This is a genomic window from Marinobacter sp. DUT-1 (assembly GCF_050379415.1).
Taxonomy (GTDB): Bacteria; Pseudomonadota; Gammaproteobacteria; order Pseudomonadales; family Oleiphilaceae; genus Marinobacter.
The window spans coordinates 284944-396796 of the sequence record NZ_JBNRLS010000002.1; the positions used below are offsets into that span (position 1 = coordinate 284944).

Consider the following 111853-nt stretch of genomic DNA (forward strand, 5'->3'; position numbering starts at 1 on the left):
AAACGCCGCGGTAACGATAATCCAGGGCACCGCTACCCTCCAGGATGCCAATACCGTTCAGGTTGGCGATACCTCCTATACTGCCAAACACATCACAGTAGCCACGGGCAGCTGGCCGGTTGTTCCCGATGTGCCCGGCAAGGAGCACATTCTGACTTCAAACGAGATGTTCTACCTGCCGCAACTGCCGAAACATGCAGTGGTCTGGGGCGGTGGCTACATAGCGGTGGAGTTTGCCGGCATCCTGGCCGGTTTGGGTGTGGAAACCACCTTGCTCTACCGGGGCGAGCTGTTCCTGCGTGGGTTTGACGACGACATTCGTCATTTCACCGAGCAGGAGATGCGCAAGAAAGGCGTCAACCTGCAGTTTGGCACCACGATCGAGGCTGTCGAGCCCAACGATACCCACTATCAGGTCAAGCTCAGCACCGGCGAAACCCTGGACACCGGTCTGGTTATGGCGGCAACCGGGCGCCGGGCGCTCGTTGACGGTCTTGGCCTGACAGACCTGGGCGTAGAGCTGAGTGCCTCGGGGCATATCGTGGTGGATGACGCGTTCCAGACCGCCGTTCCTTCAATCACTGCGCTTGGCGATGTAATCGGCACTCCGCAGCTGACTCCGGTGGCCCTGGCGCAGGCCATGGTGCTTTCCCGTCGCCTGTTCGGGGACGGGCAGGGCGAGATGGACTACACCGCCATTCCAACGGCGGTTTTCTGTCAGCCGAATATCGGAACAGTCGGCCTGACCGAGTTCGAGGCCCGGGATAAGGGGCGCAAGCTGAGGATCTACCGTTCCGAGTTCCGTCCCATGAAATACACCCTGAGTGGCCGTGACGAGCGGTGCCTCATGAAACTGGTTGTTGATGACGACTCCGACAAGGTACTCGGTGCTCATATGGTGGGTCCGGATGCCGGAGAGATCATCCAGGGCCTGGCGGTCGCCATCAAAGCAGGGGCAACCAAGGCCGAGTTTGATTCCACCATGGGGATTCACCCGACCTCCGCTGAGGAATTCGTCACCATGAGAGAGCCCGTCGCCTGACCCTCTCCGGGCCAGCCAGACACGATGGCTGGCCCTTCCTTTATTCCCCCCGAATGACCGTCCAGCGGCCCAGGACTTCCTGGAGGTTTTCCTTCCGGACCGGTTTGGCCAGGAAATCATTCATTCCGCTACCAAGACAGATGGATTCCGTCGCCGGCAGAACGTCGGCCGTCAGTGCAATGATGGGAATACCCTGCTGGCCGTTACTACGTTCCCATTCCCGGATCCGCCGGGTTGCTTCGTAGCCATCCATGACCGGCATCTGGCAGTCCATCAGGATCAGGTCATAGCCGGTATGGTTGCGCTGGACGATATTCACCGCTTCTTCACCGTTTGCCGCCGTGTCCGTGCGGAATCCCAGACGGGTCAGCATCGCCGAAGCCACGCGCTGGTTTACCGGGTTGTCTTCCACCACCAGAGCGTGGGATACCCCCTCGTCGGGGCTTCGGGCAGGGGGTGTTTTCCTGGTCGGGCCGGAGATGACCGTCGGCCCCAGTTCGAAGGGCAGCTCAAAGCGGAAGCTGGAGCCCTGGCCGAGGTCGCTCTCTACCTGGATATGCCCCCCCATCAGTTCTACCAGACGCTGGACCAGTGAAAGGCCGAGGCCAGTGCCGCCATAACGACGGGTGTTGCCGGAATCCAGCTGCTCGAAGGAATTGAAGATATCGTGCACACGCTCGGCGGGCATGCCAGCGCCGGAGTCGTTTACAGCACAGTTGAGCACAATGGTGTTTTCCTCAAGGGGAAAACAGCCCGCACGGACACTGATGGCACCCTCTGCGGTAAACTTGATGGCATTGTCCAGCAGACCCGCGATGATTTGCCGCATTCTGCCGGCATCACCAATGACCAGGGCTTTCTCGGGCCAGTCGCCATAGAACTCGACGCTGAGGGAGAGGCCGTGCTGCTCCGCCTGGTGACGATAGGATGCCGCGCAGTTGTCGATAACGTTGCGAAGGTCAAACTCGCGGTTCTCGAGCCGTATTTCCCCGCCATCCATCTGGGCATAGTCGAGGATGTCGCTGATAACGGTCAGCAGGTCTTCCGTGGATTGTCGCGCGGTTCTCAGGTAATCCCGCTGGCGGCACGTAAGTGGTTCCTCTTCAATCAGGTCGACCATCCCAAGAACCCCGTTAAGTGGCGTGCGCAGTTCGTGGCTCATGGTCGCCAGAAACTCGGATTTCGCCTGGTTGGCCGCTACCGCTTTTTCCCGGGCCGATTCTGATGCCGACAACACTTGATCATGGTTTGCCTTGAGGGTTGCAAGGTGTTCAGCAAGCTTATTAAGTTTCTGTTCTATCAGGTTGATATCTCTGGAGCTTCCAGAGGTTTTCGAAACGGCCGTCGCGTAATCGCGGTTGATCAGGCGGTCGATCCGTTCGGACAGGCCGTGAATGGGCGAAAGAATATTGCCGAGAAAATGCCTGACCACCAGGACCGTAAACAGCAGCAGTGAGGAGCCAACGGCGATGGACGTCCACAGGATTTCCTGTTCTCTGGCCTGTAGGGCAAGTGTGCTGACGCCGACCTCAATAGTGCCGACCCTGAGTGCCCCTGAATCAAACCCGAACTCCGGAGCAAACCACTCGTTTGCTTCGTTGGCCCCGATTTTCAGTGGCAACTGCAGGATCTCCGCCTCGAACGTCAGGTAGTCCCCGGCCTGTTCCGTCTCTGGCTCACTCGCGGCCCGGACCATGCCGATTTCCTTTCCCATGACATCCGTTACCCTGACCCAGGCTGCGTTACTGTATTTCAGGGACTGGGAAAGCATTTGTTCCAGCGCCATGCTGTTGCCCGAGACGACCGGATACTCGAGCGCGGGAGCCAGGCTGTCAGCCAGCATCTGTCCGCCCTTCATCAGGTCCCTGCGCGCATCCTCGAGCCGGGCCGAGGTGAAAAACGCCATCAGCACGACAAACATCACCACAGCGGGCAGGGCGCCGAGGAGCAAGAGCTTTCGGGAGAGAGAAATCTTCGCAGTCCTGGCCCTGTTCATTCCCTAGAACTCCCATACTGCGCACGCGCCTGATCAAGATCCCGTTGCAGGGTTTCCTTGTCAGGCAAGGGAATGTTCAGGGACCGCGCCACCTGACTGTTGATCTCCACGCTGTATTGATCCGGGTAGTCCGGAGCCGGTAATTCACCGTTGGCAAAATAGTGATGCAGCTGATCTGCAGCGGCCTTCGCCATGGCGGGAAACGGTGCGTAACCCGATGCCAGAGAGCCCGCCTTGACATAAGCCTGGCTCGGGCCAATGACGATCCGGTTTCGGCGGTAGGTGGTCAGCAGGATGTGTTTGATGGTGCTGGGGTTATAGATACGGTCATCCGGCCCGGCGAGCAGGAAATCGCCGTAGCTTAATGCCCTGACCAGAGTCGGAATAAGATCCTGCTGTGTATCAATGATGAAAACCCTTGGTTGCAGGCCCATGGCAGGCAATTCATCGACTACCGGCTCATAAAGGCCGGCCGTCTCGGTACTCGCTAAGATGGCTACCTTGGTTGCCTGGGGCAGAACCGCCTTTCCTATCAACGCCTGAAGTTCCAGGGGCACATCGTAATAAACCGCTGATATCTGGCCCGGGTTACGTGCCGCATAATCCTTTATGAAAGACCGCTCCACCAGCATGGCCAGGATCGGGGCACGGCGGTTGGCCTGACGCACCCTGGAAAAGGCCGAGGGGCCGATGGTCACGATCGGGGCATCATCCGGGGTCGCAGTCTGCCCATTGGTCAGTGGGCGAACGGAGGTATCCTCACCTAATGCGTCCCCGAGCAGCCGGGTCATGTGCTGGTCCAGGGCGGGATTGCCGGAGCCTGCCAGGTAGACAGTACGAGGGCCTGATTCCTGACACCAAGCCAGGGTGGAAAACAGAAGAAACAAAAGACCATACAGAGAGCTGCGACTCCGGGCCCTGCTACTCTGATTATTGTCCTGCTGCAGTTGAACGATCCTTTTCATACCTTCCCGGGTCACAGGCTATCCTTGGCTGAAAAATTCAGAACCGGATTCCGGCTTCAACGAAAAACTGGTTATGATCCTCAATCCGGTTGTCCGGACTCATCCATGCCTCTGGATTCAGATAGTGTTGCATCGTGAGCGCCAGCACGTAACTGTAGTCTGGCGCGTCCACCCGTTTGGCGAGCCGGAAATCCGCACGCTCAAAACGGGTATCCCTGACCTCGTTCGTCCAGTAATAGGCCACCGAGGACGTGAGGTCCATCGGGAGTTCCTGGATCCAGGCGAAGCTGCCGGAGTGCCGGGCGGATAGCCGACCCAGCAAATCAACTGCGTACTGTTGATCGCTTTCGGACAGGGCGGCTGGATCACCAATGTAGCGGCCATCCTGGTCGAGATAGCCGTAGGTCGCGCGCAACATCGTCCCCGGAAACTCCAGTGAGGTTTCAATTTCAAATCCCTCCTGGTCCAGATCAACGTTGTTGTCTATGGTCCATTCCTCTTCGTTGATTACGCCGCTGATCATGTCGTTCAGATCATCATTGAAATAGCGTATTTCTGTGGAAAACAGCGCATTATCCAGATGAAACTGGCCGAAATAACTAATCTCGCGAGATGTGATCCATTCTTCCTCAAGGTCCTCACCAAGCGTTGAGGTTTGGGGGTCTACTAGATCCTCGATAAGAAACCGCACCCCTTCAAGCGCGGTGAACGGCGGCTGGACATTGGCTGGTCGGTATGACCAGTCAGGGTCCTGCTCAAACGCATCCGGTGTTCGCACGGCGCGAGAGTATACAAACCGAAGCGCGTGGTTATCATTGAAGATGAAATTCGAGGCTGCCCGGGGAGAAAAATAACCTTCACGGGTTGTTGTGGTTTTCTCGTAGTTCCCGCCGGCGTTGAATGTTACCCACCGGGTCGGGGAGTATTCGACGTTGGCGAATACCCGGCTCTGGTAGTTGTTGCCCCGTCCATTGAAGAACGTTTCCGAATCAAAGGTATCCTTGCGATAGCCAACCCCTGATACCAGCTTCAGTTCCGGATTGATCAGCAGCGTATCCTGTAATTCGAATTCCTGTCGGGACTCTTCAATGTCCTCGTTCAGATCAGCGATGAAGATGAGATCCGGGTCGCTCGGAAAAGGGCTGTCCGGCGGCAAAAGCGTAGAAAATTCGTCTGCGGGGATGGCAATGGACCAGCGCTGTCGTCGTTTCTGGTCCTGATAGCTGGCCTGCACGTGATAGAAATGGTTGGGGGATGTTCCGCCATTGAACCGGACATGCAAGTAGTAATCGTCCATCAGGATATCCGGGTCGGTTACCGCCCCCAGCTTTCCGGATTTGAATCTGTCCTCTTCGTTGACCCCCTCCAGTGCCCCCGCCCGGAAATCAACGGAGTGCCGATTATCGAATTTCAGGATGCTGTCAAAGTTGAAATTGTTGGTGTCATGGCCGTCATGGAACGGGACCGACTCGCCGCCCTCTAACTGAGAGTCAAAGCCGTTGGATTTGCGTTTTTCGTAGGACAGTCGCCAACTGCCGCCGGGATTGGCATCACCAACAGAGGTAAACGTTCTCAGATAACCCCGGGAACCGGATGCGGCATAGGCCTCGACCCCGGCCGTGTCGTCGGGTGAACGGGTAATGATGTTAACGGTACCAAGAAAGGCATTGATACCATAGGCGGCAGAGTTGGGGCCCCGGCTGACCTCGATGCGCTCGATATTCTCCAGCGCCACCGGCATGGCTAACCAGTCCACATCAGCAAGACTCGCGCGGTATGCTGTACGTCCATCGATCAGGACCTGAAGCCGGCGCTGTTCATACTGAGATGTGCCGTGGTACGTTGCCACGGGATTGGTACTGCCCCGGTCGCCCACGACCATCCCGGGTACCAGCCTCAAGGCTTCCACCAGGTTCATGATCCCGAGGTCGCGAATCATTTCACCGGTAAGAATGGTAGTGGTACCAGGTACCTTTAGCTTGGATTGCCGCAGCCGGGTAGTGGTCAGCACTTCAGGAAGTTCGGAGAGTTCGCCGTCAAGGGCGAAGATTTCCGACGATAGTAAGGGGTCGGAAACCTGAGCATGGGCCGGCAAAGATGCAGCGGAGACCAGCATCAGAGCGTAACGGAATGACCGGCAGCGCGGCAGGTTTATGAAACTTAACTGCAATCTAGTCGAAACACTCATGAATCACGTTCTATAATTTGCCGGTCTCAGGGGGTTAAACACGGTATTCTTGTTGTTTTACCTATCGTAGGGGACTACACACGGTTTGTCTCTCAATATTGTAATCAATCTCTGGGCTGGGAGTTACAGCTATATGAATTGCTGGGAGATCCTTGGAATCGAACCAACCAGTGACCGTCAGCGAATACAGCAGGCGTATGAACAACAGCTGAAATTTGCCTCTGGCGAGGAGGCAGATAGGCTGGATCAGGCTTTTCGCGAAGCGACCGGTGAGGCACCGGTGAGCGAACAGAAAGAAGACGCCGAAGAGGCTGAAGCTTCCCCGGCTAACCAGGAGAGTGCTACCCGCGATACGGTAGCCGGACGCCCTCTCGACAGCCAGGAAGGTCAAATCGTCCGGGAGGTAATTATTCAGATCAAAGCGTTGCTGAATGATTCCCGGCGGAGCAAGGATGTGGGTATCTGGAAGGCGATTCTGTGCGAGCCGCCTGCGGACAAGCCAGCCCTGCGCCGGGAAATTGCCGGCCAGCTGGAGCCTCAGCTACGGCCAATGGCGGAAAACGGCAGCCTCGCAGCCCCGGTGACCCGTTTTCTTGGCGAATGGTTCGACTGGTACAGCCTGCAGGATGCACCAGAGGAACCGGTTGATGAGCGAAATTACCCGGAACCCGGCATGGCCGGGGATGAGCCGGAACAGCCGCCCCAGATGGTGAACTTCTGGCCGGCTGTCATCGGCTGGATTGTGGGGCTGATAATCCTGGCATCAATTTTTGGCGGTATGGGCGGGGGATGATTCCCTTGCCTGTTCAATTTTCTCCCGATATTTCTGGGCCAGGATCGCCCCGACAATCACCTGGATCTGGTTGTAGCACATGATCGGCAGGACGATCATGCCAAAGCCCGGATGACCGGAAAACAACACCTTGGCCATGGGCAGCCCCGATGCCAGGCTTTTCTTCGATCCGCAGAATACCACCGCAGTTTCATCCTCCAGACTGAAGCCGAACCGCCGTACCAGGAACCGCGCCATCACCATGAAGAAGCCGAGCAAGGCAAAACACAGGGCGATGGCAAAGACGATTGCCTGCAACGGCAGGTTCTGCCAGAGCCCGCTTACAACTGAATGGGAAAACGCGGAATACACGATCAGCCAGATCACGCATTGATCGTAACGCGCCATGAGTTTCTCGTTCCGGGCCAGGTAACCTCCCAACCAGGGTCGCATGGCATGGCCCACTGCAAACGGCAGCAACAGCTGCATCACAATATCCTTCAGCGCCTCAGCAACCGAAAATCCTCCCGCACCGGACGTACTGACCAGCAACAATAACAGGAACGGTGTCAGCATCATGCCGAAGACATTCGAGGCTGCCGCGCTACAGATCGCCGCTGGGACGTTGCCCTTGGCCATCGCGGTGTAGGCAATGGAAGAGGAGACCGCGGAGGGCAGAACGCCCAGGTAGAGGAAACCAAGCCCAAGGTCCTTCGGCATCCACGTTGGGATGATGTCCGAGAGCGCGTTGATAGGCAGAACGGCCAGCGGAAAGAAGACGAAGGTGAGGGCCGTGATCAGGATGTGCAGGCGCCAGTGGGTCGCGCCGGCAATGATCTGTTCCCTGGACAGCGCGGCCCCGTGGAAAAAGAACAGCAATGCCACGGCAATAGTGCCGGCCGTTGTCAGCCAGTCCGCTGCAGAACCGGTAGCAGGAAGGAAAGAGGCAAGGACGATGGCCCCGAGTAACAGCAGGGTAAAGGTATCAACGCGCAACTTCATGAAATGGCAGCTCCCGGATTGAGGGCATCAAGGCTGGGTTGGAGCAGTTCCCGGGCCAGTTGTCCGGCCTTCTGGGCTTCACCGCGACGGATGGCGGCCAGCAGCAGTTCGTGGTCTTCCTGTGACGGTTCCGGAAGATCGGCATCCATCTCGGTGCGCTCGATGGTCTGGCTGACCCCGTGGGAAAAATAATCATAGAGCTCAAGCAGGGCAGGGTTGTGGGAGGCCATGACCACGGCATGGTGAAACCGCTCGTCATGCTTGATGCGCTCCTCAAGATTATTGGCCGAGCGCGCGCGGGCATCGAGGGCATCGGTCATGCGTTTGAGATCGTCTTCCGTCCGCCGCAGTGAGGCCAGCTTGGCGGCCTCGGATTCAAGCATGATGCGGACCTCCAGCTGATCGGCCAGCTCGGTGCGGGCAATGCGCCGCAGCGTTTCGCCGGCATCACGGGTGGCGCGCACGTAGGTACCGTCACCCTGACGGGTTTCCAGCATGCCCACATGCACCAGTACGCGGACGGCCTCACGGACGGTGTTACGGCTCACGCCGAGGGACTCGGACAGCTCCGACTCTACCGGAAGCTTGTCTCCGAGCCCCCAGTCTCCCTTCTCGATGGCTTGCCTGAGGCTCTCGATGGCGGTTTCCACCAGAGAGCCTTTTCGGATTCTTTCCAGCATCAGGTGATCATCCTTCTATCAGATGAACCAATCATCCTATGAATAACTGGAAAATTCAACGGCAGCGGAACTGCCGTTGGAGGTGTCAGTGGGCGGGGTTCAGGAACTGGTAATCCGCGGTCTCCACATGCCGGGTGGCGAACCGGTAGGTGAAGGTAAAACCCGGCCAGTTCACTGTGTTCTTGCCATTCTCGTCGAGGTACCAGGAAGTGCAGCCGGTATCCCAGACCGTTCCCTCCAGCCCGGTCTGAACCACCTGGGAAAAACGCTCCTGACGGTCTTCGCGGACATCCATGGCGGCTCCCGGGTACTTGTCCAGTGCCTTCAGGCAATCGAGAACGTAGCGGAACTGGGATTCGAGCATGTACAGAATGGAGTTGTGGGCCAGGTTGGTGTTTGGCCCGTAGAGCATGAACATATTGGGAAACCCACTGACAGTGATGCCTTTGAAAGCCACCGCGCCGTTCTTCCAGGCCTCATTCAGGTTCTTGCCGTTGCGACCGATAATGGTAATCGGTGAAAGAAACTCGGATGCCCGGAAACCGGTGGCCAGTATGATGGCATCGGCCGGGTAGTGAGCGCCGTCGGCGGTGACCACACCGTCCGGTGCGACCTCTCGGATGGCGTCGGTGACCAGGTTTACGTTGGTCTGGTTGATGGCAGGGTACCAGTCGTTGGAGATCAGGATACGCTTACAGCCAATCTGATAATCCGGGATGATCTTCCGGAGTTTTTCCGGGTCAGTAACCCGTTTTTGCGCCTCCTTGCGGGCCTGTCGGGCGAAAATTTCCAGCAGACCATTGAAGCGGGTGAAGGCCAATGCCCGGCTTTCGTTCTTCCAGTAGATCAGGTACCGGTAGAGCCGGTCCCAGATTGGCAGTTTGCTGAACAGCCACTGCTCCCAGGGCTTGAACGGGCGATCCGGCTTGGGCAGGACCCATGCGGCGCTGCGCTGGAAGAGGTTGAGGGTGTTCGCCTGTTTGGCGACTTCGGGCACAAACTGGATGGCACTTGCACCGGTGCCAATCACGGCGACCTTCTTGCCGGTGAGATCGTAGTCGTGGTCCCAGCGGGCGGAATGGAACATCCGCCCCCGGAAATGGTCCAGGCCTTGGATTTTTGGACAGGCCGGCTGGTTCAACTGGCCCGTCGCGGTGATGAGAATGCGGGCGGTGAGTGTTTCCCCGGAGGTCAGGGTCACATTCCAGCGGTTGAGACGCTGATCAAAGTTGGCCTGCGAAACCTCCGAATTGAACCGGATGTGCTCGCCAAGCCCGTACTTTTCAACGCAGTGCTCCATATAACCCAGGATTTCACTCTGGAGGCCGAATTTGCGGGACCAGTCGTGTTTGGGTTCAAAGGAGTAGGAATAGAAGTGGGACTGGACGTCACAGGCGGCGCCGGGATAGGTGTTGTCGCGCCAGGTGCCGCCCACGCGGCTGGCTTTTTCCAGCAGGGTAATGTTGTGGTAGCCCGCTTTCTTGAGCTGAATCGCCATCCCCAATCCGCCAAAACCGGTGCCGATGATGAGTATGGATGGGGACTCGGTGTGTGCTCTTTGCATGATTCTCGCTGCCCGGATGTTGTTATTTTCATGGACTCGTCCCGAGTATACGGCGACCTACGAAAGGAATGTATGACTTATTCGCACATTGGAGTTAGTCAGAATTCTCAACCGGGCAGGGAGGTTAGCAGCTCATCTGCAGGTTGAGTCAGCAGTTCCGACACCAGCGATTGCTGGAACTGGCGGCGGATGCTGATTGCATAGAACTCCTCGTAGACACCGGGTAGGGCGCCGTAATCCTGCAATACCCCGGCACGCAGCTCATCCCTGACCACAACCGGCGGCAACACCGCAAAGTTTCGGGTATCACGGGTAAGCAGTCGCATCATCGCCATGTCATCCACTTCTGCGATGATGTTCGGGTAGATGCCGTGGTATTCGCAGATCTGGTCGAAAGCCTGCCGGATATGGTTGTCCGGTCCGGGTACGATCAGGTTCTTCCCGTGCAGGAATTTGGGTAGGTCAGGCATGCTGTTGTCCCCGGGCGGGCCGATGATGCTCACGGGTTGCCGGGCCAGGCGCCTTGAGCGCCAGGGATTCTGGTCATCGCCCTGGACTGGCTGATTGGAGAGAATCAGGTCCAGCCGGTGGGCTGAGAGGCGCCTGAGCAGATCATCAAGGCTGCCGCTCTGGAGCTTCAGTTCCAGATCCTTCCGCCCCAGAAGCGGCCTCAGGAATCCCTCCTGAAAGTTCCTGGACAGCGTGGCAACTGCGCCCACCTTGAGAATCTCCCGGTTGGCCTGGCTCCCGGAACGGAACAATGCGGCCAGTTCCTCTCCCTGCCGGAAAATGTCCTCGGCGTAGTTAAAGGCAACCCGTCCTGCCTCCGACAGTCGTAACCGGCGCCCCTCACGGATGAAAAGGTCATGCCCGAGACTCTCCTCCAGTTTCCGGATCTGCCCCGACAAGGCCGATTGGGAAACATGGAGTGATTCGGCAGCCTTGGTCAGGTGACCGACGCGGGCCACGGTCCAGAAATAGTAGAGGTGGTGGTAGTTCAGTCGCATTCGAGCATTCCCGGAAAACGTTCTGTTTAAGTGAACGGTTTGATATTTATAAACCATTTTTATCGATGCTGCACTCCCGGCAAAGTATGCATACGCGATGAAGGGAGTTAAGCATGAACGAGAGCCTCAGTTTTTTATCCATTCCGGTGCTGATCGGCTGGCTTTTGCTGCCAATCAGTTTCTTTGCCGTTGCCGTTTTCAGTAACTGGACACGTAACCCGCTCAAACTCCGCCATTGCTGGCGCATTTCCGAGGGCCTCCTGTTGGCAACGTTGGCAACTACGGGCATCGTAGGTGTGCTGTTGTTGCTGGATGCCTGGCTGATTGACACCGGACTGCCGGAGATGGGTGCCCGCCTTGGCCTGTACCCGGATGCACTGGCGGTCTGGATGGGCGTGATGGTGGCGTTCATCGGATGGGTGATTCTCCGGTACGCCCGTGATTATCTTGCCGGCGATCCGGCGCGGGAGACATTCCTGCCCTGGTTCCTGACAACGCTGGCCTGTGTGCTCCTGCTGGTGTTTACCGACCACATGCTGGTACTTGCAGGCGCCTGGATCGGTGTCAGCCTGGCGCTGCACCAACTACTGACCCTGTACGGGGACCGGCCGGAGGCGCGGCTCGCCGCAGCCCAGAAATTCATTGCCAGCAGGCTCGGTGATGTGTGCGTTATCGCCAGTGTCCTGCTGCTCTGGAGCCATTACGGCACGTTCCGACTGCCCGAGATGATCGAAGGAGGAGCGGTTGTAGGCCAGTCTTCCGCAACACTGACGCTTGCCTCCGTACTTCTGGCGGTGGCCGCCATCCTGAAATGTGCCCAGATTCCCTTCCACGGCTGGCTGCTGCGGGTCATGGAAGCTCCCACACCGGTTTCTGCCTTACTCCACGCCGGTGTCATCAATCTGGGAGGTTTCCTGTGGCTGCGACTGTTCCCGGTGTTTGAGGGATTCACCGCCGGCCACGCGCTGTTGCTGGTGGTGGGCGGGGGCACCGCCCTGATTGCGGTGCTCACCATGATGACCCAGACCTCCGTCAAGCATGCCCTGGCCTGGTCCACCATTTCCCAGATGGGCTTCATGCTCTTCGAAATCGCGCTCGGAGCCTATGTGCTGGCGCTGCTGCACCTGCTCGCGCACTCCCTCTACAAGGCACATTCCTTCCTGGCGTCGGGCCGGACGGTCAAGGTTTCCGCCATCTCGTTCCACTCCGGCTCAGCAACTGGCGGCAACATCATGCTGGCCGGTGCCGGTGCGGCACTCGCCACCCTGATCCTTTGGCTCTGGCCTGATCTGGTTGAGGGCAAATCGGTGCTTGCCGGCCTGTTGGTCCTCGCGGTTACCAGCGTCATCGTCGGCATCCCCAGCGGTGCCAGCGCCAGAACAAGGGCGCTGGTCATGGCCATGGCCCTAATGCTGGTGCCGCTCTATGGCGCACTGCATGCTGTGCTCGGTGGTGTATTCGGAGCGCACCAAGCGATGCTGCCGCCCCTCGAGGCTTCCATTTTTGCCTGGGGAATCCTGATTGCCCTGGCAATGTTCTCTGTGCTCATACTGGTTGCCAGCCAGACCAGAGCAGTACGTGTTCTCCAGACTCGCTTCAGCCAGGGGCTGCGTCTTGAACAGCCTTTTGAGCAGATCACCCGCAAACTTGCCAGTGATGCACTCAACGTTCCGCACAAAACTCGCGACCACCTGTCCGGTTATCCCGCTACTGCAGGAGAAAGATCATGACCGCGAAACTCGCCGTTTCCCTGACAGCCCCGAAGAAAGAAGTAACCGAGTTGCTATCGGGAATTTGCCAGACGATTGCACCGGTCTGGCCGTTGGACCGCTGGATTGCCGTTAATCCGTGGTGGGGCCTGCGGGACATGCCGATCATCGGCGCAGCCCGGAAGCTTCAGCACAATGCCGGCATAGGAATGCTGATGCCCGCCGAGTTTTACCTGAACGCCCTGGAAAGCGGTCGGATCCGGGAGGAGGACCTCCTGGAGGTTATCTCGGAGCGGGAGCTGGAGGTGTCGGTTGATGCTGTCATCGGTGCCCTGAAACGCAGTCCAGGTGGCACCCGGCAGGTCTTTTCCGCACTGGAACATTTTCCGGCGGCGGATTCCCGGCCGTCCCCGGCGGCAGAGGTCAGGGAACAGATTGGCCGTGTCTGCGCGAGATTCTTTGACCAGAGACAGTCTCGGTGGCGCTCTGAGGATGACTCCGGGAGTCTGTTTGCGTTCTGGCTGGACCAGACTCGCATCGACCCCTGGCCGGGCAAGGGAACGGAGCTTGGGATTACTCGCGAAGCGCTTGCAGGACTCCCGTCAGATTGGCCTCAGGCGGCCGAACGGATCATCCAAGGTCTGCCCTATACCGAGGGTGAACTGGAAGCCCTGGGCCACAGCCTGCTTTGCGGTCTGCCGGGGTGGGCCTCCTGGTGCCGGGGTGTTGACTGGCGCGCGGGACTGGAGGGCCGTACCTCGCATGTTTGCGACGAGCTACTGACGATTCTTCTGGCCTGGGAGTGGCTTGCCATTGACCGACTGCCGGTGAAAAGCAAGGCAGCTTGGCAGCGCAGCCGGGGAACCTGGACGGACACCACAAGCGATTCACCGGCGCTTGATCTTCAGGAAATGAGCCCCTGGCTTTTCCAGCGGTCGTTTGAACTGGCCTGGACCCGGAGCCTGGAGGACAGGCTGATCAAGGCCGCCTCTCACCACGAAAAGGACAAGGTAACGCCACCGGCCATTCAGGCGGCGTTCTGTATTGATGTTCGTTCCGAGGTATTCCGGCGCCATCTGGAAGCAGGAAGGCCGGGAATCCAGACCATCGGCTTTGCGGGGTTCTTCGGCGTTCCTGTGACCCATCAACAGCCGGGGCCCAGGGAAGATGAGCCTCGGCTTCCGGGCTTGCTGGCACCCAGTTACCGGTTCAATGAATCCACCGGCAACCTGACGGAAGATATGGATCTGAACCGTCGTCTGGACCAACGGGAGATGACCAGGGAATCAGTTCGGAAGGGCAAGTATTCCAGCCTTTCCACCTTTACCCTGGTGGAAACAACCGGGCTCGCCTGGGCATGGAAACTGATCCGTGACAGCCTGAACCGGAATTCCGCTTCAGCATCCGGTGAGGAAGGGCTCGGGGAAGGGCGCCTGTGCCACGTCCACGGAGGTGATCCGGTCCGGGACGAGGAAAGGGTCGCAATTGCCGAGAACCTGTTGCGGGGCATGTCCCTCACCAGTAATTTTGGCAGCCTGCTGTTACTGGTCGGCCACGGGACCCACACCGATAACAACCCGAACGAGGCCGGACTGGCCTGCGGTGCCTGCGGCGGCAAGAGCGGTGGTGTCAACGCCAGGATCGCTGCCGACCTGCTCAACGATCGGATTGTTCGCGAGGGCCTTGCAGAGCGAGGAATCCGCATTCCGGATTACTGCTGGGCGTTGGCGGCGGAACATTGCACGGTCACCGACCGGGTCAGGATTATTGGCCGTGACCGGGTGCCGGACTCCCACCTGATCCGGCTTGAAGAGTTGGAGCGCGCCCTGGCGGAAGCCGGCCATGAGACCCGCCGTGAGCGGGCCGCCAGCCTGGGGCTCAACGGGACCACGGACCAACAGCTGGAGCATGAGCTGACCAGACGCACCAAGAACTGGGCAGAAATCCGGCCGGAATGGGGCCTGGCAAACAATGCGGCGATTATCTTCGCCAAACGCCAGCGCAGCCGTGGTGCCAATCTTGGTGGTCGCTGCTTCCTCCACGACTACGACCCGGCTCTGGATGAGGACGGTAAGATCCTGGAAGCACTGATGACCGCCCCGATGGTGGTGGCAAACTGGATCAACCTCCAGTACTTCGCCTCCGTCACCGCGCCCACGGTCTACGGTGCCGGCAACAAGCTGCTGCATTCCGTGGTGGGAGGCAATCTCGGGGTCATTGAAGGGAATGGAACGGATTTGCGCATCGGCCTGCCGATCCAGTCGGTCCATGACGGCCGCCTTTGGAGGCACGAACCCATGCGCCTGACGGTAGTCATAGACGCGCCGGAAGCCCGCATCCGGGCCGTACTGGAAAAACATCCGGACGTAGCGGCTTTGGTGAACAACCAGTGGTTATGGTTGTACCAGCTGGGCAGTGGGGGAGAGTTGATTCCCTGGTAGGGGTGAAGTCGGGGTCAGATGAACGCTTTCATCTGACCCCTTCTTTCAATACCGAAGCAGCGCCGACCCCCAGGTAAACCCACCCCCAAAGGCCTCCAGCAAAACCACCTCATTCCGCTTGATCCGCCCGTCCCGCACAGCCACATCCAACGCCAGGGGAATAGACGCCGCCGACGTATTCCCATGCTTGTCCACGGTCACCACAACCTGGTCCATGGGCAGCTTCAGCTTCCTGGCCGTCGCCGAAATGATCCGCAGGTTGGCCTGATGCGGCACCAGCCAGTCCACATCGGTCTTTTCCATGTTGTTCGCTTCAAGGGTCTCATCGACGATCTTGCCGAGGGTATTCACCGCTACCTTGAAAACCTCGTTACCTTTCATTTCCACAAAGGCAAGACCGGCCTTCACCCGTTCGAAGTCATTGGCAATGCCGCAGGGCACCTGAAGCAGCTCTTCGTACTGACCATCCGCATGGATATGGGTGGAGAGAATGCCGGTTTCCTCGTTGGCCTCGAGGATCACCGCCCCGGCGCCGTCACCGAACAGTACGCAGGTACCGCGATCTTCCCAGTTGAGGATTCGGGAGAACACTTCCGCGCCAATCACCAGGGCCTTCTTGCTACTACCGGTCTTGATGAACTTGTCCGCAACGGAAAGGGCATAGACAAAACCGCTGCACACGGCCTGTATATCGAATGCCGGGCAACCGTGAATACCAAGTCGGGCCTGGAGGATGCAGGCGGAACTCGGGAAGATCTTGTCCGGGGTAGAAGTGGCGAACACGATGAGATCAATGTCTTCAGCCTTGATGCCGGCTGCTTCAATCGCCCGGAGCGAGGCCTGCTCGGCGAGATCCACCGTGGTCTGTCCATCCTCGGCAATGTGGCGTTGCTCGATACCGGTACGTTCCCGAATCCACTGGTCGGAAGTATCCACCAGAGACTCCATGTCCTTATTGGTCAGGATCTTCTCCGGAAGATAGGAGCCGGTGCCAACGATTCGGGCGTAGGTCATGCTTGTTTTTCCTCAGGTGTACGGTGTTTCTGTCTGGCATTGGTTGTGATATTGCCATCCTATACTCTGGCGAGCTTGGAGGTTATTAGCGATTTGTCAAAGACCCCACAGGAATGTTCCAGTTCTACTATGATGAGGAGAGAGCCTAACCGCTCGCCCAAATTCAGTTAATCGGAGGCCAATCACTATGGGCATCACCAGCCACGAACTCCACAAGGAATTCCCCGAATACAAGGATCGGATTGAAGAACTGAAGGCCAACGATCTGAAATTCAGTGAGAAACTCACCCGATACTCGGAGTTGGACCAGGAAATCGAAGGGCTGGAACAAAGAGGCGGACCCATCAGTGATGACAAGATGCACCGGTTGAAGGCCTGGCGAGCTCAACTCAAGGATGAGCTCTACCAGACATTAACCAACGGTAAGTAACATCCGCTAACCTGCCATCATCAGGCGGTACCTGTGGCGCTAGCGGCCGAGAGCTGGCGCCCGGTAGCTAAATACAAAGGATATGCCTTAAAGCCGCAATAGAGTATCTCGGATTCTCAAGTTTTTTTGCCAGAAAATGCCTGGTTCGCGAAAACCTCGGACAGAATGGCCTGCTCAACATGACTCCGCTGCCCGGATTTCACGGGAAGTCGGACGATAAGATGGATTTCCCCGGCCGCCGGGACCTGAATGCTGACCTTCGGGTCCACGGACGGCACCTCAAGCCCGCGGGAAATACCAACCTTGGTCATGTATTTCCGGACAGTTTCCAGGTAAGACTTACATTGGCGCCTGGCCGATTCGAGCAGGGCTTGCTGGGCTGCAGGCCAGTCGTCCTCCCGCTTGAACGGTACAGTGAAAGCGTGGAAGTCCCAGTTGTCGGTGAAACTCTCGTTGATGACAGGTTCTGAAACAAACAGCGAATTAGGTATTACAATCATACGGCCGGTACGGTGATGACCCGTCTTGCCGGGGCCGACCTCCATGATCGTTGTCGCCAGGAGAGTCTGGTCGATCACGTCCCCACGAAAATCCTTTACCTGAATGCGATCCCCCAGATTGAAAGACCTGGCGCCTCCTTTGAGAATCGAGCCGGACATGCACAGAATCAATTCTTTGGTCGCGATGACTACAGCCGCGGCGATAGCGACGATGGACAGGGCCAGGGCCCGGATCTGATCTCCCCAGATCAGCGCAAGACCCAGTATCCCCAACAACAGAAACCCGTTGCGGGAGTTAACCAGCAACCTTCCACGCAGCTCTGAGGAAGCCACGTTCTTTCGGATGAAACGGGCGGTCAGGGTCCGCAGGATAATGATGGCGACGACCAATAGCGCCGTGCTGACCAATAACCTGAACATAGACCCCGGTACTGCAAAGTTTTCCGGCAACATAGCCAGATTTTCCAACATATTCAAATTCCCTGTGTTACTTCAGATCAGCCGGCGTCGACCCTCGGTTCGCCTCCGGGCCTGCTCGGAATTCACGTAGATCGACTCCGTAAAGGTTGCGTTAGCGTGTCCGAGCTCTTCGCTGATGTGCCGGATATCGCCACCGGCCTCTATCGCCTGGCTGGCGCCGGTATGCCGAAGATAGTGTGTCTCGGATCGGATCGCCAGCATCTGTTTGGCCTCGTCGGTAAAACCTTCTCGCTCAATTCGATCCGCGGTGGCAATCATGGCATGCTCATGGTGACCCAGCCGAGGGTCCGCAGATCAGAAATGGAAGTTAGATTGAAAATATGACCGCTCTACTAGTATCAGTCATCGTATGGAGTATCGTGGCCTTTATGGCATCCGATGACTATTGCAGAACCCGTGAAATCAATGCCTTGCGATTATTTATTGTTATAGGAGTGGTTCTCATCCTGGTAAGGATGTGGACCTTCGACCTAGCTGACGCCCGCCAGGTTTCAGTCAGTGATTGAGCGCCAAACCAACCGATTATCAGGGTTAGCCTGCCTGTATCTAAAGAACTGGTTGAGATTCAGTAATAGGGAACTGTTTTAATGGGATTGTTGTGGGATAGTGGCTCGACTGGTTACCAGAAAATCAAGAACACAGTATTTGTAATCCCCGCAGTCCTGATGCTGTTAAATGCCTTTGGTCTTCGCAATTTCCTGCCGGCCCCATCCTACGAGCGCTTTTCGCTGTTTGCGGCAATTGGTGTGACTGTGTGGGGGTTCATTTTGATATTTTATGGGCGGGCTGTCGGCGAGCAGAGGCCCAACCTCCAATGGTATGAGTACAGTCGGAAGATGAAGTATGTGGCGATCTTGGCTGCCCCGTTCCTGATATTGCTCTTCAATTACGTGGCCATCGCTTATACGCTTCCTCACTTGGTAACGAAAGTTGTCGGTGAGCCCGAAACCATCGCATACGAGGTTGTCCGGGATCGAGGGGGTGGGCGCTACACCTGCAAGTATCGGATCATCAATGACGACATGACAGTTCCATTTGTCCAGCTGTGCGTATCAGAGGTGACTTGGTACCGCTTGCCCGTCATTCCGTTCACCGCCGAGTTTTCAGTTCAGAAGTCCTCTCTGGGCATGATCTTCAAAGAGATCCGGGTTACTGATTCGGGAGGCGCTGGTGAAGAGGCTACTGGGTGGGCAAACATAGGTTTCTGAAATATGAAGGTGACCCGCTTTGTGCGTGGCTCTTGCCGTCCAACCGGGCCGAATCAAATGGGAGCTGTGCAGGGAAATAAGCTTTGAGACTTCATTTAATTGCTATCCCAACATTGTTGTTTCTGGGTTGCTCAGGAGGAGAAATGCCGAGTCTTGGTAAATCCGGGTACGTTGGTGGTCCAGAGAGTTGGCAGGAATTTCTTGTATGCTGGGACCGCGAAATACTGGAAAGAGTAAAACCAGAGGGTGCGGTTAGCTCTATGGAGCGGCAAGTCCTGGCCCGAGGGGGGCAAAGGAACAAGCCAGCTTCTGAAACGGCTATTGCAGAAGCGGAGCAACGGCTGGGAACTGAGCTTCCTGAATCATTAAAAGATTTTTGGCGTGCTTCCAATGGCTTGATGCATCTTCGCCTTGATGCGGACGACGGTTTAATACACGGGGTCGATACAGTCTCCTGGCTGAAATCGAGCAACCCTGACTTCATACCTGAGAGGTCTCGGACGAAGATTATTTTGAGTATGGGCCTGACCAGGACCCCATATACCTGCGTGATGGTTACATCCAATCCATGCTCGTAGTGAGCGATGTCGTTGATAGTGGAGTTTACTTGCTCAATCCGGAAGTGGTGACGGAGGATGGAGAATGGGAAGCGTGGTTTATGGGCTGGAAGCTACCCGGAGCCCTTAGGTTCAGATCCTTCGCCCATTTGATGAGGTACTCCTACTACAAGGCTACTAAAGACCCTGAATTTGATAGCATCTACCCGGAAGACCGACTTCAAGGTACGTGCGCTGACAGTGGCTTGACGTCGTCCTCAAAGGTCATGCAATGAAAGATACGTTAAAAGAGCTGGAGCTACTGATAGGCAGAGAGGTTCAAGCGCCACCGAAACCAGAGGACTTCGAGAGTAAGGCCGCCTATATCTTCGCAAAAGTTTTACACAAGAGGTTTCCCAAGGAGCTCAATCAGCCGTTATCCGCTGAATTTCGAGGGATTACAGAATTGAGCGATCTCTGGCGTTGGGCCAACGGAGAAAAAGGGATAGGGAAAATAAAACCAGGCTACAGGCTACAGGCTATTAAGTATGGAGGAATCTTCGGACGCACAGGATTCCTTATATAGTAGCGCTCCGATTGAATGGCTGAATGATCTCCAGCCCTTTTTTCTGGCTCCGAATGATTTTTATATATGCTTGAAGTCTTCAACATCAGAAGTTGTTGCCGTGAATTTGACTGCTGGAAGAATCTTGATTCTATCTGGTGACCTCGATCAGTACTTTAAATTTTTGATTGCTTGTATTTCTAACGGGGTGTACGGGGACACCTATTGCGATGACCTGGATCCTGATAATTATATAAAGAGGGAAATTGACGCAGCGAGTGAGGTTGGTTTAGAGAGTTATTATCCGCTAACAAATAACAAGAAAACTGTTCTCGATAGTTTGATTGTTGGTGACCAGATCTAGTTCATACCAACAGAACAGTGTTTGCCCAAATTCACCTGCGTCACCAAATATTTGAAGAAGGTCTGCAAAGCGGTACGGCTGGCACTCAGGCTTGCCTGCGTTACGGAGTAGGGGGCCGCTGGGTCCTTGGAGCGGAGGGCCATGGGGCGCCAATGAGAAGGTTGCTATCTGCCTGTGAAAGACGCCGCTTAGCGATCACCAGGTGTAATTCAGAAACATCTTAACCTCGCTTAGAAACCGGTTGTAAGTGCCTGATAACTAGCTGTATCTAACCAGAAATGTGTGAGCGATTCGAAAATCTTCCAGCGCTGAATCGTGATCGATCGGGAGCTCCGCCAAAGCCGCCTGCAGGTCTGAATAGAGCTCGAGATCGGCGGTATCGAACAAGGGAAAACCGGGAAATCTGGCTCTTGAGTTCATGCGAGGCGTCTTTTGGGCGACTACAGAAAGTGCTAAATCGTCGGCACGAGGAATCAATAGGTTACGGAGTAATTTTTACACAAAGTGCTAAATAAACTTGAAGTGGATTCTAGCATAACTAGTCGATTCGAGGTTCCTCAAAAAGTGCTAAGTTCGTGGTCCAAATCAAGCAAGAGCAGCATCAGAATGCGCCCCTGGAAACCGCTGAAGAGGTGCTAATAGAGGGGCTGGAAAGACATTCCACAAACTCGTCAAAACCAGGGCGTCGAAATGTCGATTCTCAGCCGAGCGCTTTTTCGTATACAGAAAAAGCGTGCTACCGTCATCTAAGTAGACTTTGCCGAATAATTTCAGAATGTTGACTCTGACGGGAAGAACGAATGAAAGTAATTGTTATCGGCGCAGGAATAATGGGCACTACTTTCGCCACCCTGGCGAAGGAATTGGCACCGGAACTGGATATCACCATTCTGGAAAGACTGGACGGCGCCGGTTCCGGGAATTCCTGGGTGTTCAACAACGCAGGTACCGGGCACGAAGCGAATTGTGAGCTCAACTACACGCCGGTGGACGAAGAGGTTATTTCAGTCGAAAAGGCTGTAAAGATTCACGCCCAGTTCAACGTCGCCAAGCAGTTCTGGGCCTATCTGATCCAGAAGGGAGCGATCAAGGATCCCAAATCGTTCATCAACCAGACCAAGCACTGCACCATCGTCTCCGAGCCGTCGATTCAGGAGCTGAAGCTGCGATTTAAAGAGATGGCTGGACATCACTTCTTTGAGCAGATGCGCTATTCAGAAGACTTTGATGAGATCAAAAGCTGGATTCCTTACATCATGGAGGAGCGGCCACGCCATGAGAAGATGGCGGCGACCGTGATCGAGACGGGTACAGACGTTAACTTTGGTGCGCTGACAGAGCAAATGGCCAAGCATGCTGTTGACGATCTTGGGATAAAGATTGAATACGGCACTCACGTCAAGCGCGTACATCGCAGCCCGGCCGGTAGCTGGCTAGTGGAAACCCAGAGCAGGGGAGTTGATCGCCAGTACAAAGCAGATGTTCTGTTTGTCGGTGCTGGCGGTGGCGCATTCCCGATCCTGAAGAAGAGCCATCTGCCTTTTGCTCGTCGTTTCACCGGTTTTCCCGTTGGGGGGCGTTTCCTACAAGCCGAGATCGCCGCCGAGCAGGCCAAGCAATACAGGGCCAAAACCTATGGGAAGGCGAAAGTGGGTGCGCCGCCGATGTCTGTCCCGCACCTCGATTTGCGGGTGTCAGATGGAAAGTATTACCTTCTGTTTGGCCCGTTTGCCTCGTTCAAACCGGTGCTGGAGAGAGGGCGGGGGTTCTTCGATTATCTTCGCTCAATGCGGATCCACGATATTCCGAGTCTGCTGAATGTCGCCCTTGAGCACTTCCCCCTGGTCAAATACCTGGTTTCAGAGACCTTCAAGGGCGAAAAGAGCATGTTCGAGGAGCTGGACAGCTTCGCGCCGGGCATGAGCAAGAAGTTCAACTGGAAGGCGGCCGAGGCCGGCCAGCGTGTGCAGATCATCCGGGATGGGGACCTGCAGATGGGCACCGAGATCCTGATCTCCAGTGACAAGACCTACGGCACATTGCTGGGCGCGTCTCCCGGTGCTTCGGTATCGCCGGAAGTCATGTTGCGTTGCCTGGAACAGCTTTTGCCGTCTATTTTTACCAGTGAGGAAGCGGAGAAAAAGAAGAAGGAGATATTCCCCGAAGACAATCTGGATACCCTGGCGAAGAATCCCGAGCGTTACCGGGAAATCCGGGATGCCGTTAATGAGCGGTTGGGGATCAAGCCGTCGGCATCACAGCAGGACTGAGCAGGCCAACAAATAGCAGGGAGATTTCCATGGACAGAAGAATCAGTGTCACCTCGCCTCTCGTGATCCTGCACGGCGACGAAATGGCCCAGGTTGCGTTTGAGCAAATTCTCAAGAAATTCGTAAGTTCACGGCTTGATATTCAGCTTGAAGAAATCGACCTGTCTGCGGAAAACCGCCTGCTGACGAATGGCCAGGTGGTCCTCGATGCCATTGATGCGCTTCAGCGCCATGGCGTGGGTGTAAAGAATGCCGGTATGACCGTTAACCGTCAGCAGCTTGAGGACTTACTCAGGAAACACCCGGATGTGGACGGCAACAACCTGAACCCGCTGGCAACCAAATCGCCGAACGGGGCCATCCGGAAGGGCATGAGCGGCAACATAACCCGGGAAGACATTCAGTTCCGTAACCTCAATATCCGTCGTCCAGAGTGGGTGGGGCGTGATATCGAGGTGGAAACCATGGAGTTCGGAGGTATCAAGGACAGCTTCAACCAGCTGTCCGTGGCAACCGGTGTGGTCAAACTGATGTTCGTGGGCAGCAGTGGTGACCCTGTGGAGCTCCATCGCCGTGAGATCCGCAAGGGCGATCCCTGGCTGTTGGCAACGAACGACATTGAGGACGTAAAAGCCTGGGCGCACCGTTTCTTCCAGCGCGCCATCGCAGAGAAACGGGACGTCTACCTGGGCTTGAAAGATACTGTGATACCCGGCTACGACGGCGCCATGCGTTCGGTGATCGAAGATATCTACCACAGCGGCTACAAACAGCAGATCGAGGAACTGGGTCTTAATTACTACTACGAACTGATCGATGCCCAGGCGGCGCGAATCGTTTCCAACCCGCCGGAGCGCGCGCTCTGGGGTGTGCCGGATAACACCACCGGACGCAAACTGCTCAAGCTGGTGAATCAACTCAAGGAATTTGGCATTCCGGGCCGGGGTGCCCATGTGTCCATCTCTCGGATGAGTGCCGGCGGTGGTGACCAGTACGGCAGCTTCAACATGGCCGCCAAGGAAGACGGCATTCTCAAAGTGATCGTCGACGGTGACGAGAAGCATGCCCGCCGGGTCAGAAAGGGCGATCCCATGCTGCTCATGTCCAATGACCGGGAAGCCATCAAGGACTGGGTTCTTCAAGTGTTCCGCGACGCCTCGCGCAAGGAAAAAGAGGTGTATTTCGGCCTCAAACGCGAGTACATGGAGTACGACGAAGTCTACAGCGACGTGATAACCGAGGTGCGCCGTGAGTTGGCCAGTGAGGACACGCCGCCACCATCGTTCATGATTATGCGGCCTTCGAGCCAGCTCAAGAAGATGATCACCGATCCTCCCCGTAACGCGCTGTATCCCTCCCAGAACCTGGATGGGGACATCTTCTCGGACATCTCAGCTGCACTGGGTGGAAGCCTGGCCACGGCCAGTTCGATCATCGAGAGCAAAGACGGCACCATGTTGTTCGAGGCGCCCCATGGCACGGCCCATGATCTGTACCTGAAGTATCTGGAGAGCGACGGCAAGATAGCCCATTTCAACCCCTCAGCATTGATTTTTGCGCTGGCCAACGCCCTGGAAACTCTCGGTGAGAGAGAGGGTAACGAGCCCCTGAGTCGCTACGCAGTTCAATTGAAGGCTGCATTAACCGATACGGTCGATCGGGGTGTCGTTACGGCCGATCTGAAAGGGAAAACCGTGGATCCGGCCTCCGAACAGGTAGTGGATATGGTGGGCTTTCTGGAAGCTGTAGAAGAAGCGCTTCCGTGAACTGCTGAACACCGAAAGTGCCTGAGCGTGAAGTGGAAGTGAGTTCTGCGGGTAAATACATTTAATGTCCAATACTCCTAAGACGGGGTTGGCTGCCTTGAATAATAAGGGGTCAGATGAAAGCGTTCATCAGACCCCGATCTGACGCCGGCGGTTGTCGTCAGGTCTGAACAATGTGACTTGAGCTATCGCTCTTTATGGATTTTTGGAGAGGTGTATGGTTGGACGACCACACAAAGAACTAAACTTCCGCCACCGTAATTCAGTTACTTACCCTCCAAAATCCACACAAAGTGCTAAACAGACTTAAAGCAGATTCGAGAATGAAAATTTAGCACTTTCTGTGGCTATTCTTTAGCACTTTCTGTGGTCGTCCACAGCTGTACCCTGATTTCCAGATAACACCCAAGCAATACTGCGCATAATGTATATTATGTTAAATACCATAAATGCTCCCCGAAACCCTTTTAAAATAATTCCCTCCAGACTCAGCTAATACCAGTGTCATTGCGTCCCCTCACAAACCACCACGCCCCGGCGATCGCCGTTGCCAGTGCTATTGGCCAGATCAGACTCCAGCCTTCACTTGATGTCACCGCGAACCAGGAGTGTCCTGCCTCGGACCAGGCGCCCGGTAAAAACCAGAATGCCACGAGGCTGCATACCGTAGCTGCCACCCAGCCAAGCCATTTGAAAGGATGGTTATGCCCTGTCCGAGCGCTTTGATGGAGGGCCCAGAGGAATCGCCAGATCAGGAGCATGGTAGCAACAGCGCCGGCGGACATGATCAGAGGTAAGTATTCCGCCATGGCGAAGTCATACTGTTCAGGCTTCAGGGAATCCTTCATGGCGAATTTGGCTGCTGCCCCACTGGTAAACGGCAGGCCCGCGAGTGAAAGACCGGGCAAGCCAATCAACAGCCAAACGAGCCACCGGAAGCGGCGTTCAGCCGGCAGCTCCACTGCCGTGGAAAGAAACAGGCAACCTTTGGCCAGGCCATGATGCAAAGCATACAAGGCAATGGCAGACAGAAGCGTTGCCGCCTGGGCAGTATTTGAAATCGCAGCGCCAACCATCAAGGTAATGAGCCCCATCTGACTGATGCTCGAATATGCCAGAATCGTTTTTGGACGAACCTCTTTTAACCCGAGTATTGCACCGCCGAGAGCCCCGGTTGCGCCAAGAACCACGAGCATATTGCCCCAGGCCGGCAACGGCAGTTCACCGAACGGCAGAGTAACGAGCCAGCCAAGCAATCCTGCCTTGATCATTGCGCCGCTAAGTACGGCACTGGCTGGAGTCGGTGCGACCGGATGCGCCAGTGGCAGCCAGAAGTGAAGGATGGGAAGCCCCGCCTTGACCCCGAAACCTGAAACCAGAAAGGCGATGATCAACCCGCTCCGCTCGGAATCTGCAATGGCACCGGGCAGCTCGGTGAGCAGCGTGCTGTCCGCCTGATGGGCCGCCATCAGCAGACCGGTGAGCAGAGCCATCTCGCCAGCGACGGCCATGGCGAGGTAGACCCGCCCTGCCCGGTTGGCTTCGTCGGTCCCGTCGTGAACCACCAGTCCGTAGGCGGCAAAGGTCATCAGGGCAAAGAAGCTGTAGAAACTGGCAAGATCCACAGAGATGATCAGGCCCAGGTTTCCGGTTAGCGTGAGAGTCCAGAACACGCAGAATGCGCGTAGTTTGCGTGTATTCAGGTAGCCAATCGCAAAGATACCTGCTGTCGCCCAGAGCAAAGATGTGAGCAGAAGAAAGCTTTGCCGAAGCTCATCCAGCCCCCACACCCCGCCTATAAGTAACCAGGGCAGTTCAAGCCAGTCATGGGGCTCGGCTATCAGGCTCGCCAGTATTGCCGGAAGTGGCAGCAGTGGCAGGCTGTACCGGTAACTCTCCTGCCATCGTGGCCTCAAAGCCAGTAGAAGAGAGGCAAGAGGCAGAATTACGGTCATCAGAAGCAGCGGTGCGGTGATCATCACAAGTCCACCTCCCTTGCGACAATCAGCTCGACCCATCCCAGCGGGCTAAACGACGCCGAGGCCAGCAAGCCGGCCAGTATCAGGAAGCCGGCCGTCACCAGCGGAGGCCATAGCAGCCAGGCGCTGGTCTCAAAGCGGCCCCACTGCCGTTCCTCAGGCCACGCATCTTTCTGCTCGCGGAACCAGATCCTGTTCAGTACCGGCAAAAAGTAGGCAGCGTTGAGCAAGCTGCTGATCACCAGCACGGCAATCACCCAATCCATGCCCGCTGCCAGAGCTCCGGTCCCCATGGTCCATTTGGTGATGAAACCCGCCAGTGGCGGTGTTCCGATCATGCCGAATGCGGCAAGGGTGAAGGCGACAGAAGTAGCCGGCAACCGACGCCCTGCACCATCAAGTTCATCTATTCGGTGTATTCCCAGGGTTTCCGCGTAATTGCCGGCACAGAAGAACAGTGTGATCTTCATGACGCCCTGATGAATCAGGTGGACCAGGCCGCCGGCCACGCCTACCGGCCCGGCTAAACAAAGCCCCAGAACGATATACGACACCTGACTGACGGTTGAAAACGCCAGCCGCCGTTTCAAGTCAGACTGCTTCAACGCCCTCACCGAGCCGTAGACAATCGTGAACGCAGCAATGGCGGCCAATCCCGATAACAAACCCAACGCATTGGCTGTTTCCAGTCCGTAGATCTCCAACACCACCCGTACAATGCCGAAAGCCCCCGCTTTTACCACAGCAACAGCATGCAGCAGTGCGCTGACCGGCGCCGGAGCCACCATCGCCACTGGCAGCCAGCCATGCAGCGGCACTATGGCGGCTTTTACGCCGAGACCGGCAATCAGAATCACGAAAACGATGGTTAAAGGTAGCTGCAGCTCAGGCGCCATATCCTCAAAATGACCGCCCGGTCGGAATGGCAGGTCCCCGGAAAAATTGTGGAGCAAAGCGATCCCGAACAGCAGAACTGCGCCCCCGGTGAGCGTATAGATGATGTAGGTACGCCCGGCCCGCAATGCCTGTTGGGTTCCGCGGTGCACCACCAGAGGATAAGTGGAGAGCGTGAGCATTTCGTAGAAAAGAAAGAAGGTGAACAGATTACCCGCCAGGGCGATGCCCAGGGTACTGGCCACGCACAGGCTGAAAAAACCAAAGAATCGACTTCGGTTGGGGGAGTCCTCCAGGTAACCCACCGCATACACCGTGGTCAGCAGCCACAGTGCCGCCGAAAGTCCCGCAAACAACATGGCAAGGGCGTCCGCGCGGAGCACGAACTTCACCCCGGGCACCATGGGAAAAGAGATCCCGTACTCTTTGCCGTGAAACACACCCCAGATCATCAGCCCGACCAGCAGTAGCTTCAGGACTGCCGCGGTAAGGTTTACAACGGTTCGAAGTTGATGCTTTTGCTCGGGCAGGGTGAAAATGATGATGGCCGCCGTAAGGGATGTCATCAGCGCGAAAACCGGTAGCAAGGCGCTGGCAGTCATGTGCCCTCCCCGTTGGCGAACGCCAGGGCCATCACCGATAGTACCGGCTCGGCCATCAGGCCAAGTCCCAGGGAAAGCAGCGCCAGAATCATCGGGATGATCTCAAGGCGGCGGGCAGGATGAAAGAAATGATCGATATTGGAGTCTTCGACAAATGAGGCTCGATACACCCGGAATACGTAGGCCGCAGACAACAATCCCCCGCCCAGAAGTACCACCAGCCACCACCACTGACCGGTGGCCAGGCTTGCCTGGAGAAACAGCCATTTTGCGGCGAAACCGCCCGTGGGCGGCAGGCCCATAAGCGATACCCCTGCCAGGCCAAATGAAAACAGCGAAAACGGCAGAAAATGGCTGACCCCGGCCAGCGCATTCACCCGATTGCTGCGCACCGACATGATCAGGTTTCCCGCCGAAAGAAACATTGCAGCCTTGGCAAGCGCGTGGCTGATCACCTGCAGAGTCATGGCTTGTTGTGCCTGCAGTGCCGCCGCCTCCGTGGTATTCCACGTCAGCGGGAACAACAGGAACAGGTATCCGATCTGCGCGACTGACGAGTACGCCACAACCTGCTTGAGCTTCGCCTGCCGTAACGCCTGCCAACCACCCCAGAACACCGCCATACCGCCCAGTAATCCGAGCAACTGAGCGAGGGCAAGTGAACCCAGGGGCGCCCCAAGCTCAAGCCAGAGCCGTGCTGCGATATAAAACGACCCTTTTACCACCAGGGCTGACAGCAGGGCGCTGACCGGTGACCTGGCGATACCGTGAGCGGGTGGCAACCAGCGGTGCATCGGAAACAGCGCTGTTTTCAGGGCCAGACCGAAGAGCATCAGTATCAGGGCGAAACCGGCTCCCTCACGGGCACTCCCATGGATCAATGCGGATGCAATCCCCGAGAGCGACAGACTGCCAAACTGGCCATAGACCAAGGCAACGCCCAACAAGTAAGCCAGGGAACCCAACAAAGCGGCCATCAGGTAACGAATAGCAGCCCGCAAGGCTTCCGACTGCCCGCCAAGCGCAACCAGGCCAACCGCCGACAGGCTTATCAGCTCCAGGCCCACGTACAGGTTGAACAGATCATTCCCCAGCCAGACGACATTCAGGCCGGCCCAGAGAAACCAGAACAACGGCCAGAAATACCGGTGCCACTGTTTGTCCGGGTCCAGATAGAAGCCGGCGTGCAGGCCCGATGCCGCTGCCACCAGCGCGGTCAGCATGACAAACGTCACCGCCAGGCCATCCACTCGCAGTTCTATTCCCAGTGGAGCCTGCCAGCCGCCGAGTGGATATTGGAAGCCGCCCTCGCCGGCAACAACGGCCCAGAGCGCCAGGGATACCAATACCTGGATCACTATTCCCAGCCAGGTTATTGTCCTGCCCCGTCTGAACCCGGCAAGCAGGGTCAGAACTGCCCAGGCAAGCGGTGTGAACAGTAAACCGGCCATCAACCAGAGAGTCATTCGTGCCGAGCCCCCCGGGCCTGGTCCGGCGGTGTGTCCTGGGCAGGGCCCTCAAGGGAAGTCGTTCCGGAGAGGTGGTAATAGCGGCGGATCAAGACTACCGCCAGTGCGGTGGCAGCAATGGCAACCACAATGCCGGTAAGCACCAGTGCCTGCGGCACCGGATCGGGTCCGGAGCGATGCTGGGCAAGGCCGACCAGTACCAGGAAAACCCCGGAACCCATGAGATTGAAGGCCAGCAACTTACGCAACAGGTGCGAGATGAGGATAAAACCGAACAGGCCAATGCCGCACAAAGCGGCTCCTGCGAAGGCGTACAACAGGGATGGCGTCATCCGGAGCCGCCCTCTTCCGGTTCCTCTGCATCATTGACCGGTGCAGAGACAAACAGCGCCAGCAGCACCATGGCAATGGAAAGCGTCAGAACCGTCTCGATTACAACAATCAGAGTTTTGGCCAATTCGGGAGGGTATGCCAGAAACTCACCCCCGTGTAGAGCACTCGCCACAGCAACCAGCAGGAACACCGTGAAGCCCAGCGAGAGTCCAAGCCGAAGCATTAGTCCCGGGCGCAGAAAGTCCATTGGAATGCCTCCGAGTCGCATCAGAATCCCGCTCGCAGCCAGAACAGCCCCTGCCTGGAAAGCCCCTCCGGGGCGATCGGATCCGGCCCAGAGCAGGTATCCGGCGAGCAAAAGCATCAGAGGTATCAGCCAGCGTTGCAGTGCATAGAGCAGCTCATCCGACGTGCGAAGCTCCGGGTCTTCCAGGGATGACGTTCTGGCCACGGAGATGCCGGCAATGCCGGCAATCACCAATACACCAATTTCCAGCAGGGTGTCGTAGCTGCGAAAGTTCAGAAGCACGGCCGTAACCGGGTTCTCGACACCACTCCGCCCAAGGTTCTCTGCCAGCCGCGCTGGCAGGTCGACCGGTGTGGCAGTTGCCGAAATCTCCCGGATAACAAAAGCGAGGCCGGCAACGAAGGCAAGACAGGCTGAAGCGACAAGCGAGGTGCGCAATACCCGGTTCATGACGGCCCTCCTCCACGATTTTTCCTCCCCGACTTCCTGTTGGAAAGGTGCCGGGCGGCGTCGAGCAGCAGTACGCCAGTCAGTCCGGCTCCAATGGCTGCTTCGGCAAGTGCAACGTCTGGCGCATGCAGGCGCACCCAGGCCAGGGCCATCAGCAAACCGAAAGCAATAAAGAAGACAACAGCCCGGAACAGTTCACGGGACCACAGGACACTCCCGGCTGTTACCAACAGAGCGATCACGAGCACGATATCCAGCAACCATTCAGCCATCGTCTTCCTCTGTCCCGGAGCCATCCGTGATACTGTCACGGACCGCTCGCGCCACAAGGTGAGCTGAGGTGGCACTGGCTGCCAATGCAACAATCCAGATCAGCAGTGTCTTGAAGCCGGCGGAGAAGGACGGTGCCAGAGGCAATAACGCCAGCACAATGAAGCCCAAACCAAGGTTATCCGCCTTGGTCAGTGCATGAATACGCGTAAGGGTATCGGGGAAACGGAAGAGACCAAGACTGCCCAGTGCAAAAAACACACAGCCCGAGAGCAGCAGAACCAACTGAACCGCAATCACAAATCCGTCAAGCATGGGGCTCCTCCCTGGACTCATCATTGCCTGACTCCCCTGACGTGTCGTCCCGATCAATCCTGACCACGCGTGTGACAAAGGCTGCCACGGCCAGAACCGACAATACGGCAAGGGTCAATGCCACATCCATCAGGGCCGGCCACGAACGGGCGTATGCAAGTACAAGCAACAAGGCGACACCGGTAGTTCCGAATAACTGGGACGCCAGCATCCGGTCAGCTGCCTCGGGTCCCCGCCAGATCCGGATCAGGGCAAGGAGCAACGTAAGCAGGAGAAACGCAGCAACACCCAACAAGACCATGGTCATGATCTGACTCCTTCCTGGGGAGCCAGGGTGATTCCAAACGCTCGTGCAACCTGAAACTCCGCCTGCCGAATGCCAGGTTCTATATCGACACTGGTGTCGAGGCAGTGGACCGTCAGCTGGTTGCTTTCCATGTGTACGCTGAGAGTCCCCGGCATCAGCGACAGGGTGTTTGCAAGCAACCAGCGAGGGCCACCTTCCGGCAGGCGAAGGGAAAGCGTTATCTCTCCGGGTTTGATGGGCAGTGAGGGTGTCAGCAGACGCCTCGCCACATCAACGCCGGCAAGCATCGAGTGGCCGAGGAAGTACACTATGAACTGCAACAGTCCCAGCAGACGAAGCCTATGGATGGAAGGGGGAAACAGGAGTACGGATAGTACCGCCACCAATGCAATCACTACTGCCCCGAACAACCAGGCCGAGGGGTCTGCGAGGGTTAACATCCACCAGACCGCGACGAGAATCACTGCACGGGTAGCAAAGGTTGCAATAGGTGAAGCCGGCGCCGGCTGCATAGGTACTCCTTTTACCTTGTCAGAGATTCGGGCTCGCTAGCTCCCTTTCATAACCTCCAAAAGCCTAACACAGTCGGCTTGGATGGCGGCACCGGGTGGAATAAGGACGGTTCCTGATCTAATTTTAGTCAAGAGGTCGCAGTCTTGGTTAATACCATTGGTAGTAATCTCGGACGATTAAAACAGGACTGAACGAAAGGAAGCAGATATGAAACGGACCAACTTATCAATCACGCTGGCAGGCTGCGTTTGCCTTTCCCTTGGCTCAGCCGCGGTACTGGCTGACTCCCACGGGAAAGGCACGATGCAACTGGCCGAAGAAAAACAATGTATGGCTTGCCACACCACCAGTGAAGAGGTTCCCCGAGCGCCCTCCTTCCAGAGCATCGCCCAGAAATATACCAAGGACGATGCAGATCGACTGGTCCAGGTCGTTCTTACGGGCGGCGAGGATCACTGGGGCTCTGCGGAAATGCCCGAAATGGATGCCCGTGCAGAAGTGAGTGAGAAAGAGGCAAGAAAACTGGTGAACTGGATTCTGGATATGCGCGCAGAAAAGATGTGAGAATCCGCGAATTGGGCAAGTGAATCAGGCCGGTGGCAAATCAATGGCACCGGCCTTCTTTATTGAACCCACCAAAAAATCCGGTAATCAGAACTTCCAGAAAGGCGTGCGAAGTCTTGCTTCGACAACTTCCGGCGGATAGCCCACATCGAGAAGCAGGCGGGGTTCAGTGTTCTCTACGAGGCGTACAAAGTTGCGCTTCATACGCCAACCTTTAAACCAGGTAGCGGCTGTTTTCATGGTCTCTGATCATCCTGTTAGGAGCTAAGGGCAAATAAATCATGCCTTGGTAGTCATTAGGCAACTATTCTACTGCTTACCTTCTACTAAACAGATGCTTAGAAACCACTACTTCTGGCCTTCAACCTCGGCGAAGTAGCGCCTTTTACGTATGAATCAGTACCCTGCTAAGGCAGAAAAAAAGCACTCACCCGCCGGCCACTTCTGGTGATATATTGATCAGGTCCAGCCAAATCCCATTCTGGTGGTAGTAGTCAGGACAAGCGTGCGGATGGAATGCGTTCCCCTGCTGTCAGCCCGCCTGCCACTTGTGATCTCCTCTGAATAAGCCCGAAGGGCGATGGCTCAGTGGCCAATGTGGCCGTTGATGGTGCCGGCAAGGCACCATCCTCATGGAGGAGCAAGCCCATGAAATCTTTTCTGTTTTCTTACCCGATCCGTTGGCTTCGGCTGATGGTCCTTTGGGGTTTCGCCGGTGTTGTGTTCGCGGCCGAACCAAATGGTTTCATCGGTGCACCCGTGGCCGTGGGTAATGGCGCAGCCTGGGTAATGGTTACGGCCAATGCCCGAAACGAGCCGGAGTCGGTATCGGTAATAATGACTAAAGACGCTCTGCAGGGGCTTCCGCCATTCGATGCCAACAAGCCTGTCTGGGAATTTGTAATTGGCATGCCGGTGGCAGGCCCGCGAACCGGCTACGACCATGTCGTCCTTGACTGGAATCCGGCCGGTCATATTCCCGAAGGCGTGTACTCGGTACCCCATTTTGATGTGCATTTTTATCTGATCCGGAACGAGGAACGCGAAGCCATTACCTTCCATGGCGAGGGGCGTGAGCTTGCGATGGCGGCACCGGATGAACAGCTGGTTCCCACCGGGTACGTGATCCCACCGGATGCGGCCGTGGACAGGATGGGGATGCATGGCCTGGATCCGGCCGGCGGCGAGTTCCATGGTCAGCCATTCAGCCACAACTTCATTTATGGCTATTACAAGGGTGAGCTGATGTTTGTAGAGCCGATGGTGTCTCTCACCTTTTTGCAGTCCCTCGCGGATTCAACCACACCGGTCAAAAAGCCTCAGAGATACAGTTATCCGGCCTGGTATCCTGCGGCCTACCGGATCGGTTTTGATTCCGGCAAAGGCGAGTACACCATTGGGCTCCAGGAATTGCAGAGATTCGACTGAGGATCAGAAGTACTCAAACTCCAGATCCTGGTAAACCCGCCCGGCATTCTTGCCGGCCAGTTCCTCGAACGTATCGAGGTAGGACCATTGGGACTGGTCGATGTTATAGGCGTCGTCCAGTCCACCGCCCTGCTCCAGGATTTCAGTCACGGCGTTGCGCAGGAAGACGAGATAGCCCCGGGTTTCCTTGGTCACGACATCAATGGTCGTCGGTTCGCCATGCCCCGGAATCACAATTTCCGGGTCCAGTTGTTCGGTCATCTTGTCGAAAGACTCAATCCAGGCGCCGGTTTCGGTATCCTCAAACACAGCCAGCAAGCGCTGGTGGAAGCCCAGATCGCCGGTAATCACCAGCTTCTCCTCGGGTAACCACAGAGCAATGTCTCCCGGCGCGTGGCCCGGGCCGAAATAGTGCAGTTCGATGGTTACGTCACCCATATCCAGGTCATAGCGCTCCTCAAACCCGATGTCGGGCACGGCAACGTAGGTTCCCTCAGCCTTTTCCTCCATCCGGCGCTGCATGGAGGCCAGTTTCACTTCACCCTGATGCTCGAATTCGGCGATTGCTTCGTTCTGGGCGATGATTGGCACCCCCTGGTCACGCCAGTAGCTGTTGCCCAGCATCGAGTGGCCCTGGGCATTCTCATTCACCACATATTTCACGTCTTTGTCGGTGATGCTGCGAATGGAGTTATGGAAGGACTTTGCCAGCAGAAAGTTGTCACCGCCGTTGAACACCACCACACCTTTCTCGGTGATGATAAAACTGAGGTTGTTGTTATGGCCGTGGTTTTCGTAGGTGCCCGGCGCGGTTTCCCCGATGGCCGAGTAAACCCGGTCAGTGACCTTTGTGACCTCCAGTTGTTCGGGAATACCATTGCTTGCATCGACAAATCCCGGAACGATCAATAACGCCAGAAACAGTCCTCGAAAACCCATTGTTATTCTCCTTTTTCCGAATAATCCGGAGCGAATAGCCACGCTATTCCGGATTCCTGAATACCGCCTCGGATAACGCTGAGTCATCAGGCAGGCCGACGATCTTGCGTATTTCTCCGTCCGGATCTTTGTAGAAAACCGATGGAGTCGCTGTAACCGACAGGGTCTCCATCAATCGATTGTTGCTCTGAACCTTTTCCCTCAGGTCTTGCGGCACATTTTCTTCGGATTCCAGCCAGTCCCTGGGGAACTGGCTATCATGAAATTCAAGCTTCTGCACCGGGTTCTCGGCCCCGAGTACGCTGGCTGCCTTGGCCAGGCTGGAGGGCTGGATGATGCCGACCATGATGTGGCGCAACTCGATACCGCGCTCCAGATAAGGCTGAGCCTTCTCCCGGAACGCGACACAATAGCCGCAGTTGGGATCGGAAAAGACATACACGACACGACTGGCATCGCCTGGTCCCTCTGAGACCCAAGCGGCGTCGGCCAGGGTCTTCCAGGCTCCGGTCAGATCCGGTTTGGGGAGCCAGTTCCTGATGTGGTTCGCACTCAGATCCTGACCGAAACCGTCCACCATCTTGCCGATAACCACATGCTCGCCGTCCGGCATGAGGTAAAGGGAGACCGGATGTCCGTTCCTTCGGCCCACAAAGCCTTTCAGGCCACCCGGCGCTTCGAAGCTGGCCTCGACCTTCAGGCCTTCATCGACCAGGACCTGTACGGCATCCGGGTAACTCGCCGATACCGCCAACGAGGGCAGCAGAAGTATTGGAGAAACAACTTTCAGAATACTTCGTAGCATTTTGATTACCGGGCAGTTTCAATGGATTCTTTATCAGAAAGACGCCATTTCCAGGTCCATTTCCACGGCCGCGACACCAGCCTGGGCGCACATTTCATCGGTCTCCCCGGAAGGTGCGCCACTTACGCCGACTCCGCCGACGGTTTCACCGCTCGCCTGGATAGGAACGCCCCCGGCCGAGAGCAAGACGTTATCCACCTTGCCGACGGAAAACGGCCCGGTGAATCGGTCCTCAAGCGCCGAGGTCGGGCTTGTGAAGGTCATGGCGGTGTACGCCTTGCGGTAACTGACATCGAGGGACAGATCCATGGCCAACACGTCCCGCAACACCACCTGGGGATGTCCGCCGCGATCAACGACTGTTACCGAAACCTGAACGCCCTCCTCCCGACATGCGTCGATAGCCGTTTTTGCGATAGTCAGGGCGGTATCCATGGACAGTTTCTTGATCTCAACCATGACCGGCTGGTCGCTGTCCTGGGCGCCGGCAATACCACTGGCAGCAAGGGCTGAGACGAACATCAGGGATTTTGACAGCTTGGTCTTCATGACACGTTTCCTTTACATAGTGGGGCATTCACGGGCGAACAAGCACATAGCCTTCTTCGACCACGTCCAGGATATGGGCAACTCCCACGTCGACCGGGATGCTTTCAGGATGGAGTTCCGGACGATTTCCGGTTTCTCTCTCGATGGTGTTGATCGTGTTCATGCAGACCGTGAACCGTACGCCCTGGGCCATGAGACTGTTGATTCGTTCCCGGCGGCTGTTGTCCGCAAACATCAGGCGAACGCCGGGACCGAAGGTCGTTATCTCGATATCTATGGCGTCAGGGCCATAGTATTCCAGCAGGTTGGCGGCCACGCTCAGGACCTTGTCCTGCTTTTCCGCTTCACCATCGCTTAGCTGCATTAGCAGGAATTTCTCGGCAAACGGTTTGCTCTCGCTCACCGGCTCTGCGTGGAGGATACCCGCTGCAACAATGAGCATCAGGCCCAGCACCGCGATCTTGGCTCCAGCAAAGAAATTCCTGTTCATGGCTTATCCTGCGTAGTCTTCAAGCCCCGGATTGCCCTCGACATTCTTGAGCTTCGGGGTGTTGAACTTGTCAATTTTCACGGTCTTCTCGGACCGCAGATAATCGGCGACCACATCCCAGATCGGCCGTCCCGGTGCCCTTGAGTTCACGGTGGCCCAGCCAGCAACCTTGTACATTTTGTTGGCTTCAATGGGCTCGCCATTATCCAGGCGCATATCCGAAATACGCCCGTTCATGGAGCCAGTGGGGTCACAGGTGTAATCCATGCCGCCAACACGCACCATGTCTCCACCCTGCTGGTAATAAGGATCCTTGTTGAACAGGTTGTCGGCCACATCCTCCATGATCAGTTTCAGGTCCGCCCCGGACATCTCCCGAACATAGGTTTCCGGATAGGTGATTGCGGTGGCGTTCATCACATCGTCCATGGTGATGTGTTCCCCCGGCAATACGGTGGTTCCCCAACGGAAGCCGGGTGAAAGGGAAATCTGGGCATCGAGAACCTTGCGCTGGGCATCGCAGATGACCTGGTCCATGGTGCCGTTGAAGTTACCGCGCCGATATAGCAGTTCATCAGCGATAGCGAGTTTTTCACCAAGCTTGTCCATGTACGGCGCGCGGACTTCCTCGATGAAGCTGGTCATGGCCGGATCGGGCTTGATCAGATCGGAGAAGACCGGCAGCAGCTTGTATTCATAGCCGCGGACCCCATTGTTGCCGATATCCAGGTCCAGCATGGCAACGTACTTGCCGTTGGTTCCTGCGTTGCTTACCAGGGTCTTGCCACCCGGATTCGTCACTTCGGTTGGCTGCGGTACGGCGTCGTGGGTGTGACCACCGAGAATGGCGTCGATGCCGGTAACACGGCTCGCCATCTTCAGGTCAACGTCCATACCGTTGTGGGAAAGGACCACAACCGCGTTGACCTTTTCGTTTTCACGGATCTCGTTGACCAGCGCCTGCATCTCGGATTCCCGGATGCCCATGCGCCAGTCAGGAATGAAATAGGATGGATTGGCAATCGGCGTATACGGGAAGGCCTGGCCGATGATAGCAACACGCTTCCCGCCGAGTTCGCGGATGGTGTAAGGCTTGAAGACCCGACCGCTGACCTCGTCGTAGGCCTCTGCTCCCATGAACATGGCTTCGTCGGAAAGGAAAACGTTCTGGGCCAGAAACTCGCCCTTGAAGGCACCGACATTCTTTCGAATCTGCTCTTCGGGATAGGTGAATTCCCAGTGCGCGGTCATGATATCGATGCCCAAGCGATTACTGGCCTCGACCATATCCTCACCATTGGTCCAGACGGCTGTGCCGGAGCCTTGCCAGAGGTCACCACCGTCAAGCAACAGGGAATTGCCCGCACCGGCCTGTTCCCGGAGTTGGTCAATCAGGGTTTTCAGATGCGCGAACCCGCCCAGCTTTCCGTATTCGTGCGCAGCTTCGGTGTAATTGAGATAGGTAAATGCATGGGATCTTCGGCTATCGAGAGGAATGCCGAAATGATCCAGGAAGTGTTGTCCCACCAGATGTGGGACCCTGCCCTTGCTGGGACCGACACCGAGATTCACGTTAGGCTCACGGAAGTGAACCGGTGATAGCTGGGCATGGATGTCGGTGAGATGAAGCAGTCGGACATTGCCGAACTTCGGTGCGTCGTACAGTCCCTCGCCGCCTTTTGCCAAAGCAAGTTTCGGCGCAAGCCCGGCTACGGCTGCCGCTTGCATTGCCATCAGGAAGTCTCTGCGGGAAATTGTCACTGCACTCTCCTTTCTTTGTAGTTATTGGAGGTGATCGGCTTTCCCCCGGATCCGCGCCGGGGAAGCCGATCAGGTTCGGCGCATGGCGTCAGTTGCCTATGGCAACCTGGCGCCACGCCTCCTTCTGCTTTTTACGCTGGGCGACGGACTCCTCGGCGAGCTTCAGAGCCTCATTGGCCATGGCCATGGCCTTTTCATAATCACCACTGTCGGCCGCGGATTTGGCGGCCTTCAGGCGGTCGCCGGTAATGGTCCACTGGAAGGTTCCGGCATCCTGATGGGTGCTTTGGGCCTCGGAGTAGACTTCCTGAAAGTCCTCTTTCGGGCCCGCCTGGGCAACCAGCGGAACAGACAGTGCAAGCGAAATACCGATTGCGAGTAAAGGCTTGTTCATTGCGTTTCTCCCTTTCCGTTCCGGGCTATGGCCGCGTCGCCGGTCCGACGACTGGAAGACCATTGCTCATGTAGGTCAGGAAATACTCCAGATTGCGGTATTCCTCACTCTGTGCCGGCAACGGTTCAGCCCTTACGTTGTTGTTGCATCCGGCGAAGCGACGGTGCAGCGTGCCCAGCTCACCCCATTTGGACCGGTGTACCGGGAAGTTTGCAGGTTGTCCCAGTGTTGGCGACAGGAAGTCTGCCCGAATCCATTTGCCCGGATTCTGTACATGACAGCTTGCGCAGGAGAAATTGAGTTGGCCCCGCCGGCTGTAGTAGAACTCCTTGCCATCCTGGTAGGCAGCCAGCGCATCAGGGTCATCCGGCACCTTGATGTTGATGGGCTTGCCCTGGGAGGTGGATGCCATGTAAGCGGAAATTGACGCGATGGCCCCTTTCTTCCATCTCAGGGGCTCCTCACCATTGGCCTCGCGGCATCGATTGATGGCGAGCTCAAGCGTGATCACCTCGTTCTTTTCTGTGTCGAAGTAGGGATAGTTCTGGCGAATACCGATGCCTCCGTTTTCGAAACAGCTGGCGTAGGTCTTGCCATTGGCAAACGGCGTTTCGAACATCTCCTGTCCCTCGGCTACCGCAAATTCGTAGGGTGGAAAATCCTGCATGGATTCCCACTGTTTCCGGCGGTCCTCGTTCAGCGCGTACTGCCCGTTCACGAATTCCTCGAATGGCACATCCGGGAACATCTGCTTGAAGTATTCAACCGTTTCTTTCCGGTCTTCCTCCGGTGTTGCGCCCGCCAATGCTTGAGGCACCGCAAGCGCCGCCCCGAGAGCGACCAGAATGACTTTCGCTTTAAGCATGTCCAATCCTCCTTTTCGGCGGCTCAGGATGATCCTGTCCGCCGACTATCTTCAGGCGATCGTTGCGGTGGTTGAATCGCTTGCGCCCTCGTTATCGATCCAGCTGATGGTGAGCTCATCACCCTTCTTGGCTCCCTTGAATCGACACTCGAGGAATGGATCCTTGGATACCGCCGGGCCCCAATTGGCAACAAACACGTTCTTGCCGTTATGGGAAATAGTCAGAACCTTGATGAAGTGGGCAGGAATGACATTGCCTGCCGAATCCTTTACAAAGCCTGAATCCATGGGGTGTCGGACCAGGGCTTTAAGCGATGTCACGCCGTTATTTTCTACTGCACGTACTCTGATACTGGACGCCATTATTGTTCTCCTGTCCGTTTAACTGTTAGCCGCCGCAGCCGCCAACGGTGACTTTCACGTTCTGGGTGGCCTTGTAGGCTTTGCCATCAGAAATCACGACCGCTACCACATCTGTCGTTTCTGCCATCTTCAGGCGATTCGATACAAACGGCAGGGTGCCCTCTGGAATGTCGAAATACGCCGCCAGGGCATTCGGGTTCTTGGCTACCAGCAACGCGATGCCAGTCACATTCGGGAGTGCGGTTTCAACGCTCACCGGCACCACCGCACCGTTCTGCGCAATGGTTGGCAGATCCATGGTGATCTGGTCAGATTCAGTGGCCTCCATTCCGTAGAGTTCAGCAATGGTTTCATCCACTCCGGGGGTCTTGAACGCCTTCTCCGGCCAATCAGACCCATCGGGGGCAGTCGCCGCCTCGACTCGCAGTGGCACAATGCCGGAACCCAGTGCAAGGCCGGCAACGCTCACACCCAGCATCCCCTTCAAAAAGCCTCTTCGCCTTTGGTCAGTCACGGTAACTCCTCCTCCGCATTTAAAGCGTGTACAGGTAATCGATGATCCGGTTGATTTCTTGTTTGCTCAGGATCATGTGTCGTCCGAATGGCGGCATGACCGTCATCGGGTTGAACTGGGTCTCGTCCCAGATGCGTTTGAACAGCATTTCCCGCTCGGGAAATCGGGCTTTCATGTTGGCAAGTTCCGGACCGATGTTCCCGGTCAGCTTGCCGTCATCCATCTTGTGGCAGGCCAGGCAGTTGCCGTCTTTCCGGCTGTATGCGAGTTCTTTGCCCCGGTCAATATCAGCCTGGGTCGGTTCGGCGAACACCGGCGCTGTGGCGCTCAGTGCGAGTGTGGTCAAGCACACGGAAATTAACCCTTTTCGCATCACGCATTCCTCCTCGGCACTCTTTGGAGCTATTGCTCCGGTTCAGCCTTTTTATTCTGTAATCCCCTCGTCGAGGGGGCCGGTTGTGCTTGGTGTCAGGTTCTTGCCCGCTGCCGAGTCGGATACAGTGACCTCCTCTTTGCAGTCCTCCATACAACGCTCGTTGTTCACGACCGGTCGCGGGTCTTCCCAGATGAAACCATCGTGATTGGGCATCTGGACCTGCGGCAGCGTCTCCTTGTTGGCCACGAAGTCGGCTTCCACGATGTAATTGAGATTCAGGACATAAGCCGTCAGCGCATACACCTGGTCATCAGTCAGTGATTGAGGTGCGAAGAACGGCATCGCCCGATGGATGTAATCCCAGAGTGTAGAGGCATAGGGCCAGTAACTTCCCACTGTTTTTTCCGGGCGATCCTCGGTGAGACTGCCCTCCCCGCCTGCGAGTTTCGGATAGCGCCCCATGCCTTCGCCGAAGGCGCCGTGGCAGGACGAACAATACGTCTCGTAGACGGCCATGCCCTCGTCGACCGTGCCACTGCCCTCGGGAAGCCCCTTGCCGTCCGGGCGCACATCGATATCCCATGCCGCAATCTGTTCATCGGTTGCAGGTTCGCCATAACCGTAATGCCCGGTCTGCTCGGCCGCACCGAGGATGGGCATCGACGCAAGGATCACACCACAACAGGTACTGGCGAGCCGGCGTGGAGTTTTATGAAAGCTGAACATTGACCACACTCCCGTCTCCGTTGACTTTCCAGGTCTGGATCGCGTTCTTGTGATAGATCGAATTGGTACCGCGAGCCTGTTTGAGCTGAGCCAGCGTCGGCTGCACATAACCGGTTTCGTCGATGACACGGGATTGCAGCAGGGCAGGATTGCCATCCCACTTCCACTCCAGGGAGAACCGGGTCAGGGATTTGGACATCACCGGCTCGCGCAATTGCGCCTGCTGCCAGTTCTGACCACCGTCAACCGAAACGTCGACAGCTTTTACCTTGCCGCGGCCGCTCCAGGCGAGGCCTTCGATCTGACAAACACCCTTGTTCTTCAGAGGCATTTCAGGGCATGGCGAGGTGATCACCGACTTGGCTTCCATGACCCAGGTGAAGCCATGGGCAGTGCCATCCGGCATCAGGTCCGTGTACTTGGACGTTTCCTCACGCTGCATCCAGGGCTTGTCACCCACTTCCAGCCGGCGCAGCCATTTCACATGGGTATTCCCTTCCCACCCCGGCACGACCAGGCGGATTGGATAGCCCTGCTCCCGACGCAACGCCTCACCGTTCTGGGCGTATGCGACAATGACATCATCGAGCGCTTTCTCGAGCGGGATGCTGCGGGTCATGGCGGCGCCATCAGCACCTTCAGCCAGCAACCATTTGCCCTCCGGTTTGATACCAACTTCCTGAAGCAACGTGGAGAGCCTGACGCCGGTCCACTCCGCACAACTCACCATGCCGTGCAGGAACTGAAGCGAATTGAGCTGGGCGCCGCGCCATTCCATACCGCCATTTGCGGGACACTCGATGAAGTTGATCTGGGAAACGCTGGGGAATCGTTGCAGATCTTCCATGGAGAGGATGATCGGCCGGTCCACAAGACCATGAATCATCAGTCGATGTTGTTGAGGGTCAATTTCCGGCCGACCGGCATGGTGGCGTTCGAAGAAAAGACCGTTGGGAGTGATGATGCCTTTCAGGTGCTGAAGCGGGGTGAAGCTGATGGAAGAAACTTTGTCTGCCGTAAGCCAGGGCACGTTCCGGCGTATGACATCTTTCTCGAACGGAGATGGAACACCGTAGGGATCGGTGACCACCCCTGGCCCGAGAGATCGGGTCCACGGCGGAATCTCGGGCGGATACTGTGTCGAAGCCAGTGCCTTGGGAGCGATGCCTGCGAGAGCACCTCCAACCATGGCACCGCCTGCGGTGAACAGTCCGCTTCTGAGAAAACGTCTGCGTTCTTCTGAGGGTAAGCGTTCTGACTCTTCCAGGACTGTTTTGGATACATCCTGGTTGAGTCGGCGGAGTTTGCCGAGCATATTGTTTTTCTCCTCCTTCGATGCCGTCTCGGGCAGTCGGCCGGCGATCAGTACGGAACTGATGGGCGGTCTTGTTGTTTCTGTTATAAGGATATAATTTATTTATAAACCTCCAGTTAGGAGGTTACAAGTGATTTTTGAATCCGGGTTCATAGGACGTTGGTCGTAAATGCCCTGCTTCAGATGCCTTCAAATTGACGTAAATCAAAACGAATACAGGTACTTACATGGTAGGGAAAAATAACAAAAGGAGGGGCCGAGATGGGGGCGAAAAAAACTGAAATCAGCACCAGAATTGCCGGATTAGCCGGCGCAATGATGATCGTGTCAGGAACACTGGCTGCAGGGCCGACTTCCGGCTATGCCCCACTCTCGATTCCGTTCGAGGCCGAGCCGGTGAGCGTGGACAACGTTTATTACTTTGCAGGCCAGTCCGGGGTTCCGGGGAAGCAGAATGAGGGCTTTACCGCCAATGCGGGCTTTGTCATCACCGAGGACGGTGTGGTGGTGTTCGATGCTCTGGGGACGCCGAGCCTTGGTGCCGCGATGATCGATAAAATACGCGAAAAGACGGAATTACCCATCTCTCATGTGGTGATCAGTCACTATCACGCAGACCATGTTTATGGGCTCCAGGCTTTCAGGGATCTGACGGATGCGCAGATTATCGCCCAGGAGACATCCAGTGTTTATATCAACAGCCCGGATGCAGGGCAACGTCTGGAACAACGCAAACAGGCCCTCTCACCCTGGGTTGATGAAAACACCAGCGTTGTCTCCCCCGATGTAACTTTCGAGGACGAAACGTCGGTGAAATCGGGAAGCTACCGCTTCAGCATCGTTCATGCCGGGCCCGCCCACTCGACCGATGACAGCCTGATGATGGTGCAACCTGCCCGTGTGCTGTTTTCCGGGGACATCATCCAGAATGGCCGGGTACCCTACCTCGCCAGTTCCGAGGTCGATTCCGAAAACTGGATGGAAGCCATCGACAGGGTTCGGGAGATGAATCCGAAGATCCTGATCCCGGGCCATGGCAAGGCTTCGGAGAATGCCATGGAGGCCCTCAATTTCACCTACGACTACCTGGCATATGTGCGAGAGCACATGGGTGCCGCAGTAGAAAACTGGGTTCAGTTTGAGGAGGCCTACGCCGAGACCGACTGGTCCCGCTACGAGGGCCTGCCAGCCTTCGAGGCCTCGAATAAGGCTAACGCCTATCGCGTTTATCTTGAAATGGAGAAGGCCGCGCTGGGCGGCAGCTAGGCCACAGGATCAGCGAACCAGTCTGGCCTGCTGCTCCTCTGCCAACTCCTCAAGAGTGCTGTACTCGCATTCCTTGCCGGCGATGAAGCTGTCGGATGAGTCCACCAGAATGTTGTCATCCCGCATGAAACGCCGGCCAAGGAGCACCGGGTAGGAAAATTTGCCGCGATCGGTCAGCGAAAACTGGGTGGTGTGCATTGTCCCGGCGATACAGAACTCCAGATCGACCACATACCGACGTTGTGACGGTGCCCCTTTTCGTTTGATGAGCACGGTCCTGCGCACGGGGCGTTCCAGCACGATCACTACGTTATCATGTGTGAACTCACCCCCGGTTGGCTGATCTTCGTGATCTCCCAACGGAATTTCGAAACTGACCCAACGTTCTTCGTTCCTGGTAAATTCCTCAACGTTCACCGCGTGCAGAGATGAGGTCTTGGCCCCCGTGTCCAGCCGGGCCTTCAACCTTAGCCGGGTATCCTTCATGACCACCCATTCGACGAAACCGAGGGTTTCCGGGGCCCGGTCTTCATTACCCGTGTTCTCTTGAGCCTTGGCTGAAGTGGCTGCTGCCAGCGAGAGGATTATCAGAATCGTAGTCAGAAACCGCATTAAAACTCCTTCGCAATAGATTGAAGATCCGGGAAAAAATTCAGAAAACGTTCCTCGAGTTCCGTTTGATGATCATGAATTTCCTCGATCATCCCCTCAAACCGGTTGGAAAATCGGATACGGGAGGCGACGCGGTCCAGTGCCTGCCCTATGTTATCCAGGTCCTGATAGGCTCCGAACCAGTCATGATCCACCATACGCGAGGTTACCTGCACCATCTGTGGCGGCATAAGATGTCGGTTTTCGTTCAGCTCCCGATAGGTGCGCTCGATAAAGCGGTCGCAATCATAATTGCTGAACCTGTGCCAGTGTTTCAGCAGGAAATGGTCATAGAGTATGTCCAGCGCCACTCCGGCAAACCGCCTCCGCTGTGACGAGAAAAGCCGTTTGGAAGCGAGGACTTCGGGATGGCGATCAGTGAAGGTATCCACTGAGAAATGATGACGCACCCCCCGGTGAACTTCGCCCGGAAGCGCCGAGAGCTCGACTCCCCGGGTAAAGTCACCGAGAATGCTGCCCACGCGGGCTTCCGGGGAATCCGGTGCGAGAAAAACGTGGGCAAGATGGTTCAAATCAACTCCCGATTCACTAAATCAGAGCAACGATCAGAAGTTGAGCTGGATGCCCACACCGAGGCCGTCGAGCTCAACATTGTCGTCGTCGTAGTAACGCATGTACTCCAGGTTACCGGACAGATTCGGAGCGAACTCCATGTTGGCACCGATACCGTAGGAAACATCGGAGTCATCATCTTCAACTGAACCGACTTCCGCCTCAACCCGGGTAAAACCCAATACCGCATACGGCGTTATCGGGGATTCATTGGCTATGTTGAATGTGGCATAACCGCCGTAGAAGTTGTCTACGGAGACATCCACTCCGTTGATGGTGTCATCGTCGACCCCGAAACCGGCACGAGCCTCAATGCCAAGAAACGGCGTGGCCATCACACCAACCTTGCCGGAGAGAGTGCCGGTATCGGCATCGTAAGGTCCGAGCTCTGCATTCATAAAGGTATAGTTCAGACCGGCGTAGAGCCCGCCAACACCGGATTTGTACATGTCCTGAGCCTGAACTGCCCCGGTAGCCAGAAGACCGCTGGAAATGGTTGCCAGCGCCAGCGCGAGAGATTTTGTACGTACCATGACTTGTTCTCCTTAACCGATTTTTTCGGTGTTCACCATTGAAGATGTACCAACCCCACGCTGTTTTCTATAGTAAAGATCCGAATTTACCTGTTATTTACGCCGATTTAATTTGCGCTTCATCGCACGCTAAGGCCTTGACTGCCTTGCGGATGGCATGGCCTGCAGGTATTCTGGCGCGGTCTCCCGGTTCAGCTGGCTAGAGCACTTTTTTGAGAAACCTAAACCCCGTCATTTTTATTGTCAGCGTCATGTTTGTGCTTCTGAGTATATTCATGACGTTACCTGTGATTTTGCTTGCCGGGTCCGAAGCGCCCAATGCCATGGCGTTTGCGGAATCGGCGGCGATTGTTTGCGGTCTTGGCGTATTCGGTATTGTCACCACCTACAATCAGCCACGAGATCTGAAGCCCCGCTTCATGTTTGTGCTCACCGTCTCCAGCTGGTTCATCATTGCCCTCTTCTCGTCTCTGCCCTTTTACCTGAGCGACCTGCACCTGTCCGCCGCGGATGCCTTTTTCGAGGGCACCTCAGGCATAACCACCACCGGCGCAACTGTTCTGAGCGGCCTGGATGACATGGACCGGGATCTGCTGCTTTGGCGTTCGATCCTGCAGTGGATAGGCGGTATCGGGATTATCGGCATGTTCGTTGCTGTGCTGCCCTTCCTGCGGGTGGGTGGGATGCGCCTCTTTGCCACCGAATCCTCCGAGTGGACGGACAAGGCCCTGCCGAGAATGAAAACCCTGAGCCGGGGGCTATTGGTTGTCTACCTTACCTTTTCAGTGATCGCGGTCCTGACCTACTGGTTGTCTGGCATGAGCCTGTTTGATGCCTTCAATCACGGATTGACCAGTATTGCCACCGGTGGGTTCTCCACCTCCGATTTGTCCATGGGCAAGTTCAATGACCTGATTCTCATGGAAGCCACGTTCTTCATGATCCTCGGCAGCCTGCCCTTTTTCCTGTTCGTACGGGAAATGCACGGGCAACACGGCGTGTTGTTCCGGGACCAGCAGGTACGGATGTTCCTGGCCATCCTGCTGATCGTTCCGGCACTGCTGACGCTCTATCGCTGGTGGGTCTCGCCGGTTCCGTTCGATCCGATACACAACTACGCCGCCACACTGTTCAACGTTACTTCGGTCGTCACTACCACCGGTTATGCCTCCGAGGATTACAGTGCCTGGGGACCGCTGGCGTTCGTGCTGTTCTTTTTCCTGATGTTCGTGGGCGGATGCTCCGGCTCAACCGCCGGTGGCATGAAGATTTTCCGGTTCCAGTTGTCCCTGATCATCCTGCGGGAGCAATTGATGCGGCTGCTGCACCCCAGGGCGGTGCTGACCCGGAACTACAACGGCCGCTCGGTCAGTGACGAGATCATCTCCTCGATGATCGCCTACACCTTCATATTCCTGCTGTGCCTGCTCCTGATCACTGTCGCTCTGGCGGCCTTGCAACTGGATTTCGTGACGGCCTTGTCCGGAGCGCTCACCTCCCTGACCAACGTGGGCCCGGGGCTGGGCGAAATCATCGGGCCCGCAGGAAACTTCGGACCCTTGCCGGATGCGGCCAAGTGGGTTCTGTCTGTCGGGATGCTGATGGGCCGGCTTGAAATACTCAGCGTCATTATTGTGCTCTCGCCCGCTTTCTGGCGAGGCTGATAGCTATCACGGCTATGACTACCGCAGCCAGAGCACCGAGGCGTTTTCCAGAGGCAGGTTCAGGCGATCATCACTGACCCGGATTCTGGGTGTGTAATGGCCCTCCGGACGGGCGGGAACAGTGCACTGGTAGATCCAGCCCCGGGCTGATCCTTCCATGGCCTGTTTGCGCTCCATGGCCTGTACCTGCCTGGGGCCGTATTCAGAGGCTTCGGCAACGAGCTCAACGCCGATATGCTCGGCCGGCACGCCGTCCAGATAGACATCCACCATAAAGGCCTGGTTCTGGTCCTGCTCCTCAACCTCAATTGAGGTAAACCGGAGGCGTGACCAGTGGGCATTGATCTCGCGCGTTTCCTGAACCAGGTCATGGGCCGTATCCGGGTCCCGCTGTTGACCGAGCGCTATCATGGGGCGGTAGAAATCCTCCACATATTCGCGAACCATGCGATTGGCAGAATAATGGGGCGTTAGCTGATCCATACTGGCCCGAATCATCCTGATCCAGTCCATTGGCCGTCCGTCCTGGTCGACGCGGTAAAACGCTGGCACCACCCGACTTTCCAACAGGTCGAACAGTTCCCGGGCGTCGGATTCATCATGGTCGTTGGTGTGACTGAGCTCCTCGAAGGTGGCGCCGGACCTGATGGCCCAGCCCACATCCGGATTCCAGGCTTCCGCCCACCAACCGTCGTACTGGGACAAGTTCAGTCCACCATTGACCAACACTTTCATGCCACTGGTACCACAGGCCTCCCAGGGATGGCGTGGGGTATTGAGCCAGACATCCACACCCTGGACCAGCTGGTTCGCGACGCCCAGGTCGTAATCCTCGATGAACACGACCTTGCCTTCGGCTTGCGGCAATCTCGAGAAATGCTTCCAGCGCCGGATCAACTCCTTGCCGGTCTTGTCGTAAGGGTGAGCCTTGCCGGCCAATACGATCTGTACCGGCTTGTCCCGGTGATTGAGCAGGTCCAGAAGCCGGTCAGGGTCGCTCAGTAGCAGATCCGGCCGCTTGTAGTCCGTGAACCTTCTGGCGAAGCCCAGGGTCAGGGTTTCGTTGTCCAGAAGCAGACCGCAGGCCGCGGCAGGATCATTGCCCGGGCTGTGTTCACAATGCTGGCTTGTCAGGCGCCGGCGCAAGTAGTGGATCATGCGTTTTCTCTGGGCGCGGCGCATATCCCACAGTTCCTGATCGGAGATCCCGCTCATCGGGCAACTGGCATCCATCGGACGGCGCCAGCGATCCTTGCCACAGGCCCGGGTCCAGAGTTCATCGGACTCCGCGGAATCCCAGCTTGGCGTATGGATTCCGTTGGTAACATATTCCACCGGAATGTCCTCCGTGGGCCACCGGGGAAAGAAGTCCTGAAGGATGGTCTGGGAGACCTTTTTGTGGATTCTGCTGACGCCATTGACCCGCCCGCTCATGTTCAGGGCAAGCCATGCCATGTTCAGCAAGGGGTCCCCGGTGGTGTCCCGATCCGAGTTGTGGGTACCCAGATCCATCAACTGGTCCATGGTCAGATCCTGCCCGGCCAGCCAGGGGCTCAGGTAGAGTTGTACCAGCCGCCTCGGAAACCGGTCGAAGCCGGCGGCCACCGAGGTATGGGTGGTGAACAGGTTGGTTGCCCGGGTCGCCATACGGGCGGTATCGAAGTCGCGCTCGTTGTCACTGGCCCATCCGAAAGCCCGTTCAATCAGAGCCAGTGCGCAATGCCCTTCGTTGATATGACATGCCACGGGATCCCGGCCCAGGGCGCGCAGCAAACGCCAGCCGCCAATGCCGAGGACCATCTCCTGTTGAAGCCGCTTTTCCGGATCACCACTGTACAGCTCACTGGTGATACCCCGGTCCCCGGGTTCGTTGCGGGGGTCATTGCTGTCGAGAAGCAACAGCTCGCAATGCCCTACCTGGCCAACCCAGGCTCTCAGGCGCACATCCCGGCCCGGCAGAGGCACGATTACCCGCAGCCACTGATCATCCTCATCCCGTAGTGGAGATACCGGTAGCATGGTAGGGTCATTGTAGGGGTAGAATTCCAGCTGCTCACCGTCGGTGCTGATGGCCTGCCGGAAGTAGCCCTGCTGATACAGCAGACCAACGGCGGTGACGGGAACGCCAAGGTCGCTGGCTGCCTTCAGGTAATCCCCGGCAAGTACGCCTAGCCCCCCACTATAGAGCGGCAGTGACTCGCTCAGGCCGTATTCCATGCAGAAAAAGGCGATCCCACGGTCCAGTTCATCCCGGCACTGCTCGGAATACCAGGTTCTGGTGCGGACGAATCGGTCGTGAGCATCCATCTGTTCCCGGTACCGGGCCAGGAAATCCGGATCCCGGCTGAGCTCGTCCAGGCGCTCTCCCGAGGCACTGTTGAGCACCAACCAGGCATTGCGGGTGCTGTCCCAGGTTTCCTGGTCCAGGGTGCGCCACAGCACGTCACTGCCATGGTGCCAGCTCCATCTCAGGTCCAGGGCAAGGGTGAACAAACCATTAAGGGCCTCAGGCAACTGCCTTGGCCGGTAGGCCGCTAACGTCATCGGTGTTCAAATCCCTTTGTAGCTCTTTGCCAAATGATCAGTGTGCTGTGTATCCGCCGTCTATGACCAGTTCGCTGCCGGTCATGAACTTGGACTCCTCGGAAGCCAGGAATACGATGCCCCAGGCAATATCATCCGGTTCGCCCATGTGACCCAACGGATGCAGGGCCGCGGTGGCTTCTTTGGCAGCTTCAAGGTCCTCCCCTGTGGTTTTCAGGTGCCCTTCCACCATCGGGGTCCAGATAAAGCCCGGATGGATGGAATTCGCCCGGATATTGTCCGGTGCGTAGAGCATCGCATCGGTCTTGGTCATCAGCCGTACCGCACCTTTGGAAGCGTGGTAAGGAGGCACGTCCGGTGCGCTGACCAGGCCGTAAATGGAAGACAGATTGATGATGCTGCCGCGCCCGGCCTTTTTCATGTGCGGGATCGCATGCTTGGTGCAGAAGAACACACCCTTCACGTTAACCTTCTGGACCAGATCCCACTCCTCCTCGGTCAATTCGTGGGTTGGCTTGTTTGGCCCGGCGATCCCGGCGTTGTTAACGAGCACATCGATATGGCCGAATTTGTCCGCAGCTTCATTAATGGCTGCCTTCACATTCTGCTCGTCACCCACGTCACAATGCCAGTAGGCTATCTGGCGGCCTTCACCGGAGAGTTTCCTGACCAGGGCATTACCTTCATCGTCCAGGCAATCGAGGATCGCTACTGAAGCGCCCTCCTCTGCCATCCTGGCAACCGCCGCGGCACCAATACCGTGTGAGCCGCCCGTGATCAGGGCGACCTTGCCTTTCAGCCTGTCCATAACAACTCCTGAAGAATCAATCAGTAGGCCCGATACTTCGGGGACGAATCGTATTTAATGGTGGCTTGGTGGCTCGCTAGCCAATTGAGCAGATTGGAGATACCCAGAGCGTCATTGCCCGCACCGTCAAAGTCCAGCCCCAGCCCTTGGGCCGATTTCCTGACAACGTGGGCCTTGAGCCTGCGAAGCGGTTTTTCGGTCTTCTCCGGGTAACAGAATTCGAGCTCGAGGGTCTGGTTGAGACTTACATCGTCGAAATCGGTGGAAACAAAAACACCTCTGCGCGAGGCATTGCGTACGTGCCCGGTGGCAACGGGCATCCCGCGTTTATAGACCAGGATGGAAAGTTTACCGGGGACGCGTTTGCTGAGCCTGTGTTCCATTTTGTCCTCCCTGAACAGGTGCTACGTCTATCAAGAGCTGCCTGTTTTTTATACATCAACCCTTCCGGTTTCAGATTGACGCTGGTCAAGATATGACCAGTCAGAACCGAATTCGTTCATGCCGGGAGGTCACTTCCCGGATCTTTTCGGCAAGCTCATCCGAGCACTGTGACAGTTCCAGCTGCCAGACCCAGTTGCCCTCTACTGTGCCCGGAGTGTTGAACCGCGCCTCCGAGCCGAGCCCCAGAAAATCCTGCATCGGCACCATCGCCAACCAACATACCGAGCGGAAAGCCGCCTCTACGATTGGCCAGGGCATCCCGGTGCCATCGGTGCCGAGGTACCGGTTTACATAGGTTCTGGTGTGATCGTCCAGGCTCCGATACCAGCCAAGGCTGGTATCGTTGTCGTGGGTGCCGGTATACACAAGATCCCCGGGTTCGTGCCGGTGCAGCAGGTGCGGGTTATCCGGGCTGCCATCGAACCCGAACTGGATAACGGTCATGCCGGGGAGCCGGAACTCCCGACGCAACTGCTCGACTTCATCACTGATGATGCCCAGGTTTTCCGCAACCAGTGGCAATCCGGGGAAACGTTTGAAGCACGCGTTCAGGAACTTGCGGCCCGGTCCCGCGACCCAATACCCGAACCGGGGTTCCGGTGTTGCAGCCGGAATCTCCCAGAACGATTCAAGACCTCGAAAGTGGTCAATCCGGATCAGGTCAAACAGCTGGCGCTGGCTTTCCAGCCGTTGTAACCACCACTGGTATCCATCTTCTGCCATGGCATCCCAATCGTAGAGCGGATTACCCCAGTGCTGGCCGTATGGCGAAAAGTAATCCGGCGGCACACCGGCAACCACAGTGGGGTTGCCATCACCGTCCAGCTTGAACAGATGACGGTTGGCCCAGACATCGGCACTGTCGTGGGCGACAAAGATCGGAATATCGCCAAACAGCAGAACGCCGCGCTCGACAGCGTAGTCTCGTAAAGACTGCCACTGATGGTGGAACAGGAACTGCTCAAACCGGATGGCCTGAATTGATTCCGCATGTTCCCGAACGAATTGGGCAACCGCCTCGGGATGCCGGTCACGAAGTGGTGCCGGCCATTCGGGCCAGCTCATACCCGGTTGCGTCTCCCGGATACCACAGAAGATTGCGAAGTCGTCGAGCCAGTCAGCCTGCGCTGCACAGAATGCTTCGAAATCACGGTGGCGTAGCTGTCCTTCCCCGTCGAAAAAACGCCTTGCGGCCAGCTTCACCAGTGCCCGCTTGCTCCCGCCCACAGGGGGGGCGAGCTCATCCCGCCGTAACAGACCGAGCGTGACCAGTTCTGACAGGTCGATAAAGTCCGGATTACCGGCGTGGGCAGAGAGTGACTGGTACGGTGACAGATCACTATGGGTCGGCCCCACCGGCAAGGTCTGCCAGATGCTCAGACCACTCTTCGCCATGAAATCCACGAAGCGACGGGCGGTGGCGCCAAGAATTCCGTATTCCCCCTCAAGTGCCGTCGGGTGCAGCAAAACCCCCGCTCGACGTGCTTCGAAAAGACGTTGCGATATTTCCTCCGTGCTCATGGCGCCTCAGCATCTTTGTCGTGGCCCGGCCGCATGGCTCCGCCGCGAGCCGGTTCCCCGCCACCCTGGCTTAGTTGCTGGAACACCGATGGGGGTGCCGGATAGCCAATGCGTTCATACAGATTGACCAGGTGCCGCCGGTACAGGCGCTCGAAGTCCTGGACGATCTGTGCGGGGTTGTAATCCCCGAACCACCAGAACCAGTCAGACCCCTCACACAAGGCGAGCTGACGCTGGGCAGCCAGCTTCTCCTCGGAGTTCAGGCTGCCGTTATCCATGACGCGGTCATAATGGGTTTTTGCCTCGCACAGCAGGTCCCAGGCACGGTTCTTGTCGGGATCCCCGATCCAGGTGGAAAAGGTCCCATAGATCCAGCTCCCGGCGACGAGATGAGGCAGTTGCACCGGTTCGGCGACCGGTTGTTCAAGCACTTCACTGTAGGTCGCCAGCCTGAGCCGTGGGTGATCTTCAAGAACTGTATAAAGCCGGTCGAGGAAATGGATGCCGTTCTCCGGGTAATATTCCCAGGCATTTTCACCATCGAGAATCACGGAAATGACCGGTCGTGGTTTGCCTTTGGCATGGCCGGCAATGTTTTCCATGTGGTGTACCAGGTCTCCGACCGCGTCCTCGGCGTGCCAGTCGGCATAACTGAATCCGATCAGGTCGGAAAGGCCGTCGTCACGGAAAAAAACCGTTACGTCAGTATCGCCGAAGCGGAAGGGCTGATGAATGCCTGCCTGCTCGGGCAGGTCACCGCTCTCGCGGGCCAGGTTCATGCTGTTGTTGATGACAGAATCGCCACTGGCTGTCCACTGGAACCCGTGTTTGCCGAGCTCGGCCAGCGTTGCCTGGCTCAGGCCACCCTCGGACGCCCAGCACCCTCGCGGATCGATTTCGAAGAACCGTTTGAAGGTTTCCCGGGCCTGCTGCAATTGCCAACTCGCCCGCAACTCTCCTCCCGGATAACGGGAGTGTGAGGGTAAGACAATGTCCGGCATGGCCTCCCGGGCCGATTCCAGATCCAGCAGCAGAGGCAGGATCGGATGGGTATAGGGGCTGACAGAGAGCTCCGCCTGGCCGTTCTTCGCCAGATGCCGGTAACGCGGGCCGATTCCGGCCATCACTTCGAATATCACATCCAGGAGTGCAATCCGGTCCTCCCGGGTGAACCCGGCCGCTTTTTCCTGGAGGCTCTGGATACAGTCGTTACGCTGGCGCACCGTCTCGCCCATCCAACCCAGGTGGTACCAGACCAGCAGATCGGTCAGGAAGGTGGGCGAGATGTAGCGTTGGATGTCCGGTTTGGAGCGGTAGAACTCCGCCAGGTCAGCGAGGCGGGCATAAGCAGGAAAGCGCTTGATAATCCGGTCCGGGTTGGCCCTCAGGGCCTTGTTCATAAGGTCCTGGAATGCCGGGCTGCCGGTCTCGGGCAGCGTTTCGGAAACCAGTGCCGCCAGGAGTGGATCGCCGATGGATCCAGCCCCGTGCCGCCAACGCTCGATCTGTACCAGATAGGTTTCAATCTGCTCCAGCAACACCGGCGCAAAATTCACCACGGCCCGGGCCTGCGGGTGCGCCTCCAGGTGTGCGGCCATATCGCTGTAATCCTTGATGGCATGGAGGTACACCCACGGAAACAGGAATTGGCCGGTTTTCAGGTCCTGGTATCCCGGCTGGTGCATGTGCCAGCACAGCACCACCGGCGTTTTTGCGTCAGAGGCCATGGGGATAGTCCTGCCCGAGCATCTCGGGTGTCACCAGAACAACGCCTTTGGGGGAAACGTGGAAACGCTTGCGATCCTCTTCTTCGTCAAAGCCGATCTGAGTGCCTTCCGGGATCTTGCAGCCACGATCGATCAGGGCTCGCCGGATTTTGCAATTCCGCCCGATATCAACGTCCGGATAGATCACCGAATCAGATACCTCGCTGAACGAGTGCACCTTCACCTGTGAGAACAGCAACGAATGCCGCACCATGGCTCCAGAGACGATACAGCCCCCGGCAACCATGGAATCCACCGCAGTACCCCGTCGGTTCTCATCGTCAAAGACGAACTTGGCGGGAGGCAACTGCTCCTGATAGGTCCAGATCGGCCAATTGGAATCGTAGAGGTTCAGTTCAGGGCTCACACCGATCAGCTCCAGGTTAGCCTGCCAGAGGGAATCGATGGTCCCCACGTCACGCCAGTAAGCAGGCCCATTCTGCCTCGGGTCCCGGAACGGGAACGCCATGACTCGTAAACGCCGGATCACGGACGGAATAACATCCTTGCCGAAATCGTGGGAGGATGTACCCTGCGACTGATGATCCCGGATCAGTTCCTCAAACAGGATCCGCGTGCTGAATACGTAAATGCCCATTGAGGCCAGCGCCTTGCCCGGCTTGCCGGGCAAGGGCTGCGGATTCTCGGGCTTCTCTTCAAACTCCCTGATCCTCATCTCCTCATCCACATCCATGACCCCGAAGGCCGAGGCTTCCTCAATGGGCACCTCGATACAACCAACGGTGATGTCCGCCTCGCTTTCCACATGAGCGGCCAGCATGGTGCCGTAATCCATCTTGTAGATGTGATCGCCGGCCAGAATCAGGACATATTCAGGATGGTGGCTGCGAATGATGTCGAGGTTCTGCAGCACGGCATCGGCGGTGCCCTCGTACCAGGACGTTTCGATCCGCTGTTGTGCCGGCAACAGTTCCACGAACTCGTCGAGTTCTCCCCGGAGGAACCCCCAGCCGCGCTGGATGTGGCGGATCAGCGAGTGGGATTTGTACTGGGTGATCACACCGACCTGCCCTATGCCCGAATTGATGCAGTTGGACAGTGGGAAATCGATGATCCGGAACTTCCCGCCGAAAGGCACGGCGGGCTTGGCACGCCACTTGGTGAGATCGTAAAGCCGCGAGCCCCTTCCCCCGGCAAGCACCAGGGCGAGCGTCTGGCGAGTGATGCGACTGACAAAACGTTTGGCCGTATGCATGAATCCTTCCCTGCAAACCGATTGGTTTGATGCTCACTGCCGAGCGCCTTTACACGCATCGACAGACTTCGTACCGCCGTAATAATATTAGAACAGTATCACGGGATTATGACGTAGAATTGTTACAGGTCATTTTTTGAACGCGCGTATGGGCGTTCAATACCCGGGAACCCGATAAGGAAGAAGCGCGGACTATGGAAAGCCCCACCCTGAGCGATTTCGATTTATACCTTTTCGGCGAAGGGCGCCACTGGCACATCTACAATGTGCTGGGAGCCCATATCCAGACCCGGAACGGTACCGAGGGTGTCCGGTTCGCAGTCTGGGCACCCAATGCAACCGCTGTAAGCGTGGTCGGTGACTTCAATGACTGGACTCCCGGGCACCACCCCATGACTGTTCACGGGGCCTCCGGCGTCTGGTCGGTGTTCATCCCGGGTACCGGCGCCGGCAGCCAGTACAAGTTCGCCATTACCACCCGGTCCGGCAAGCAAGTTTTCAAGACCGATCCCTACGGGCAATTTTTCGAGCTTCGCCCCTCCAATGCGGCCGTGGTTATGCAACGCGGGAGTTTCAGTTGGGGCGATGGTGACTGGCTGTCCCGGCGCAGCAAGTGGGCCTGGCACAAGTCTCCGGTCTCCGTTTACGAAGTGCATGCCGCTTCCTGGCAACACCATGGCTCCGGCCGTTGGCTGACCTATCGGGAACTGGCCGACCAGCTGATTCCCTATGTCCGGGAGCAGGGCTTCACCCACATTGAGCTGCTGCCCGTTACCGAACATCCACTGGATGAATCCTGGGGTTACCAGACCACCGGCTACTACGCGCCCACCAGTCGCTTCGGCACACCCGACGATCTGCGTTACCTGGTTGATCAATGCCATCGCAACGATATTGGTGTCATTCTGGACTGGGTGCCCGGCCACTTTCCCGAAGATGAGCACGCCCTGGCAAAATTCGACGGTACCGCCCTCTACGAACATGAGGACCCGCGCCGGGGCCAGCATAAGGACTGGGGTACCCTGATCTACAATTACGGTCGACATGAGGTACGGAATTTTCTGATTGGCAGTGCCCTGTACTGGCTCGACACCTTTCACATGGACGGCCTGAGGGTGGATGCGGTTGCCTCCATGCTCTATCTCAACTACTCCCGGAATCCCGGCGAATGGCTTCCTAACATTCATGGCGGCCATGAAAACCTTGAGGCCATCGACTTTCTGAAAAGCCTGAACCAGATCTGCCAGAGCCGGTTTCCGGGCACACTGGTGGTAGCCGAGGAATCCACCTCCTGGCCCCGGGTGACTCGCCCACCGGAAATCGGAGGCCTGGGATTCAACCTGAAGTGGAACATGGGCTGGATGCACGATTCACTGGAATACCTGCAGCAGGATCCCATTTATCGCCAGTACCACCACGACAAGCTCACGTTCGGCCTGCTGTATGCGTTCTCCGAGAACTTCATGCTGCCGCTCTCTCACGATGAGGTGGTCCACGGTAAGGCCAGCCTGCTGAACAAGATGCCCGGTGACGACTGGCAGCAACGAGCCAATCTGCGCCTGCTGTTCAGCTTCCAGTTTACCTACCCTGGCTGCAAGTTACTCTTCATGGGCGGGGAATTCGGACAGCGCCGGGAATGGAGCGAATCCCGGGAGCTGGACTGGTTCCTTCTGCAATATCCCGAGCACCGGGGTCTCCAGAAACTGGTGCAGGACCTGAATGGACTCTACCGGCGGGAGCCTTCTCTGCACGCCCGCGATTACTACGGCGATGGCTTCGAATGGATCGACTGCCACGATTCACCCCAGTCGATCATCAGCTACCTGCGCCGAGGAGAAAACGAAGTCACGGTGGTGGTGATCAACTTCACTCCGATGCCCCGGTACGGGTACCGGATTGGCGTTCCGTGCGGCGGACGCTGGGTGGAGGTGCTGAACTCGGACTCGGAATACTACGGAGGGAGTAACGTCGGAAATCCATACGGTCTGGAAGCCCGCGAGGTCCCCTGGATGGATCGCCCCTACTCCCTGGAACTCACGCTGCCGCCCCTGGCAGCCGTTGTTCTCAGGCCGGAGTCATGAAACGGGTTCTTTTTGTTACCAGTGAAGTCTATCCGGTGATCAAGACCGGGGGGCTTGGGGATGTCTCTGCCAGCCTGCCCGAGGCCCTGAGCCGGCAGGACTGTGATATCCAGATACTGCTGCCTGGCTACCCGGCGGCACTGGAGGCCGCGCGAACCGCCGGCAGTCGACGCAAGGCGAGACTGAGCATTGGCCAGTATCACGTTACGCTCTGGCGGACCCGGCTGCCCGGAACCGCCGTCAGCCTCTGGCTGGTGGACTGCCCCGCGCTCTTTGACCGTCCGGGCAATCCTTACCAGAACGAGGAAGGTGAGGACTGGTGGGACAACGCCTACCGGTACCAGCTGTTCTGCCGGGTCGCAGCGATGATGGCGAGCGGCCAGCTGGGGCTCGGCTGGGCACCGGACATCGTGCACTGCAATGACTGGCAGTCCGCCCTGGTGCCTGTTTTCCTGGATCATCTGCCCAAGCGGCCAGGCACCGTCTTCACCATTCATAACCTGGCGTACCAGGGCCTGTTTTCCCAGGAGACTTTCCGGGCTATGGGGCTGCCGGATTCACTCTGGCGTTTTGATCGCCTGGAGTTCCATGACCAGCTGTCCTTCATCAAGGGCGGGCTGGTTTACGCTGACAGGATCACCACGGTCAGTCCCACTTATGCCCGCGAGATCCAGACCCCGGAGTTCGGGTGCGGTCTGGATGGCCTGTTGAGATACCGCTCTGATCGCCTCTCCGGAATCCTGAACGGCATCGACACCCGGATCTGGAATTCCTCGGATGACCGGTATCTCGACTTTCACTACGGGCCGGACAGTCTCAGCAACAAGAGCCAATGCAAGGCCAGGCTCCAGCAACAGCTGGGACTGGATGTCAACGGCGCGCCCCTGTTCGGGTCCATCGGACGGCTGGTGGAGCAGAAAGGTATCGATTGGCTGCTGGCCGTCATCCCGCCCCTGCTTGAAAAAGGTTGCCAGTTTGCCATTCTCGGTTCAGGGGAAGCTCGATATACCGATCCTCTCCGGGCCCTGGCAAGGGAGCATCCCGGGCAAGTGTCCCTTACCGTGGGCTATGACGAGCCACTGGCCCACAGGATCACCGCCGGTGCGGACATGTTCCTGATGCCCTCCCGCTTCGAACCCTGCGGTCTCAATCAGATGTTCAGTCTGCGCTATGGCACGATCCCGGTTGTCCATGCGGTCGGCGGCCTGAAGGATACCGTCGTGGATCCTGGCCAGGCTGCTGGCAGCCGGGCCACCGGCTTCTGTTTTGAGCGATCCAATGCGGATGCGTTCCTGCACGCAATCGACCGGGCGCTGGAGTACTACAGTAACCGCAAGCAGTGGCGGCACCTGCAACGCAACGGCATGGCAGGTGATTATTCCTGGAAGTACCGGGCTCGCGAGTATCTGGCCCTGTACCAGTCGATTCTGACCGAGCAATGCAAACGAAACTGACGGCAAGGCAGCAGGTTCCTTTTCAGGAGAACAATGATGAGCAAGGTCACAGAGTTCCGGCTTGAAGCACGCCCCAGGATTCCGGAAGGTCTTGAACGACTGGAAGAACTGGCCAACGACCTGTTCTACAGCTGGGATCACGGTGTGAGGAATCTGTTCGCCCGTATTGACCCGATACTCTGGCAAAGGGTTGAGCATAATCCCAAGCTCTTCCTTCGCCGGGTAGCACAAGAGCGTCTCGACGAAGCCGCGCAGGACCGGGCATTTCTTGCAGAGTATCGCCAGGTTCTGAGCAGTTACGATGTCTATGTGGAGTCCGAGCCGGGACCGGAAGTCACCGAAATACTGGATCCCGCACGGGATCTGGTGGCCTATTTCTGTGCGGAGTTCGGATTCCATGAAAGCTTTCCGATCTACTCCGGTGGCCTCGGGATCCTCGCGGGCGACCATTGCAAGGCGGCCAGTGACCTGGGCCTGCCCTTTGTGGCAGTCGGCCTGTTGTACCAACAGGGCTACTTCATCCAGACCATCGACGCCCAGGGTCACCAGATTGCCCGCTACAAAACCCATTCCAGCGACGAACTTCCAATCTCCCCCATGGAAGTGGACGGAACGCCGCTGAAGGTTGTGGTGCCCTTCCCGGGCCGGATGGTCACGGCTCGGGTCTGGGAGGCCCGGGTCGGACATATCCGCCTCTACCTCCTGGACAGCAACACCGCGGAAAACAGCCCGGAAGACCAGAATCTCACCCTTCAGCTCTACGGCGGGGACGAATCCACCCGGATCAGTCAGGAAATGCTCCTGGGCATCGGTGGCACCCGGGTACTGGAGACCCTGGGCCTGAAACCTACGGCCTGGCACATCAACGAAGGGCATGCCGCATTCCAGATCCTCGAACGGTGTCGACAGCTGATAGTAGAGCAAGGCCTCGAGTTCGAAGCCGCGCTGGAGGCGGTTGCCGCTTCGACGCTGTTCACCACCCACACGCCAGTGCCGGCCGGCCACGACATTTTCTCCCGGGAGCTGGTGCAGCATGCCCTCGGCAACTACCTGGACGAATCCGGCCTGGATTTCGAGAAGGTCTTTGCTCTTGGCATCCGAGATGGCGGAGACAGATTCAACATGACCACCCTGGGGCTTCGGGGCTCCCGTTTCCACAACGGGGTCAGTCGCATCCACGGGGGCGTGGCTTCGGGGATGGAGGGGTATGTCTGGCCGCAGGTGCCGCCTGCCGAGAATCCCCTCGGCTATATCACCAATGGCGTCCACGTGCCGACGTTCCTGGCGCCGGAATGGGCAAGCCTGTTCGATATTCAGGCACCCACCTGGAAAAGCGAACTGCGGAATCCCGATTTCTGGAACTTCGTCGACCACATTCCAGATTATCACTACTGGAGTGTGCACAAGGCCCTGAAACAGCAAATGGGCGAGTTCGTGGTCGAGCAGCTGGCGCGGCAGCACGAACGCAACGGCACCGGCCACTCGGTAACAGAACGAATGACGCGGCAGCTGGTATCACCGGAAAAAGACACTCTGGTCATCGGTTTTGCGCGCCGCTTTGCCACCTACAAACGCGCCACCCTGATCTTCTCGGACCTGGAACGTCTTGAGCGCCTCCTGACCAATCCCGAACACCCGGTGGTACTGATTTTCGCCGGCAAGGCACACCCGAAGGACAAGCCGGGTCAACAGCTGATCAAGGTCATACACGACCTCTCCATGCGCCCCTCCCTGATGGGTCACATCATCCTGTTGGAGGATTATGACCAGGCCATGGCCCGTTACCTGCTCGCCGGTGTCGACGTCTGGCTGAACAACCCTGAGTATCCGAAGGAAGCCAGCGGCACCTCCGGTGAAAAAGCCGCCCTCAACGGTGCGCTTAATCTCAGCGTTCTGGATGGCTGGTGGGGCGAAGGTTACGACGGCACCAACGGCTGGGCCATCAATCCGAGAGACACTGGTCTGGATCCCGAGTTTCGCAATGAGGAAGAAGCCCGGGACCTTCTGGACCTGCTGGAGTTCGAGGTTGTCCCGCTCTACTACGACCGTGCTTCTCAGGGCTACTCAAAGGGCTGGGTAACCCGCTCGAAAGCGTCCATGAAGACCATCACACCCCGGTTCAACAGCCAACGCATGGTGATGGACTATGTAGAACGCTACTACGAGCCGGCGTCCGCCCAGGGCCAGAGATTACTCGCCGATGGCGCCAAGTCCGCCAGGGATCTGGCAGCGTGGAAGGCCAGGGTACGCGAAGCCTGGCCGGGCGTGTCCCTGTCCGTTGTCGGCTGCGTGGAGTGCCGGTGTGCCTATGATGAAACGGTAGAGTTACGGGTCGAAGCGGTGCTTAATGGCCTGACGGCCGAGGATGTCCGGGTGGAATGCGTCGTCACGCCGGAATGCACCGGCAGCCACGACGCACCCGGTACCGATCGCTTCCTCCTTACCATGGAAAGCGAACAGGACGGGAAAACCGTGTTTTCAACACAGGTTCCACCGCCCTATCCCGGCCTGCAGACGCTCCGTCTGCGCATGTATCCCTATCACCCCGCCCTGACCCACCTGCTGGAGATGGGCGCCATGCTCTGGGTCTAGCGGGAATTCGCCTGGAGTGCTGTGACTACCGGATTGGCATACATGTCCAGCAGGTAAGGCCGAATGGCCGGGTCGCAGGCCTCCAGCCGCCGCTCCATCTCCGCCTCGGCGGCGGCAATATCCGCCGGTGACCAGGTTTCCGCGGTCACGACGGACTCGGTCATCGATTCCGGCGTTGCGTGGGCGTCCGGGTGGAATCCCCGCTGCTGATAGGCCACCAGGTTTGAAGCATGCAGGTGGTAATTGGCATGCATCTCCCGATCGATCCGGCTCGCCAGTTCCTTCGGGTTTTCCGGAGCATCCGCGATGGGTGCACCGAAGTGCACATGTACATGGCCCTTGAATCCGGTCAGGCCCTTCACGATCTGCTCGCTGTCCTCTCCTTCAGTCTTGGTGTAGCTGCCGGTCCGCTCCCGGGTCTCCAGTTCTTTGGCTTTGTCGACGTCACAGGGATCGTACTCGTAGGAGATCGAAACCGGCACGATATGAAGGCGGTTCATGGCCTCGCCGAAGCTAAGCCCGCTCTTCTTGCGGCTCATGTGGAACATCTTGATGATGGCCGGATCGGTGTAATCCAGCCCATCCTTGGCGCGGCCTTCCCGTTGGGCAATCCAGATGCTGTGATTGGTATCGATACTGTGATTGATGAACGCGGAAAGCGTCATGTACGCGTCCCGCATTTCCCGCGGGCTGGTCATGTTCCTGCGTACCACGAAGCTCTTGTTGAGCCGCATCATTTCCGCGAATACCCGGTTCTGGAGCAGGTTGTCACCAATGGCGATACGCGTGGTATAGAAACCGTTCTGAAACAACAGGTAGTTCACCACCATGGGATCGAACACGATGTCCCGGTGATTGGAGATGAACAGATGGGCGCTGTGCTTGTCCAGGTTTTCCAGACCACTGGTAGTGACCCGGGTGGTGGTGCCTTCAACCAGCTCGCCCACATAGGTGGACAACCTGGCCTGCAAGTCATCCACGCGGGTGAAATGGCCGAAATTGCTGATCAGCCAGCGCCGCAGGAAAAACCGCAGTAACGCGGGCGCCCAGCGCTCAAGGTTGGGCGACTTGAAACGCCCGACCATGTCGAGAAACTCCCGGTCATTGACCAGGCGCTGAATGGCCGGACCGGTTTCTTCGTCCGAATATGGACGGATGGCATCAAATTCGTGCATTGAAACCCTGTTGTTATCGTATCTAACGGATTACGCCGGGAAATGTCTGGTTCAAAAACCGCGGTATTGTAGCGTTTCTGAGGCAGCTTTGCCTCACCCGAAAGGCGCCTTGACCAACCCGCCGTATTATTCTGGTATCATCCCACCCGCGCCACGGACATGGCGCCACCTCCCTGTCATCTTTTTTCTATCATGGACGACACATACGGCTCTGCTATGCAACTTGACCAGGATTTCGAACAACTCGCCACAGAAAGGCCCACGGCAACCCGGAGAGACCCCGAGCAGGTTCTGCACGAGGTGTTCGGTTACGAGGCATTCCGGCCACTGCAGGGTGACATTGTTCGTGAGGTAGTCAATGGCGGAGATGCCCTGGTCTTGATGCCTACCGGAGGTGGCAAGTCATTGTGCTACCAGGTGCCGGCCCTGGTGCGGCCGGGTACGGCGATTGTCATATCGCCCCTGATTGCCCTGATGCAGGACCAGGTCGCGGCACTGAAGGAGCTTGGCGTCAAAGCGGCATTCCTGAATTCCACCATGGATATGGAGCAGGCCCGAGCGACCGAATACGCCCTCACCACCGGCGAACTGGACCTGCTCTACTGCGCCCCGGAACGGCTGATCCAGCCCCGGACCATCGATCTGCTGCACAACGCGTCCATCTCGCTCTTCGCCATCGACGAGGCCCACTGCGTTTCCCAGTGGGGACACGATTTCCGCTCGGATTACCTGCAACTGAGCATGCTGGCCGGGGAATTTCCCGGTATTCCCCGTATTGCGCTGACGGCCACTGCCGATGAGCGAACCCGCAAGGAAATTGCCGAGCGGCTGTCACTGACCGAAGCCCGGCATTTTGTCAGCGGCTTCGACCGCCCGAACATCCAGTACCGGATCGCGCCCAAGACCAACGCCAACAAGCAGCTGCTGGACTTTATCCGGGCTGAACATGATGGCGAATGCGGCATTGTCTACTGCCTGTCCCGTAACAAGGTGGACTCCACCGCCCGCATGCTCGCGGACAAGGGCTTTACGGCTCTGCCCTACCATGCGGGCCTGAACGCCGGGGAGCGGGCCAGGCACCAGGAGCGTTTTCTGCGCGAGGACGGAGTCATCATCGTCGCCACCATTGCCTTCGGCATGGGTATCGACAAACCCGATGTCCGCTTTGTGGCTCACCTGGATCTGCCCAAGAGCCTGGAAGCCTATTACCAGGAAACCGGCCGGGCCGGCCGGGACGGCAAGCCTTCCACCGCCTGGATGGTGTACGGGCTTCAGGACGTCATCAAGCTGCGCCAGATGCTCGAGGGCTCCCTGGGCAACGACCAGTTCAAACGCGTCGAGCGCCAAAAGCTCGATGCCATGCTCGGCCTGTGCGAGGTCACCAGTTGCCGCCGCCAGGTGCTGTTGCGTTATTTTGGCGATGACCTTGAAGCGTCCTGTGGTAACTGCGACACCTGCCTGAATCCGCCCGAGACCTGGGATGGCACCGTGGCGGTCCAGAAAGCGCTTTCCTGCGTCTACCGTACCGGCCAGCGCTTCGGCGTAACCTACCTGATCGATGTCCTGCGAGGCTCGGAGAACGAGCGCATCCTGCAATCCGGCCACGATCGGGTGTCCACCTACGGCATCGGCACCGAACTCAGCGCCAGCGAGTGGAAATCGGTCTTCCGCCAACTGGTAGCCAACGGTTACCTCAGGGCCGACCCGGAGGGCTACGGCGCCTTGCAGTTGACCGAACGCTGCCGCCCACTACTCAAGGGCGAGGAGACGGTCTGGCTGCGCAAGGACCCGGTGCAGAAAAAGACCTCGTCAGGGCGCAGCAGCTCAGGACGCAAAAGCTTCGCGGCCGATCAGATCGTCGATCAGGCCGCCTGGGATCATCTTCGTGCCTGCCGTAAGGGCCTGGCCGACCAACAGGGTGTGCCGCCCTACGTTATCTTTCACGACACCACCCTGTTCGAAATGATGGAACGGCGGCCTCGCACCATCGACGAACTTGGTGAAATCAGCGGTGTCGGTGCCGCCAAGCTGGAGAAGTACGGCGAGACCTTCCTCAAGGCCATCGCCGAACTGGAGACTCTTTAGGCTTCTTCTTCGGCCTTGAAGCCCTTTTTCCGGACCCGGTAATGGGCGATCGAAGTCGCCACATGGTTGCCTGCCTGATCGGTCAGCGTTCCCTCCAATGTGAATTTGGCCCGGCCGGTAGCGTCGGCATCGGCGCGGATCGCCGCCACCTGCTCCGGACTCAGGGAAAATTCTACCGAGACATCCGAGTTGGCTGGCTGGAGAAACTGCAGGGTCATTTCCTTGAGAATGGGCGTGTAGGAGGGCCCCAGATCGAACAGGGTCAGGACGCCTCCGGGAATCTCCGCTACCAGAAAATAGGCGCCGGCGTAGAGGCTGCCAAAGTGATTTTTGTTGCCCTTCAGGCGAATGCGGGCACGGACATAGCCCGGTCTCACTTCCTCCACACTGAAGCGGTTGCGGGGCGCAAAAGGAATGGACAAGCCGATGATCTTGTTGACCGCTGCATAGCCCCCTGTTTTCTTGAGCCACGCCAACGGGTGAGCCAGGGTCGTATTAGGATCTGTGGATGCCACCCATTGCCCGGTCGCTCCAATGATGTTGTCTATCAATGCCATATAGTCAATCCTGTCGTTAAGACCGGATAGATCATTACAATGCAATCTCCCGGCCGCAAGACGGTTCTCCAATTTTTTTTGCAATTCCAGCCGGTTTCCTGCATTTTCCGGTCCTGATATGGGTAAAAACGTTGATTCTGGATGCTGAGAGGGAACTCTGGTTTGACGTTACAGGTTCGCAGTTCGCTGGTGACCGTCTTTTTTTGCGCCTTGCTTCTGGCCTTTACCGCGCCAACGTGGGCGACCGGGCGTGAGCCCGTCGCTGATAACGCAGATACAGCGCGGGAATATTCTCTTTGGTACCGGAACTACGATAGCCCGGCTATTCGCTCCATGGTTGAGCTGGCATTCGCCAAAACTCCGGAATATGGCGGGTACAAACTGGTCCGGAGCCTGGAACTCACCCAGGGTCGCGCCCTTTATGAGCTTGCGCAAAAGGATTCCGGCCTTATAGATATCATCAATGTGGCGACATCCCCCACCCGCGAACAACACCTGAACGCCATTCCTGTGCCCATTGATGGCGGTCTGCTCGGCTTCAGGGTGTGTGTCACACTGCCGGAAAAGCTTCCATTGTTTGCGGGCGTCCGTACGCTGGACGACCTGATCGAACGGGGAATCAGTATTGGTCAAAGCTCCCATTGGCCGGACACTCCGATTCTGGAGTCCAATGGCATTCCCGTGGTGACCCACTCGCGGTATGAGATCCTTTACGGAATGCTGCGCAACAGACGATTTGATTGCTTTGCCAGGGGTGTGAGTGAGGTATTCCATGACCTTGAGATCGAAGACGACCCAGGACTCATTATCGAGCCCAACCTTCTCATAGCCTACCCGATGCCCTCCTACCTGTTCGTTGGCCCGGAAGAGAACCTGACAGCCTACCGCCTGCAACTGGGGCTGGAGCGGGCGATTGAGGATGGCTCCTTTGCTCGATACCTGCGAGATTATTACAGCCGCTCGGTCTCAAATCTCAACCTGGATAAGCGGCACATAATCCGCCTCGAGAACCCGTACCTGAGCGAGGAATCCCGTTTCGTAGGAAGAGATACCCTGCGGAATCTGCAGCGAAGGCTGGAACTCTTTGCCCGGTAATTTCTGTTAGACTTCCCCTATAGTTGCGCGGTCACTGGACTTTTTACTTTCATGACGGGAGCCGGACTGAATGGCCCACGAAGAACTGCACCTTAACCTTCGTAATCTTACCCTCGATGACTACGAACAGCTTCAGGAGCTGATGGACCTGGTCTACGACGACATTGGCGGGGCCTGGCCCAAAGAAACGATCAAGGCATTGGTCGAGCAGTTCCCCGACGGGCAGATCTGTATTGAGGACAACGGCCAACTGATTGCGGTGGCGCTGACGGTTTCCGTCAAATACGAGCGATTCAGCAACCCGCACACCTACGACGACCTGATCCTGCGTAACGAGAAAATATGGCACAACGCCAACGGCGACTCCCTCTATGGCCTGGATGTCTTTATCCATCCGGAATACCGCGGCTACCGCCTGGGCCGGCGTTTGTATGAGGCCCGCAAGGAGCTGTGCCGGTCCATGAACCTGCGGGCCATCCTGGCCGGCGGTCGGATTCCCAACTACTACAAGTACAAGGACCAGTACTCCCCGGCTGAGTACATCCAGCGGGTGGACCGTAAGGAAATCTACGATCCGATCCTGAGCTTCCAGCTCTCCAACGATTTCCAGGTCACCCGGCTGATGCACAAATACCTGCCGGAGGACGAGAAATCCATGGGCTATGCCACCCTGCTGGAATGGCGGAACATTCTCTATACACCACCGTCACCGGTGTTGAATGTCCGGAAAACCCAGGTTCGCCTGGGTGCCGTGCAATGGCAGATGCGGGAATTCACCTCGGTGGATGAAGTGCTCAAGCAGGTGGAGTACTTCGTGGACGCCCTCTCCGACTACAAGAGCGATTTCGCCCTGTTCCCGGAGTTCTTCAACGCCCCCCTGATGGGCCTGACCGATCAGATGGACCAGACCCGGGCGATCCGTTTCCTGGCCGGCTTCACCGAACAGTTCCGGGATGAAATGTCGGAAATGGCGGTCAGTTACAACATCAACATCATCACCGGTTCCATGCCCCTGCTGGAGAACGATCGCCTGTTCAACGTCTCCTACCTGTGCCACCGGGACGGCCGCGTGGACGAACAGCGCAAGATCCACATCACCCCGCACGAGCGTCGCGACTGGGTTATTGAGGGCGGCAATACCTTCGAAGTGTTTGAAACCGATGCCGGTCGAGTGGCGATCCTGATCTGTTACGACATCGAATTCCCGGAACTCGGCAGGATCGCGGCCAGCCAGGATGTCGATATCATCTTCGTCCCCTTCTGGACCGATACCAAGAACGGTTATCTCCGGGTCCGCCATTGTGCCCAGGCCCGGGCGATCGAAAACGAATGTTACGTCGTAATTACCGGCAGTGTCGGCAACCTGCCCAAGGTAGAGAACCTGGACGTACAGTACGCCCAGTCATCGGTGTTCTCGCCCTCGGATTTTGCCTTCCCGCACGATGCGGTCATGGCCGAAACCACGCCCAACACCGAAATGATCATGTTCTCGGACATGGACCTGGAAAAACTGACGCTGGTTCGTAACGAAGGGTCGGTAAACAATCTGAAGGACCGCAGGGAAGATATGTACGAGGTGCGGGTGAAGTCCTCGGACCGATAAAAACAGACCCACTCACTATTGAGGAAGTGCCTGAGAGGGTTACCGTAGGACACTGATGGAATTGCCAATACCGAAAACAGTGTCTATTGTTTAATCATTATCCAGCCTGTCCGATCTGTGGACAGGTCGCAGTGGATAGGGATCTTAGCAGAGAACAGGTTTCATGAACGAAGCATTACCGGATCTCATTGCCCGTTTCAGGATCAAGCGGGGCCTCTTCCGCAAGGAGTTGGTGGAGGCTTCTGTTTTTGAACTCGACAGCTACGGCTGCGTGATGAAAACCGACAAGGTCTTCGAACCCGGCGACAGCCTGACCCTGGATCTGGTCATGGATATGCCTTTTGAAGAAATCTGTGCGGAAAGCGTTTCCGGCCTGGTGACAGAGCGCAGAAAGCACTGTAGCAACTTCTTCTACTCCATTGATTTTGCAGAGTTTGAACCTGGATCGCCGAATGGCGACAAGCTCAAGCGGATTCGGGAAGTGCTGTCCAGAAAACTGTCTCTGAAGTCCCGCCGTACATCCTCAGGGTCCATCTCCGGCTTCCGGCAAATGGCCTGATCGTCACTGTCCGTTCCAACCCATCCGTAAGGAGACATTTCATGGCGAAGAAAGCCAAACCGAGCGTCGACAAGATCGTAAAAAAGGTCAACAAGGAATTCGAGAAAACCTCGTCCCAGATTGAAGGGCTCGTCAACGACGCCCTGAAGCAGTTTGATAGCCTGCAGACCCAGATCGAAGAACCGGTGCGCAAACTGCTCAAGGAAGTGAACGAGCTCCGGGAGCGGGAAATGAAACGCTTCAACGAGGAATTCGAGCGCCGCCTGGCCGAATTCCACGAACTCCAGAGCAGCATTCTGGAGCGCTTGGGCGTGGCAGCCAAAGAAGCCGGCTCTGACGTCAAACAGCTGACTGACGAAGTCAATAAAGAAGCACAGGCCGCCGCCAAAAAGGCCGCGCCCAAGAAGACGGCTTCGAAGAAAAGCACTACCAAGGCGAAGTCCACGACCGCAGCGAAGAAGGCCCCGGCCAGGTCTTCCGCCAAAAAGGCAGCCAAGCCGGTGGACAAGAGCGATCTGACCCTGGTCAAGGGTATCGGCCCGGCAACCGCCAGGAAGATGAAGGACGCCGGCATCACCTCGATCGACCAGATCGCCAACCCGTCTGCGGCTGACAGCGAGAAACTGAAAGCCTTCAAAAGCCTCAAGGGATTTGACCAGCTGACCGCCGAAGCCAAGAAAGTTATCTGATGCAAACGCCTGACCAGCCTGTTTTACGGGACATTGTCCTGGTTGGCGGCGGGCACAGCCACGTCGGGGTCCTCAAGCGGTTCGCCATGAACCCGGTCCCCGGTGTGCGCCTGACCCTCATCTGCCGCGACACCCACACCCCCTACTCCGGAATGTTGCCTGGCTACGTGGCCGGCCATTACAGCTATGACGACGTCCATATCGACCTGAGCCGGCTTGCGGAATACGCCGGAGCGCGTTTCTACCGGGACGAGGCCACCGGTATCGACCGGACCAACAAACGCATTCTCTGCCGGAATCGGCCAAACGTGCCCTACGACATTCTCTCCATCAATATCGGTTCCTCGCCTCGGGTGAGTGAGGTCGAGGGTGCGGAAGAGCATGCCGTACCGGTGAAGCCCATCAACGGCTTCAACGAGCGTTGGCTGTCGTTGCTGTCCCGCATCGAGAACCACGAGGGCCCAATGTCCGTCGCGGTGGTTGGTGCTGGTGCAGGAGGCGTCGAGCTGACCCTCGCCATGCAGTTCCGGCTCCGGAACGAGCTCGCTCAGCGCGGCAAGGATCCCGATCAGTTGCACTTTCATCTGTTTGACGCGGCGGACCAGATCCTTCCCACCCATAACGCAAAAGTACGGACAGTATTCGAGCGCAAACTGTCGGAGCGGGGTGTAAAGGTGCATCTCGGCTCCCCCGTTTCCCGGGTCGAATCCGGCCTGCTGACCTCCGATTCTGGCGAGACACAGCAGGTGGATGAGGTACTCTGGGTTACCCGGGCCGGTGGCCCGGCCTGGCTGGAGGAAACCGGCCTGGCCCTGGACGAGGGCCGTTTCATCCGGGTACGCGATACCTTGCAGAGCGAAAACGACGACAGCATTTTTGCTGCCGGAGATATCGCCAACGTGATCAATCATCCCCGGGAGAAAGCCGGCGTGTTCGCCGTGCGCCAGGGGCCGCCCCTGGCCGACAACCTGAAACGACTGGCCACCGGCAAAGACACACGAAACTTCTATCCCCAGAAGAAATGGCTGGCCCTGATCAGTACCGGCGACAAGTTCGCAGTTGCCTCTCGCGGTGATGTTGAGTTCCACGGCCGCCTGGTCTGGCGCTGGAAAGACTGGATCGATCGGCGGTTCATGCGCAAGTTCAGTGACCTCCCTGCCATGGAAGAGTCCACCAGGCTGCCGGATACCGCAGCGGCGCAGAGCGCCGAGGAAGCCTCCCAGGCCATCTCCGCCGTGGCCATGCGTTGTGGCGGTTGCGGCGCCAAGGTGGGTAGTACGGTTCTCTCCCGCGCCCTGAGTGAACTCAAGCCCATCGAGCGGGACGATATCATCATCGGCCTGCACGCTCCGGACGACGCTGCCGTTCTGCGGGTGCCGCCGGGCAAGGCCGTGGTGCATACCGTCGACTTCTTCCGGGCCTTTATCGATGATCCCTACGTGTTCGGGAAGGTTGCCGCCAATCACAGCCTGGGCGACGTATTCGCCATGGGGGCAGAAGCCCAGAGCGCGACAGCCGTGGCAACCGTGCCCTATGGCATCGAATCCAAGGTGGAGGATGTCGTTTACCAGATGATGTCCGGTGCCGTGGAGGTTCTGAACGAAGCCGGCTGCGCCCTGGTGGGCGGTCACACGGGCGAAGGCAAGGAGCTGGCGCTTGGCTTCGCGGTGAACGGCCTGATTGATCCTGAAGAGGTCATGAGCAAGGGCGGCTTGCGCGCCGGCGACGTGCTGATCCTGACCAAGCCAGTCGGAACCGGTACCCTGTTCGCGGCCCATGCCCGGCTCGCCGCCAAAGGTCGCTGGATCGATTCCGCCCTCACCTCCATGATGCATTCCAACAAGCTGGGGGCCGAGTGTTTGCGGCGTTACGGCTCCAGGGCCTGCACGGATGTCACCGGTTTCGGGTTGCTGGGCCACCTGGTGGAAATGACCCGCCCGTCCGGCGTGGAGGCGGAGCTGGATCTTTCCGCCATTCCGGTATTGCCGGGGGCGGAAGAAACCGCTGCCGCAGGCATCCTGAGTTCGTTGCAACCGGCCAACATCCGTTTGCGGCGTGGCATTCGCGACCAGGAGAAATGGGTGGATCACCCCCGCTACCCGTTGATCTTCGACCCCCAGACCGCCGGTGGTTTGCTTGCCAGCGTAGCCGCTGACCAGGCCGAAGCCTGTGTTCGGGAGTTGAAGGCGCTGGGCTATTCACACACCGCGATTATCGGCCGGGTTCTGCCCCAGGACGAATCAGGCCCCATCGAACCGATCAGTCTGAAGGATTAATCCGCACCAACTCGCTCGGAACAGCGTTGGCTGGCAAGGGCCAGCGCCTGTTCCAGACTCGCCTGCTCTCTTTCGGGGGTAAAACGGGCGGCAAGCCGGGCTACCCGGGATTGAAGATCCTGCAGGAATTCCGGTTCGCTTTCCGCCTTGTGAAGCAGATCGGCCAACCCCTGCTCGTCACGGGCCGGAAAATAGCCCGGATAATCGTCGCCCAGCAGACCCCGATTGCCGGGAATATCGCTGGCGATCACCGGAACACCGGCACGGCAGGCCTCGGAGACCACATTCGCACCGCCTTCCATTACGGAACTGATGACCATCACCCGGCTGCTGGTCAGTAACTTCCGGGTACCCTGCTCGTCCTGTTGCCCGAGCCACTGGAATCGTGGATTATCCGCGGTTTCCTGTTCGGCCATTCGCTGCCATTCGGCGTTATGGGCCTTGCCGGCGGCAACGACCCGGATTCGGGATTCGTCAGGCAGCAGCCTTGCGGCCCGGGCCGCCCGCAGGGAATCCTTCTCGTCCCGCAGATGGCCGATAACACAGACCCGGAAATGGTCGCTCGAATGCTGCGGCGCTGGAGGTGGCGCGATGGCGGACTGGTAAAGGGTGACCAGCCTGTCCCGAAAACGGGCGGGAATATCGTCTGCCACGCGATCATGCAGGCCAATGAGGGCGTCGGCCGCGTCCATGGTGGCAAGGGTAGGCTCGTGAAATTCGATCTGGTGGCGGTAGATATCGGTGCCGGTCAGCACCACGATCAGCGGCGTATTGGGCCAGAGCTCCCTGAAACGGCTTACCGCATCGCGGCTGCGCCAGGCATGCAACGCAATGAAAAGATCACAGGATTCACCCTGATAGTCCGTGACAACCTCCACCCGGTGGCCGGCATTCTCAAGCAATCTTTGCCAGCGTTCCGCCGTGGCCCGGTTGCCGGCCCGGGAGCCCGGAGCGGCGGGAGTAATCATTATTATTTTCATAGGTTGCAATAGCTTGTAATCAGCTGAAAGAAAGAAGTTTTTGGTTGAGCCGATAGGGCCTGCCAATCGTATAGCTGTTCAGAGTTCAGGTAAATCAAGGTATCCTGACCTCCCTCCGAAACCAACCGAAACAGGGATTTCAAATGGCTTTGAATCTGATACGGAAATTTGTGGCTTCCAGCCTTCTTTTCATGACGGCAGCCTCGGCAAGCGCGGAGACGTTTGTGTTCACGGCTATTCCCGATGAGGACGAGACCAAGTTGGTAGAGCGCTTTCGTGGCGTGGCCGACTACCTCTCCGGGCAACTGGACGTGGATGTCCGCTACATCCCGGTAAAATCCTACGCAGCGGCGGTTTCCGCCTTCCGCAATAATCAGGTTCAACTGGCCTGGTTCGGTGGCCTGTCCGGCGTTCAGGCCCGTCGTCTGGTCCCCGGCTCCGAGGCCATTGCCCAGGGCGTGGAAGACGAAGCCTTCCAGACCTATTTCATTGCCAACACCAGCACCGGCATCGAGCCGGTTGATGAATTGGCCGAGCTGGAAGACCAGCTCCGGGGCAAGACCTTCACTTTTGGCTCCAAAGGCTCTACCTCAGGGCGTCTTATGCCGGAATTCCACATTCGTGAGACCTTCAATCAAGCCCCTGAAGATTTCTTCGGTCGGGTCGGTTTCAGCGGCAACCACACCCGTACCCTGCGCCTGGTCGAGGCCGGCACCTATGAAGTCGGCGCCCTGAACTTCCAGGTATGGGAAAAGGAACTGGAAAACGGCAATATCGATACCAACGCCGTCCAGGTAATTTGGGAAACCCCGGCTTACCCGGACTACCAGTGGACTATCCGTGGCGACGTGAATGAGCGCTTCGGCGATGGCTTCAAGGCCAGGGTGAAGGAAGCCCTGCTGGCGCTGGATGACCAGGCACTCCTGGAAAGCTTCCCCCGTTCCGGCTTCATCCCTGCCTCCAACGAGGACTATGAGCCCATTCGCAAGACTGCCGAAGAGATTGGAATCCTTGATTGATGTCCGGATTTGATCTCTCGGGCCTCAAGGCCTCATTCGGGGGAGAGCGCGTCCTCGGGCCGCTCTCCCTTCGTGTCCGGGAAGGCGAGAAGGTTGCCCTCGTTGGAAAAAGCGGCGCGGGCAAATCCACGCTGATCCGCCTGATCCACGAACAGGTGGGCCGCAACTCCTCGCTGGTTCCCCAGGAACTGGGCCTGGTCAACGCCCTGCCCGTTTTCCATAACGTGTTCATGGGCCAGCTGGACAAGCATCCGACCTGGTACAACACCCTGACCCTGATCCGGCCTTTCGCCGCCGACCGGGCGGCAGTAAAGAGCCTGCTGAACGATCTGGGGATGGCAGAGAAGCTGTGGATTCCTACGGCGTCCCTGTCCGGCGGGCAGCGCCAGCGGGTTGCCATTGCCCGGGCGATTTACCGGAATGAACGCCTGCTGCTGGCGGATGAACCGGTCTCGGCGCTGGACGGCCCCAGGGCCCATCAGGTGATGGCCCTACTCAGGGACCGGTTTGCCACCAGCGTCATTGCCCTGCACGATGTAGAATTGGCACTGCAGTACTGCACCCGGATTGTCGGCATTCAGGACGGCCTGGTGGAACTGGACGAACCCAGCGACCGCCTGTCGCCCTCCGACATCATGTCCCTGTACTGAGGTTATCGGCGGAGCCATGCTTTCCTATCCCACGGTCAGAGCCAGCCTGATTTTTGTTGCCGTCGCGGTCGTGGGGCTGCTGTTTGCCGATATCGCCATCACCGCCTCCAATCCCTGGCGGGACCTGGGTAACTTTTTCCTGGGTGTGGTTACGCCCAATTTCTTCAGTTCCGAGGGACTGCTGACTGCCCTGCTTCGAACCGTGGCCTTCGCCTTCGTGGGCGTGGCGCTGGGCAGTTTCTTCGGCTTCCTGCTGGCCCTGGTGTATCGGCTCCTCCCGGTACGGATCTTCTGTGCGTTTATCCGGGCGATCCATGAGCTGTTCTGGGCCCTGATTTTCCTGCAGTTCTTCGGCTTTCACCCGCTGACCGGGGTGCTCGCCATTGCCATCCCGTATTCCGGGATCTTTGCCAAGGTCTACTCGGAGATCCTGGAAGAAGCCGACCCTGAACCACGGCGCCTGTTGCCGCCGGGTACCGGCATGGTCGCGGCGTTCCTGTATACCCGCATCCCGGATTGCTGGGAACAGATAAGAACCTACACCGCGTACCGGCTGGAATGCGGCCTTCGCTCCAGTGCCATCCTCGGTTTTGTGGGCCTGCCCACTCTCGGCTTCTACCTTGAATCCTCCTTTTCCCAGGGGCTCTACTCCGATGCCGGGGCCATGCTGATCCTGTTTTATGTGTTGATCGCTACCATTCCCCTGTGGGTCCGTCCGAAACTGCTGCCCGTCTATATCCTGGCAGCGCCGTTTTTCCTGGGCGAGGGTCTGCCTATCGTGTGGGGCAATGTGGAACGCTTCTTCACCGAGGATATCATTCCCGCGCCTCTGCGCAGTGGTGAGGGTATCGCCGGGATGATGCCCTGGCTCAATGACCTGATGGTGAACGAGGCGCTGCCCGGGATCTGGAATACCGTCCTGCTGACACAGATTGCCCTGGTTGCCACTGGTGTCTTGGCGTTACTTGCGTTCCCGCTGATCTCCAATCATTTCGGAGGCCCCGTGCGCCGGACCAGCGGCCATGTATTCCTGGTCATCGCCCGTTCGACCCCGGAATACATCCTGGCCTACATCCTGCTGCAGCTCTGGGGCCCCTCCATGCTGCCGGCTGTGGTTGCCCTTGCCCTGCACAATGGCGGCATCATCGGGCACCTGATCGGCCGTCAGACCAACACGCTGCGGCTGCGGCCCGACGCACCCACCGGATTGAACCGCTATACCTGGGAACTGGTTCCCCGGGTATACCGTTCGTTCCTGGCATTCCTGTTCTACCGTTGGGAAATCATCATGCGTGAAACCGCCATCCTGGGGATCCTTGGTATCTATACTCTCGGCTTCTATGTCGACAGCGCCATCCAGAACATCCGGTTCGACCGAGCGATGGTACTCATCCTCATTACGGCGCTGCTCAATATTGGCGTTGATGCCCTGGGCCGCTATATTCGCCGCAAGCTCGCCCTGCAAACCATGCCCACCTGCTGAACCTGGCTGAGACCAGCGTCACAAGTTGGTAAACCCGGCTTGGTCCCTGGATAAATTGCTGAACCGTCGGCAGTTTTCTGTCGTTACAGGTCGTTACAATCGTTGGATTCAGGGAGGTCTATCAAGGTGGTCGAGAATATGTCGTATTGGCTGGTGCCGTTCACACAAGCGGGCTTGTTTGCACTTTTGCTCTTGCTCGGGGTTCAGATGTTTCGGCTGTCCCGTGCGGACGCGCTGGTCGAAGGCGCTGGTGATGAGCAACTCCGGCCTCCTGGTCGCAACGAAAACCCGGCCGGAACGACTTCAAACAGTCGTTACCGAACCGAACTTTTCACCCAGCTTCATATCCTGGCTGCGCTGCAGGAACGGGAATGCCGGAGCAAAGGGCTGGACCGGCCGGAAATGGTAACCATCGTGGGTTCCTGTGCCACCGCCTGGCTCTACGGTGCCGGCTGTGCCCTGTGCGACGAAGCCGATCGCCACTCGAAAACCCTCGCAGGCCTGGTTGCGCACATCGTAAGCCGGAAAACCGGAATCACTCGTGCTGATGCCCTTTTGGTCATTGAGGAGCTGACGGCCAGCAACATCTACCTCGCCTGCTTCCGCGGTGGTCTGGACGGCGCCAGATACTGGCGGGAGCACAACCATGTTCCCGGCCAATCCGGTCTCTGTGAATTGGTGGCCGATCACACGTTTATCTAGTGAAATTACCGGGCCCAGAACGTGAGTTTCATCGGGTTACCGCCCACCGGCTCTTCCGCGCTCTGAAGATCAATCCGCCATTCCATTTCCGAGCCAGTGGTACAGAACGGTGCCGTGAACCGGGCGGTCCATGTTTCACCGCCCTGGTGCTTCAGGGGAACCGGGTATTCGCCCATATACATGGATTCGCCCCGTAATACCGCCAGGAAGCGGTCGGGGGCCCTGGGCGCATTCACGGTGACCTGGAACTCGGTGCCCTGGTCCCCTTCGCCGAGCGGCTCCAATTCGACCAGCCAGGTGCCTTCGTCCCCTTCCCACTGGCAATCCCGTTCCAGCAGATCGCACCGGGGCTGATCAGCAACTGACACCTCGTCGGTCCCCGGAGAACTCAGGAAACGAGGGCCAAACACCAGTAACGTCACCAACCCGATAATCAAACCTGTAACCGCAATCGCCCGTATCATTACCCACCTCTTTTTGCCAAAGGCGCATTATGGGGATTTCCCCTGCCAAGGCAAAGGTTTCTAAACAGGCGCCAGTCGTGAGAAAATACTGCGCCTCCTAACTTATGAACCCAACCTCTGACACAGGACACGCCCGTGCAACCGGATATTTCCGTCAGGCACCTGAACAAAACCTATGGCGATGGCTTCCAGGCGTTGAAAGACATCAACCTGGAGATCGAACGTGGCGAGATCTTCGCCCTGCTCGGCCCTAACGGTGCCGGCAAGACCACCCTGATCAGCATCATCTGCGGCATCGTCAACCTGACCAGCGGTGAGGTCAAAGCGGCCGGCTATGACATCGTCAGGGATTACCGGAAAGCCCGGGAAACCATCGGCCTCGTACCCCAGGAACTGAACACCGATTCCTTTGAGACCGTCTGGGATGCGGTTTCCTTCAGCCGCGGGCTGTTCGGCAAGGCACCGAACCCGGACCACATCGAGAAAACCCTCAAGGCACTGTCACTCTGGGACAAGCGCAACAACCGGATCATGTCCCTCTCTGGCGGCATGAAGCGGCGTGTGATGATCGCCAAGGCGCTTTCCCACGAGCCCCAGATCCTGTTCCTGGATGAGCCGACAGCGGGGGTGGACGTGGAACTGCGGCGGGATATGTGGGAGATGGTGCGCAAGTTGCGGGAGAACGGCGTCACCATCATCCTGACCACCCACTACATTGAAGAAGCCGAGGAAATGGCGGACCGCATCGGCGTAATCCGGCAGGGGGAAATCATCCTGGTGGAAGACAAGGCCCAGCTGATGACCAAGCTCGGCAAAAAGGAGCTCCGCCTCCAGCTCCAGCACAAGCTCGACCAGGTGCCGGGGGAACTCACCCTGGAACCGGTGGAGCTGGCCAACGACGGCTGGGAGCTGATCTTCACCTTTGACTCCCAGCAGGAACAGGCAGGCGTAGCCAGACTGTTGCGCACACTGGGGGATCTCGGCATCGAATACCGGGATCTGCAAACCCGGGAAAGCTCCCTGGAAGAGATTTTCGTCGGCCTCGTCCACGAGTAGCCCGACCTGACGGAGAATTGAATGAACCTTTACGGTATCCGCGCAATCTACAAATTCGAAATGGCCCGGATGAAACGCACCGTGATGCAGAGCGTACTCTCGCCGGTGATTTCCACCTGCCTGTACTTCGTGGTGTTCGGCTCGGCCATCGGCTCGCGCATGGGCGATATCGACAACATCAGTTACGGTGCCTACATCATTCCCGGCCTGGTGATGCTGTCGCTGCTGATGCAGAGCATTTCCAACGCCTCCTTCGGCATCTACATGCCCAAATTCTCGGGCACCATCTACGAGGTGCTGTCGGCGCCGGTCTCCTATGTAGAGGTCGTCATCGGCTATGTCGGTGCGGCAGCAACCAAGTCGGTGATCCTTGGCCTGATCATCCTGGCCACCGCCAAACTGTTCGTGGATTACGACGTGCTGCACCCATTCTGGATGCTGTCGTTCCTGGTGCTCACCTCAATAACCTTCAGCCTGTTCGGTTTCATCATCGGCATCTGGGCGGACGGCTTCGAGAAACTGCAGATCGTGCCCATGATGATCGTCACGCCGCTGGTCTTCCTGGGTGGCACCTTCTACTCCATCGACATGCTGCCGGCGATCTGGCAGACCATCAGCCTGTTCAACCCGGTGGTGTACCTGATCAGCGGTTTCCGCTGGGCGTTTTACGGGGTATCTGATGTGCACGTAGGGATCAGCGTGGGCATGACCATGGTGTTCCTGGCCCTGTGCATGACCGCCGTCTGGTGGATCTTCAAGACCGGCTACCGGCTGCGTTCCTGATGGCCGCTTTTCGATGGGCCAGCCTTGCACTGGCGTTTGCCCTGGTTACCGGATGCGGGGTTGGTGCCACCCCGGCCCAGACGGATCTGCCCGTAACCAATGCGTGCTTCGTAACCGATTCAGACTCTGTTCCGGTGGTACTGGAAGTGGCCAGCACGTCGGAACAGAGACAGGTAGGACTCATGGGGAGGACAAAATTGCCGGCAAGCCACGGCATGCTCTTCCAGTATGAGGAAGCAAGGGAACCGAAGAACGGTTTCTGGATGTACCGCACCCTGATTCCCCTGGATATCGCTTTTCTGGACCGGGCAGGCACCATTCGCAACATCCGCGCCATGGTGCCCTGCTCCGCCTCACAGGGGACGAACTGCCCCATCTACCCGGCGGGCGTCCATTACTGGTCCGCCGTGGAGATGAATGCCGGGTTCTACCTCGCCAACGGCATCGAGGTGGGCGACCGACTGGTTCTGGATGGCGAGAACTGCCGGGCGAACGACTAGCTGTCCTTCCACTCGGGCTTGCGCTTTTCCAGGAACGCACAGATACCTTCCTGGGCGTCGTTGGCCTGCATGTTTTCCGCCATGACCGTTGACGTATACTCGTAGGCCTCCGCCAGTGGCATTTCCAGCTGGCGGTAGAACGCGCTCTTGCCGATCTTCAGGGTGTGGCCGGACTTCTCCGCAATGGTGCGCGCCATCTGATAGACGGTTTCATCCAGAGCCTGCTCGTCCACCACACGGTTGACCAACCCAATCTGCTCCGCTTTCGGCGCACTGACCAGCTCTCCGGTCAGCAGCATTTCCATCGCATGCTTGCGGGAGACATTCCGTGACAGCGCCACCATCGGGGTAGAACAGAACAACCCGATGTTCACGCCCGGCGTGGCAAAACGCGCGGTATCCGCGGCAACCGCCAGATCACAGGACGCCACCAGCTGGCATCCGGCCGCCGTCGCCACCCCTGCTACCCGGGCAATCACCGGCTTGGGCAGGTTCACAATCTGTTGCATCACCTTGCTGCACAGGTTGAACAGATTCAGCTGGAAATCGTGACTGTCGAACTGGTCCCGGATCTCTTTCAGATCGTGCCCGGCGCAGAACACATTACCGCGCGCCGCCAGCACCACGACCCGTGTTTCCGGATCATCCGCTACCCGCTCAAGCTCCGCTGACAAGGCCTCCAGCATGGCCACGGACAGGCTGTTGCGGCGCTCCGGCTGATTCAGCGTGAGCGTGGTGATCCCGTTTTCCGAATAATGCGTTACCAACGCATCGCTGACCTCGGTCATGACATTAACCTCCTGAACGTGTTGTCATTCTTTTGATTCAGTATCAGCCAGGAGTAGAGCTCTGTCGAAGGGACTTTGGTCGGATTCATCAAGGGATGGCCAGGATTAACCAGGGAAAGGTTGCAAATGCAGTTTCCATCCACAGGATTACAGATAGACACTCGTTAAAAACGGGAGGAGGACCGGATGTCCAAATCACTGATTCTCAGGATCATAGTGGCGATCGCCATCATCGGCGGCGGAATTTTCGTCATAATCAAAGACGAACCGCGGCCGCCCACCGGCGACATCAACAGTATTCAGCCACTGCCGGAACAGGACAACCCATGACCCAACCCAAACGCGTCTACCTGGCCGGACCGGAGGTCTTCTTCCCGGCAACCGAACACCAGATCATCGTGACCGAGAAGAAACGCATTCTCCGGGAACTGGGCTGGGAAGGCGTGGATCCCCTGGATACCGACCTGGAATTCAGCGATGCCGAATCTCCCCAACAACGCGGCTTCCGGATATACCGCGCCAACCGGGAGCTGATGGACAGCTGCGATGCCGTTATTGCCAATCTCACGCCTTTTCGCGGCATCAGCGCCGATCCCGGTACCGTCTTCGAAGTGGGTTACCTGATCGGCCAGGGTAAACAGGCGATTGGCTACAGCCTTAATCCTCTAACCTACCGCCACCGGGCCGGAAACCGCACCCACGATGATCTCGGCCATGCCATCGAGGATTTTAACCTGGCGGATAACCTGATGATCGAGTGCGGAATTGTCGAGTCCGGTGGCCAACTCTTTGTGGCCGAGCACCGGTCCGAGCTGGAGTTCTTTGACGCGGAGCTGTTTGAGAAGTGTGCGCGGGCGCTTGATAACTGAAGCCCTGATAATGGCGAAAGACCATCTTGAAGAGCAGTAAGGAATAGCCTCTTGCAGACCACACGGATCAAAGGCCTGACCATAGCCGCCCTGGGCGTTCTGTTTATCGTCCCGGATGCGCTGCTCGTAAAAATCACCTCGGTACCACCGGTAGTATTCCTGTTCTGGCGAGGCTTGTTGCTAACCTTCAGTTTCTGGCTGATCAGCTGGCTGAGATACCGCGACCGCCTGAAGACAGAGATCAGGCGCTGCGGCTGGAAAGGCATCTTCTGCGCGGGAGCCTTCGCCGTCAGTACCCTCGGTTTTGTTGTAGGCATGAAAAACACAGCCGCCGGCAACGTACTGGTTATTCTCAATACCGCACCCGTCATCGCCGCCCTGATTGCCTGGCTGATCTGGAAGGAAACCCTGCCCTGGAGAACCTGGATCGTTATCCTGGTGTGCGTCACAGGCGCAACCTTCATGGCCGTCGGCGAACTGGGCAAAGGCGACCCACTCGGCCTGATCATGGCCGGCATAGCCGCCACCGCCCTCGCCTCCAACCTCAACGTCGCCCGCTCCCGCCCCGATTGCGACATGAGCGTGATGCTGATGTTTGGTGCCCTGGCACTCGCCATTGTCGCGGCATTTATGGGCGGCGCCGAGCTTCTCTCAGGCAGAGATGCCTTTTTCATCGGCCTGCTCTGCCTGGTGTTTCTGCCCATGGCCTGCATACTGATCCAGATCGGTCCACGTTACATACCGGCGGCGGAAGTCAGTTTGATGTTGTTGCTGGAAACGGTGTTGGGGTCTTTTCTGGTTTGGCTGTTTCTGGGGGAAGTGCCACCGAATCTTAGTCTGATGGGTGGGGTGATTGTTTTTTCTGCCCTGGCTACCCATGGCTGGATAGAAGTGAAACGGTATCGCAAAGCGAGGGTGGCATGAGCCACTGAATTATGGTGCCCGGAGCCGGAATCGAACCGGCACGGCCTTGCGGCCGAGAGATTTTAAGTCCTATTTTTTGAGTTTGAACAAAATTGATCAACCCCTAACAGCTATTAACTTTCAGAAGGTTACGCCAGAATAGTCCCTAGTGTCTTTTAACGATTTTGAATCGAACTGCTGCACCAGTGATGCACCAGCGATGCACGGGGAACGATTATGGCGGAAAAATTACGGCTCAATAAAACCAATCTGGACGCGCTGAAGGCGACCGACAAACGCCGCATGGTCTGGGATAACTCTATTCCCGGTTTCGGTGTGCGTATCATGCCCAGCGGTGTGAAAACCCTGTTCTACCAGGCCCGGTTCAAGGGCGAAGTGATCCGGATCACCCTCGGCAGCTATAACGGTCTTGCCGCCACGGCGGAGGCCGCCCGCAAGCGAGCCGCGGGGATCGCTTCGGAGATTGCCAACGGGATAGACCCCCGGCCCAAAAGGAAAGAAGCAGAGGCCGCCACTTTCGGGGATATGATGACCGGCTATGTCGATCTGCTGAAAGCGAAAGGGAAGAAATCCGCCCGTAATGTCGAAAACCACATAACCGCCGACATTGAACGGGCCCAGCCTAAACTGTGGAAAAAACGGGCTGCAGAAATCGACCTCGATGACTGTGTAAAGGTTGTGGCCGATGTGAAGGAACGCGGGGCGCTACGCCAAGCCGACAAGATCCGCAGCTATATTCGTTCAGCCTTCACGGAGGCAATCAAAGCCCGTGGCAACGTGAACGCTCCCGCCAAGTTGCGGAACATGAATATCACAATGAACCCGGCCCGCGATATGGTGAAGGTGGAAGGCTCCAGCCAGGCCCGCACACGCGCCCTGTCCCTTGCCGAGTTCCGGGCATACTGGACGCACGTTAAGGAACTGCCGGAGCCGGGCCGCTCCCTGATGATGCTTCACGTTCTTACTGGTGGGCAGCGTATACAGCAGCTTTCACGCATTACCCTGGACGATATAGACGGAGATACCCAAACTGTCACCCTACTCGACTTCAAGGGCCGCAGAGCCGAACCACGCCGCCACGCTATCCCGCTGCTACCAGAAGCCACGGCCTGCATTGAACGGATTACCGGGGCCGGTGAATACGTGTTCAGCTGTGATGGCGGCATAAGGCCGGTTAACGGCAAATACATTTCCGAGCGCGTGGACAAGATCCGGGAGGCTATGGGGAAAGCCGAGGAACTGGAAGGCGGCCACTTCACGGCCGGCACCATCCGGGCAACCATTGAGACCCGCCTAGCGGCCAAGCCGTACCGCGTGAGTTCTGACGTTTTGGGCCAACTGCTGAGCCATGGGCTCGGAGGTGTGCAAGCCCGGCACTATCAGCACCACAATTTCCACGATGAAAAATTAGAAGCCCTGCAGATGCTCTACCGCATGGTAGAGGGCCTGCCCGAGCCGTCTGCAAGCATCCTACCGTTCGACCGGGAGGCCACAGCATGAGAACGCCACGCGTAACGATCAACAACCTTTTTGCCGGATACGCTCGGGCCGGTATGGATCCGCAGCACTGGTATGAAAACCTGACCGATGAACAGCGGTTAGGCGCACAACTGGATTTTATCGAGGCCCGCGCCTGCTTGTTAGAACGGCTCCCATACGATGAAGGCGCGGGGATCCCGGGCAACGTCCAAAACGAGGCCAAACGGCTTAACCGGCTCGTTCAGCAAACTATGGCCGCCATGAGCCAGGGCCAGATGATTCAAGCTGGCGGCTTCATGCTGGACATCGGCGTAGCAATGCAGAAAATCAGCACACATCTAACCGCTGCTAAGGCCTTGGACGTAACCGAAGAGCTGCAGCGCCCGCGCTCAGCTGGCGGGAAACAGACTGCGATCCGCAAGCAAGAGGCTGCAGCTGAGAACATAAAGACCGCCGCCAGGCACTGGCACAAACTCGCCGCCGATGGGCGCCCCGAACGTGTGAGGGCCGGTGTAATTGCGCAGATAATGGGTTACCCGGTGGGCACGGTGCGAGGCTGGATCAAAAAAGCGGGATTACGCTAAGCGCAACGAATCTTCTAAATCTCAAAGTGGCCTTGTTCAAACATGAATGAGGCCAAATCATGCAAACCACCACATTAAGCCAAACCCCACCGAATACCGTTGTAACCCTCCCCCGCTTGCTCACACAAAAAGAGCTTGCCGAGTACCTGAACAAATCAACTGCCTGGTGTGAACGCGCCCGATGGGCTGGCGATGGGCCACGCTTCATCAAACTAGGCCGCCACGTTCGTTACCGTGCCGAGGACGTTCTGGCATGGATAGAAGAAAACAGCCGCACCTGCTCCGGGGAGGCTACCGCGTGAAAGTTAAACACATTACCTTTCACCGGCGCAGGGCAGCAATTCACGAAGCGGGCCACGCGATCAGCCACGCCGCGCACGGCATCCGGGTTAAATCGGTTTCTATTCAGCAAACCGGGCCGCACTGGGAGGGATGGACCGCTACGGAATGGCAACCTGGCATAACGCCCGACTCTCTGCCGGAAACAGATCTGGCTTTAGCCTGTGGACACCTGTCTGGACACGTTTCCGAACAGATCCACGCCGCCCCGCTTCCGCCAGCCTCGAACATAGAGGAAATAGCGCACGCAATGGCCTGTCAGGAAGCTATGGCCGCGAAAGGCCAAGACGTCGACTTGCAGGGGTACGCCTGGGCGCTGCTGGAAAAGAACCGGGCCGCTTTGCTGCGCCTGGCGGATAACCTGATGCTCAGTCGCAAGCTTTCCGGCTCCCGGCTGCGTTTCCTGCTTCGGGAGGTATCAAGATGATGGAACTTCCCGATCCTCTCGCCCCGCTTGGCCAGTTCCGGCAATTTATCGGTTTTCGGCTGCAACCCGACCCGAAGCGGGCCGGCAAAATGTTGAAAAAGCCCGTTGATATACGGACAGGCCAAACGCACAACCCGCACGACCCGGCAATCTGGCAGGATTTCCGAACCGTCTCGGATGCTGTAGCCGCAGGAACCGCGCACGGCGTGGGCTTCGTTTTCACACCAGATTGCGGCCTGTGGTTTCTGGACATAGACGACGCGTTGCAGTGCGGTAAGTGGTCGCCACTGTCGCAACAGCTGTTAAACCTGACGGCTGGCGCGGCTATCGAAGTAAGCCAAAGCGGGACCGGTCTACACGTTATCGGTTCTGGACGCGTCCCGCCGCACAGCTGCAAAAATACCGCCCTGAACCTGGAGCTATACACAGCGGACCGGTTCGTAGCCCTTACCGGCAAACAATGCAGCGGAAACGCGGCGCACGACTGCAGCGCGGCTATGGCTCAAATTGTGGCCGACTATTTCCCGCCTGATGCGTCCGGACCGTCCGACGGCTGGACCGATGAACCCTGCCCCGGATGGGACGGCCACACGGACGACGGCGAACTACTGCGCCACGCGTGCAAGTCTGGCAGCGCCGCCAGTGCGTTCGGCAACCGTGCCAGTTTTGCTGATTTGTTTGAGGGCCGGGAGGACGCATTAGCCACGGCGTATCCTGACGACTCCGGCACACGCGCCTACGATGCCAGTAGCGCCGACGCGGCCCTTGCGCAGCATCTGGCGTTCTGGACCGGCAAGGACTGCGAACGGATACAGCGCCTTATGCTGCTATCAGGCCTCAAGCGGGATAAATGGGACCGGGCCGATTACTTGCCCCGTACCATCGTTGCCGCCTGTAACCGTTGCACGGACGTACACCAGCGAAAGACCCCGGCAACAACCGAGACGATCCCCGGCGGCGATCTGGATACATTGCCAGCCGACGGTAAGGGCAACACAGTGCGCGAAGTGGCGGTACTGCTCCGAGCGAACGGATTGCCCGTTGCTTACGATGAGTTCCAGCAGCGCATTATGCTGGTAAGCGCCCCGCAGTGGCCCAGCGAGCAAGAATACCCCCGCGCCTGGACGGATCGGGACACAATCGAGTGTCTGGCGTTTCTGCAGCAACACGGCTACAAACCGACGCGGGAAGCCGTGTTCGATGCGGTTACGCTTTACGCGGGCCGCAACAGCCAGCACCCGGTTAGAACCTACCTCAACGGCCTGAAATGGGACGGCCTGCCCCGGCTGGATTCGTGGCTGTCCGATTATCTCGGAGCCGCCCCCTCTGAATACCATGCCGTTATTGGTGCAAAGTTCCTCATTGCCGCCGTTGCTCGCATTATGCAGCCCGGCTGTAAGGTGGACACGGTTCTGGTGTTCGAGGGAGCGCAAGGCATCGGGAAATCAACCACGGCATCGATACTCGCGGGCGACTGGTTCACCGACGAACTGCCGGACGTTGGCAGCAAGGACGCGGCCCTGCAATTACACGGCGCGTGGATCGTGGAGATTGCCGAGCTTGATGCCATCAACCGTTCGGAGCTATCCACGGTGAAGAAGTTTATCAGCCGCCACACCGACCGATACCGACCTCCATACGGACGGATTACCCAGGACGTGCCGCGCCAGTGCGTTTTCATCGGAACCAGCAACGAAAGCCAGTACCTCAAGGACTCAACCGGTAACCGTCGATTCTGGCCGGTGAAGTGCAACCGCGTAGACGTTGCGGCAATCCGGCGTGACCGTGACCAACTATGGGCCGAAGCGCTCCAGCGGTTCAGGCAGGGCGAAAACTGGTGGCTGACTGCCGACCAAGAACGAGTCCTGGCAGAACCAGCACAGCAGCAACGGAAGGAATCAGACCCGTGGCTGCACACGATTTCCAGGTGGATCACTGACCGTCAAATCGCCGAAACGACGACTGCCAAAGTAGCAAGCGAAGCCCTGTTTTTATCTTCCGAAAAACTGAACTCCGGTAATTCACGGCGAATTGCTAACTGTCTGCGTGAACTGGGGTGGAGCGACGAGGGAACCAAAAAACGGTTTGAAGGCAGTCTTCACCCGGTACGGGTATTTGTGCCGGTGGCGGCCACAAGTGACGAACCAGTAGCGGCACACAGTGGGACGGGTATTGGCACACGTACCGCTGCTGACATTTTTGTGCCGTAGCTGTGCCAACGAAACGGAGCGACCGGCACGGGAAAAACTCAATAAAATCAATGACTGTTCCGATGTGCCGATAGTGCCGATGATATGTATTTAAAGAAAGGAAAGGCGCGGAACTGTAGGGCATATACAGGAATACAGTACACGGGGGAAAGGTAGGCAGAGTAATCGGCACTATCGGCACACCGGCTCAAAGCTGTGAAAACCAACGGGAGCAACGAACCATGAAAAGCAATCAGGAACTGACCGCAGCATCTGCTGCACTGACGCAAAACGCGCTGGAGCTGTCCGACGACGTGGCCGAAGCGGCAACTCTGTTACTGGCGTCCGCATATAACCTTGTCGTCGCACGGTACGGACACGAACAGGCTGAAATCTGGCTAAAGGCACAGGCCCAACTGAAGCCGCTGGACCCGCCGCCGCCCTGCCCCGGTAAAGGGCTGCATTGATGACGTGAACGACGCGACTGTGCCGCTCAGAAAGCCCCGGGGGAGGTGAAAAAGTCGATTGCATGTTCTTTGGGGCCGGTGCGGGTAACCGCGCTTTTACGGCCACGTTTCAAAATTCACGGAGGGCATAACGATGCCAAGACCACGAAAACCCGCAAAGATTCAGGAAATAAGCGCCTGGAAGAAAAACCCGCAACGCCGCCGGGAAGAATTTGAGCCTGTGGACGATATAGGACCGGCCCCGGATTCCCTAACTGTGGAGTTTGAAATCTGGGAGGAAATAGCAGGCATGGTTCCGCCTGGCGTTCTAGGATCGTCGGATCGAATCGCTCTTGAAGCGCTATGTCGCCTGATATTTAAGATGCGGTACGACTTCGACAACATGAGCGCAGCCCAGCTGGGACGCCTTGAAAACCTGCTGGGCAAATTTGGACTGACACCGTCAGACCGGTCCCGGGTAATGCTGCGACAAAACGAAAAACCAAAGAACCCATTTGACGGAATGTAGCGACCACTATTGTCACAAAAAGCAATAATATCAATTACTTGCATTATTTTTCTAAAGTCGTAGAGTGAAAAATAACCGGCGTTGATTCATGGACGCCAGCCGTTAGCCGGGTGAGCCGGTGAAGCGGAGACTCTATGCCTTGGTGAGCAAGGCCAGAGCAGGACCAAGAGGCTGTCTGCGTGATGCTTGCAGTACTTCAAGAGGTTCATCACATGAAACGAACCCATTTTTGTGTGAATTACTGAGGTACTGAAACATGGACTACATGGCTGAAGAAGTGAAGAAAGCCCTTGCCGACCTGGAAACGGATCTGGGCAAGCGCTTTGAAAAGATCGACGACCTGGACGAGCAAGTGACCGGCATTAAGCACGACATGACCGAGCTTTTCCAGAAAGGTACGAAATCCCCTGCGCCTGCCAGCCACAAGTCTGGCGGATCTATCCGGGAAGCCCTAACTAAGTCCCCCGGCCTGGAACGGATGAGGAAGGAAAACAGCAAGAATTCCGACCCCATCGACCTCGGCCTGTCCATCAAAGCACTGACAAGCCTGCAAGGTTCCGGCGGCTCCCCCGCAGAAGGTATCGACGTTCTGCCAGAGCGTGAAGGCGGCCTATACGGCTACGCTATGCGCCCGCTGTCTCTGTTGGACGTGCTGCCAATCCGGCCGATTTCGTCCAATGCGTTGACCTTCACCCGCATGGTCAACTTCGTGAACGCTGCGGCTGGCCAAGGCGCTGAGGGCACGGAAAAGGCAGAGCAGACCATTACCCCGACCCTGATCACTGCGCCCGTAGAAACGATCGCCGTTTGGCACGATGCATCAAAGCAGGTTCTGGACGATGAGCCCGGCCTTGAAGCGACTATCGGTATGCTGCTCAGTCATGGGGCAACCGAGAAAGCTGAACGCCAGATCGTGAACGGCGCGGGCGGTTCCTTTGAAATGTCCGGCCTGATTACCGACGGCACCACCTTCGTGCCGACCGTGGCACCAATGGCGGACCGTATCGGACAGTGTCAGGCGACCATGGCAAATGCTGGCTACCAGCCAAGTCTGGTTATGCTGAACCCGGTGGACTGGTTCACGATCCGTTCAGAGCGTGCGGTTACTGGTGATGAACAGTATATCGGGCCGGGCTGGGCAGCGCCTGCCGCACCGTCGATTTATGGCGTTCAAGCTGTGGCCTCCGCTGCCGTACCGCAGGGAACTGCCATTGTGGTTGATACCCGCTTTGTGAACCTGCTGGACCGGCAGCAAACTACGGTCGAGTTGAGCCGCGAAACCGGCAACAACTTCAAGCAAAACATCGTAACCGTCCTGGCTGAGCTTCGTATGGGCTTGGCGATTTACGATACCGCTGCCGTTCAAGTTATCAACCTGACCGGCACGGTATAAAGCTGAACCGCGTGCCCGGCGCGGAAATACCGGGATGCGGGGCCACGTCCGCAACTTCGAAAAGTGGCAACCGGCCAAGCCGTGCCGGTTCCTCCAAAAGCGGTTAGGCTCTCCGGGGCCGGTCCGATGTAGCTCGACGAAGCCAGGCCATCCGGCGCGCCTGGTGGGTCATTGGATCAGCCGGGGCCGCCCTTCGGGGCGGCTTATTTTCCCCTTCCTGGAGTGCCCCGTTATGTCTGCACTACCTCCCGAAATTGAGCCCACACTGATTAAAGCCGAAGCCCATGACGGCTATCAGCGCCTTTGGCGTGCCGCACTGGCTAATCTGATTGGCGACGCGTGCGCGTGCTGGCTCGGCAAGTTGTATCAGCCCGGGGCCGTCGGCCATGATCTACAGGAAGCGTTCGACGACGTTGTGGAGTGCGGTCCGATCACGCGCCGCTTTGCCTGGTGGAATGACTTAGACCCGGAGTACGTGAGTGAATCGTTTATTCGCTGGTGTGAACGCGAGTGATATCAAAGGAACCTGTTTAAAAACTTCTCTAGGTTTCTGAATTGTCTTTCGTAATCCTTCGACCTCAGATCATCGCCGTCTTTATCTGCATACAGAAATTGCTTGGCAGCTACTTCGAACTCATCTTTAGGATTAAAAAAGCCTTCAAAACTGGGCGCGAGTCTCCGAAAGCAGGTTTCGGCGCTTATGTGCACCATAGAAAGTTGTTCGAGGAGTGGCCTTAGTTCTTTTCCCAAAACCGCTTCAGCTTCGATAGCCGTTTGCTCGAAAGAGTCAAACGCAGAAGATAGCTTACGAAGTCTGTTCTCATATATATAAGCGAGCACTTTTCCCTCGCTTATATAGTCTGGCGCCTCAGCCCATATATAGTTGTCTGGATACTCTGTAGGGAAAAACCGATCATCGCGAAATGCATCTAGCGCCTTCTGCAGTCGACGCGCGCTAACTTTTAAAGCCACTGCCTGCTTGTGGGCTGTTTGGGCTTTCAATTCGTGCTTCCAACTAAACACGCCGTAAATCGCTGTCGCAGCCGTGATTATTGCGGCTGAGGATACAATGATATCTGTCACCAAAGTTAGACCCACGCAATTACCCCGAGTTGAAAAATCGTTCGCTGGATTGAAAGGAAGGTAGCTTACTCTAGGCAGACTATGGAAGCGAAAGCTCTGGGCGTCAGTCTCTCCTGACAGTCCCACCATTTCCGGCAGGTGGCGCGACCGCTTGGCACTCCTTGCGAGCGGTTAAATTTTCTCAAACTGATGCACCAGTGCTGCACCAGAAATTTTGAATAAGTTTTAGATCCCTCGAAATTGCGCTAACCGATTGATTTTAATGGTGCCCGGAGCCGGAATCGAACCGGCACGGCCTTGCGGCCGAGAGATTTTAAGTCTCTTGTGTCTACCAATTTCACCATCCGGGCATTCGGAGGGAGGTTTTGAGGGGCAGAATTGTATAAGGCCATGTGCCGTAACGCAATTCTGAATCCGGGTGCCGTCAGGCTTCCGCTGGCTTCACTGCCCTGCCCTTGTAGATGTAACCGGCGATCTTCGGAGCGCTCGGGATGTAGAGGTTTTCCAGTTCCCGGATCTCGAAGCCGGCTTCGCGGATGAGGTCGGCGATGTGCCGGTTCAGGTGGCAGCCGCCGGCGACTTTTTTCCAGGCCGGGGTGATGCGGTGCTGCCATTTTTTTACGCCGTGATGGTCGGATTCTCCGTGCTCCAGGAAGATCAGTTCGCCGCCCGGTTTGAGGACGCGTTTCATCTGCTGCAGCGCGGCGTGCCAGTCCGGAATGGTGCACAGGGTGAAAGTGAGCAGCACGGTGTCGATGGTGTTGTCCTCGAGCGGGATCTTTTCACCGGACAGGTCCAGCCACTCGACCTTGATGTTCGAGCGCTGCAGGTTCGGCTGGGCTTTTCGGCGCATGCCTTCCGAGGGTTCCAGGCCGTAGACCAGATCGACTTTGTCGGTGTCGTAGAACTCCAGGTTTATGGCCGATCCCATGCCCACTTCCAGCACGGTTCCCCGCGCTTGTGGCACCACCTGGCTTCGCAACTTCATCACCTGGCCCATGGAGCAGGCCTTGTCTATGATGTGTGGGAGTATCCGGTCTTCGTAAAAGCTCATTGGTGTCACCATAATTGTTATAAATCAAGCGGTGCGACAATCTGCCCTATCGGTTTTACCGTGCTATTGGGTAGCATGGTATTCATCTGCCGGTAATTACAACATAACAATATGAGCTAAGGCAGCGGCTGGGCGAGACAGTGGCGCTCGCTCTAATTGTGATGTGTGGGTTTACCGGAGGTTCCCATGGAACTAGATCCCCTCTTACTATCGCGAATCCAGTTCGCGTTTGTGGTGTCATTTCACGCCATCTTTCCTGTCTTTACCATCGGTTTGGCCTCCTATATTGCGGTACTGGAAGCCCTGGGCTTCAAGACCGGCAATCCGGTGTGGCTGAAGCTCTCGGGCTTCTGGACCAAGGTCTTTGCCGTGGTCTTCGGCATGGGCGTTGTCTCGGGCATCGTGATGTCGTTCCAGTTCGGTACCAACTGGAGCAATTTTGCCCAGGCCACCGCCAACTTCCTCGGGCCGGTACTCAGCTATGAGGTGATCACGGCGTTCTTCCTGGAAGCCGCGTTCCTGGGCGTTCTGTTGTTTGGCCGCAACAAGGTTCCGGCCGGGGTGCACCTGTTCGCCGCCATCATGGTGGCCACCGGCACCTTCATCTCGTCGTTCTGGATTCTCTCGGCCAACAGCTGGATGCAGACCCCGGCCGGCTTCGAGCTGATTGATGGCGTGTTCCATGTCACCTCCTGGAGTGAAGCGATCTTCAATCCGTCCTTCCCGTACCGCTTCATGCACATGGGCCTGGCCTCGTTCCTCACCGGCAGCTTTGTGGTGGCCGGCGTCAGTGCCTGGTACATCCTCCGTGGCCGGGAGGTGGAAGCCAACCGCAAGGCGCTGTCCATGTGCCTGTGGCTGATTCTGTTCATCGCCCCGGCCCAGCTGGTGGTGGGGGACTTCCACGGCCTGAGCACCCTGGAACATCAGCCCACCAAGGTGGCCGCGATGGAAGGCAACTGGGAAACCTCCTCCAACGTGCCCCTGCTGCTGTTCGCCATTCCGGACCAGGAGGCCCAGACCAACCATTTCGAGATCGGCATTCCCAGCCTGGCCAGTATGATCCTGACCCACGAGTGGGACGGGGTGGTGCCGGGCCTCAAGGACGTGCCCCGGGCGGAACAGCCGCCGGTGGCCATCGTGTTCTGGTCGTTCCGGATCATGGTGGGTATCGGCACCCTGATGATCCTGGTGGGCCTGACCGGCCTGGCGCTGCGTCGCGATGGCCGTTACTTCCAGTCCACCTGGTTCCTGCAGGTGCTGCGGGTGATGAGCATTGCCCCGTTCATTGCCGTGCTGACCGGCTGGTTCGTCACCGAAGTGGGCCGGGCCCCGTGGCTGGTGTACGGCATCATGGATCAGGCTGCGGCGGTAACGCCGTCCCTCACCGGGGGCATGGCGCTGTTCACCCTGATTGGCTACATCGTGGTTTATGCGCTGGTGTTCTCCGCCGGGGTCTACTACCTGATGCGGGTGCTGTACGTGGGTCTGGAAGACCAGGATGACGAAGAGCACGAAGCCGATCGTCCGGCACGACCGCTTTCCGCGGCTCATGTACCGTTCGAATACGGCGAAGACAAACACCGCAACCCGGCCAAGCAGGGAGGTCACTGATTATGGAACTGTTCGATCTGCCCCTGATCTGGGCATTTATTATCGGCTTCGGCATCATCATGTATGTGCTGATGGACGGCTTCGACCTCGGTGTGGGCATCCTGTTCCCGTTCGCCCCGAGTGAGGGTGACCGGGACACCATGATGAACTCGGTGGCCCCGGTGTGGGACGGCAACGAGACCTGGCTGGTGCTGGGCGGTGCCGGCCTGCTGGCCGCCTTCCCGATGGTCTACACCATTTTCCTGCCGGCGCTGTACATCGGCGTGTTCCTGCTGCTGGCCGGCCTGATCTTCCGTGGCGTGGCCTTCGAGTTCCGGTTCAAGGCCCGCACCTCCCGGTACCTGTGGAACTGGGCCTTTGCCGGCGGTTCCACCGTGGCGTCCTTCGCCCAGGGCGCGGTGGTCGGTGCCTACATCCAGGGCTTCAATACCGTTGACGGCGTTTACGTTGGCGGCGCGCTGGACTGGCTGACACCGTTCACCGTCCTGACCGGCCTGGGCATGCTGGCCGGTTACTCTCTGCTGGGTTCCACCTGGCTGATCATGAAGACCGAAGGACGGCTGCAGGAATGGGCGTACCGAATCACCCTGCCACTGCTGGCGGCGGTGCTGATCGTCTTCGGCATCATCAGTGTGTGGACGCCGTTCGTGGATGACCTGGTGCGCGAGCGCTGGTTCTCCAACCTGACCGTGATCTGGGTCCTGCCGGTGCTGACCCTGCTGTGTGCGTTCCAGATCTTCCGGTCGGTGCGCAACCGCTTCGAGGGCATGCCGTTTGTGGCCACCATGGGGCTGTTCATCACCACCTACCTGGGCCTGGTGGTCAGCCGCTGGCCGTATGTGGTACCGCCGGAGTACACCCTGTGGGATGCCGCCTCGGCCTACGGCTCCCAGATGTTTCTGCTGCTGGGGACGCTGCTGGTGGTGCCCATCGTGATCACCTACACCGCCTGGACCTACTGGGTCTTCCGCGGCAAAGTGCGGGCTGGTGAGGGATATCACTAAGTGACAGCTCCGGAGCAGCGAAACGTTCGCCGCTGGCTCACGGAGCTTGCCGCCGGCAATCGTCGGTGGGTGCAGGGTGCCGTCGTGAGCGGCACCCTGGCCGGCATTGCGACCATCGTGCAGATGGTCCTGCTGGCCCGCATCGTTCACCTCGGAGTGATCGAGGGCGTCGCGGCCTCAGAACTGACCCGGCTATTTGTCGCCCTGATCATTACCCTTGTCATCCGTGCGCTGTTCCAGGGGCTGCAAACCCGCCTGGCGGCCCAGTGCAGCAAGCGGGTCCGCCGGACCGCCCGCCGCCAGATTCACCGGCATTGGCAGGCGGCCGGCCCGGTGGCCATGGGCCAGGAGTCCGCCGGGGCGCTTGCCCGGGAATGGATTGACCATGTGGAAGCCCTGCACGGCTACTACGCCAGGTTCCTGCCCCAGATGCAGCTCTCGGTGATCGTGCCCCTGCTCATACTGGCACTGGTGTTCTGGCTGGACTGGCTGGCCGCAGTCTTTCTGTTGCTGTCCGCACCGCTGATTCCCCTGTTCATGGCCCTGGTGGGAATGGGCGCGGAGAAGCTGAACCAGCAGCACTTCGAGACCATCAGCCGGCTGTCCGGTCAGTTCCTGGACAAGGTGCGCGGTCTCACCACCCTTCAGCTGTTCGGCCAGACCGAGTCCGCCGCAGACCTCCTTGCCCGCCGTTCGGACCGCTACCGGGTGGTCACCATGAAGACCCTGAAGATTGCGTTTCTTTCCTCCGCGGTCCTGGAATTCTTCGCGTCAGTGGCGATTGCGGTGATCGCCATTTATATCGGCTTTGGTTTGCTGGGCTATATCAGCTTTGGCCCCGCCGATGAGCTTACCCTGTTCACCGGCTTGCTGATCCTGCTTTTGGCGCCGGAATTCTTCCAGCCGCTGCGAACGCTGTCCCAGTACTACCACGACCGGGCGGCGGCGCTGGGTGCCGGTACCGAAATACTCGCCCGGCTGCAGCACTACCCGGCCACCAGCCCGGAAGTGAAATCGGAGCCGCCCGCCCCCGGCACTGCCGGGCCGGCCAACCTCATTACCCTCGATCACGTGAACTATACCCACCCGGGCGAAGCTAGCCCCTGGTTCAGTGATTTGAACCTGGAGATCAAAAAAGGCCACGCCGTGGCCCTGACCGGCCCGTCCGGCGGCGGCAAATCCACCCTGCTCTATCTGTTGGCCGGTTTTCTGGCGCCGGACTCGGGGGAGATCCGGGTCCTTGGCCAGGGGCCGGGTAAAGCCGGTTTTGGCTGGCTGGGCCAGAAGGGTTTCCTCGTTCACGGAACCTGGGCCGATAATCTCCGGCTCACCTCCCCGGACGCTTCCGACATTGCCATTGACGCGGCACTCCGCCGGGTCGGCCTTGGCGATCTGGTGGACAGCCGGGAGGACGGTATCTACAGCGCGGTGTCGGATCAGGGCCGGGGTCTGTCCGGTGGCCAGGCCCGGCGTCTCAGCCTGGCCCGGATCTTCCTGGCGGACTACGACCTGATTCTGCTGGACGAACCCACTGCCGGGCTGGATTCAGCCAGTGAGATCTTCATTCTGGAGAGCCTTCGCAAGCTGTCCGAGGCGGGCAAGACCCTGATCTTCTCGACCCATCACCACGCCCTGCTGACCCTTGCAGATCGCGTTCTGACCGTCGACTGCGGGGAGGTTGCCAATGCGTGAACTGACGCCCTGGCTTGCCCTGATCTTCCAGCGCCCCTGGCGACTGATGCTGGGCGGGGTGCTGATTCTGGCGACCCTGGCATCCGGCATCGGTCTGCTGGCGCTGTCCGGGTGGTTTATCACAGACACGGCTCTTGCCGGCATCCTGCTTGCCGCCGGCACCCAGGTGGCGGTCAACCTGTATGTGCCCGGCGGCGGCATACGGTTCTTTGCGGTCTCCCGAACGGTGGCCCGGTATCTGGAGCGGGTCTACAACCACGATACCGTATTGCGGCTGCTCACGGACATCCGGGTGGCGCTCTTCCGCAAACTGGCCGGAGCGAACCGAACCGGGCAGTCGAAACTCTCCGGCGCCCAGTGGCTCTCGCGCCTGACCAGCGATGTGGATGCCCTGGATACCATTTACCTCAGGGTCATTGCGCCCACCGCCCTGGCCGGGGTTATCACCCTGCTGGTGGCCTTGCTCGCCTGGGTGCTGTTCAATGGCGCCGTAGCGCTGGGTCTGCTTGTCATCACCGCCCTCGCCTTCGTGCTCGCAACTGTCGCCGTCTATGTTCGTACCCGCGCCCCCTCCTATCGCCAGGCCGATCGTCAAGAGGAGCTGCGCACCGCGGTGGTCGAGCACATTGAAGGCTTCGCGGAACTGCGTGCTGCCGGGCGCACCGGGCGGCACGGGGCCTGGCTGCTTCGGCAGGCTCACCAGATGAACTCAGAGCAGGTTGAGGTAGACTCCAGGGTTGGCTGGCACCAGGCCATCAGCCACCTGCTGATCAATCTGTGCGCTGTGTTTGCACTCTGGGCCGGCTACAGCCTGTTTGAGACCGGTGCCATCTCGGGCCCCGTGCTGGTGCTGCTTCCGATCGCGATCCTGGGGCTGGCAGAGGTTTATTCCATGCTGCCGGAAGCCTTCGGCAAGCTTGGCAGTACGGTCTCCGCCGCCGCCCGCCTGAACCGGGATGCAGCGCCACCCGGTGAGGACGGGAAGGCCGAAATACCGGCGCCGGCTGACGATCTTGCCCTGGTGGCCAGGGATATTGCCGTTCGGCACGTGGGGTTCGCGCCTGTTCTTACCCATTTCGACCTTACCCTCGCCCGGAGCGAACGGGTCGGTATCCTGGGCCGCTCCGGCAGCGGTAAATCGTCCCTGGCCGATACCCTGGCCGGCCTGCAGCCCCCATCCCGGGGCGAACTTGCCCGGCAACCTTGTATCTACCTGACCCAGCAGACAATGCTGTTTGACGACACCTTGCGGGCGAATCTGGTGCTGGGGAACCCGGCGGCTACCGATGCGGAGTTGTGGCAGGTACTTGAACTGGTGGAGCTGGGGGACCGGTTTGCCCGGGAACCGGAGCAACTGGATACCTGGCTGGGGAATACCGGGAGCCGCCTTTCCGGCGGAGAGGCCCGCCGGGTGGCGCTGGCGCGGGTCCTGCTGAACCCGGCGCCACTGGTGATCCTGGACGAACCGTTTACCGGGCTGGACGCGGACACCAGAACCCGCATCAGCAAACGCCTGGAACGCTGGCTGGAGGGGAAATCGGTGATCAGCCTGGCCCACGGATCGGAGGCCCTGCCGGCCACCGACCGCGTGATCCATCTGGAGTAATGACCGTCCTAGCGGGTTTCGACCACCTCGAAGGTCAGGCCCGCTTTTTCGGTCAGCCGCTTCAACAGGTCCCCGTCGAGCAACGATGCGGGTGTCCAGAAGCCTCCGGGCTTGTCTGCGGGCACATCAAAGGCCAGGCACATACCGGCTTCCCCGAGCATCTTGGCGGTGGAGCCATAACCCGGATCGCGATCGCCGGTCACCTTGGTGATCATGGTCTTGCCATCTTCGGTGCGACCGACAAAGCGGATATCGAAAAACCCGGTACGCTGCTCTTCAGGGCTCGGGCCCTCACCGGGTTTGGGCACCAATTTCTCCACCAGCCACCGGGTGGGCTTGATGGCAGAGGCGGTGAAGAAAGTTCCCAGCGCCGCCGTCATTGCGTAGGCACTGGCCCTGCCCTTCAGGCCCCGACCGGTCATCATTGCTTCGTCGTACGTGAATTCCTTGCCGTAGCCTGCATCCTGGAGGGCGTTGGAACGGTGCACGACACGGGTGTTAATGGCCCCCATCACGAACGGCGCCAGCCAGACCTGAAAGTCCTTGTCGAACTCGGCGGTTTTCAGGCTCGGCTGACGGGTTTGCGAGCGGTGTTCCGAGGGGCTGATGGAAAAGGGATTGGCCAGTTCCTTACGCAGCGCCGGATCGGAGCCCGCTTCTTTTGCGATATTGATCATCGACGCCACGGTTCCCCCGGACAGCCCGCCCTTGGCGGCCTTGACCCGCATGCGGACATCCTTGCAGGGGGCTCCGAAGGTCTCCTCGGCCTGCTGCTGCAGGTACCAGACACCGAGATCGGAGGGAATCGAGTCGAAACCACAGCAGTGGACGATACGGGCGCCGGAGGATTTGGCTTCCTCCTCGTACCGTTCGATCATCTTGCGAATCCACTGGACCTCTCCAGTCAGATCGCAGTAGTCGGTACCGGAGCGGACACAGGCCTGCACCATCGGCTCACCATACAGGGCGTAGGGGCCGACGGTGGAAATCACCGCCCGGGTCTGGCCACACAGGGCTTCCAGGGAGCCTTGATCCGACACGTCTGCGAGGATGACCGGAAGATCGTTGGCCTTGTTACCCAGCTCGCTCTTCACCCCTTCCAGCTTATGGCTGGAACGGCCGGCAATGGCCCAGTTGACCGATTGGCCGACACCGTAGGTCTCGAACAGGTAGCGGGTAAGAATCTGCCCGACAAAACTGGTGGCCCCGAAAACGACGAGGTCATAACGGGTATTCGTTGTTTTTACCATCGGAGTTCCTCTCCTTGCATTCAGAAATTGATTATGGAGCTGAGGCGTTCGGGCGGGTGCCCATCAGGCGCATCAGAATGGCAACGCCCAACCCCCAGAATCCGTTGAGTAACAGGCCGCCTGTCCAGGTCTGGGCGGTAACTTCCAGACCTTTGAGAGGAAACACCACGAGCATGGCGACTGCAGTCGGCGCCAGGGCGCCCAGCAGGATGTGTCCGAGCCAGAACCCGATTCCCGCCAGTCTCCCCAGGATCAACCAGAGCACCATTCCCCACAGGCCACCAAAGAAAGCCAGGGAGACGATTTGAGGGACGCCAAAAGGTGGTACCGGCGACATGTTGAATGGCTCATTGGGCACCATGCCTGCTAGGTAAAACACCATGAACAGTCCCTGGTGAAAAATCAGTGTTGCCAGAAATCCGGCTATAAACGCCTTGATCCAGACCATTGCTGGGTTCCTTTTATGATGAAGTTCCGCTAACCGATTGATTCTCCGAATATGACGCAACAGCTGCAAATCAAGGTAGCAGCTTTGTGCATTGCTTCCAGTTTCCGAGTTTCTTTCCGGGTCCCGTCGGCTCGGCCAATCGTTTGGCTTTCCGGTTGCTGCACACTGGCCGCTGACCCCGAAAACCAAGCTGGAGGCCTCCGTTGCTCATATTATTACTGGTTCTCAGCGTTATCCTGGTGCTGTTCAGCGGCTTTCTCTACTGGCAGATCCTTGAGCAGAGGAAAGTCATACGCCGGATCATGGAGCAGGACAGGATTGATGAATCCGGTGGCGATCCGGAACTGGTGCTTACGCTCAAAGTGATCGACCCGATTGCCGTCGCCAAGCGCGAATCCCGCTCTGCCCGCATGCTGGCCGACCGGTTGCCGGTCATGGTTAGCAAGATGGTGTACCAGGAAGTCATGAAAGAGCTCGAACAGGAGCTGCAGGAACGGGAAATCGACGTTTACATGCAGCTCGAATACCGCTGAGGTTCCGGGCATGGTAACTGAACTGCTTACGCTCCCTCTCCTGCTGGTCGCGGCCGTTGCGCTGGCGCTGGTTTTCAGGCAACTGCAGGTCTGCCGCGTTCTGCTCAGGCGGGTCAACACCCGCCGGGTAGCGGCCCGCAGTGCCATTCAGAAGCGCCGGATGGACCTGATGGAAGTCCGTAACCGGACGAAACTTCTGGAAGAAACTGTCTCCGGCGGTACCAGCGCCGTGGAGAAGGTGCACAAGACCCTTTCGAGCACCACATTCGGACTGATTGATCTGTTTTCAAGGGACGAGGACTTCAGAAAAAGTGCCAGGAAGGCCCGGACAACCCATGATCAGACCAGTAGCGAGATTTACAGCGCCGTTCGAACGACCAACCGGGCCCTGCACATCCTCGCGGATACCCTCATTATCAGTAAGGTCGAGAAACGCATCATCTCCCGCCACACCCGACGGCCCCGGAACAGCGACGACCACTCCGGGTAGGCCCGGCCAGCTACCAGGCTAGTTCGAACGAACCGTCAGGGGTCTTGTCCAGTGCGGTTCCCGAGTCCCGCAAGACCTCATTCAGCCGACCCTGCAGCCAGGCCGCCTCCGCCTCGTTGGCGTGGTTCAACCGGAACCGCTCCATGCGCATCGGGACCATATGAAGACTTTCCAGCAGACCGGTATCGGCATCAATCGTCGGCAGGTACAGCAGCGATAATTCCGGGCGGAATCCCTCGTAACCGCGAATGCCCTCATAGTCATTGATCAGGTCCCCGCAACCATAAAGAATCAAGCGGCCGTGCCACACCTCAATCCCGCGAGGATGGTGGGAGGAGTGTCCGTGAACCACATCCACACCAGCCTCCTCGATCAGCCGGTGGGCGAACAACCGCTCCTCGTCCTCCACGTAGTAGCCCCAGTTGCCGCCCCAGTGCACCGAAACCAGAACACGGTCACCCGGTTGCCTGGCCTGCTCGATGATCCGGGCGATTGCTTTGACCGACCGGTTGTCGGGACCCGGGAGCAGGAACACGCCACTGCGGCCGGGACCCGCCGCCCAGTCTTCGGGGATACCGCTGGACGACAGCCCGCACGCAACCACCAATAGCCTGCCTCCGCCGGTAAGCCGGAACGCTGCCGGAGATTGGGCTTCCGCCTCGTCCAGGCCGGCGCCGGGCGTGAGCAGGCCTGCGCCATGGAGCACCTTCAGTGTTTCCGCAAGTCCTTCCCGCCCCCAGTCGAGTACGTGGTTGTTGGCCAGGCCACACACGTCCAGGCGCGCCGCCAACAGACAGGCCAGGTTGTCCGGGTGCATTCGATAGTGGATTCCTTTGCCGGGCCAGGGCTTACCAGCGGTAGTGACACTGGTCTCAAGGTTGACGATACGTACGTCAGGGCTGAACCGGTCCAGCTCTGCCAAGGCATCACCCCAGATATAGTCACCGGCAACCTTCCCGGGAATCGGGCCGGCGTTCCTTTCAGCCAGGGCGACATAGTCCCGCGCATCGATCACACAGGGTTCATAAAGCCTCGGTTGTGAAGGAACGGGCATGATCTGGTCTATGCCTCTCCCGGTCATCACGTCACCGGCCAGAAAGAGTTTCAGCGGTTGCTTTTTCATCGTCCATCCATCAGCTATTGTCTATAAAGTAGACGATGAATGATCATTGGAGGGATCGCTCATGCTCGACGTCAACCCGGATACCGTTTGCCATCTGGTCCAGCTGGCGCGGGAATTTCATGCCCAGGAACAGGTCGTCATACCTACCGACTCCGGTGATGCCAGCGAAGACTGGCACGTCCAGATGCTCGCCTCCCACGCCGGAGATTCCACTCTGGAGGAGTTCCGCGCGGTGATTACCGACCTGGAACCGGACCAGCAGCAGCAAGTGGTCGCGCTCTTGTGGCTCGGCCGGGGCGACTACAGTCTTGAGGAATGGGAGGAGGCATTGGCCTATGCCTCGGATGCATCGAACGATACAACCGCCGATTACCTGATCGCCCACCCCCTGTTACCGGACTACCTGCTCGAGGGGCTGTCCCTGATGGGATATTCCTGCGACGAGTAACGCTTGCGGGTTTCCCGGAAAAGACAAACACTCGACTGCAACTTTGTGCAGGCAATAAAAAAGGCGCCCTGAGGCGCCTTTTTTACTAGCTTCTCAGAAAGTTACAGAACTTTCTTCAGCTCTTCTTCCAGCTGCGGAACCGCTTCGAACAGGTCCGCGACCAGGCCATAATCGGCCACCTGGAAGATCGGGGCTTCTTCGTCCTTGTTGATCGCAACGATCACCTTGGAGTCAGACATACCGGCCAGGTGCTGGATGGCACCGGAAATGCCCACGGCGATGTACAGCTGCGGTGCCACAATCTTACCGGTCTGGCCAACCTGCATGTCGTTCGGTACGAAACCGGCGTCAACAGCAGCACGGGATGCGCCAACAGCGGCACCCATCAGATCGGCTACCTGCTCCAGCATCTTGAAGTTGTCGCCGTTCTGCATGCCGCGACCACCGGAAACAACGATACCGGCGCTTGCCAGATCAGGACGATCGGATTTGGCCAGCTCTTCGTTTACGAACTGGGACAAACCGGCGTCTTTAACAACGTCCAGCTGTTCGACAGCAGCGGAGCCACCTTCGCCAGCAACCGGATCAAAGGCCGTGGGACGAACCGTAACCACCTTGATGCTGTCACTGGATTTCACAGTGGCAATGGCGTTACCCGCGTAGATCGGGCGAACGAAGGTGTCCTCGGATTCAACACGCATGATGTCGGAAACCTGGGCAACGTCCAGCAGCGCAGCAACACGCGGCATGAAGTCTTTGCCCACGGTGCCAGCGGCGGCCAGGATGTGGCTGTAGCCCTTACCTACTTCGGCAACCAGCTCACCCAGGTTTTCACCCAGGAAGTGACCATAAGCTGCATTATCGGCAACCAGAACCTTGTTCACGCCCTCGGCCTTGGCAGCAGCTTCGGCAACGGCACCACAGTTCTCGCCGGCAACCAATACGTCGATGTCACCGCCAATGGCCTTGGCAGCCGCTACAACATTCAGGGTAGCCTGCTTCAGGCTGCTGTTGTCGTGTTCAGCAATTACCAGGATGCTCATTTAGATCACCTTCGCTTCGTTCTTCAGTTTATCGACCAGCTCAGCTACGTCAGCCACCTTGACACCCGCCTGGCGCGCGGCCGGGGCTTCGACTTTCAGGGTGGACAGGCGCGGTGCAACATCAACACCCAGGTCGGCCGGGCTCATGTTGTCCAGCGGCTTCTTCTTGGCCTTCATGATGTTCGGCAAAGACGCGTAACGCGGCTCGTTCAGACGCAGGTCAGTGGTGACAACCGCCGGCAGGTTCAGGGAAACGGTCATCAGACCACCGTCTACCTCGCGGGTTACGTTGACCTTGTCGCCCTCAACAACCACTTCGGAAGCGAAGGTGCCCTGACCCATACCGGTCAGCGCGGCCAGCATCTGGCCAGTCTGGTTGTTGTCGGAATCGATGGACTGCTTGCCGAGAATAACCAGCTTCGGCTCTTCTTTCTCAACAACAGCCTTCAGCAGCTTGGCCGCTTCGAGAGACTGGACTTCTTCGTCGGTCTCGACGTGGATACCACGGTCAGCACCCAGGGCCAGAGCGGTACGGATTTGCTCCTGTGCAGCCTTCGGGCCGATGGAAACCACCACGATTTCACTGGCAACACCCTTTTCTTTCAGACGAACCGCTTCTTCAACAGCGATTTCGCAGAACGGGTTCATTGCCATCTTGACGTTGGCGAGGTCAACACCGGTGTTGTCCGGCTTGACGCGCACCTTCACGTTGTAGTCGATAACTCGTTTTACAGCGACCAGAACCTTCATAGATTCCTCGTTCTTCTACGATGGGTTTAATGACTCGCAGTCCCCGCGGAGCCTGCCGAAATTCAGTGCGCACTAATAATGGAGGCAATGGTCAGCAGAATCAATAGCCTCAAACGACGCGCCGGGACTGCTTTAAAAGCCAATTCGACGGTGTTGACCCGGATTGGCAATGAGACGATACTAAAAATCGACTCAAAACACACGATATTTCGGTGTACACGTACAATGCCAAAGCTTACGGAGAATTTCAAACAAACGTTTGTTTGATTTCTCAAATGCGGTATGCTTTCGGTTAAATTGGCCGGGTTATTCGGCTTGGGGCAGTCGTCTATAGGCATTTTTACCGGTATGATGACGCCCCTGTTAATCGGCCTGCGGGCAAACAATATCCAATAGAAGCTGTTTGAGGAGACCAACGTGGAACGCGAATCGATGGAATTTGATGTTCTGATCGTCGGCGGCGGCCCTGCGGGCCTGTCGGCAGCCTGCCGCGTCATGCAACTGGCGCAGGAAGCCGGCGAAGAACTGACCGTATGCGTGGTGGAAAAAGGGTCCGAGATCGGTGCGCACATCCTCGCCGGTACCGTATTCGAGCCCACCGCCCTGAACGAACTCTTCCCGGACTGGAAAGAGAAAGGCGCTCCCCTGAACACGCCGGTCACCCGGGATGACATCTTCCTGCTGAAGAACCAGGAAAACGCCACCAGGATCCCGAATGCCTTTGTGCCCAAGAACATGCACAACCATGGCAACTACATCATCAGTCTGGGCAACCTGTGCCGCTGGCTGGCCGAGCAGGCCGAGCAGTTGGGTGTTGAGGTTTACCCCGGCTTCGCCGCGGCCGAAACCATTGTTGAAGATGGCCAGGTCAAGGGCATCATCACCGGTGACATGGGCGTGGCCCGTGACGGTTCCGAGAAAGATGGCTACATGCCGGGCATGGAGCTGCGCGCCAAGTACACCCTGTTCACCGAGGGTTGTCGCGGCCACCTGGGCAAGCGCCTGATCAACGACTTCAAACTGGACGAAGGCAAGGATCCGCAGCACTACGGCATCGGTATCAAGGAGCTGTGGGACATCGATCCGGCCAAACACGAACCCGGCCTGGTCATCCACACCACCGGCTGGCCGCTGAACGAGTCCGGCTCCACCGGCGGTTCCTTCCTGTACCACCTGGAAAACGGCCAGGTTTACGTGGGCCTGATCACCGATCTGTCCTACAGCAACCCGCACCTGAGCCCGTTCGAGGAATTCCAGCGCCTGAAGCTGCACCCGGAAATCAGCAAGTACCTGGAAGGCGGCAAGCGCGTGTCCTACGGCGCCCGCGCGATTTCCAAAGGTGGCTACAACGCGCTGCCGAAGATGAGCTTCCCGGGCGGCCTGCTGCTGGGCTGTGACGCCGGCACCCTGAACAGCTCCAAGATCAAGGGCTCCCACACCGCCATGAAGTCCGGCCTGCTGGGCGCGGAAGCGGTATTCGAAGCCCTGAAGGAAGGCAAAAGCGGTGAGGAAATCACCGGTTTCCAGAAGCGTTTCGAGGAGAGCTGGCTGTACAAGGAGCTCTATGCCGAGCGTAACTTCGGACCGGCCATGCACAAGTTCGGCAACGTGGTAGGCGGCGCCATCGCCTTCTTCGAGCAGAATATCCTGCGCGGCAGCCTGCCGATCACCTTCCACGACACAACTCCGGACTACGCCACCCTGAAACCGGCGTCCGAGGCCAAGAAGATCAGCTATCCGAAGCCGGATAACAAACTGACCTTCGACCGCCTGTCCTCGGTGTTCATTTCCAACACCAACCACGAGGAAGACCAGCCGGTTCACCTGAAGCTGACCGATTCGGATATTCCGCTGAAGGAAAACCTTCCGAAATACGACGAGCCCGCGCAGCGCTACTGCCCGGCCGGCGTATACGAAGTCGTCGAAGCAGAAGACGGCAGCGGCAAGAAATTCCAGATCAACGCCCAGAACTGTGTTCACTGCAAGACCTGTGACATCAAGGATCCTGCCCAGAACATCAACTGGGTGACCCCGGAAGGGGGCGGCGGCCCGAACTATCCGAACATGTAAGGCTCGGAGTTCGATGTGAACAAGGGTCAGATGAAAGCGTTCATCTGACCCTTTTTTGTGCCCGAAATTTGGGAGGGGTCTGAGGCGTGAATGACTCCGGGGTCTGAAGAAAGCCTTCTTCTGACCCCATTTTCAAACTACCCCTTCCTCTCGGGCACAAAAAAACGGCCCACAAGGGGCCGTTTTTTTTCGCAAAGGCGGGGGCGGGCCTTAAGTTGGGGTCAGATGAAAGTGTTCATCAGACCCCGCTGCCATGAGGCCCGGATCCGGGGGAAGGCTCTAAGTTGGGGTCAGATGAAAGTTTTCATTAGACCCCGTTGCCATGAGGCCCGGATCTGGGGAAGGCTTTAACTTGGGGTCAGATGAAAGCCTTCATCTGACCCCGTCTTCACCCTCGCCCCGCCTTCAGGCGCGACTTCAGTGCACGTGGCCGTGCTCTTGCTCTTCTTCAGTCGCGTCGCGGGTCTCGACCACTTCCACGTCGAAGTGCAGGGTCTGGCCAGCCAGCGGGTGGTTGGCATCGATGGTGACGGTCTCGTCGCCAACTTCCACTACACGAACGATCTGGGGGCCGCCCGGAGTCTGTGCCTGGAACTGCATTCCCGGCTCGATGGTGTCAACGCCTTCGAAGGCGGAGCGGGGAACCGGCTGGATCAGTTCTTCGTTTACTTCGCCGTAGCCTTCTGCCGGCTCAACGGAAACCTTCACCTGATCACCAGAGTCCTTCTCGGTCAGCGCGGTTTCCAGACCACCGATGATGTTCTGTGCGCCTTCCAGGTAAGTCAGCGGCTCACGACCTTCTACACGGGAGGAATCGAGTTGCTCTCCCTGGTCGTTGGTGAGGGTGTAATGAATGGTAACAACACGAGGTTGGGCCATTTTATCTCCTTGCGTGTCGCAATGACTGCATTTATGAATTAAGGCAATCGAAAGTGATCATGAACAGCCGGACTGCACAGAGGTACTAACGACCACCGGGCCTCGTTAGAGAGCCAGGCTCGATAACAAGTAAGAAAACATAGTCTAACAAGTGACAGGTTGCGTTTTCTACCGTGATTGATGGGGGCAGGCCGGAGTTTTTCAACCACCCTGCCCGACTTTCCAGAACTTTCCGTGACTCATCACGCCGTAAACCGTTTCGCCGGCATCTTCAGTGTCGATGACAAGGTCCGCCAGCTCATAGAACGCCGCGGTGACAATCCGGGCCTCAACACCGTGACGAACTTTGATGACCGGTCTTGGCTCGCCCGAGTCGGGATACTGTCCCACTTCCAGCGGATGCTCATCGCTGATTTCGAGGGTCTCGCCAACATTGGTGGTGAGACTGAGCACCTGATCGTCCCCGGTGCCATCCACTTCCAGAGAATGGGCCAGCAACGGTGTATCCTCTACCTGGATGCGCCACTTCTCCACTGGCGTGACCAGGTAGAACGCCCCGTCTTCCTCCCGCCGCAGGATGGTCGAGAACAGCCGGACAATGGCCTCGCGGCCCAGGGGCTCGCCCCTGAAGATCCACTGTCCGTCCCGGCGGATCACCATATCCATATCCCCGGACAGTTCCGGGTGCCATTGATCCAATGGCGGCAACCCCGGCTTCTTGACGGTCTCCTCGACTTCTTTGGCGAGGGTTTCCGGATTCTTGTTCATGACTCGGTGCCTCCTAGAGTCCACGCATCCATTCTTCCCGCAGAGGTGCGGCGCCGGGATTGCTGATTGCGAGGTTGACCTGGTCCAGCAGTTTCGGCTTGTCGCGGCCGAGGATACCCTTGAGCACCAGGTAGTTGGAGGCGTGATCACTCCGGAACACCGTCTTCTCCAGCTCAAGATGCTCCAGAAACAGTCGGATCTCCTCAAACAGCCCCTGCTGGGACAAGGGGACAAAATCATCCCCGAAGCCGGCGCGGAAGCGCTCCTCGCCCTGGGGGAAGCTTACCACCAGGGTCGAAAGGTAATCGGGCTGGGTTTCGTTGCAAAGCAGCGCCGTGTTGATGGCATGCTGCCGGGACAAAACCTCACCACCCAGACCATTCAACACCATTACAGAGCTGGTCAGTCCCGCTTCCCGGATCTTGACCAGGGCCGACCGGGTGGACTCCCAGGTTTCACCCTTGTTGACCCGACGAAGCACCTCGTCATCACCGGATTCCATGCCAACGTACATGATAGCCAGTCCGGCTTCCCGGAGTTCCGCCAGCTCCTCGACACTCTTCCTGGCCAGGTTTCGGGGCAGGCAGTAACTGGAAACCCGCTGCAAATCCGGGAAAGCGGCCTTGAGGTCAGCAAGAATCTCGAGCAAACGGCGGGTGGGCAGAACCATGGCATCACCGTCGGCCAGGAATACCCGCCGGACGCCGCCCAGGGATTTGGCCGCGTTCCCGATATCCCTGCGAATGTCCTCCGGTTTGCGGGCCCGGAACTTCTTTTGCGGCTGGGTGTACATCTCACAGAACGTACACTTGTTCCAGGAGCAACCGTTGGTCACCGGCAGTATCAGGGATTTGGCCTCACTCGGTGGACGAAACACCGGCTCGACATAGTCGATGGGAAAGCTGTACATAGGCGCTTCCGAAATCAGAAAGTGTTTGTGGGTAAGATCAGGGCAAAAACTGGGCTTTCAAGTCCGCGCAACCCGGCCCGACCACGGGCATGTCCAGACACAGTGCCTGAGCAGTCATGAAGGGAATGCCACGGCGGTGACCATCCACCAACAGGGTGGACAGGCTGCCGACAAAAGGCATATGAGAGACGATAAGCAGCCGGGATTCCCGGACTTCCAGCAAGGCATCCAGGCAGGCACCCGGATCATCATCCGGGGTGATGAAGTCCCTCTCGTCAATCCGGCAGTTGAGTATCTCGGACATGATGCCCGCAGTCTGGCGGGCCCGGACATAGGGGCTGCTCCAGATAAGGGACGGCCGCCAGGGAGATTCCGCGATACGGTGAGCGACCGCTCCGACCCCTTCCCGACCGGCTTCCGTCAGTTCCCGCTCCTGGTCCAGAGTGTGCCAACCGGCCTCGCCGTGGCGCATGATGATCAGTTGCACGGGAACCTCCGATCCTTCCGGTTACTGGGTGATGGTGCGGGGCAGGATGAACTCCACGTCGGAATTCTGGACTGCCATCATCAGGCTGTTGATCACCGCCTTGATCGATGCCGTACCATAGAGGATTTCGTAGAGTCCGCGCACCAGCGGCATATAGATGCCGATGGCCTCGGACTTCTCCTTGACCAGCTTCAGGGTATAGATACCCTCGGCCACCTGCCCCAGTTCCTTCACGGCATCATCCAGGTTCTGGCCTTTGCCGACCGCGTAACCGACCCGGAAGTTACGGCTCTTGGAGGAAGTACAGGTTACGATCAGATCGCCTACGCCGGCCAGACCCATGAAGGTCATCGGATTGGCACCCAGGCTCACGGCGAAGCGGCTCATTTCCGCCAGCCCTCGGGTGATCAGCATGGCCTTGGCGTTTTCGCCCATATCCAGTGCCGAGGCAAGGCCTGCAACAATGGCATAGATGTTCTTCAGTGCCCCGGCCAGCTCCACGCCATAAACATCCACGTTGGCGTACACACGGAAATACTCGCAGCCGAGGAGGTCCTGAACGGTGCGGCGCACATCCGGATCCTTGGCGGCGATCACTGTGGCCGTCAGGTCCCGGGCGGCAATTTCCGCCGCCAGGTTCGGGCCGCTCAGCACCCCGATCTGGCAGCGGGGAATTTCCTCCTGCAGGATCTCGCTCATCAGCTTGAAGCCGTGCTCCTCGATACCCTTGGTAAGGCTGACCACGATCTGGCCATCGCGGAAATCGTTGCTGTGCTCACGGATAACGGCCCGGAAAGCCTTGCTGGGGATAGCGACAAAGACAACTTCTGCCTTGCTGACTGCGTGGACAAGATCGGTCGTGGGCTCGATGTCGCCCTCGAGTTTGACACCTGGCATATAGCGGCTGTTGATGCCGGTTTTGCGGATTTCGTCGGCCTGGGCCTGGTCCCGCATCCAGAAATGTACCCGGTGGCCGTTTTCACCCAGTACCTTGGTCATGGCGGTTCCGAAACTGCCGCCGCCCAGTACTGCAACGTCATGTGGCGGGTTCTGGGCCCCTGAATCGCGGGAGGCGTTGGTATCAGACATAATCATTCCGTGTTGTTATCGGATCAGCCGTGCTCTTCGCATTCCAGAGCACGCACCAGATTCTTGAACTCTTCCCGGTTCTTCCGGTTCATGCCCATCAGCACCTTGTGGGCGTCGAGAACCTTGTCGCGAACCTGCTGTTCGCTGGCCTTAAGTACCGGAATCTCTTCCAGTTCCTCAATTCGGGAGGCGGGTTCCCGGACAATGATGAAAATCTTGTCGAACCCCATGGAGGTAATGATGCGGGTAATATCGGGATTGGTGGAAATCAACGTTGGCAGGAAATGACTCTGTTTCTGAGCGGCCATGGCGATCTTGGCGAGCAGACCGAGGGTGGTGCTGTCGATGATCTCGGTCTCGGTCAGATCGATAACCACGGTCTTGAACTGAGGATCCTGGGTAATGGACTCAACGAGATTGTCCAGCGTCGAACAAAGGTTCAGCCGGATTTCACCGATAAACTTGAGGACATAGATGCCCTGTTGTTCAGCTTGCAGGATCTTGTAACCAGCCATGTTTCACACTGCCACTATTTAGGGGACGTGCTGTCTGACCTTTTAATGGTATCAGTTACCGATACGATAGCGATATCGTCCGGAAGTTCTGTTATGCCGTCCAGACTCAGCGCCTCGTTGAGAGATGCGATAGTGTGACTACCTCCCGATACGAGTTCAAGTAGCGTCTTCTCCTTTTCATCAAGGGATTTGGCCCGGATTACCTCCAGAATGCCATCGGAAAACAGCAGAAGCCGGAACGGCTTGTCGAGCGCTACCTCATAAACTTCCCACTGGGGCTCCTCGAACAGCCCCACCGGGAGGCCGCTGCCTTCCAGGAAAGCGGTATTTCCGCCCTCGAAGGACAGGATCGGCATCGGGAAATGGGCACCCACAGCGTACCGGAGCTTGCGCTCGGATTCGGAGATAATCCCCACAAACACCGTCACATGCTTGCCCAGCCCGGTGTCCAGCAACTCCGAGTTGATTCGTTCCAGGAAGCGCTCCGGATACAGGATGTCATCACTGGATTGCCGCCGGAGGTTTCGCTGCAACCGGTTGGTCAGGTTCTTCAGCAGCACGGTCACAAAGGCCGAACTGGCACCGTGGCCGGATACATCGGCGATGTAGACCAGTAACTTGTCTTCTGAAATCCGGAAATAGTCGAGAAAATCGCCGCTGAGGTACAGGGAAGGCTTGATCAGGTGGTCGACATGGAGCCCGCCCATCATCTGTTCGCGGTCCGGTAACATCCGCAGCTGGACCTTGCGCCCTGCCCTCTGGTCGGCTCTGAGTTCGGCAATGCCGTCCCGCAGGTCCCGATTCGCCTCTTCCAGTTCCTGGCGATAGAGCTGATTCAGCCGGTTGACCCGGACCCGGTCCAGCAACTTGCCGATCACGTCATCGAGAGCGCCCTTGTCGTCACTGCACGGCTTGAGCACGAAATCGGCGGCGCCCGCACGAAGGGCGCTCACTACATCGGCACTGGATTCGGTGCTGCAGCAGGCAACAATCGGGGTGAAAGTCTCGGATTCCTCGAGCCTGCCGGCCAGATCCCGGATGGCCCCGGGACCCAGGTCTGCAAAGATGACATCCGGAGTGTTATCGTCAAACAGGCTCTTGGCTGCAGCCACGTCGGGAAAGCCGGTTACGTAGAATCCGCGCGCCTCAAGATAACGTGAGAGGTCGGCACGGGCCTTTTCATCGGCGTCAATAATTAGAATGCGCTCTGTGCGCGATGCCATGGCTGTTGCCCTAAACTACCATCGATAAACGATAAATTGGCTTGATAAAGC

Annotated in this window: 111 protein-coding genes and 1 tRNA gene (1 of these 112 cut by a window edge); 51 read left to right on the forward strand and 61 right to left on the reverse strand. The window is 57.9% G+C overall.

The genetic code is table 11. From position 1 onward, the window contains the following. Positions 1–1042, forward strand: the 3' portion of a protein-coding gene (gene gorA, locus ACQUTG_RS06905) for a glutathione-disulfide reductase (protein ID WP_428918700.1). It extends 320 nt beyond the left edge of the window; the window shows 1042 of its 1362 coding nt (coding positions 321–1362); its start codon lies off the left edge, out of view; the stop codon is at positions 1040–1042. A 40-nt stretch (positions 1043–1082) separates the two neighbouring features. Here gorA and ACQUTG_RS06910 read toward each other — a convergent pair whose 3' ends face one another. The 3 genes from ACQUTG_RS06910 to ACQUTG_RS06920 are packed head-to-tail and all read right to left on the reverse strand — an operon-like array spanning position 1083 to position 6119. Beyond that, positions 1083–3038 carry an ATP-binding protein gene (locus ACQUTG_RS06910; protein WP_428918701.1) on the reverse strand — a complete coding sequence of 652 codons (1956 nt, stop codon included), beginning with the start codon at positions 3036–3038 and terminating at the stop codon, positions 1083–1085. Beyond that, positions 3035–4003 (reverse strand): ABC transporter substrate-binding protein, encoded by a 969-nt coding sequence (locus ACQUTG_RS06915; protein WP_428918702.1) that lies wholly within the window; start codon positions 4001–4003, stop codon positions 3035–3037. The genes ACQUTG_RS06910 and ACQUTG_RS06915 overlap by 4 nt, the downstream gene beginning before the upstream one ends. Positions 4004–4040: 37 nt before the next feature. Beyond that, entirely contained in the window at positions 4041–6119 is a 2079-nt protein-coding gene (locus ACQUTG_RS06920; RefSeq protein WP_428918703.1) for a TonB-dependent receptor plug domain-containing protein, read from the reverse strand. 205 nt (positions 6120–6324) lie between these two features. On the opposite strand from ACQUTG_RS06920, the gene ACQUTG_RS06925 reads away from it, so the two are divergent. After that, on the forward strand, positions 6325–6984 hold the full coding sequence (locus ACQUTG_RS06925) for a J domain-containing protein (protein ID WP_428918704.1): 660 nt from the start codon (positions 6325–6327) through the stop codon (positions 6982–6984). Here the strand turns inward: ACQUTG_RS06925 and ACQUTG_RS06930 are convergent. From ACQUTG_RS06930 to ACQUTG_RS06945, 4 genes are all read right to left on the reverse strand, one after another. After that, complete coding sequence (locus ACQUTG_RS06930; RefSeq protein ID WP_428918705.1) at positions 6955–7965, reverse strand: bile acid:sodium symporter family protein; 1011 nt, start codon at positions 7963–7965, stop codon at positions 6955–6957. The two genes, ACQUTG_RS06925 and ACQUTG_RS06930, sit on opposite strands and share 30 nt — an antisense overlap. Then, positions 7962–8645, reverse strand: coding sequence for a FadR/GntR family transcriptional regulator (locus tag ACQUTG_RS06935; RefSeq protein WP_428918706.1), 684 nt, complete (start codon positions 8643–8645; stop codon positions 7962–7964). Before ACQUTG_RS06935 ends, ACQUTG_RS06930 begins: the two co-directional genes overlap by 4 nt. 85 nt (positions 8646–8730) lie before the next feature. After that, complete coding sequence (locus ACQUTG_RS06940; RefSeq protein WP_428918707.1) at positions 8731–10209, reverse strand: flavin-containing monooxygenase; 1479 nt, start codon at positions 10207–10209, stop codon at positions 8731–8733. A 107-nt stretch (positions 10210–10316) separates the two neighbouring features. Next, on the reverse strand, positions 10317–11216 hold the full coding sequence (locus ACQUTG_RS06945) for a LysR family transcriptional regulator (RefSeq protein ID WP_428918708.1): 900 nt from the start codon (positions 11214–11216) through the stop codon (positions 10317–10319). A 113-nt stretch (positions 11217–11329) separates the two neighbouring features. On the opposite strand from ACQUTG_RS06945, the gene ACQUTG_RS06950 reads away from it, so the two are divergent. Beyond that, complete coding sequence (locus ACQUTG_RS06950) at positions 11330–12946, forward strand: NADH-quinone oxidoreductase subunit L (RefSeq protein ID WP_428918709.1); 1617 nt, start codon at positions 11330–11332, stop codon at positions 12944–12946. Next, positions 12943–15366 (forward strand): YbcC family protein, encoded by a 2424-nt coding sequence (locus ACQUTG_RS06955; RefSeq protein WP_428918710.1) that lies wholly within the window; start codon positions 12943–12945, stop codon positions 15364–15366. The genes ACQUTG_RS06950 and ACQUTG_RS06955 overlap by 4 nt, the downstream gene beginning before the upstream one ends. Before the next feature lie 45 nt (positions 15367–15411). On the opposite strand, the gene ACQUTG_RS06960 is transcribed toward ACQUTG_RS06955, so the two are convergent. Further along, complete coding sequence (locus ACQUTG_RS06960; protein WP_372986034.1) at positions 15412–16380, reverse strand: beta-ketoacyl-ACP synthase III; 969 nt, start codon at positions 16378–16380, stop codon at positions 15412–15414. A 187-nt stretch (positions 16381–16567) separates the two neighbouring features. On the opposite strand from ACQUTG_RS06960, the gene ACQUTG_RS06965 reads away from it, so the two are divergent. Further along, positions 16568–16810 carry a YdcH family protein gene (locus tag ACQUTG_RS06965; RefSeq protein WP_428918711.1) on the forward strand — a complete coding sequence of 81 codons (243 nt, stop codon included), beginning with the start codon at positions 16568–16570 and terminating at the stop codon, positions 16808–16810. Positions 16811–16926: 116 nt separating this feature from the next. Here the strand turns inward: ACQUTG_RS06965 and ACQUTG_RS06970 are convergent, their stop codons facing one another. Then, complete coding sequence (locus tag ACQUTG_RS06970) at positions 16927–17730, reverse strand: mechanosensitive ion channel domain-containing protein (protein ID WP_428918712.1); 804 nt, start codon at positions 17728–17730, stop codon at positions 16927–16929. 72 nt (positions 17731–17802) lie between these two features. Continuing rightward, complete coding sequence (locus tag ACQUTG_RS06975) at positions 17803–18048, reverse strand: tyrosine-type recombinase/integrase (protein WP_428918713.1); 246 nt, start codon at positions 18046–18048, stop codon at positions 17803–17805. A 329-nt stretch (positions 18049–18377) separates the two neighbouring features. Between ACQUTG_RS06975 and ACQUTG_RS06980 the strand changes: the two genes are divergently transcribed. The 6 genes from ACQUTG_RS06980 to ACQUTG_RS07005 all read left to right on the forward strand — a co-directional run bounded on the left by ACQUTG_RS06980 (position 18378) and on the right by ACQUTG_RS07005 (position 24499). Next, a complete protein-coding gene (locus ACQUTG_RS06980) occupies positions 18378–18998 on the forward strand; it encodes a hypothetical protein (protein ID WP_428918714.1) in 621 nt (206 codons plus the stop codon). Positions 18999–19258: 260 nt separating this feature from the next. Further along, positions 19259–19576 carry an SMI1/KNR4 family protein gene (locus ACQUTG_RS06985; RefSeq protein WP_428919251.1) on the forward strand — a complete coding sequence of 106 codons (318 nt, stop codon included), beginning with the start codon at positions 19259–19261 and terminating at the stop codon, positions 19574–19576. Between the two features lie 250 nt (positions 19577–19826). Then, a complete protein-coding gene (locus ACQUTG_RS06990; protein ID WP_428918715.1) occupies positions 19827–20120 on the forward strand; it encodes a hypothetical protein in 294 nt (97 codons plus the stop codon). After that, positions 20083–20463, forward strand: a complete 381-nt coding sequence (locus ACQUTG_RS06995) for a hypothetical protein (RefSeq protein ID WP_428918716.1) — start codon at positions 20083–20085, stop codon at positions 20461–20463. Before ACQUTG_RS06990 ends, ACQUTG_RS06995 begins: the two co-directional genes overlap by 38 nt. Before the next feature lie 800 nt (positions 20464–21263). Beyond that, positions 21264–22733, forward strand: a complete 1470-nt coding sequence (locus ACQUTG_RS07000; protein WP_428918717.1) for a malate:quinone oxidoreductase — start codon at positions 21264–21266, stop codon at positions 22731–22733. A 29-nt stretch (positions 22734–22762) separates the two neighbouring features. Continuing rightward, entirely contained in the window at positions 22763–24499 is a 1737-nt protein-coding gene (locus ACQUTG_RS07005) for an isocitrate/isopropylmalate family dehydrogenase (protein ID WP_428918718.1), read from the forward strand. Positions 24500–24987: 488 nt separating this feature from the next. On the opposite strand, the gene ACQUTG_RS07010 is transcribed toward ACQUTG_RS07005, so the two are convergent. From ACQUTG_RS07010 to ACQUTG_RS07050, 9 genes are read right to left on the reverse strand one after another with little or no spacing between them, the layout of a single operon-like run. After that, entirely contained in the window at positions 24988–26478 is a 1491-nt protein-coding gene (locus ACQUTG_RS07010) for a complex I subunit 5 family protein (RefSeq protein WP_428918719.1), read from the reverse strand. Then, positions 26478–27974 carry a complex I subunit 5 family protein gene (locus tag ACQUTG_RS07015; RefSeq protein WP_428918720.1) on the reverse strand — a complete coding sequence of 499 codons (1497 nt, stop codon included), beginning with the start codon at positions 27972–27974 and terminating at the stop codon, positions 26478–26480. The genes ACQUTG_RS07010 and ACQUTG_RS07015 overlap by 1 nt, the downstream gene beginning before the upstream one ends. Further along, the gene (locus ACQUTG_RS07020) at positions 27971–29440 is read right to left on the reverse strand and encodes a complex I subunit 5 family protein (RefSeq protein ID WP_428918721.1); all 1470 of its coding nucleotides are present in this window, start codon (positions 29438–29440) and stop codon (positions 27971–27973) included. The genes ACQUTG_RS07015 and ACQUTG_RS07020 overlap by 4 nt, the downstream gene beginning before the upstream one ends. Beyond that, positions 29437–29775 carry a sodium:proton antiporter gene (locus ACQUTG_RS07025; protein WP_428918722.1) on the reverse strand — a complete coding sequence of 113 codons (339 nt, stop codon included), beginning with the start codon at positions 29773–29775 and terminating at the stop codon, positions 29437–29439. Before ACQUTG_RS07025 ends, ACQUTG_RS07020 begins: the two co-directional genes overlap by 4 nt. Further along, a complete protein-coding gene (locus ACQUTG_RS07030) occupies positions 29772–30473 on the reverse strand; it encodes an MnhB domain-containing protein (protein WP_428918723.1) in 702 nt (233 codons plus the stop codon). The genes ACQUTG_RS07025 and ACQUTG_RS07030 overlap by 4 nt, the downstream gene beginning before the upstream one ends. Continuing rightward, a complete protein-coding gene (locus ACQUTG_RS07035) occupies positions 30470–30745 on the reverse strand; it encodes a Na(+)/H(+) antiporter subunit B (RefSeq protein WP_428918724.1) in 276 nt (91 codons plus the stop codon). Before ACQUTG_RS07035 ends, ACQUTG_RS07030 begins: the two co-directional genes overlap by 4 nt. Next, complete coding sequence (locus tag ACQUTG_RS07040; RefSeq protein ID WP_428918725.1) at positions 30738–31058, reverse strand: cation:proton antiporter; 321 nt, start codon at positions 31056–31058, stop codon at positions 30738–30740. Before ACQUTG_RS07040 ends, ACQUTG_RS07035 begins: the two co-directional genes overlap by 8 nt. Further along, positions 31051–31365 (reverse strand): monovalent cation/H+ antiporter complex subunit F, encoded by a 315-nt coding sequence (locus ACQUTG_RS07045; RefSeq protein WP_428918726.1) that lies wholly within the window; start codon positions 31363–31365, stop codon positions 31051–31053. The genes ACQUTG_RS07040 and ACQUTG_RS07045 overlap by 8 nt, the downstream gene beginning before the upstream one ends. Next, positions 31362–31877 (reverse strand): Na+/H+ antiporter subunit E, encoded by a 516-nt coding sequence (locus ACQUTG_RS07050; protein ID WP_428918727.1) that lies wholly within the window; start codon positions 31875–31877, stop codon positions 31362–31364. The genes ACQUTG_RS07045 and ACQUTG_RS07050 overlap by 4 nt, the downstream gene beginning before the upstream one ends. Before the next feature lie 208 nt (positions 31878–32085). On the opposite strand from ACQUTG_RS07050, the gene ACQUTG_RS07055 reads away from it, so the two are divergent. After that, complete coding sequence (locus ACQUTG_RS07055) at positions 32086–32442, forward strand: c-type cytochrome (RefSeq protein ID WP_428918728.1); 357 nt, start codon at positions 32086–32088, stop codon at positions 32440–32442. Between the two features lie 87 nt (positions 32443–32529). Here ACQUTG_RS07055 and ACQUTG_RS07060 read toward each other — a convergent pair whose 3' ends face one another. Next, positions 32530–32682, reverse strand: a complete 153-nt coding sequence (locus ACQUTG_RS07060; protein WP_428918729.1) for a hypothetical protein — start codon at positions 32680–32682, stop codon at positions 32530–32532. Positions 32683–33090: 408 nt separating this feature from the next. Between ACQUTG_RS07060 and ACQUTG_RS07065 the strand changes: the two genes are divergently transcribed. Further along, positions 33091–33870, forward strand: coding sequence for a DUF5602 domain-containing protein (locus ACQUTG_RS07065; protein ID WP_428918730.1), 780 nt, complete (start codon positions 33091–33093; stop codon positions 33868–33870). Positions 33871–33873: 3 nt separating this feature from the next. On the opposite strand, the gene ACQUTG_RS07070 is transcribed toward ACQUTG_RS07065, so the two are convergent. The 12 genes from ACQUTG_RS07070 to soxC all read right to left on the reverse strand — a co-directional run bounded on the left by ACQUTG_RS07070 (position 33874) and on the right by soxC (position 42967). Continuing rightward, positions 33874–34809 carry an MBL fold metallo-hydrolase gene (locus tag ACQUTG_RS07070; protein WP_428918731.1) on the reverse strand — a complete coding sequence of 312 codons (936 nt, stop codon included), beginning with the start codon at positions 34807–34809 and terminating at the stop codon, positions 33874–33876. Between the two features lie 43 nt (positions 34810–34852). Next, positions 34853–35614 (reverse strand): thiol:disulfide interchange protein DsbG, encoded by a 762-nt coding sequence (gene dsbG, locus ACQUTG_RS07075; RefSeq protein WP_428918732.1) that lies wholly within the window; start codon positions 35612–35614, stop codon positions 34853–34855. A gap of 33 nt (positions 35615–35647) precedes the next feature. Then, a complete protein-coding gene (locus tag ACQUTG_RS07080) occupies positions 35648–36163 on the reverse strand; it encodes a GlcG/HbpS family heme-binding protein (RefSeq protein ID WP_428918733.1) in 516 nt (171 codons plus the stop codon). A gap of 28 nt (positions 36164–36191) precedes the next feature. Continuing rightward, positions 36192–36653 (reverse strand): hypothetical protein, encoded by a 462-nt coding sequence (locus ACQUTG_RS07085; protein ID WP_428918734.1) that lies wholly within the window; start codon positions 36651–36653, stop codon positions 36192–36194. A 3-nt stretch (positions 36654–36656) separates the two neighbouring features. Continuing rightward, on the reverse strand, positions 36657–38414 hold the full coding sequence (gene soxB, locus ACQUTG_RS07090; RefSeq protein WP_428918735.1) for a thiosulfohydrolase SoxB: 1758 nt from the start codon (positions 38412–38414) through the stop codon (positions 36657–36659). An 88-nt stretch (positions 38415–38502) separates the two neighbouring features. After that, positions 38503–38808: a hypothetical protein gene (locus tag ACQUTG_RS07095; protein ID WP_428918736.1), complete on the reverse strand. Its 306-nt coding sequence runs from the start codon at positions 38806–38808 to the stop codon at positions 38503–38505. A 25-nt stretch (positions 38809–38833) separates the two neighbouring features. Next, positions 38834–39673, reverse strand: a complete 840-nt coding sequence (gene soxA, locus ACQUTG_RS07100; protein ID WP_428918737.1) for a sulfur oxidation c-type cytochrome SoxA — start codon at positions 39671–39673, stop codon at positions 38834–38836. Between the two features lie 51 nt (positions 39674–39724). After that, positions 39725–40036, reverse strand: coding sequence for a thiosulfate oxidation carrier complex protein SoxZ (soxZ, locus tag ACQUTG_RS07105; RefSeq protein ID WP_092006139.1), 312 nt, complete (start codon positions 40034–40036; stop codon positions 39725–39727). A 25-nt stretch (positions 40037–40061) separates the two neighbouring features. Beyond that, complete coding sequence (soxY, locus tag ACQUTG_RS07110; RefSeq protein WP_428918738.1) at positions 40062–40550, reverse strand: thiosulfate oxidation carrier protein SoxY; 489 nt, start codon at positions 40548–40550, stop codon at positions 40062–40064. 19 nt (positions 40551–40569) lie between these two features. Continuing rightward, entirely contained in the window at positions 40570–40923 is a 354-nt protein-coding gene (gene soxX, locus ACQUTG_RS07115) for a sulfur oxidation c-type cytochrome SoxX (RefSeq protein ID WP_428918739.1), read from the reverse strand. Between the two features lie 51 nt (positions 40924–40974). Then, positions 40975–41652: a c-type cytochrome gene (locus tag ACQUTG_RS07120; RefSeq protein ID WP_428918740.1), complete on the reverse strand. Its 678-nt coding sequence runs from the start codon at positions 41650–41652 to the stop codon at positions 40975–40977. Continuing rightward, complete coding sequence (soxC, locus tag ACQUTG_RS07125; RefSeq protein WP_428918741.1) at positions 41636–42967, reverse strand: sulfite dehydrogenase; 1332 nt, start codon at positions 42965–42967, stop codon at positions 41636–41638. The genes ACQUTG_RS07120 and soxC overlap by 17 nt, the downstream gene beginning before the upstream one ends. Positions 42968–43228: 261 nt before the next feature. On the opposite strand from soxC, the gene ACQUTG_RS07130 reads away from it, so the two are divergent. Beyond that, entirely contained in the window at positions 43229–44233 is a 1005-nt protein-coding gene (locus ACQUTG_RS07130; RefSeq protein ID WP_428918742.1) for an MBL fold metallo-hydrolase, read from the forward strand. A 9-nt stretch (positions 44234–44242) separates the two neighbouring features. Here the strand turns inward: ACQUTG_RS07130 and ACQUTG_RS07135 are convergent, their stop codons facing one another. The 3 genes from ACQUTG_RS07135 to ACQUTG_RS07145 are packed head-to-tail and all read right to left on the reverse strand — an operon-like array spanning position 44243 to position 45990. Beyond that, positions 44243–44845, reverse strand: coding sequence for an ATP-dependent zinc protease family protein (locus ACQUTG_RS07135; RefSeq protein ID WP_428918743.1), 603 nt, complete (start codon positions 44843–44845; stop codon positions 44243–44245). Continuing rightward, positions 44845–45417 carry an ACP phosphodiesterase gene (locus tag ACQUTG_RS07140; RefSeq protein ID WP_428918744.1) on the reverse strand — a complete coding sequence of 191 codons (573 nt, stop codon included), beginning with the start codon at positions 45415–45417 and terminating at the stop codon, positions 44845–44847. Before ACQUTG_RS07140 ends, ACQUTG_RS07135 begins: the two co-directional genes overlap by 1 nt. A 33-nt stretch (positions 45418–45450) precedes the next feature. After that, positions 45451–45990, reverse strand: coding sequence for a porin family protein (locus ACQUTG_RS07145; protein WP_428918745.1), 540 nt, complete (start codon positions 45988–45990; stop codon positions 45451–45453). 251 nt (positions 45991–46241) lie between these two features. Between ACQUTG_RS07145 and ACQUTG_RS07150 the strand changes: the two genes are divergently transcribed. Further along, entirely contained in the window at positions 46242–47654 is a 1413-nt protein-coding gene (locus tag ACQUTG_RS07150) for a TrkH family potassium uptake protein (RefSeq protein WP_428919252.1), read from the forward strand. A gap of 18 nt (positions 47655–47672) precedes the next feature. Here ACQUTG_RS07150 and glgP (ACQUTG_RS07155) read toward each other — a convergent pair whose 3' ends face one another. From glgP (ACQUTG_RS07155) to glgC, 6 genes are all read right to left on the reverse strand, one after another. After that, the gene (gene glgP / locus ACQUTG_RS07155) at positions 47673–50198 is read right to left on the reverse strand and encodes an alpha-glucan family phosphorylase (protein WP_428918746.1); all 2526 of its coding nucleotides are present in this window, start codon (positions 50196–50198) and stop codon (positions 47673–47675) included. A gap of 37 nt (positions 50199–50235) precedes the next feature. Further along, on the reverse strand, positions 50236–51006 hold the full coding sequence (locus ACQUTG_RS07160; protein ID WP_428918747.1) for an SDR family NAD(P)-dependent oxidoreductase: 771 nt from the start codon (positions 51004–51006) through the stop codon (positions 50236–50238). 20 nt (positions 51007–51026) lie between these two features. Further along, positions 51027–51389 carry a PilZ domain-containing protein gene (locus tag ACQUTG_RS07165; RefSeq protein WP_428918748.1) on the reverse strand — a complete coding sequence of 121 codons (363 nt, stop codon included), beginning with the start codon at positions 51387–51389 and terminating at the stop codon, positions 51027–51029. A gap of 100 nt (positions 51390–51489) precedes the next feature. Then, the gene (gene malQ, locus ACQUTG_RS07170) at positions 51490–52971 is read right to left on the reverse strand and encodes a 4-alpha-glucanotransferase (RefSeq protein ID WP_428918749.1); all 1482 of its coding nucleotides are present in this window, start codon (positions 52969–52971) and stop codon (positions 51490–51492) included. Next, on the reverse strand, positions 52968–54698 hold the full coding sequence (locus ACQUTG_RS07175) for a glycoside hydrolase (protein WP_428918750.1): 1731 nt from the start codon (positions 54696–54698) through the stop codon (positions 52968–52970). Before ACQUTG_RS07175 ends, malQ begins: the two co-directional genes overlap by 4 nt. Beyond that, positions 54688–55953: a glucose-1-phosphate adenylyltransferase gene (gene glgC, locus ACQUTG_RS07180; protein ID WP_428918751.1), complete on the reverse strand. Its 1266-nt coding sequence runs from the start codon at positions 55951–55953 to the stop codon at positions 54688–54690. Before glgC ends, ACQUTG_RS07175 begins: the two co-directional genes overlap by 11 nt. 194 nt (positions 55954–56147) lie before the next feature. Here glgC and glgB point away from each other — a divergent pair, with 194 nt between their 5' ends. The 3 genes from glgB to glgP (ACQUTG_RS07195) are packed head-to-tail and all read left to right on the forward strand — an operon-like array spanning position 56148 to position 62080. Further along, entirely contained in the window at positions 56148–58034 is a 1887-nt protein-coding gene (glgB, locus tag ACQUTG_RS07185) for a 1,4-alpha-glucan branching protein GlgB (RefSeq protein ID WP_428918752.1), read from the forward strand. Next, the gene (glgA, locus tag ACQUTG_RS07190; protein WP_428918753.1) at positions 58031–59488 is read left to right on the forward strand and encodes a glycogen synthase GlgA; all 1458 of its coding nucleotides are present in this window, start codon (positions 58031–58033) and stop codon (positions 59486–59488) included. Before glgB ends, glgA begins: the two co-directional genes overlap by 4 nt. Before the next feature lie 36 nt (positions 59489–59524). Then, a complete protein-coding gene (glgP, locus tag ACQUTG_RS07195; protein WP_428918754.1) occupies positions 59525–62080 on the forward strand; it encodes an alpha-glucan family phosphorylase in 2556 nt (851 codons plus the stop codon). Here glgP (ACQUTG_RS07195) and ACQUTG_RS07200 read toward each other — a convergent pair. Beyond that, on the reverse strand, positions 62077–63255 hold the full coding sequence (locus tag ACQUTG_RS07200) for a 1-acyl-sn-glycerol-3-phosphate acyltransferase (protein WP_428918755.1): 1179 nt from the start codon (positions 63253–63255) through the stop codon (positions 62077–62079). The genes glgP (ACQUTG_RS07195) and ACQUTG_RS07200 overlap by 4 nt on opposite strands. Positions 63256–63471: 216 nt before the next feature. On the opposite strand from ACQUTG_RS07200, the gene recQ reads away from it, so the two are divergent. Next, positions 63472–65340, forward strand: a complete 1869-nt coding sequence (recQ, locus tag ACQUTG_RS07205; protein ID WP_428918756.1) for a DNA helicase RecQ — start codon at positions 63472–63474, stop codon at positions 65338–65340. Here recQ and ACQUTG_RS07210 read toward each other — a convergent pair. Continuing rightward, entirely contained in the window at positions 65337–65897 is a 561-nt protein-coding gene (locus ACQUTG_RS07210; RefSeq protein ID WP_428918757.1) for a DUF4442 domain-containing protein, read from the reverse strand. The genes recQ and ACQUTG_RS07210 overlap by 4 nt on opposite strands. 189 nt (positions 65898–66086) lie before the next feature. On the opposite strand from ACQUTG_RS07210, the gene ACQUTG_RS07215 reads away from it, so the two are divergent. The 5 genes from ACQUTG_RS07215 to selD all read left to right on the forward strand — a co-directional run bounded on the left by ACQUTG_RS07215 (position 66087) and on the right by selD (position 72119). Continuing rightward, a complete protein-coding gene (locus tag ACQUTG_RS07215; RefSeq protein WP_428918758.1) occupies positions 66087–66992 on the forward strand; it encodes a hypothetical protein in 906 nt (301 codons plus the stop codon). A 70-nt stretch (positions 66993–67062) separates the two neighbouring features. Continuing rightward, complete coding sequence (locus ACQUTG_RS07220; protein WP_428918759.1) at positions 67063–68595, forward strand: GNAT family N-acetyltransferase; 1533 nt, start codon at positions 67063–67065, stop codon at positions 68593–68595. A 163-nt stretch (positions 68596–68758) separates the two neighbouring features. Beyond that, a complete protein-coding gene (locus ACQUTG_RS07225; RefSeq protein ID WP_428918760.1) occupies positions 68759–69154 on the forward strand; it encodes a hypothetical protein in 396 nt (131 codons plus the stop codon). A gap of 41 nt (positions 69155–69195) precedes the next feature. Next, the gene (locus ACQUTG_RS07230; RefSeq protein ID WP_428918761.1) at positions 69196–69843 is read left to right on the forward strand and encodes a helix-hairpin-helix domain-containing protein; all 648 of its coding nucleotides are present in this window, start codon (positions 69196–69198) and stop codon (positions 69841–69843) included. Then, positions 69843–72119: a selenide, water dikinase SelD gene (gene selD / locus ACQUTG_RS07235; RefSeq protein WP_428918762.1), complete on the forward strand. Its 2277-nt coding sequence runs from the start codon at positions 69843–69845 to the stop codon at positions 72117–72119. Before ACQUTG_RS07230 ends, selD begins: the two co-directional genes overlap by 1 nt. Here selD and senB read toward each other — a convergent pair. Beyond that, on the reverse strand, positions 72116–73087 hold the full coding sequence (gene senB / locus ACQUTG_RS07240; protein ID WP_428918763.1) for a selenoneine biosynthesis selenosugar synthase SenB: 972 nt from the start codon (positions 73085–73087) through the stop codon (positions 72116–72118). The two genes, selD and senB, sit on opposite strands and share 4 nt — an antisense overlap. 155 nt (positions 73088–73242) lie before the next feature. On the opposite strand from senB, the gene ACQUTG_RS07245 reads away from it, so the two are divergent. The 4 genes from ACQUTG_RS07245 (at position 73243) to ACQUTG_RS07260 (ending at position 76953) form a co-directional block, all read left to right on the forward strand. Continuing rightward, a complete protein-coding gene (locus tag ACQUTG_RS07245; protein ID WP_428918764.1) occupies positions 73243–74118 on the forward strand; it encodes a putative selenate ABC transporter substrate-binding protein in 876 nt (291 codons plus the stop codon). Continuing rightward, positions 74118–74768 (forward strand): phosphonate ABC transporter ATP-binding protein, encoded by a 651-nt coding sequence (locus tag ACQUTG_RS07250; RefSeq protein WP_428918765.1) that lies wholly within the window; start codon positions 74118–74120, stop codon positions 74766–74768. Before ACQUTG_RS07245 ends, ACQUTG_RS07250 begins: the two co-directional genes overlap by 1 nt. A 16-nt stretch (positions 74769–74784) precedes the next feature. Beyond that, on the forward strand, positions 74785–76251 hold the full coding sequence (locus ACQUTG_RS07255) for a PhnE/PtxC family ABC transporter permease (protein ID WP_428918766.1): 1467 nt from the start codon (positions 74785–74787) through the stop codon (positions 76249–76251). 207 nt (positions 76252–76458) lie between these two features. Further along, positions 76459–76953, forward strand: coding sequence for a hypothetical protein (locus ACQUTG_RS07260; protein WP_428918767.1), 495 nt, complete (start codon positions 76459–76461; stop codon positions 76951–76953). A 5-nt stretch (positions 76954–76958) separates the two neighbouring features. Here the strand turns inward: ACQUTG_RS07260 and ACQUTG_RS07265 are convergent, their stop codons facing one another. Continuing rightward, positions 76959–77417 carry a hypothetical protein gene (locus ACQUTG_RS07265; RefSeq protein WP_428918768.1) on the reverse strand — a complete coding sequence of 153 codons (459 nt, stop codon included), beginning with the start codon at positions 77415–77417 and terminating at the stop codon, positions 76959–76961. A gap of 135 nt (positions 77418–77552) precedes the next feature. On the opposite strand from ACQUTG_RS07265, the gene ACQUTG_RS07270 reads away from it, so the two are divergent. From ACQUTG_RS07270 to ACQUTG_RS07280, 3 genes are read left to right on the forward strand one after another with little or no spacing between them, the layout of a single operon-like run. After that, a complete protein-coding gene (locus ACQUTG_RS07270) occupies positions 77553–78473 on the forward strand; it encodes an ABC transporter ATP-binding protein (protein WP_428918769.1) in 921 nt (306 codons plus the stop codon). 21 nt (positions 78474–78494) lie between these two features. After that, positions 78495–79256: an ABC transporter permease gene (locus tag ACQUTG_RS07275; RefSeq protein WP_428918770.1), complete on the forward strand. Its 762-nt coding sequence runs from the start codon at positions 78495–78497 to the stop codon at positions 79254–79256. After that, positions 79256–79756 (forward strand): DUF192 domain-containing protein, encoded by a 501-nt coding sequence (locus ACQUTG_RS07280; protein WP_428918771.1) that lies wholly within the window; start codon positions 79256–79258, stop codon positions 79754–79756. The genes ACQUTG_RS07275 and ACQUTG_RS07280 overlap by 1 nt, the downstream gene beginning before the upstream one ends. Here the strand turns inward: ACQUTG_RS07280 and ACQUTG_RS07285 are convergent. Next, positions 79753–80544, reverse strand: coding sequence for an enoyl-CoA hydratase (locus ACQUTG_RS07285; RefSeq protein WP_428918772.1), 792 nt, complete (start codon positions 80542–80544; stop codon positions 79753–79755). The genes ACQUTG_RS07280 and ACQUTG_RS07285 overlap by 4 nt on opposite strands. A 186-nt stretch (positions 80545–80730) precedes the next feature. Between ACQUTG_RS07285 and ACQUTG_RS07290 the strand changes: the two genes are divergently transcribed. The 12 genes from ACQUTG_RS07290 (at position 80731) to ACQUTG_RS07345 (ending at position 90237) form a co-directional block, all read left to right on the forward strand. Then, complete coding sequence (locus ACQUTG_RS07290) at positions 80731–80874, forward strand: hypothetical protein (RefSeq protein ID WP_343809644.1); 144 nt, start codon at positions 80731–80733, stop codon at positions 80872–80874. Next, a complete protein-coding gene (locus ACQUTG_RS07295; protein ID WP_428918773.1) occupies positions 80871–81413 on the forward strand; it encodes a nucleoside 2-deoxyribosyltransferase in 543 nt (180 codons plus the stop codon). The genes ACQUTG_RS07290 and ACQUTG_RS07295 overlap by 4 nt, the downstream gene beginning before the upstream one ends. A gap of 51 nt (positions 81414–81464) precedes the next feature. Continuing rightward, positions 81465–82337 carry a DMT family transporter gene (locus ACQUTG_RS07300; RefSeq protein ID WP_428918774.1) on the forward strand — a complete coding sequence of 291 codons (873 nt, stop codon included), beginning with the start codon at positions 81465–81467 and terminating at the stop codon, positions 82335–82337. A 216-nt stretch (positions 82338–82553) separates the two neighbouring features. Then, positions 82554–83837, forward strand: a complete 1284-nt coding sequence (locus tag ACQUTG_RS07305) for a tyrosine-type recombinase/integrase (protein ID WP_428918775.1) — start codon at positions 82554–82556, stop codon at positions 83835–83837. Then, positions 83834–84400 (forward strand): hypothetical protein, encoded by a 567-nt coding sequence (locus tag ACQUTG_RS07310; protein ID WP_428918776.1) that lies wholly within the window; start codon positions 83834–83836, stop codon positions 84398–84400. The genes ACQUTG_RS07305 and ACQUTG_RS07310 overlap by 4 nt, the downstream gene beginning before the upstream one ends. Positions 84401–84459: 59 nt before the next feature. Then, complete coding sequence (locus ACQUTG_RS07315) at positions 84460–84702, forward strand: helix-turn-helix transcriptional regulator (protein WP_428918777.1); 243 nt, start codon at positions 84460–84462, stop codon at positions 84700–84702. Continuing rightward, complete coding sequence (locus tag ACQUTG_RS07320; RefSeq protein WP_428918778.1) at positions 84699–85166, forward strand: hypothetical protein; 468 nt, start codon at positions 84699–84701, stop codon at positions 85164–85166. The genes ACQUTG_RS07315 and ACQUTG_RS07320 overlap by 4 nt, the downstream gene beginning before the upstream one ends. Further along, positions 85163–87376 (forward strand): VapE domain-containing protein, encoded by a 2214-nt coding sequence (locus ACQUTG_RS07325; protein ID WP_428918779.1) that lies wholly within the window; start codon positions 85163–85165, stop codon positions 87374–87376. The genes ACQUTG_RS07320 and ACQUTG_RS07325 overlap by 4 nt, the downstream gene beginning before the upstream one ends. Positions 87377–87597: 221 nt before the next feature. Next, positions 87598–87822, forward strand: a complete 225-nt coding sequence (locus ACQUTG_RS07330) for a hypothetical protein (RefSeq protein WP_428918780.1) — start codon at positions 87598–87600, stop codon at positions 87820–87822. 133 nt (positions 87823–87955) lie between these two features. Further along, the gene (locus ACQUTG_RS07335; protein WP_428918781.1) at positions 87956–88330 is read left to right on the forward strand and encodes a hypothetical protein; all 375 of its coding nucleotides are present in this window, start codon (positions 87956–87958) and stop codon (positions 88328–88330) included. A 256-nt stretch (positions 88331–88586) separates the two neighbouring features. Then, entirely contained in the window at positions 88587–89723 is a 1137-nt protein-coding gene (locus ACQUTG_RS07340) for a phage major capsid protein (protein ID WP_428918782.1), read from the forward strand. 232 nt (positions 89724–89955) lie between these two features. Then, a complete protein-coding gene (locus tag ACQUTG_RS07345; RefSeq protein WP_428918783.1) occupies positions 89956–90237 on the forward strand; it encodes a hypothetical protein in 282 nt (93 codons plus the stop codon). Positions 90238–90239: 2 nt separating this feature from the next. On the opposite strand, the gene ACQUTG_RS07350 is transcribed toward ACQUTG_RS07345, so the two are convergent. The 3 genes from ACQUTG_RS07350 to ACQUTG_RS07360 all read right to left on the reverse strand — a co-directional run bounded on the left by ACQUTG_RS07350 (position 90240) and on the right by ACQUTG_RS07360 (position 91860). Continuing rightward, a complete protein-coding gene (locus tag ACQUTG_RS07350) occupies positions 90240–90806 on the reverse strand; it encodes a hypothetical protein (protein WP_428918784.1) in 567 nt (188 codons plus the stop codon). A 263-nt stretch (positions 90807–91069) separates the two neighbouring features. Beyond that, a tRNA-Leu gene (locus ACQUTG_RS07355) sits at positions 91070–91156 on the reverse strand. Between the two features lie 74 nt (positions 91157–91230). Continuing rightward, positions 91231–91860, reverse strand: coding sequence for a class I SAM-dependent methyltransferase (locus ACQUTG_RS07360; RefSeq protein ID WP_428918785.1), 630 nt, complete (start codon positions 91858–91860; stop codon positions 91231–91233). A 186-nt stretch (positions 91861–92046) separates the two neighbouring features. On the opposite strand from ACQUTG_RS07360, the gene ACQUTG_RS07365 reads away from it, so the two are divergent. The 4 genes from ACQUTG_RS07365 to cydC are packed head-to-tail and all read left to right on the forward strand — an operon-like array spanning position 92047 to position 97776. Beyond that, positions 92047–93474, forward strand: a complete 1428-nt coding sequence (locus ACQUTG_RS07365; RefSeq protein WP_428918786.1) for a cytochrome ubiquinol oxidase subunit I — start codon at positions 92047–92049, stop codon at positions 93472–93474. A 2-nt stretch (positions 93475–93476) separates the two neighbouring features. After that, positions 93477–94478 carry a cytochrome d ubiquinol oxidase subunit II gene (gene cydB, locus ACQUTG_RS07370; protein ID WP_428918787.1) on the forward strand — a complete coding sequence of 334 codons (1002 nt, stop codon included), beginning with the start codon at positions 93477–93479 and terminating at the stop codon, positions 94476–94478. Continuing rightward, positions 94479–96170 carry a thiol reductant ABC exporter subunit CydD gene (cydD, locus tag ACQUTG_RS07375; protein WP_428918788.1) on the forward strand — a complete coding sequence of 564 codons (1692 nt, stop codon included), beginning with the start codon at positions 94479–94481 and terminating at the stop codon, positions 96168–96170. It abuts the gene before it with no gap. Beyond that, positions 96163–97776 (forward strand): thiol reductant ABC exporter subunit CydC, encoded by a 1614-nt coding sequence (gene cydC, locus ACQUTG_RS07380; RefSeq protein ID WP_428918789.1) that lies wholly within the window; start codon positions 96163–96165, stop codon positions 97774–97776. The genes cydD and cydC overlap by 8 nt, the downstream gene beginning before the upstream one ends. 8 nt (positions 97777–97784) lie before the next feature. On the opposite strand, the gene ACQUTG_RS07385 is transcribed toward cydC, so the two are convergent. Further along, positions 97785–99026 carry a saccharopine dehydrogenase family protein gene (locus ACQUTG_RS07385; RefSeq protein WP_428918790.1) on the reverse strand — a complete coding sequence of 414 codons (1242 nt, stop codon included), beginning with the start codon at positions 99024–99026 and terminating at the stop codon, positions 97785–97787. Positions 99027–99057: 31 nt separating this feature from the next. Next, a complete protein-coding gene (locus tag ACQUTG_RS07390) occupies positions 99058–99474 on the reverse strand; it encodes a hypothetical protein (protein ID WP_428918791.1) in 417 nt (138 codons plus the stop codon). A 203-nt stretch (positions 99475–99677) separates the two neighbouring features. Here ACQUTG_RS07390 and ACQUTG_RS07395 point away from each other — a divergent pair, with 203 nt between their 5' ends. Beyond that, positions 99678–100007 (forward strand): hypothetical protein, encoded by a 330-nt coding sequence (locus ACQUTG_RS07395; protein WP_428918792.1) that lies wholly within the window; start codon positions 99678–99680, stop codon positions 100005–100007. Positions 100008–100017: 10 nt separating this feature from the next. Continuing rightward, a complete protein-coding gene (locus ACQUTG_RS07400) occupies positions 100018–100497 on the forward strand; it encodes a hypothetical protein (protein ID WP_428918793.1) in 480 nt (159 codons plus the stop codon). A 10-nt stretch (positions 100498–100507) separates the two neighbouring features. Here the strand turns inward: ACQUTG_RS07400 and ACQUTG_RS07405 are convergent, their stop codons facing one another. After that, the gene (locus tag ACQUTG_RS07405) at positions 100508–101620 is read right to left on the reverse strand and encodes a CapA family protein (RefSeq protein ID WP_428918794.1); all 1113 of its coding nucleotides are present in this window, start codon (positions 101618–101620) and stop codon (positions 100508–100510) included. Between the two features lie 61 nt (positions 101621–101681). Here ACQUTG_RS07405 and ACQUTG_RS07410 point away from each other — a divergent pair, with 61 nt between their 5' ends. Then, positions 101682–102068 (forward strand): DUF3775 domain-containing protein, encoded by a 387-nt coding sequence (locus ACQUTG_RS07410; protein WP_428918795.1) that lies wholly within the window; start codon positions 101682–101684, stop codon positions 102066–102068. A 101-nt stretch (positions 102069–102169) separates the two neighbouring features. Here ACQUTG_RS07410 and ACQUTG_RS07415 read toward each other — a convergent pair whose 3' ends face one another. Continuing rightward, positions 102170–103111: an electron transfer flavoprotein subunit alpha/FixB family protein gene (locus ACQUTG_RS07415; protein ID WP_113864172.1), complete on the reverse strand. Its 942-nt coding sequence runs from the start codon at positions 103109–103111 to the stop codon at positions 102170–102172. Continuing rightward, complete coding sequence (locus ACQUTG_RS07420; protein ID WP_092005995.1) at positions 103112–103861, reverse strand: electron transfer flavoprotein subunit beta/FixA family protein; 750 nt, start codon at positions 103859–103861, stop codon at positions 103112–103114. Positions 103862–104278: 417 nt separating this feature from the next. Between ACQUTG_RS07420 and ACQUTG_RS07425 the strand changes: the two genes are divergently transcribed. Continuing rightward, on the forward strand, positions 104279–105931 hold the full coding sequence (locus ACQUTG_RS07425; protein ID WP_428918796.1) for an electron transfer flavoprotein-ubiquinone oxidoreductase: 1653 nt from the start codon (positions 104279–104281) through the stop codon (positions 105929–105931). A gap of 417 nt (positions 105932–106348) precedes the next feature. Here the strand turns inward: ACQUTG_RS07425 and ACQUTG_RS07430 are convergent, their stop codons facing one another. From ACQUTG_RS07430 to ACQUTG_RS07460, 7 genes are all read right to left on the reverse strand, one after another. Continuing rightward, entirely contained in the window at positions 106349–106810 is a 462-nt protein-coding gene (locus tag ACQUTG_RS07430) for an FKBP-type peptidyl-prolyl cis-trans isomerase (protein ID WP_372985353.1), read from the reverse strand. A 201-nt stretch (positions 106811–107011) separates the two neighbouring features. Next, the gene (locus ACQUTG_RS07435; protein ID WP_428918797.1) at positions 107012–107578 is read right to left on the reverse strand and encodes a DUF1285 domain-containing protein; all 567 of its coding nucleotides are present in this window, start codon (positions 107576–107578) and stop codon (positions 107012–107014) included. Positions 107579–107591: 13 nt separating this feature from the next. Next, positions 107592–108488 (reverse strand): radical SAM protein, encoded by an 897-nt coding sequence (locus ACQUTG_RS07440; protein ID WP_428918798.1) that lies wholly within the window; start codon positions 108486–108488, stop codon positions 107592–107594. A 37-nt stretch (positions 108489–108525) separates the two neighbouring features. Further along, a complete protein-coding gene (locus ACQUTG_RS07445) occupies positions 108526–108975 on the reverse strand; it encodes a SixA phosphatase family protein (RefSeq protein WP_428918799.1) in 450 nt (149 codons plus the stop codon). Between the two features lie 21 nt (positions 108976–108996). Further along, positions 108997–110064: an NAD(P)H-dependent glycerol-3-phosphate dehydrogenase gene (locus tag ACQUTG_RS07450; RefSeq protein ID WP_428918800.1), complete on the reverse strand. Its 1068-nt coding sequence runs from the start codon at positions 110062–110064 to the stop codon at positions 108997–108999. Between the two features lie 23 nt (positions 110065–110087). Then, positions 110088–110579, reverse strand: coding sequence for an STAS domain-containing protein (locus ACQUTG_RS07455; protein WP_092005975.1), 492 nt, complete (start codon positions 110577–110579; stop codon positions 110088–110090). A gap of 14 nt (positions 110580–110593) precedes the next feature. Beyond that, positions 110594–111802 carry a PP2C family protein-serine/threonine phosphatase gene (locus tag ACQUTG_RS07460; RefSeq protein WP_428918801.1) on the reverse strand — a complete coding sequence of 403 codons (1209 nt, stop codon included), beginning with the start codon at positions 111800–111802 and terminating at the stop codon, positions 110594–110596. Positions 111803–111853: the final 51 nt, after the last annotated feature.

Bases quoted from the DNA above. Each gene is read 5' to 3' on its own strand.
- ACQUTG_RS06910 (WP_428918701.1), bottom strand. From the start codon at position 3,038: ATGAACAGGGCCAGGACTGCGAAGATTTCTCTCTCCCGAAAGCTCTTG.
- ACQUTG_RS06915 (WP_428918702.1), bottom strand. From the start codon at position 4,003: ATGAAAAGGATCGTTCAACTGCAGCAGGACAATAATCAGAGTAGCAGG.
- ACQUTG_RS06920 (WP_428918703.1), bottom strand. From the start codon at position 6,119: ATGCTGGTCTCCGCTGCATCTTTGCCGGCCCATGCTCAGGTTTCCGAC.
- ACQUTG_RS06925 (WP_428918704.1), top strand. From the start codon at position 6,325: ATGAATTGCTGGGAGATCCTTGGAATCGAACCAACCAGTGACCGTCAG.
- ACQUTG_RS06930 (WP_428918705.1), bottom strand. From the start codon at position 7,965: ATGAAGTTGCGCGTTGATACCTTTACCCTGCTGTTACTCGGGGCCATC.
- ACQUTG_RS06935 (WP_428918706.1), bottom strand. From the start codon at position 8,645: ATGCTGGAAAGAATCCGAAAAGGCTCTCTGGTGGAAACCGCCATCGAG.
- ACQUTG_RS06940 (WP_428918707.1), bottom strand. From the start codon at position 10,209: ATGCAAAGAGCACACACCGAGTCCCCATCCATACTCATCATCGGCACC.
- ACQUTG_RS06945 (WP_428918708.1), bottom strand. From the start codon at position 11,216: ATGCGACTGAACTACCACCACCTCTACTATTTCTGGACCGTGGCCCGC.
- ACQUTG_RS06950 (WP_428918709.1), top strand. From the start codon at position 11,330: ATGAACGAGAGCCTCAGTTTTTTATCCATTCCGGTGCTGATCGGCTGG.
- ACQUTG_RS06955 (WP_428918710.1), top strand. From the start codon at position 12,943: ATGACCGCGAAACTCGCCGTTTCCCTGACAGCCCCGAAGAAAGAAGTA.
- ACQUTG_RS06960 (WP_372986034.1), bottom strand. From the start codon at position 16,380: ATGACCTACGCCCGAATCGTTGGCACCGGCTCCTATCTTCCGGAGAAG.
- ACQUTG_RS06965 (WP_428918711.1), top strand. From the start codon at position 16,568: ATGGGCATCACCAGCCACGAACTCCACAAGGAATTCCCCGAATACAAG.
- ACQUTG_RS06970 (WP_428918712.1), bottom strand. From the start codon at position 17,730: ATGTTCAGGTTATTGGTCAGCACGGCGCTATTGGTCGTCGCCATCATT.
- ACQUTG_RS06975 (WP_428918713.1), bottom strand. From the start codon at position 18,048: ATGATTGCCACCGCGGATCGAATTGAGCGAGAAGGTTTTACCGACGAG.
- ACQUTG_RS06980 (WP_428918714.1), top strand. From the start codon at position 18,378: ATGGGATTGTTGTGGGATAGTGGCTCGACTGGTTACCAGAAAATCAAG.
- ACQUTG_RS06985 (WP_428919251.1), top strand. From the start codon at position 19,259: ATGGAGCGGCAAGTCCTGGCCCGAGGGGGGCAAAGGAACAAGCCAGCT.
- ACQUTG_RS06990 (WP_428918715.1), top strand. From the start codon at position 19,827: ATGAAAGATACGTTAAAAGAGCTGGAGCTACTGATAGGCAGAGAGGTT.
- ACQUTG_RS06995 (WP_428918716.1), top strand. From the start codon at position 20,083: ATGGAGGAATCTTCGGACGCACAGGATTCCTTATATAGTAGCGCTCCG.
- ACQUTG_RS07000 (WP_428918717.1), top strand. From the start codon at position 21,264: ATGAAAGTAATTGTTATCGGCGCAGGAATAATGGGCACTACTTTCGCC.
- ACQUTG_RS07005 (WP_428918718.1), top strand. From the start codon at position 22,763: ATGGACAGAAGAATCAGTGTCACCTCGCCTCTCGTGATCCTGCACGGC.
- ACQUTG_RS07010 (WP_428918719.1), bottom strand. From the start codon at position 26,478: ATGATCACCGCACCGCTGCTTCTGATGACCGTAATTCTGCCTCTTGCC.
- ACQUTG_RS07015 (WP_428918720.1), bottom strand. From the start codon at position 27,974: ATGACTGCCAGCGCCTTGCTACCGGTTTTCGCGCTGATGACATCCCTT.
- ACQUTG_RS07020 (WP_428918721.1), bottom strand. From the start codon at position 29,440: ATGACTCTCTGGTTGATGGCCGGTTTACTGTTCACACCGCTTGCCTGG.
- ACQUTG_RS07025 (WP_428918722.1), bottom strand. From the start codon at position 29,775: ATGACGCCATCCCTGTTGTACGCCTTCGCAGGAGCCGCTTTGTGCGGC.
- ACQUTG_RS07030 (WP_428918723.1), bottom strand. From the start codon at position 30,473: ATGAACCGGGTATTGCGCACCTCGCTTGTCGCTTCAGCCTGTCTTGCC.
- ACQUTG_RS07035 (WP_428918724.1), bottom strand. From the start codon at position 30,745: ATGGCTGAATGGTTGCTGGATATCGTGCTCGTGATCGCTCTGTTGGTA.
- ACQUTG_RS07040 (WP_428918725.1), bottom strand. From the start codon at position 31,058: ATGCTTGACGGATTTGTGATTGCGGTTCAGTTGGTTCTGCTGCTCTCG.
- ACQUTG_RS07045 (WP_428918726.1), bottom strand. From the start codon at position 31,365: ATGACCATGGTCTTGTTGGGTGTTGCTGCGTTTCTCCTGCTTACGTTG.
- ACQUTG_RS07050 (WP_428918727.1), bottom strand. From the start codon at position 31,877: ATGCAGCCGGCGCCGGCTTCACCTATTGCAACCTTTGCTACCCGTGCA.
- ACQUTG_RS07055 (WP_428918728.1), top strand. From the start codon at position 32,086: ATGAAACGGACCAACTTATCAATCACGCTGGCAGGCTGCGTTTGCCTT.
- ACQUTG_RS07060 (WP_428918729.1), bottom strand. From the start codon at position 32,682: ATGAAAACAGCCGCTACCTGGTTTAAAGGTTGGCGTATGAAGCGCAAC.
- ACQUTG_RS07065 (WP_428918730.1), top strand. From the start codon at position 33,091: ATGAAATCTTTTCTGTTTTCTTACCCGATCCGTTGGCTTCGGCTGATG.
- ACQUTG_RS07070 (WP_428918731.1), bottom strand. From the start codon at position 34,809: ATGGGTTTTCGAGGACTGTTTCTGGCGTTATTGATCGTTCCGGGATTT.
- dsbG (WP_428918732.1), bottom strand. From the start codon at position 35,614: ATGCTACGAAGTATTCTGAAAGTTGTTTCTCCAATACTTCTGCTGCCC.
- ACQUTG_RS07080 (WP_428918733.1), bottom strand. From the start codon at position 36,163: ATGAAGACCAAGCTGTCAAAATCCCTGATGTTCGTCTCAGCCCTTGCT.
- ACQUTG_RS07085 (WP_428918734.1), bottom strand. From the start codon at position 36,653: ATGAACAGGAATTTCTTTGCTGGAGCCAAGATCGCGGTGCTGGGCCTG.
- ACQUTG_RS07095 (WP_428918736.1), bottom strand. From the start codon at position 38,808: ATGAACAAGCCTTTACTCGCAATCGGTATTTCGCTTGCACTGTCTGTT.
- soxA (WP_428918737.1), bottom strand. From the start codon at position 39,673: ATGCTTAAAGCGAAAGTCATTCTGGTCGCTCTCGGGGCGGCGCTTGCG.
- soxZ (WP_092006139.1), bottom strand. From the start codon at position 40,036: ATGGCGTCCAGTATCAGAGTACGTGCAGTAGAAAATAACGGCGTGACA.
- soxX (WP_428918739.1), bottom strand. From the start codon at position 40,923: ATGCGAAAAGGGTTAATTTCCGTGTGCTTGACCACACTCGCACTGAGC.
- ACQUTG_RS07120 (WP_428918740.1), bottom strand. From the start codon at position 41,652: ATGTTCAGCTTTCATAAAACTCCACGCCGGCTCGCCAGTACCTGTTGT.
- soxC (WP_428918741.1), bottom strand. From the start codon at position 42,967: ATGCTCGGCAAACTCCGCCGACTCAACCAGGATGTATCCAAAACAGTC.
- ACQUTG_RS07130 (WP_428918742.1), top strand. From the start codon at position 43,229: ATGGGGGCGAAAAAAACTGAAATCAGCACCAGAATTGCCGGATTAGCC.
- ACQUTG_RS07135 (WP_428918743.1), bottom strand. From the start codon at position 44,845: ATGCGGTTTCTGACTACGATTCTGATAATCCTCTCGCTGGCAGCAGCC.
- ACQUTG_RS07145 (WP_428918745.1), bottom strand. From the start codon at position 45,990: ATGGTACGTACAAAATCTCTCGCGCTGGCGCTGGCAACCATTTCCAGC.
- ACQUTG_RS07150 (WP_428919252.1), top strand. From the start codon at position 46,242: ATGTTTGTGCTTCTGAGTATATTCATGACGTTACCTGTGATTTTGCTT.
- glgP (WP_428918746.1), bottom strand. From the start codon at position 50,198: ATGACGTTAGCGGCCTACCGGCCAAGGCAGTTGCCTGAGGCCCTTAAT.
- ACQUTG_RS07160 (WP_428918747.1), bottom strand. From the start codon at position 51,006: ATGGACAGGCTGAAAGGCAAGGTCGCCCTGATCACGGGCGGCTCACAC.
- ACQUTG_RS07165 (WP_428918748.1), bottom strand. From the start codon at position 51,389: ATGGAACACAGGCTCAGCAAACGCGTCCCCGGTAAACTTTCCATCCTG.
- malQ (WP_428918749.1), bottom strand. From the start codon at position 52,971: ATGAGCACGGAGGAAATATCGCAACGTCTTTTCGAAGCACGTCGAGCG.
- ACQUTG_RS07175 (WP_428918750.1), bottom strand. From the start codon at position 54,698: ATGGCCTCTGACGCAAAAACGCCGGTGGTGCTGTGCTGGCACATGCAC.
- glgC (WP_428918751.1), bottom strand. From the start codon at position 55,953: ATGCATACGGCCAAACGTTTTGTCAGTCGCATCACTCGCCAGACGCTC.
- glgB (WP_428918752.1), top strand. From the start codon at position 56,148: ATGGAAAGCCCCACCCTGAGCGATTTCGATTTATACCTTTTCGGCGAA.
- glgA (WP_428918753.1), top strand. From the start codon at position 58,031: ATGAAACGGGTTCTTTTTGTTACCAGTGAAGTCTATCCGGTGATCAAG.
- glgP (WP_428918754.1), top strand. From the start codon at position 59,525: ATGAGCAAGGTCACAGAGTTCCGGCTTGAAGCACGCCCCAGGATTCCG.
- ACQUTG_RS07200 (WP_428918755.1), bottom strand. From the start codon at position 63,255: ATGCACGAATTTGATGCCATCCGTCCATATTCGGACGAAGAAACCGGT.
- recQ (WP_428918756.1), top strand. From the start codon at position 63,472: ATGCAACTTGACCAGGATTTCGAACAACTCGCCACAGAAAGGCCCACG.
- ACQUTG_RS07210 (WP_428918757.1), bottom strand. From the start codon at position 65,897: ATGGCATTGATAGACAACATCATTGGAGCGACCGGGCAATGGGTGGCA.
- ACQUTG_RS07220 (WP_428918759.1), top strand. From the start codon at position 67,063: ATGGCCCACGAAGAACTGCACCTTAACCTTCGTAATCTTACCCTCGAT.
- ACQUTG_RS07225 (WP_428918760.1), top strand. From the start codon at position 68,759: ATGAACGAAGCATTACCGGATCTCATTGCCCGTTTCAGGATCAAGCGG.
- ACQUTG_RS07230 (WP_428918761.1), top strand. From the start codon at position 69,196: ATGGCGAAGAAAGCCAAACCGAGCGTCGACAAGATCGTAAAAAAGGTC.
- selD (WP_428918762.1), top strand. From the start codon at position 69,843: ATGCAAACGCCTGACCAGCCTGTTTTACGGGACATTGTCCTGGTTGGC.
- senB (WP_428918763.1), bottom strand. From the start codon at position 73,087: ATGATTACTCCCGCCGCTCCGGGCTCCCGGGCCGGCAACCGGGCCACG.
- ACQUTG_RS07245 (WP_428918764.1), top strand. From the start codon at position 73,243: ATGGCTTTGAATCTGATACGGAAATTTGTGGCTTCCAGCCTTCTTTTC.
- ACQUTG_RS07250 (WP_428918765.1), top strand. From the start codon at position 74,118: ATGTCCGGATTTGATCTCTCGGGCCTCAAGGCCTCATTCGGGGGAGAG.
- ACQUTG_RS07255 (WP_428918766.1), top strand. From the start codon at position 74,785: ATGCTTTCCTATCCCACGGTCAGAGCCAGCCTGATTTTTGTTGCCGTC.
- ACQUTG_RS07260 (WP_428918767.1), top strand. From the start codon at position 76,459: ATGTTTCGGCTGTCCCGTGCGGACGCGCTGGTCGAAGGCGCTGGTGAT.
- ACQUTG_RS07265 (WP_428918768.1), bottom strand. From the start codon at position 77,417: ATGATACGGGCGATTGCGGTTACAGGTTTGATTATCGGGTTGGTGACG.
- ACQUTG_RS07275 (WP_428918770.1), top strand. From the start codon at position 78,495: ATGAACCTTTACGGTATCCGCGCAATCTACAAATTCGAAATGGCCCGG.
- ACQUTG_RS07280 (WP_428918771.1), top strand. From the start codon at position 79,256: ATGGCCGCTTTTCGATGGGCCAGCCTTGCACTGGCGTTTGCCCTGGTT.
- ACQUTG_RS07285 (WP_428918772.1), bottom strand. From the start codon at position 80,544: ATGACCGAGGTCAGCGATGCGTTGGTAACGCATTATTCGGAAAACGGG.
- ACQUTG_RS07290 (WP_343809644.1), top strand. From the start codon at position 80,731: ATGTCCAAATCACTGATTCTCAGGATCATAGTGGCGATCGCCATCATC.
- ACQUTG_RS07295 (WP_428918773.1), top strand. From the start codon at position 80,871: ATGACCCAACCCAAACGCGTCTACCTGGCCGGACCGGAGGTCTTCTTC.
- ACQUTG_RS07305 (WP_428918775.1), top strand. From the start codon at position 82,554: ATGGCGGAAAAATTACGGCTCAATAAAACCAATCTGGACGCGCTGAAG.
- ACQUTG_RS07310 (WP_428918776.1), top strand. From the start codon at position 83,834: ATGAGAACGCCACGCGTAACGATCAACAACCTTTTTGCCGGATACGCT.
- ACQUTG_RS07315 (WP_428918777.1), top strand. From the start codon at position 84,460: ATGCAAACCACCACATTAAGCCAAACCCCACCGAATACCGTTGTAACC.
- ACQUTG_RS07325 (WP_428918779.1), top strand. From the start codon at position 85,163: ATGATGGAACTTCCCGATCCTCTCGCCCCGCTTGGCCAGTTCCGGCAA.
- ACQUTG_RS07330 (WP_428918780.1), top strand. From the start codon at position 87,598: ATGAAAAGCAATCAGGAACTGACCGCAGCATCTGCTGCACTGACGCAA.
- ACQUTG_RS07335 (WP_428918781.1), top strand. From the start codon at position 87,956: ATGCCAAGACCACGAAAACCCGCAAAGATTCAGGAAATAAGCGCCTGG.
- ACQUTG_RS07340 (WP_428918782.1), top strand. From the start codon at position 88,587: ATGGACTACATGGCTGAAGAAGTGAAGAAAGCCCTTGCCGACCTGGAA.
- ACQUTG_RS07345 (WP_428918783.1), top strand. From the start codon at position 89,956: ATGTCTGCACTACCTCCCGAAATTGAGCCCACACTGATTAAAGCCGAA.
- ACQUTG_RS07360 (WP_428918785.1), bottom strand. From the start codon at position 91,860: ATGAGCTTTTACGAAGACCGGATACTCCCACACATCATAGACAAGGCC.
- ACQUTG_RS07365 (WP_428918786.1), top strand. From the start codon at position 92,047: ATGGAACTAGATCCCCTCTTACTATCGCGAATCCAGTTCGCGTTTGTG.
- cydB (WP_428918787.1), top strand. From the start codon at position 93,477: ATGGAACTGTTCGATCTGCCCCTGATCTGGGCATTTATTATCGGCTTC.
- cydC (WP_428918789.1), top strand. From the start codon at position 96,163: ATGCGTGAACTGACGCCCTGGCTTGCCCTGATCTTCCAGCGCCCCTGG.
- ACQUTG_RS07385 (WP_428918790.1), bottom strand. From the start codon at position 99,026: ATGGTAAAAACAACGAATACCCGTTATGACCTCGTCGTTTTCGGGGCC.
- ACQUTG_RS07390 (WP_428918791.1), bottom strand. From the start codon at position 99,474: ATGGTCTGGATCAAGGCGTTTATAGCCGGATTTCTGGCAACACTGATT.
- ACQUTG_RS07400 (WP_428918793.1), top strand. From the start codon at position 100,018: ATGGTAACTGAACTGCTTACGCTCCCTCTCCTGCTGGTCGCGGCCGTT.
- ACQUTG_RS07405 (WP_428918794.1), bottom strand. From the start codon at position 101,620: ATGAAAAAGCAACCGCTGAAACTCTTTCTGGCCGGTGACGTGATGACC.
- ACQUTG_RS07410 (WP_428918795.1), top strand. From the start codon at position 101,682: ATGCTCGACGTCAACCCGGATACCGTTTGCCATCTGGTCCAGCTGGCG.
- ACQUTG_RS07415 (WP_113864172.1), bottom strand. From the start codon at position 103,111: ATGAGCATCCTGGTAATTGCTGAACACGACAACAGCAGCCTGAAGCAG.
- ACQUTG_RS07420 (WP_092005995.1), bottom strand. From the start codon at position 103,861: ATGAAGGTTCTGGTCGCTGTAAAACGAGTTATCGACTACAACGTGAAG.
- ACQUTG_RS07430 (WP_372985353.1), bottom strand. From the start codon at position 106,810: ATGGCCCAACCTCGTGTTGTTACCATTCATTACACCCTCACCAACGAC.
- ACQUTG_RS07435 (WP_428918797.1), bottom strand. From the start codon at position 107,578: ATGAACAAGAATCCGGAAACCCTCGCCAAAGAAGTCGAGGAGACCGTC.
- ACQUTG_RS07440 (WP_428918798.1), bottom strand. From the start codon at position 108,488: ATGTACAGCTTTCCCATCGACTATGTCGAGCCGGTGTTTCGTCCACCG.
- ACQUTG_RS07450 (WP_428918800.1), bottom strand. From the start codon at position 110,064: ATGTCTGATACCAACGCCTCCCGCGATTCAGGGGCCCAGAACCCGCCA.
- ACQUTG_RS07455 (WP_092005975.1), bottom strand. From the start codon at position 110,579: ATGGCTGGTTACAAGATCCTGCAAGCTGAACAACAGGGCATCTATGTC.
- ACQUTG_RS07460 (WP_428918801.1), bottom strand. From the start codon at position 111,802: ATGGCATCGCGCACAGAGCGCATTCTAATTATTGACGCCGATGAAAAG.